The 113645-nt window shown below is 64.1% G+C and carries 102 protein-coding genes and 1 pseudogene (1 of these 103 cut by a window edge); 55 read left to right on the top strand and 48 right to left on the bottom strand.

Annotated elements, in window-relative coordinates; genetic code table 11:
- The 8 genes in view from CCOS864_RS17250 to CCOS864_RS17215 are tightly spaced (at most 44 nt apart) and all read right to left on the bottom strand, a layout consistent with a single transcriptional unit that may run on beyond the window.
- Positions 1 to 525: the 5' portion of a dipeptide ABC transporter ATP-binding protein gene (locus CCOS864_RS17250; protein WP_115087554.1), read on the bottom strand. It extends 1137 nt beyond the left edge of the window; only the first 525 of its 1662 coding nucleotides appear in the window; it begins with the start codon at positions 523 to 525; its stop codon lies beyond the left edge, outside the window.
- On the bottom strand, positions 522 to 1412 hold the full coding sequence (locus CCOS864_RS17245) for an ABC transporter permease (RefSeq protein WP_115087553.1): 891 nt from the start codon (positions 1410 to 1412) through the stop codon (positions 522 to 524). Before CCOS864_RS17245 ends, CCOS864_RS17250 begins: the two co-directional genes overlap by 4 nt.
- 23 nt (positions 1413 to 1435) lie before the next feature.
- Positions 1436 to 2491: an NADP(H)-dependent aldo-keto reductase gene (locus CCOS864_RS17240; RefSeq protein WP_115087552.1), complete on the bottom strand. Its 1056-nt coding sequence runs from the start codon at positions 2489 to 2491 to the stop codon at positions 1436 to 1438.
- A 28-nt stretch (positions 2492 to 2519) separates the two neighbouring features.
- On the bottom strand, positions 2520 to 3863 hold the full coding sequence (locus tag CCOS864_RS17235; protein WP_115087551.1) for an LLM class flavin-dependent oxidoreductase: 1344 nt from the start codon (positions 3861 to 3863) through the stop codon (positions 2520 to 2522).
- A 20-nt stretch (positions 3864 to 3883) separates the two neighbouring features.
- Complete coding sequence (locus CCOS864_RS17230) at positions 3884 to 5167, bottom strand: acyl-CoA dehydrogenase family protein (RefSeq protein WP_115087550.1); 1284 nt, start codon at positions 5165 to 5167, stop codon at positions 3884 to 3886.
- 22 nt (positions 5168 to 5189) lie between these two features.
- Positions 5190 to 6122, bottom strand: a complete 933-nt coding sequence (locus tag CCOS864_RS17225; protein ID WP_115087549.1) for an ABC transporter permease — start codon at positions 6120 to 6122, stop codon at positions 5190 to 5192.
- Positions 6119 to 7834, bottom strand: coding sequence for an ABC transporter substrate-binding protein (locus CCOS864_RS17220; protein ID WP_115087548.1), 1716 nt, complete (start codon positions 7832 to 7834; stop codon positions 6119 to 6121). The genes CCOS864_RS17225 and CCOS864_RS17220 overlap by 4 nt, the downstream gene beginning before the upstream one ends.
- 44 nt (positions 7835 to 7878) lie before the next feature.
- Positions 7879 to 10005, bottom strand: coding sequence for a TonB-dependent receptor family protein (locus tag CCOS864_RS17215; protein WP_240047859.1), 2127 nt, complete (start codon positions 10003 to 10005; stop codon positions 7879 to 7881).
- A 457-nt stretch (positions 10006 to 10462) separates the two neighbouring features.
- Here CCOS864_RS17215 and fdnG point away from each other — a divergent pair, with 457 nt between their 5' ends.
- The 8 genes from fdnG (at position 10463) to CCOS864_RS17175 (ending at position 18617) form a co-directional block, all read left to right on the top strand.
- Entirely contained in the window at positions 10463 to 13513 is a 3051-nt protein-coding gene (fdnG, locus tag CCOS864_RS17210; RefSeq protein WP_115087547.1) for a formate dehydrogenase-N subunit alpha, read from the top strand.
- 17 nt (positions 13514 to 13530) lie between these two features.
- Complete coding sequence (fdxH, locus tag CCOS864_RS17205; RefSeq protein ID WP_269467564.1) at positions 13531 to 14421, top strand: formate dehydrogenase subunit beta; 891 nt, start codon at positions 13531 to 13533, stop codon at positions 14419 to 14421.
- Positions 14418 to 15065, top strand: coding sequence for a formate dehydrogenase subunit gamma (locus CCOS864_RS17200; protein WP_038995892.1), 648 nt, complete (start codon positions 14418 to 14420; stop codon positions 15063 to 15065). Before fdxH ends, CCOS864_RS17200 begins: the two co-directional genes overlap by 4 nt.
- The gene (gene fdhE, locus CCOS864_RS17195) at positions 15062 to 15973 is read left to right on the top strand and encodes a formate dehydrogenase accessory protein FdhE (RefSeq protein WP_115087546.1); all 912 of its coding nucleotides are present in this window, start codon (positions 15062 to 15064) and stop codon (positions 15971 to 15973) included. The genes CCOS864_RS17200 and fdhE overlap by 4 nt, the downstream gene beginning before the upstream one ends.
- 128 nt (positions 15974 to 16101) lie before the next feature.
- On the top strand, positions 16102 to 16329 hold the full coding sequence (locus CCOS864_RS17190) for a hypothetical protein (protein WP_115087545.1): 228 nt from the start codon (positions 16102 to 16104) through the stop codon (positions 16327 to 16329).
- Between the two features lie 87 nt (positions 16330 to 16416).
- Positions 16417 to 17940 (top strand): FAD-dependent oxidoreductase, encoded by a 1524-nt coding sequence (locus tag CCOS864_RS17185; RefSeq protein WP_115087544.1) that lies wholly within the window; start codon positions 16417 to 16419, stop codon positions 17938 to 17940.
- 76 nt (positions 17941 to 18016) lie between these two features.
- The gene (locus tag CCOS864_RS17180; RefSeq protein WP_233673755.1) at positions 18017 to 18280 is read left to right on the top strand and encodes a YceK/YidQ family lipoprotein; all 264 of its coding nucleotides are present in this window, start codon (positions 18017 to 18019) and stop codon (positions 18278 to 18280) included.
- A 1-nt stretch (position 18281) separates the two neighbouring features.
- Complete coding sequence (locus CCOS864_RS17175; protein ID WP_115087543.1) at positions 18282 to 18617, top strand: hypothetical protein; 336 nt, start codon at positions 18282 to 18284, stop codon at positions 18615 to 18617.
- Positions 18618 to 18704: 87 nt separating this feature from the next.
- On the opposite strand, the gene CCOS864_RS17170 is transcribed toward CCOS864_RS17175, so the two are convergent.
- Positions 18705 to 19886 (bottom strand): sugar transporter, encoded by a 1182-nt coding sequence (locus CCOS864_RS17170; protein WP_115087542.1) that lies wholly within the window; start codon positions 19884 to 19886, stop codon positions 18705 to 18707.
- 226 nt (positions 19887 to 20112) lie between these two features.
- Between CCOS864_RS17170 and CCOS864_RS17165 the strand changes: the two genes are divergently transcribed.
- The 7 genes from CCOS864_RS17165 (at position 20113) to CCOS864_RS17135 (ending at position 25736) form a co-directional block, all read left to right on the top strand.
- Positions 20113 to 20688, top strand: coding sequence for an NADAR family protein (locus tag CCOS864_RS17165; protein WP_115087541.1), 576 nt, complete (start codon positions 20113 to 20115; stop codon positions 20686 to 20688).
- 62 nt (positions 20689 to 20750) lie between these two features.
- Positions 20751 to 20975, top strand: coding sequence for a hypothetical protein (locus tag CCOS864_RS17160; RefSeq protein ID WP_010222367.1), 225 nt, complete (start codon positions 20751 to 20753; stop codon positions 20973 to 20975).
- A 133-nt stretch (positions 20976 to 21108) separates the two neighbouring features.
- A complete protein-coding gene (gene glcD / locus CCOS864_RS17155) occupies positions 21109 to 22608 on the top strand; it encodes a glycolate oxidase subunit GlcD (protein WP_115087540.1) in 1500 nt (499 codons plus the stop codon).
- Positions 22608 to 23663 carry a glycolate oxidase subunit GlcE gene (gene glcE / locus CCOS864_RS17150; protein ID WP_115087539.1) on the top strand — a complete coding sequence of 352 codons (1056 nt, stop codon included), beginning with the start codon at positions 22608 to 22610 and terminating at the stop codon, positions 23661 to 23663. Before glcD ends, glcE begins: the two co-directional genes overlap by 1 nt.
- A 3-nt stretch (positions 23664 to 23666) precedes the next feature.
- On the top strand, positions 23667 to 24902 hold the full coding sequence (gene glcF / locus CCOS864_RS17145; RefSeq protein WP_115087538.1) for a glycolate oxidase subunit GlcF: 1236 nt from the start codon (positions 23667 to 23669) through the stop codon (positions 24900 to 24902).
- 41 nt (positions 24903 to 24943) lie between these two features.
- Positions 24944 to 25207 carry a PepSY domain-containing protein gene (locus CCOS864_RS17140; RefSeq protein WP_115087537.1) on the top strand — a complete coding sequence of 88 codons (264 nt, stop codon included), beginning with the start codon at positions 24944 to 24946 and terminating at the stop codon, positions 25205 to 25207.
- A 1-nt stretch (position 25208) separates the two neighbouring features.
- Positions 25209 to 25736 carry a cytochrome b/b6 domain-containing protein gene (locus CCOS864_RS17135; RefSeq protein WP_115087536.1) on the top strand — a complete coding sequence of 176 codons (528 nt, stop codon included), beginning with the start codon at positions 25209 to 25211 and terminating at the stop codon, positions 25734 to 25736.
- A gap of 43 nt (positions 25737 to 25779) precedes the next feature.
- Here the strand turns inward: CCOS864_RS17135 and CCOS864_RS17130 are convergent, their stop codons facing one another.
- The 3 genes from CCOS864_RS17130 to CCOS864_RS17120 form a co-directional block, all read right to left on the bottom strand.
- Positions 25780 to 27894, bottom strand: coding sequence for a TonB-dependent receptor (locus tag CCOS864_RS17130; RefSeq protein ID WP_115087535.1), 2115 nt, complete (start codon positions 27892 to 27894; stop codon positions 25780 to 25782).
- A gap of 162 nt (positions 27895 to 28056) precedes the next feature.
- On the bottom strand, positions 28057 to 28530 hold the full coding sequence (locus CCOS864_RS17125) for a copper chaperone PCu(A)C (RefSeq protein WP_115087534.1): 474 nt from the start codon (positions 28528 to 28530) through the stop codon (positions 28057 to 28059).
- Positions 28530 to 29141, bottom strand: coding sequence for an SCO family protein (locus tag CCOS864_RS17120; RefSeq protein WP_036996237.1), 612 nt, complete (start codon positions 29139 to 29141; stop codon positions 28530 to 28532). Before CCOS864_RS17120 ends, CCOS864_RS17125 begins: the two co-directional genes overlap by 1 nt.
- A 232-nt stretch (positions 29142 to 29373) precedes the next feature.
- On the opposite strand from CCOS864_RS17120, the gene CCOS864_RS17115 reads away from it, so the two are divergent.
- Positions 29374 to 29793, top strand: coding sequence for a heme-binding protein (locus CCOS864_RS17115; protein ID WP_115087533.1), 420 nt, complete (start codon positions 29374 to 29376; stop codon positions 29791 to 29793).
- Here the strand turns inward: CCOS864_RS17115 and CCOS864_RS17110 are convergent.
- The gene (locus tag CCOS864_RS17110; RefSeq protein ID WP_115087532.1) at positions 29790 to 30233 is read right to left on the bottom strand and encodes a GNAT family N-acetyltransferase; all 444 of its coding nucleotides are present in this window, start codon (positions 30231 to 30233) and stop codon (positions 29790 to 29792) included. The two genes, CCOS864_RS17115 and CCOS864_RS17110, sit on opposite strands and share 4 nt — an antisense overlap.
- Positions 30234 to 30338: 105 nt before the next feature.
- Between CCOS864_RS17110 and CCOS864_RS17105 the strand changes: the two genes are divergently transcribed.
- From CCOS864_RS17105 to CCOS864_RS17090, 4 genes are all read left to right on the top strand, one after another.
- Entirely contained in the window at positions 30339 to 32282 is a 1944-nt protein-coding gene (locus CCOS864_RS17105) for an autotransporter outer membrane beta-barrel domain-containing protein (protein ID WP_115087531.1), read from the top strand.
- A 198-nt stretch (positions 32283 to 32480) separates the two neighbouring features.
- On the top strand, positions 32481 to 33461 hold the full coding sequence (locus CCOS864_RS17100) for an aliphatic sulfonate ABC transporter substrate-binding protein (RefSeq protein ID WP_115087530.1): 981 nt from the start codon (positions 32481 to 32483) through the stop codon (positions 33459 to 33461).
- Between the two features lie 73 nt (positions 33462 to 33534).
- The gene (locus CCOS864_RS17095) at positions 33535 to 34149 is read left to right on the top strand and encodes an START domain-containing protein (RefSeq protein WP_115087529.1); all 615 of its coding nucleotides are present in this window, start codon (positions 33535 to 33537) and stop codon (positions 34147 to 34149) included.
- A gap of 101 nt (positions 34150 to 34250) precedes the next feature.
- Positions 34251 to 36227: an alkyl/aryl-sulfatase gene (locus CCOS864_RS17090; protein ID WP_115087528.1), complete on the top strand. Its 1977-nt coding sequence runs from the start codon at positions 34251 to 34253 to the stop codon at positions 36225 to 36227.
- A gap of 963 nt (positions 36228 to 37190) precedes the next feature.
- Here the strand turns inward: CCOS864_RS17090 and CCOS864_RS17085 are convergent.
- The 3 genes from CCOS864_RS17085 to CCOS864_RS17075 form a co-directional block, all read right to left on the bottom strand.
- Positions 37191 to 38528, bottom strand: coding sequence for a DUF1329 domain-containing protein (locus CCOS864_RS17085; RefSeq protein ID WP_115087527.1), 1338 nt, complete (start codon positions 38526 to 38528; stop codon positions 37191 to 37193).
- 14 nt (positions 38529 to 38542) lie between these two features.
- On the bottom strand, positions 38543 to 40324 hold the full coding sequence (locus tag CCOS864_RS17080; RefSeq protein ID WP_115087526.1) for a DUF1302 domain-containing protein: 1782 nt from the start codon (positions 40322 to 40324) through the stop codon (positions 38543 to 38545).
- 108 nt (positions 40325 to 40432) lie between these two features.
- A complete protein-coding gene (locus tag CCOS864_RS17075; protein WP_115087525.1) occupies positions 40433 to 41269 on the bottom strand; it encodes an AraC family transcriptional regulator in 837 nt (278 codons plus the stop codon).
- A gap of 97 nt (positions 41270 to 41366) precedes the next feature.
- Between CCOS864_RS17075 and CCOS864_RS17070 the strand changes: the two genes are divergently transcribed.
- Positions 41367 to 42287: a LysR family transcriptional regulator gene (locus CCOS864_RS17070; protein WP_115087670.1), complete on the top strand. Its 921-nt coding sequence runs from the start codon at positions 41367 to 41369 to the stop codon at positions 42285 to 42287.
- Entirely contained in the window at positions 42284 to 43294 is a 1011-nt protein-coding gene (locus tag CCOS864_RS17065; RefSeq protein ID WP_115087524.1) for an AraC family transcriptional regulator, read from the top strand. Before CCOS864_RS17070 ends, CCOS864_RS17065 begins: the two co-directional genes overlap by 4 nt.
- Before the next feature lie 5 nt (positions 43295 to 43299).
- Here CCOS864_RS17065 and CCOS864_RS17060 read toward each other — a convergent pair whose 3' ends face one another.
- The 5 genes from CCOS864_RS17060 to CCOS864_RS17040 are packed head-to-tail and all read right to left on the bottom strand — an operon-like array spanning position 43300 to position 49131.
- Positions 43300 to 44484, bottom strand: coding sequence for an acetyl-CoA C-acyltransferase (locus CCOS864_RS17060; protein ID WP_115087523.1), 1185 nt, complete (start codon positions 44482 to 44484; stop codon positions 43300 to 43302).
- A gap of 15 nt (positions 44485 to 44499) precedes the next feature.
- Positions 44500 to 44928 (bottom strand): acyl-CoA thioesterase, encoded by a 429-nt coding sequence (locus tag CCOS864_RS17055; protein ID WP_115087522.1) that lies wholly within the window; start codon positions 44926 to 44928, stop codon positions 44500 to 44502.
- On the bottom strand, positions 44928 to 46091 hold the full coding sequence (locus tag CCOS864_RS17050) for an iron-containing alcohol dehydrogenase (protein WP_115087521.1): 1164 nt from the start codon (positions 46089 to 46091) through the stop codon (positions 44928 to 44930). Before CCOS864_RS17050 ends, CCOS864_RS17055 begins: the two co-directional genes overlap by 1 nt.
- A 41-nt stretch (positions 46092 to 46132) precedes the next feature.
- Positions 46133 to 47896 carry an acyl-CoA dehydrogenase C-terminal domain-containing protein gene (locus CCOS864_RS17045; protein ID WP_115087520.1) on the bottom strand — a complete coding sequence of 588 codons (1764 nt, stop codon included), beginning with the start codon at positions 47894 to 47896 and terminating at the stop codon, positions 46133 to 46135.
- Positions 47893 to 49131, bottom strand: coding sequence for a 3-hydroxyacyl-CoA dehydrogenase (locus tag CCOS864_RS17040; RefSeq protein WP_115087519.1), 1239 nt, complete (start codon positions 49129 to 49131; stop codon positions 47893 to 47895). Before CCOS864_RS17040 ends, CCOS864_RS17045 begins: the two co-directional genes overlap by 4 nt.
- 96 nt (positions 49132 to 49227) lie before the next feature.
- On the opposite strand from CCOS864_RS17040, the gene CCOS864_RS17035 reads away from it, so the two are divergent.
- Positions 49228 to 50121, top strand: a complete 894-nt coding sequence (locus CCOS864_RS17035) for a LysR family transcriptional regulator (RefSeq protein WP_115087669.1) — start codon at positions 49228 to 49230, stop codon at positions 50119 to 50121.
- 87 nt (positions 50122 to 50208) lie between these two features.
- Here CCOS864_RS17035 and CCOS864_RS17030 read toward each other — a convergent pair whose 3' ends face one another.
- Positions 50209 to 51627 carry an amino acid permease gene (locus CCOS864_RS17030; protein ID WP_115087518.1) on the bottom strand — a complete coding sequence of 473 codons (1419 nt, stop codon included), beginning with the start codon at positions 51625 to 51627 and terminating at the stop codon, positions 50209 to 50211.
- 445 nt (positions 51628 to 52072) lie between these two features.
- Between CCOS864_RS17030 and CCOS864_RS17025 the strand changes: the two genes are divergently transcribed.
- From CCOS864_RS17025 to CCOS864_RS16985, 10 genes and pseudogenes are all read left to right on the top strand, one after another.
- Positions 52073 to 53491, top strand: a complete 1419-nt coding sequence (locus CCOS864_RS17025) for an aminotransferase-like domain-containing protein (protein ID WP_115087517.1) — start codon at positions 52073 to 52075, stop codon at positions 53489 to 53491.
- Positions 53492 to 53711: 220 nt separating this feature from the next.
- Positions 53712 to 54980, top strand: a pseudogene (locus CCOS864_RS28775) (methyl-accepting chemotaxis protein); the annotation flags it as partial.
- Positions 54981 to 55082: 102 nt separating this feature from the next.
- Positions 55083 to 55838: a methyl-accepting chemotaxis protein gene (locus CCOS864_RS28770; RefSeq protein ID WP_420849239.1), complete on the top strand. Its 756-nt coding sequence runs from the start codon at positions 55083 to 55085 to the stop codon at positions 55836 to 55838.
- A gap of 153 nt (positions 55839 to 55991) precedes the next feature.
- Positions 55992 to 57193, top strand: a protein-coding gene (locus CCOS864_RS17015; protein ID WP_420849238.1) for an IS3 family transposase whose coding sequence is annotated in 2 segments (ribosomal slippage) — positions 55992 to 56322 and positions 56322 to 57193 — 1203 coding nt in all. Because the reading frame shifts where the segments join, the coding sequence is not laid out codon by codon here.
- A 164-nt stretch (positions 57194 to 57357) separates the two neighbouring features.
- The gene (locus tag CCOS864_RS17010; protein WP_115087515.1) at positions 57358 to 58530 is read left to right on the top strand and encodes an acyl-CoA dehydrogenase family protein; all 1173 of its coding nucleotides are present in this window, start codon (positions 57358 to 57360) and stop codon (positions 58528 to 58530) included.
- Entirely contained in the window at positions 58527 to 59714 is a 1188-nt protein-coding gene (locus CCOS864_RS17005) for an acyl-CoA dehydrogenase family protein (RefSeq protein WP_115087514.1), read from the top strand. Before CCOS864_RS17010 ends, CCOS864_RS17005 begins: the two co-directional genes overlap by 4 nt.
- 16 nt (positions 59715 to 59730) lie before the next feature.
- The gene (locus CCOS864_RS17000; RefSeq protein WP_115087513.1) at positions 59731 to 60513 is read left to right on the top strand and encodes an SDR family oxidoreductase; all 783 of its coding nucleotides are present in this window, start codon (positions 59731 to 59733) and stop codon (positions 60511 to 60513) included.
- Positions 60514 to 60515: 2 nt separating this feature from the next.
- Positions 60516 to 60974, top strand: coding sequence for a MaoC family dehydratase (locus CCOS864_RS16995; protein WP_115087512.1), 459 nt, complete (start codon positions 60516 to 60518; stop codon positions 60972 to 60974).
- A 24-nt stretch (positions 60975 to 60998) separates the two neighbouring features.
- Complete coding sequence (locus CCOS864_RS16990; protein ID WP_115087511.1) at positions 60999 to 62201, top strand: acetyl-CoA C-acyltransferase; 1203 nt, start codon at positions 60999 to 61001, stop codon at positions 62199 to 62201.
- A 2-nt stretch (positions 62202 to 62203) separates the two neighbouring features.
- The gene (locus CCOS864_RS16985; RefSeq protein WP_115087510.1) at positions 62204 to 62599 is read left to right on the top strand and encodes a steroid Delta-isomerase; all 396 of its coding nucleotides are present in this window, start codon (positions 62204 to 62206) and stop codon (positions 62597 to 62599) included.
- A 51-nt stretch (positions 62600 to 62650) separates the two neighbouring features.
- Here CCOS864_RS16985 and CCOS864_RS16980 read toward each other — a convergent pair whose 3' ends face one another.
- The gene (locus CCOS864_RS16980; RefSeq protein ID WP_115087509.1) at positions 62651 to 63424 is read right to left on the bottom strand and encodes an SDR family oxidoreductase; all 774 of its coding nucleotides are present in this window, start codon (positions 63422 to 63424) and stop codon (positions 62651 to 62653) included.
- Positions 63425 to 63578: 154 nt separating this feature from the next.
- On the opposite strand from CCOS864_RS16980, the gene CCOS864_RS16975 reads away from it, so the two are divergent.
- From CCOS864_RS16975 to dmpG, 4 genes are read left to right on the top strand one after another with little or no spacing between them, the layout of a single operon-like run.
- Entirely contained in the window at positions 63579 to 64406 is an 828-nt protein-coding gene (locus CCOS864_RS16975) for an alpha/beta fold hydrolase (protein ID WP_115087508.1), read from the top strand.
- Complete coding sequence (locus CCOS864_RS16970) at positions 64403 to 65194, top strand: fumarylacetoacetate hydrolase family protein (protein WP_115087507.1); 792 nt, start codon at positions 64403 to 64405, stop codon at positions 65192 to 65194. The genes CCOS864_RS16975 and CCOS864_RS16970 overlap by 4 nt, the downstream gene beginning before the upstream one ends.
- 18 nt (positions 65195 to 65212) lie before the next feature.
- On the top strand, positions 65213 to 66121 hold the full coding sequence (locus CCOS864_RS16965; RefSeq protein WP_115087506.1) for an acetaldehyde dehydrogenase (acetylating): 909 nt from the start codon (positions 65213 to 65215) through the stop codon (positions 66119 to 66121).
- Positions 66122 to 66134: 13 nt separating this feature from the next.
- Complete coding sequence (dmpG, locus tag CCOS864_RS16960; protein WP_115087505.1) at positions 66135 to 67169, top strand: 4-hydroxy-2-oxovalerate aldolase; 1035 nt, start codon at positions 66135 to 66137, stop codon at positions 67167 to 67169.
- Between the two features lie 147 nt (positions 67170 to 67316).
- On the opposite strand, the gene nudE is transcribed toward dmpG, so the two are convergent.
- The 3 genes from nudE to CCOS864_RS16945 all read right to left on the bottom strand — a co-directional run bounded on the left by nudE (position 67317) and on the right by CCOS864_RS16945 (position 70271).
- Positions 67317 to 67874 (bottom strand): ADP compounds hydrolase NudE, encoded by a 558-nt coding sequence (gene nudE / locus CCOS864_RS16955; protein ID WP_115087504.1) that lies wholly within the window; start codon positions 67872 to 67874, stop codon positions 67317 to 67319.
- Between the two features lie 91 nt (positions 67875 to 67965).
- Positions 67966 to 69096 carry a helix-turn-helix transcriptional regulator gene (locus CCOS864_RS16950; protein ID WP_115087503.1) on the bottom strand — a complete coding sequence of 377 codons (1131 nt, stop codon included), beginning with the start codon at positions 69094 to 69096 and terminating at the stop codon, positions 67966 to 67968.
- A 131-nt stretch (positions 69097 to 69227) separates the two neighbouring features.
- Positions 69228 to 70271, bottom strand: coding sequence for a 3-ketosteroid-9-alpha-monooxygenase, oxygenase component (locus CCOS864_RS16945; RefSeq protein WP_115087502.1), 1044 nt, complete (start codon positions 70269 to 70271; stop codon positions 69228 to 69230).
- A 144-nt stretch (positions 70272 to 70415) separates the two neighbouring features.
- On the opposite strand from CCOS864_RS16945, the gene CCOS864_RS16940 reads away from it, so the two are divergent.
- Together CCOS864_RS16940 and CCOS864_RS16935 are read left to right on the top strand one after the other, a co-directional pair.
- Positions 70416 to 71255, top strand: a complete 840-nt coding sequence (locus CCOS864_RS16940) for an SDR family NAD(P)-dependent oxidoreductase (protein ID WP_115087501.1) — start codon at positions 70416 to 70418, stop codon at positions 71253 to 71255.
- Positions 71242 to 72168, top strand: coding sequence for an alpha/beta hydrolase (locus CCOS864_RS16935; RefSeq protein ID WP_115087500.1), 927 nt, complete (start codon positions 71242 to 71244; stop codon positions 72166 to 72168). The genes CCOS864_RS16940 and CCOS864_RS16935 overlap by 14 nt, the downstream gene beginning before the upstream one ends.
- 267 nt (positions 72169 to 72435) lie before the next feature.
- On the opposite strand, the gene CCOS864_RS16930 is transcribed toward CCOS864_RS16935, so the two are convergent.
- The 12 genes from CCOS864_RS16930 to CCOS864_RS16875 form a co-directional block, all read right to left on the bottom strand.
- Positions 72436 to 72765 carry a hypothetical protein gene (locus tag CCOS864_RS16930; protein WP_115087499.1) on the bottom strand — a complete coding sequence of 110 codons (330 nt, stop codon included), beginning with the start codon at positions 72763 to 72765 and terminating at the stop codon, positions 72436 to 72438.
- A 127-nt stretch (positions 72766 to 72892) separates the two neighbouring features.
- Positions 72893 to 73732: a glutathione-dependent disulfide-bond oxidoreductase gene (yghU, locus tag CCOS864_RS16925; RefSeq protein ID WP_115087498.1), complete on the bottom strand. Its 840-nt coding sequence runs from the start codon at positions 73730 to 73732 to the stop codon at positions 72893 to 72895.
- A 126-nt stretch (positions 73733 to 73858) separates the two neighbouring features.
- Positions 73859 to 74644: a MipA/OmpV family protein gene (locus tag CCOS864_RS16920; RefSeq protein WP_167458907.1), complete on the bottom strand. Its 786-nt coding sequence runs from the start codon at positions 74642 to 74644 to the stop codon at positions 73859 to 73861.
- A 99-nt stretch (positions 74645 to 74743) separates the two neighbouring features.
- Complete coding sequence (locus CCOS864_RS16915) at positions 74744 to 75565, bottom strand: aspartyl/asparaginyl beta-hydroxylase domain-containing protein (RefSeq protein WP_115087497.1); 822 nt, start codon at positions 75563 to 75565, stop codon at positions 74744 to 74746.
- Between the two features lie 86 nt (positions 75566 to 75651).
- Positions 75652 to 76086: an N-acetyltransferase gene (locus CCOS864_RS16910; RefSeq protein WP_115087496.1), complete on the bottom strand. Its 435-nt coding sequence runs from the start codon at positions 76084 to 76086 to the stop codon at positions 75652 to 75654.
- Entirely contained in the window at positions 76070 to 79198 is a 3129-nt protein-coding gene (locus CCOS864_RS16905) for an efflux RND transporter permease subunit (protein ID WP_115087495.1), read from the bottom strand. Before CCOS864_RS16905 ends, CCOS864_RS16910 begins: the two co-directional genes overlap by 17 nt.
- The gene (locus tag CCOS864_RS16900) at positions 79195 to 80352 is read right to left on the bottom strand and encodes an efflux RND transporter periplasmic adaptor subunit (protein WP_115087494.1); all 1158 of its coding nucleotides are present in this window, start codon (positions 80350 to 80352) and stop codon (positions 79195 to 79197) included. Before CCOS864_RS16900 ends, CCOS864_RS16905 begins: the two co-directional genes overlap by 4 nt.
- A gap of 72 nt (positions 80353 to 80424) precedes the next feature.
- Complete coding sequence (locus CCOS864_RS16895; protein WP_115087493.1) at positions 80425 to 81024, bottom strand: TetR/AcrR family transcriptional regulator; 600 nt, start codon at positions 81022 to 81024, stop codon at positions 80425 to 80427.
- An 84-nt stretch (positions 81025 to 81108) separates the two neighbouring features.
- Positions 81109 to 82224 (bottom strand): agmatine deiminase family protein, encoded by a 1116-nt coding sequence (locus tag CCOS864_RS16890; protein WP_115087492.1) that lies wholly within the window; start codon positions 82222 to 82224, stop codon positions 81109 to 81111.
- A gap of 24 nt (positions 82225 to 82248) precedes the next feature.
- A complete protein-coding gene (locus CCOS864_RS16885; RefSeq protein ID WP_115087491.1) occupies positions 82249 to 83340 on the bottom strand; it encodes an extracellular solute-binding protein in 1092 nt (363 codons plus the stop codon).
- Positions 83337 to 84242, bottom strand: a complete 906-nt coding sequence (gene aguB / locus CCOS864_RS16880) for an N-carbamoylputrescine amidase (RefSeq protein WP_115087490.1) — start codon at positions 84240 to 84242, stop codon at positions 83337 to 83339. The genes CCOS864_RS16885 and aguB overlap by 4 nt, the downstream gene beginning before the upstream one ends.
- Positions 84239 to 85300 carry an agmatine deiminase family protein gene (locus tag CCOS864_RS16875; protein ID WP_115087489.1) on the bottom strand — a complete coding sequence of 354 codons (1062 nt, stop codon included), beginning with the start codon at positions 85298 to 85300 and terminating at the stop codon, positions 84239 to 84241. The genes aguB and CCOS864_RS16875 overlap by 4 nt, the downstream gene beginning before the upstream one ends.
- Before the next feature lie 125 nt (positions 85301 to 85425).
- On the opposite strand from CCOS864_RS16875, the gene CCOS864_RS16870 reads away from it, so the two are divergent.
- Entirely contained in the window at positions 85426 to 86319 is an 894-nt protein-coding gene (locus CCOS864_RS16870) for a LysR substrate-binding domain-containing protein (protein ID WP_115087488.1), read from the top strand.
- On the opposite strand, the gene CCOS864_RS16865 is transcribed toward CCOS864_RS16870, so the two are convergent.
- The 3 genes from CCOS864_RS16865 to CCOS864_RS16855 all read right to left on the bottom strand — a co-directional run bounded on the left by CCOS864_RS16865 (position 86291) and on the right by CCOS864_RS16855 (position 89420).
- On the bottom strand, positions 86291 to 86965 hold the full coding sequence (locus CCOS864_RS16865; protein WP_115087487.1) for a polysaccharide lyase family 7 protein: 675 nt from the start codon (positions 86963 to 86965) through the stop codon (positions 86291 to 86293). The genes CCOS864_RS16870 and CCOS864_RS16865 overlap by 29 nt on opposite strands.
- A 168-nt stretch (positions 86966 to 87133) precedes the next feature.
- Entirely contained in the window at positions 87134 to 88234 is a 1101-nt protein-coding gene (locus CCOS864_RS16860) for a sigma-54 interaction domain-containing protein (protein WP_115087486.1), read from the bottom strand.
- A gap of 10 nt (positions 88235 to 88244) precedes the next feature.
- Complete coding sequence (locus CCOS864_RS16855) at positions 88245 to 89420, bottom strand: acyl-CoA dehydrogenase family protein (RefSeq protein WP_115087485.1); 1176 nt, start codon at positions 89418 to 89420, stop codon at positions 88245 to 88247.
- Between the two features lie 214 nt (positions 89421 to 89634).
- Here CCOS864_RS16855 and CCOS864_RS16850 point away from each other — a divergent pair, with 214 nt between their 5' ends.
- Positions 89635 to 89850, top strand: coding sequence for a TOBE domain-containing protein (locus CCOS864_RS16850; protein ID WP_010227092.1), 216 nt, complete (start codon positions 89635 to 89637; stop codon positions 89848 to 89850).
- A gap of 54 nt (positions 89851 to 89904) precedes the next feature.
- On the opposite strand, the gene CCOS864_RS16845 is transcribed toward CCOS864_RS16850, so the two are convergent.
- Complete coding sequence (locus CCOS864_RS16845; protein ID WP_115087484.1) at positions 89905 to 91326, bottom strand: purine-cytosine permease family protein; 1422 nt, start codon at positions 91324 to 91326, stop codon at positions 89905 to 89907.
- Positions 91327 to 91655: 329 nt separating this feature from the next.
- Here CCOS864_RS16845 and CCOS864_RS16840 point away from each other — a divergent pair, with 329 nt between their 5' ends.
- The 4 genes from CCOS864_RS16840 to CCOS864_RS16825 are packed head-to-tail and all read left to right on the top strand — an operon-like array spanning position 91656 to position 97775.
- Complete coding sequence (locus CCOS864_RS16840; RefSeq protein ID WP_115087483.1) at positions 91656 to 92141, top strand: DUF2165 family protein; 486 nt, start codon at positions 91656 to 91658, stop codon at positions 92139 to 92141.
- A gap of 24 nt (positions 92142 to 92165) precedes the next feature.
- Entirely contained in the window at positions 92166 to 93263 is a 1098-nt protein-coding gene (locus tag CCOS864_RS16835; protein ID WP_115087482.1) for an efflux RND transporter periplasmic adaptor subunit, read from the top strand.
- A gap of 22 nt (positions 93264 to 93285) precedes the next feature.
- Positions 93286 to 96369, top strand: coding sequence for a MexW/MexI family multidrug efflux RND transporter permease subunit (locus tag CCOS864_RS16830; RefSeq protein WP_115087481.1), 3084 nt, complete (start codon positions 93286 to 93288; stop codon positions 96367 to 96369).
- Positions 96366 to 97775, top strand: coding sequence for an efflux transporter outer membrane subunit (locus tag CCOS864_RS16825; RefSeq protein WP_115087480.1), 1410 nt, complete (start codon positions 96366 to 96368; stop codon positions 97773 to 97775). Before CCOS864_RS16830 ends, CCOS864_RS16825 begins: the two co-directional genes overlap by 4 nt.
- 1727 nt (positions 97776 to 99502) lie before the next feature.
- On the opposite strand, the gene CCOS864_RS16820 is transcribed toward CCOS864_RS16825, so the two are convergent.
- Both CCOS864_RS16820 and CCOS864_RS16815 read right to left on the bottom strand, forming a co-directional pair.
- Entirely contained in the window at positions 99503 to 100240 is a 738-nt protein-coding gene (locus CCOS864_RS16820) for a nitroreductase family protein (protein ID WP_115087479.1), read from the bottom strand.
- 30 nt (positions 100241 to 100270) lie between these two features.
- Entirely contained in the window at positions 100271 to 100930 is a 660-nt protein-coding gene (locus CCOS864_RS16815) for a helix-turn-helix transcriptional regulator (protein WP_115087478.1), read from the bottom strand.
- Between the two features lie 312 nt (positions 100931 to 101242).
- Here CCOS864_RS16815 and CCOS864_RS16810 point away from each other — a divergent pair, with 312 nt between their 5' ends.
- The 6 genes from CCOS864_RS16810 to CCOS864_RS16785 all read left to right on the top strand — a co-directional run bounded on the left by CCOS864_RS16810 (position 101243) and on the right by CCOS864_RS16785 (position 107293).
- On the top strand, positions 101243 to 102286 hold the full coding sequence (locus CCOS864_RS16810; RefSeq protein ID WP_115087477.1) for a methyltransferase: 1044 nt from the start codon (positions 101243 to 101245) through the stop codon (positions 102284 to 102286).
- The gene (locus tag CCOS864_RS16805) at positions 102286 to 103176 is read left to right on the top strand and encodes a VOC family protein (RefSeq protein WP_115087476.1); all 891 of its coding nucleotides are present in this window, start codon (positions 102286 to 102288) and stop codon (positions 103174 to 103176) included. Before CCOS864_RS16810 ends, CCOS864_RS16805 begins: the two co-directional genes overlap by 1 nt.
- An 81-nt stretch (positions 103177 to 103257) precedes the next feature.
- Positions 103258 to 104268: a formylglycine-generating enzyme family protein gene (locus CCOS864_RS16800; RefSeq protein WP_115087475.1), complete on the top strand. Its 1011-nt coding sequence runs from the start codon at positions 103258 to 103260 to the stop codon at positions 104266 to 104268.
- A gap of 29 nt (positions 104269 to 104297) precedes the next feature.
- Positions 104298 to 104894, top strand: coding sequence for a GTP cyclohydrolase II RibA (gene ribA, locus CCOS864_RS16795; RefSeq protein WP_115087474.1), 597 nt, complete (start codon positions 104298 to 104300; stop codon positions 104892 to 104894).
- A 29-nt stretch (positions 104895 to 104923) separates the two neighbouring features.
- A complete protein-coding gene (locus CCOS864_RS16790) occupies positions 104924 to 106615 on the top strand; it encodes a WD40 repeat domain-containing protein (protein WP_115087473.1) in 1692 nt (563 codons plus the stop codon).
- A gap of 18 nt (positions 106616 to 106633) precedes the next feature.
- The gene (locus CCOS864_RS16785) at positions 106634 to 107293 is read left to right on the top strand and encodes an SAM-dependent methyltransferase (RefSeq protein ID WP_115087472.1); all 660 of its coding nucleotides are present in this window, start codon (positions 106634 to 106636) and stop codon (positions 107291 to 107293) included.
- A gap of 46 nt (positions 107294 to 107339) precedes the next feature.
- Here CCOS864_RS16785 and CCOS864_RS16780 read toward each other — a convergent pair whose 3' ends face one another.
- Positions 107340 to 108068 (bottom strand): class I SAM-dependent methyltransferase, encoded by a 729-nt coding sequence (locus CCOS864_RS16780; protein WP_115087471.1) that lies wholly within the window; start codon positions 108066 to 108068, stop codon positions 107340 to 107342.
- A 35-nt stretch (positions 108069 to 108103) separates the two neighbouring features.
- Positions 108104 to 109531 (bottom strand): MFS transporter, encoded by a 1428-nt coding sequence (locus CCOS864_RS16775; protein WP_115087470.1) that lies wholly within the window; start codon positions 109529 to 109531, stop codon positions 108104 to 108106.
- A 185-nt stretch (positions 109532 to 109716) separates the two neighbouring features.
- Here CCOS864_RS16775 and CCOS864_RS16770 point away from each other — a divergent pair, with 185 nt between their 5' ends.
- The 3 genes from CCOS864_RS16770 to CCOS864_RS16760 all read left to right on the top strand — a co-directional run bounded on the left by CCOS864_RS16770 (position 109717) and on the right by CCOS864_RS16760 (position 110839).
- A complete protein-coding gene (locus CCOS864_RS16770) occupies positions 109717 to 110037 on the top strand; it encodes a YbjQ family protein (protein WP_115087469.1) in 321 nt (106 codons plus the stop codon).
- 175 nt (positions 110038 to 110212) lie between these two features.
- Positions 110213 to 110398: a hypothetical protein gene (locus CCOS864_RS16765; RefSeq protein ID WP_115087468.1), complete on the top strand. Its 186-nt coding sequence runs from the start codon at positions 110213 to 110215 to the stop codon at positions 110396 to 110398.
- A gap of 138 nt (positions 110399 to 110536) precedes the next feature.
- Positions 110537 to 110839 carry a hypothetical protein gene (locus CCOS864_RS16760; RefSeq protein WP_115087467.1) on the top strand — a complete coding sequence of 101 codons (303 nt, stop codon included), beginning with the start codon at positions 110537 to 110539 and terminating at the stop codon, positions 110837 to 110839.
- Here CCOS864_RS16760 and CCOS864_RS16755 read toward each other — a convergent pair.
- Positions 110830 to 111252, bottom strand: a complete 423-nt coding sequence (locus CCOS864_RS16755) for a group II truncated hemoglobin (RefSeq protein WP_115087466.1) — start codon at positions 111250 to 111252, stop codon at positions 110830 to 110832. The two genes, CCOS864_RS16760 and CCOS864_RS16755, sit on opposite strands and share 10 nt — an antisense overlap.
- A 187-nt stretch (positions 111253 to 111439) precedes the next feature.
- A complete protein-coding gene (locus CCOS864_RS16750) occupies positions 111440 to 111772 on the bottom strand; it encodes a hypothetical protein (protein WP_115087465.1) in 333 nt (110 codons plus the stop codon).
- 410 nt (positions 111773 to 112182) lie between these two features.
- Here CCOS864_RS16750 and CCOS864_RS16745 point away from each other — a divergent pair, with 410 nt between their 5' ends.
- Positions 112183 to 113625, top strand: a complete 1443-nt coding sequence (locus tag CCOS864_RS16745) for a DASS family sodium-coupled anion symporter (protein WP_205125907.1) — start codon at positions 112183 to 112185, stop codon at positions 113623 to 113625.
- The last annotated feature ends 20 nt before the right edge of the window (positions 113626 to 113645 follow it).

The following is a 113645-nucleotide window of genomic DNA, read 5'->3' as shown; positions in this document are numbered from 1 at the left end:
GCAGGCGATGGCCGAGGCGATCAGCGCGCGCTGGCGCAAGCCGCCGGAGAGCTGCCAGGGGTACTGGCGGGCGCGCAGCTCAGGTTCCGGCACGCCGACCGCGCGCAGCAGCTCCAGCACTCGCGCCTGGCGTTGTGCGCGACTCAGGTCGCTGTGCAGTTGCAGCGGTTCGGCAATCTCCTTGCCCACCGGGCGCAGGGGGTCGAGCGAGCCCAGCGCGTCCTGCATGACGAAACCGATCTGCGCGCCGCGCACCCGGCGCCAGGCGCGCTCGTCGAACTGGCGCAGGTCCTGCCCGGCGAAGGCCAGGCGGCTGGCCTGCACCTGCGCATGGGCACCGGTAAGCCCGGCCAGGGTGCGCGAGGTGACGCTCTTGCCCGAGCCCGACTCACCCACCAGCGCTAGGCATTCACCTTGCTCCACGGTGAAACTGATGCCCTTGAGTACCGGCGCGCCCTGGCCGAAACGCACCTGCAAGTCGCTGACTTCGATCAGCGGCGCAGGGTGTTGGATAACAGCGGTCATAGGCGTTTACCTTCGTTGCGGCGCAGCAGTTCGCGGCCAATGGCAGTGATCGAAACCACGGTGAGGGTGATGGCCAAGGCCGGCCAGGCCACCAGCCACCAGGCGTTGGCCAGGTAGTTGCGGCCGATGGCGAGCATGCCGCCCCACTCCGGCTCCGGCGGCGGCGCGCCAAAGCCGAGAAAGCTCAGGGCGGCGCCGGCGACGATGGTGCTGCCGATGCCGATGGTGGCGAGAATCAAAATCGGTTTGATCGCATTGGGCAGCACATGCCGCCAGATCACCTGGCGCCGTGGCAGGCCGAGGGTGGTGGCCGCCTCGACATAGCCGGCATTGCGCACCACCAGGGTTTGCGCGCGCACCAGGCGCGCATAGCGCGGCACGCTGGCGATGCCCACGGCGATGATGGTGTTGAGCGCGCCCTGGCCGAAAAAGGTGATGATCACCAGCGCCAGCAGCAGGTCGGGAAAGGCCAGCAGCACATCGACCAGGCGCATCACCGCGCCGTCGACCAGCCGTGGGCCAAGGCCGGCCAGCAGCCCCAGCACGGTGCCGAGCAACAGCCCCAGCGCCGTGGCACTCAGGCCCAGCACCAGCGACGGGCGCACGGCGTATACCAGCCGCGCGAGGATGTCGCGGCCGTTCTCGTCAGTGCCCAGCCAGTGCAGGCTGCTGGGCGCCTGGAAGGCCTGGCGGGCGCTGGCGTCGAGCGGGTCGGCGGACACCAGCCAGCCCGGCTGCAGCGCCGCCAGTACCAGCAGCGCGACGAACAGCGCAGCCAGCAGCAGCCCCGGGCGCAAGGCCAGTTGCCGACGGCTGGCAAAGCGCGCCTGGGCCTGGATCAGGCCGTTGACGGGCAGCACCGCCGCCGTTGAATTGATCGGCGCCATCGGGCACCTCCATGAACTGAACGTTAGGGAGCAGGGTTGGGGATCTGCCGGTGGATCTGCTCGATGCGCGCCAGGGCTTCGCTGTCGAGCTTCACCTGCAGCGCGCCGAGGTTGTCGGCCAGTTGCGCAAGGCTGGTCTGCCCGGTCAGCGCACTGCTGACAAACGGCTTGCTGATCACATAGGCCAGGGCCAGTTGCGCCGGGGTTATCGCCAGCTCCTGGGCCAGCGCCACATAGGCGGCAATCGCCTGATGGGCGCCGGGGCTGTCGTAGCGGTTGAAGGTGCGGTACACCGACGACAGGCGCGAGCCCTGCGGCAAGGCGCCATTGAGGTACTTGCCGGTCAGCGCGCCGAAGGCCAGCGGCGAATAGGCCAGCAAGCCGATGTTGTCGCGCTGGCTGAACTCCGACAGGCCGCCCTCATACAGGCGGTTGAGCAGGCTGTAGGGGTTCTGGATGCTGACGATGCGCGGCAGGTTCTGCTCGCGGGCCTGGCGCAAGAACTCTGCCACGCCCCAAGGGGTTTCGTTGGACACGCCGATATGGCGGATCTTGCCCGCCGCCACCTGTTCGGCCAGCACCTGCAAGGTTTCGGCGATGCTCACCGCCTCGCGGTCATCTTCGCCATAGGGGTATTCACGCTGGCCGAAAATGTTGGTGGTGCGGTCCGGCCAATGCAATTGGTAGAGGTCCAGGTAATCGGTCTGCAGACGCTTGAGGCTGCCATCCAGGGCTGCCACGATGTTGGCCCGGTCATGGCGGGTGCGGCCCTCACGAATATGCGCCCCTGCCCCCGGCTGGCGTGCCGGGCCGATGATCTTGCTGGCCAGCACCACCTCGGCGCGCCGCCCGCTTTGCGCCAGCCAGCTGCCGATAAAGCGTTCGGTGCTGCCCCAGGTTTCAGCATGGGTGGGCGTCGGGTACATCTCGGCGCTGTCGATCAGGTTGATGCCGGCAGCCAGCGCCGCGTCGAGCTGGCGGTGGGCATCGGCTTCGCTGTTCTGGTGGCCCCAGGTCATGCTGCCCAGCCCCAGCACGCTGACCTGGATGTCGCTGTGGCCCAAAGTACGTTTGATCATGCTCGCTCCGTCGCGAAAGTGAAAAGGCTCAAACCGCCTCGGCGGCGCGCTGGTACTGGCTGGCCGGGTACGGCAGGCCGAGGTGGTCGCGCAAAGTGCTGCCTTGGTACTCGTGGCGGAACACGCCGCGTTTTTGCAGCAGCGGCACCACTTCGTCGACAAACACCTCGACGCCGGAGGGGAACATGTCCGGCATGATGTTGAAGCCGTCGGCGGCCCCGGCGCGGAACCAGTGCTCGAGGGTGTCGGCGACCTGTTCCGGGGTGCCGACGATCAGCCGGTGGCCGACCAGGATGCGCCGCGACAGCTCACGAATGGTCAGGTTCTCGCGCCGCGCCAGGTTCAGTTGGGCTTCGAGAAAACCGTGGGAGCCGCGCTCGAATTCCGCCACCGGGCCGATCCGCTCCCAGGGCAACGGCGCGTCCAGCTCCAGCTCGCTGACCGCCAGCCCCACCCGCGCCGCCACCTGATGGATCAGCCCTGCTTCGCCGTACCAGGCGTTGAGCTCGTCGAAGCGCGCCTGGGCCTCGGCCTCGCTGCTGCCGATCACCGTCGACAGCCCCGGCATGATTTTCAGGTGCTCGGGGTTGCGCCCCCACTGGCGGGCGCGCTGCTTCATTTCCTGGTAGAAGGCCTGACCGTCGACCAGGGTGGTCTGGGTGGTGAAGATCGCATCGGCATAGCGCGAGCCGAGGGCTTTGCCGCCTTCGGAGGAACCGGCCTGGACCAGCACTGGCCGGCCCTGGGGCGAGCGCGGCAGGTTCAGCGGGCCCTTGACCGAGAAATGCTCGCCGACAAAGTCGATGGCGTGGACCTTGGCCGGGTCGGCAAAGCGCCCACGGCGGGCATCGCCGATCACCGCGTCATCTTCCCAGCTGTCCCACAATTTAAGGGTGACGTCGATGAACTCATCGGCGCGGGCATAACGGTCGACATGCCGCGGCGCCCCGGCCAGGCCGAAATTCTGCGCCGCGGCATCACCGGCATTGGTGACCACGTTCCAGGCCGCACGGCCGCGGCTGATATGGTCCAGCGAACTGAAGCGCCGGGCCAGGTTATAGGGGTCGTTGTAGCTGCTCGACGCGGTGGCGATCACGCCGATATGACGGGTGGCCAGGGCCACGGCGGTGAGCAGCACGGTCGGCTCCAGGCGCCCGGCCGGGTGCTGGCCAATATCGCCGAACAGCGCCGGGCCGTCGGCGAGGAAGATCGCATCGAGCTTGCCGCGTTCGGCGATGCGCGCGATGTTGCTGTAGTACTCGGGGTCCAGGTAGGCATTGGCCGGCACCTCGGCCTGGCGCCACGCGCCGGCGTGGGCGCCGAAGCCGAGGATGTTCATGCCGATGCTCATGTGTTTGGCGGGCTGGCTCATGGCAACTCCTTATGTGGGGATCAGACCGCGCTGGCTTCGTCGCGGGCGGCGTTGTCCTGGGCGTGCAACTGGCGCCAGGCGGCGCCGGGGCTGACGCCATTCAAGTAGTAATTACCCAGGGCCCGTTCGCGGTAGATCGCCGGGTTGTGCGAGGCCAGGGTGCGGGCGTTGCGCCAGTGCCGGTCGAGGCGCCGGGCCTGGCTGGTGGCCGAGGCGCCGCCGACTTCAAACAGCAAGGTGGTGGCTTCGAGCGCCTGCTCCAGCACCACCTGCTGGGCCTGGTAGGTGCGGATATCGGCCTCGACGTAGTGCGCTTCGCCGACCGTGCCGTCGAGCTCGGCTTCGTGCACCGTCTGCAGCACTTGGGCGACATCCAGCACCAGGGCCTGGGCGGCATAGGCCAGGCTCGACAGGCGGCCGATCACCCGCTGCACCAGCGGGTCGTCCTGGGGGCTGGACTGGCCGGGCACGCCAAAGGCGCGGGTGCGGCCCTGGACGAAGGCGACGGCATCGCGCTGCACGGCGCGGGCAATCCCGGCCAGGGTCGCCAGGTGGAACAGCTGGTAGAACGCCGACAGGTAGGATTCGGCGCGCAGCTCACCAGGCTTGAAGCGGCGCAGCACCTGCTCCGGCGGCACCGCCACATCGGCGAAACGGGTGGTGCCGCTGCCGCTCAGGCGCTGGCCGAATCCGTCCCAGTCGTCTTCCAGGCTGACGCCGGGGGCCGTGGTGGACACCACCACGCTGACATAGTCCTCGTCGAGCATGGCCACCGCCGCCACCCAGTCGGCGTAAATGGCGCCGGTGCAGTAGTACTTCTCGCCCTGCAGCAACCAGCCGGCCTCTGGTGCCTGCGGGTCGGCGGCAGTGAGCAGCACCGAGTTGCCGGTGGTGTCGGTGCGTTCGGCCATGGCCGCGCCCCACAACTGCCCCGCCGCTACCTTGGCCAGCCAGTAACGCTGGGAAGCGGCATCGCCGCTGGACAGCCGGCCTTCGACAAAGCCGAAGTGCGCGCGAAAGATCTGCGGCAGGTTGGAGTCGGCTGCGGCCAGATCGATCAGCAGGCGAAACAGCACCGGCAAGCTGACCTGCGCGCCGTTCAATGCCTGGGGCACGCGCAAGGCGCCGAAGCCCGCGTCGCGCAGCCAGCTCACCGGCTCATGGGCCAGCTCGCGTTGCTGTTCGCGGTCAACCGCGCCTTCGGCAATGCGGGCAAACAGGGGGGCAAAACGCACCTGCAGTTGGGCATAGTCCTGGCCTGCGTCGTTCGCGGCCAGGGGTGTTGGCAGATCATGGGCACTCATGGCTGGTCCTTGAAAATCGGGTTCATACGCTTTTGCTGCGTGGGTCGACCCAGTGGTTGATCAGGTCGACGAGAAAGTTGACGACCACGTAAATCGCCGCCGCCAGCAGGGTGATACCCAGCAGCAACGGCATGTCCTTGGTCACGGCGGCGTCGAGCATCAACCGGCCGATGCCCTGGCGGGCGAACAGCATTTCGATGATCACCGCGCCGCCCAGCAGGCTGGCGAAGACGAAGCCGGACAGCGTCACCAGCGGCACCAGGGCATGGCGCAAGGCGTGCTTGAGGCGCACGCCGGTCTCGGACATGCCGCGGGCGCGGGCCATGGCGATAAAAGGCTGTTCGAGGATGTCTTCCAGCTCCTGGCGCAGCACCTGGGTCAGCACTGCGGCAATCGGCAAGGCCAGGGCCAGGCTCGGCAAAATCAATGCTTGCCAGCTGTTGGAACCGGACGGCGGCAGCAGGTGCCAGCCGAACGAGAACAGCAGCAACAGCACAATGCCGATCACGAACGACGGCGCCGACGACAGCACCAGCTCGCTGCCGGACACCAGCGAGCGCACCCAGCGCGGACGGTTGGCCGTCAGCACTGCGCAGGTCACCGCGAGGATGATCGACAGCGCGGCGGCGGCCAGCGACAACTGCACCGTGGCGCCCAGCTGGCTGCCGATCACCTGCAGCACCGGGATGCGCAGGCGGTAAGACTCGCCCAGATCACCCTGGGCCAGGCGCGCCAGGTACTGGCCGTATTGCACCCACAGCGGCTGGTCGAGGCCGTATTCGGCGCGCACCTGGGCGATCAGCTCGGCGCTGGGCATGGCATCGGGGCCGCCAAGAATCGCCAGGGCCGGGTCGCCGGCACTGAGGTTGATGGCCAGGAAGGTCAGGGTCGCCGCGCCCCAGAGCACGCCGATGCCGGCCAGCAGGCGCCAGGCCAATCGTTGCAAGCTAGTCATTTGCCCTCCGGGTCGAGCCAGACGCTGGTGAACAACGGGGTGTTGTGCGAGGTGTCGAAAATCAGCCCCTTGACCTGCTTGCGGTAAGCCAGCAGCACATGGCTTTCGAACACCGGCACCGCCGGGATGGTCTGCGCCAGGCGCTCCTGGGCGATCCGGTAGAGGCCGCTCAGCTCAAGCGGGTCGGTGGTCTGGCGGGCGGCGCTGAGCACCCGGTCGAGTTCGGCATCGCGAAAGCGCCCGGCATTCTGGCCGATCAGCTTGGCGGTGCTGATCGCCTGGCTGTGGTAGAGGATGTACAGGCCGTCGGGGGTGTTGGTGTGCCAGTAGCCGCCACCGATCACCTGGAAGTCACTGGCGTAACGGCGCTGGGTGACCTGGGCCAGGGGTAGCAGGTCGATGTCGATCTGCAGGCCGATCTTCTTCAGGTCGGCCTGGATGGCCACGGCGATACTGCTTGGGTAGGCCGCGGTTTCGTAGGTCAGCAAGTGCGCGGCCAGACGCCGGTCGTTCTTCACCCGATACCCCTGGGCGTCGCGCTCGCTCCAGCCGGCCTGGTCGAGAATGCGGTTGGCCTCGGCCACGTCATAGGCCAGCACGTCCTTGAACGCCGGGTCGTAGTAGCGGGTGTTGGCGGCGAGAAAATCACCCTTGGCCAGGTACTCGCCAAAGCCGGTGATCCAGGCCAGGCCGTCACGGTCGATGGCCTTGGCCACGGCGCGGCGCACCTGCACATCGTCGAAGGGAAAGCGCTCGACGTTGAAGGTCAGGCTGCGAAACGGGTTGGCCTTGCGGATGCGGCTGCGCATCTGCAAGTCCGGGTTGTCGCGAATGGCCCGGGCGTTCTGGGTCGGGGCGTCGACGGTGAAATCCGACTGACCGGCTTCCAGGGTACTGAAGCGGATCATCGGTTCGGGGACGATGCTCAGCTCAAGGCGGTCGAGGTAGGCCTCGCCCTGGTGCCGGGTCACCGCAGGCGCCCAGTTGTAGCCTTTGCGCTTGACGAAGTTGGCGCCCTGGTCGCGGGTGTAGCTTTCCAGCACGAAGGGCCCGGAGCCGATCGGGTGTTCGGCGATGGTCTTCGGTGCTTCGAGGATCTGCCGGGGCGAGATCATGCTCAGCCACGACTGCGCCAGCACATCGAGGAACGGCGAATAGGCTTCGCGCAGGTGCGCTTCGAAGGTGTACTCATCGACGATGCGCCCATCCACGTAGGGGGCGATATAAGCGGCGGCCAGCGGCGACTTGGTTGCCGGGTCGCGCATGTGTTCGAGGTTGACCTGCAGGGCGCGGGCGTTGAATTTCTCGCCATCGCTGAAGGTCACGTCATCGCGCAGATGAAAGGTGTAGGTCTTGCCGTCGTCGGAGATCTCCCAGGACTTGGCCAGCCACGGCGAGATATTGCCCTGCTCGTCCTGGTACAGCAGGCAGTCGAACAGAATGCGCCCCAGCCACTGCACATTGCCGTGGGAAATCGAATGCACGTCCAGCGTCGTGGTGTCGGATGCCGTCGACACCCGCAGGGTGCCACCGGGCTTGCCTGGGGCGGCCTCGTAATAGTCTTGCGCGGCATAGCTCAGGGTGCCGTTGTGCAGCGTGCCGTCGATGCCGCTGCTGCCCTGCCCCGGCGACTGCTCCACCGGCTTGCAGGCGCCCAGGGCCAGCAGCGCGCCAAGCACGGCAGGCGCGCCCAGCCTTGCGATTACTCTCATGCGGTTCTCCTGCAGGTGCCGCGCGAACGGCACCCGCCCCTGGCTCAGAAGTTGTAGGCAATCCCGGTGTAGGCGCCGAAGCCGTCACCCGGGTACAGCGATGCGGTGTCCTGGCCCTTGGCGTCGTAACTGGGCACCAGGGCGGTGACGTAGTCCTTGTCGGTGAGGTTTTTCAGGTCCAGGTACACCTGCCAGGTCTTGTTCGGCGCGTCGTACCCCAGGCGTGCACCCCACAGGGTGTAGGACGGGGCATAGAAGCTGTTGGCGTAGTCCACCGCCGTGCTCGACGCCGAGCGCACGTTGACCCCGGCGTAGAAGCCGTTGGCGTACTGGTAGAACAGCTCGCCCTGGTAGATGTGCTTGGGCAGGCCCGGCAGCTCGTTCTTGGCGAACAGCGGGTCGTTGCGGTAGTGGAAGTCGTTGAGGGTGTAGGCCTGGCGCCAGCTCAGCACATCGCCGTTATCGCGCTGCCAGAGCTTGGTGGTCAGCCCCGCCTCGATGCCCTGGTGGATGGTCGGGCTGGCGTTGGCGGTCGAGACCACGGCGGCCGAAGTGTTGGTGGCCGGGAGAATTTCGACGTTGAGCAGCTCGTCCTTGATCCAGGATTTGTACAGGGTCAGGCTGCCGTCGAAGATCTCCGAGCGCCCGCGAATCCCCAGTTCGACGGTGTTGGCGCTTTGTGGCACCAGGGTCTTGGCGAAGTTGGTGGTCACCCCCGAGCCGGAACTGGACCAGGAACTGGGCGGGTCGATCGAGCGGCTGACGTTGCCGAATACCTGCACGTCCGGGGTCAGGTAGTAGCGCAGGCCGACCCGTGGCGCCAGTTTCCATTCCTGGTAGCGGTAGTGGCTGGGGATGCCGCTGGTGTTGGGCCGGTCGCTGAAATTGACATCGACGTTGCGCTTGACCTCGATGGCCGACAGGCCTGTGGACAGGTACAGGTTGTCGGTCAGGCCGAGGTCGTTGCCCAGCGAGAACACATGGTCGAACGAGCCGTCGTACTCGACCTGCTTCTGCAACCTGCCCAGGTCCTTGTCACCGCTGTAGGTGCGCACCCCGGAGCGGATGTGCTGGGTGCTGCTCCAGCCGACGCTGGTGGTGCTCGGCAGGCCGAACAGCTGGTCGCTGCGGGTGTACTTGAGCGAGTAGTTGATGTCGCGCCAGTCCCAGTAGTTGGGGTTGACCGTGCTCTTCTTGCTGAGGATCTGCGGGTAGTTGTGATAGACCAGCCCGGCCACCAGGGTCGAGTCGTCGTCGAAGGTGTAGGTGGTCTTGCTGCCGACCCAGGTCGAGCCTTCCTTGGTCGAGTCGCCACGGGTGGCGCGGGTGCTGGGGTTGGTTTGCGAGGAATTCTTCTTCAGTTGCGCCAGGGTCAGCGCCCCGGAGTTTTCGTGGTATTCCTCGCGGTAGCGGATGTACAGGCGGGTTTCCAGTTTCGGGTTGAAGCGGTAACCGAAGTTGGTGACCACGCCCTTGGCCTTGGTGAAGGTGAAGTCCTGGTAACCGTCGCGCTTGGAGTTGTCGACGCTGATGAAGTAGTCGGCATTGCCGGCCACGCCACCGGTGCTGAGGGTCTGCTTCTGCCAGCCAAAGCTGCCGCCCTCGACCTTGATGCGGTTGCCCGGTGCGGTCAGCCCGGAGTTGGTGACGAAGTTGATCGCCCCGCCCAGGGACAAGGCGCCGTACTCGAAGGCGTTGGCGCCGCGCAGCACTTCGGTGTAGCTCAGGCCCTGGGTGTCGAGCAGCTCATAAGGCGTGCCGCCGGCGCCGGTCAGGGCCAGGCCGTCGAACAGAAACTTGGTGCCTTCACGAAAGTAGCCCGGCGAGGTGTTGGCGCCCGAGCCACGGATGGAAATCTTGATTGCATCGTTACCGCCGGCGGCCTGGGCATACACCCCCGGTTGATAGGCCAGGGTGTCTTCCAGGGTGGCCGACCGGCCCTTCTCCACCTCGGCCTGCTGGACCAGCCCGGTACCGCCGGGGATCTCGTCCAGTTGCGCCTGCGCCGCTTGCACCGGGGTGGCTTTGGCCGCCTGGACGGTGACCGTCTCCAGACGTTTTTCAGTCTGTGTGGCGTCCTCGGCCTGGGCCAGCGGCGCCAGGCTCAACAGGGCGGCGCCAACGCTGGCAAGCTTCCAGTCCTTGCCTACTACTTTGGTCGAAGAATTCAATATTACGGATGTTGCCCGAGGCACGAAATTCAAGGTCTTGCTCCCCACCTGATTAAAAAATAGGCGAGTTTCTATTGGTATAGTCAATCTCGAAGGGAGCTGTTGCAGCGACCGTGCCAACCGGCAAAACCCTTGTATTACCTGTGTTTGAGCGGTTACGACGGTTTAAACAATTGTTCGAATTTCGAGTATCTGTCCAACTGCTGTTGCCTGGCGAACAGTTGATCATGGTCGGGCCGTTGATAGATCCCGTCGATAGACCTATCAACAAGGTCGATTAGTCCCACATTCCGTACGGGAATACACTAGCGCGCATACGTCCGCTCAAAACCCTGCAGCAGACAGGGACCTGCGACACACCGTGCTTTTACCCCAGCCAACTGCGCTTGCGACGCCTTGTTGCCGGGCATGCCTATGCCCGCAGCTTTGTGCAGCCGATAAGAATGAGGAGATACCCATGGGACTTGGCAGACGACAGTTCTTCAAGCTGTGTACCGCCGGCGTCGCCACCGCCACCTGCGCGAGCCTGGGCTTTGCCCCGGGCGTGGCCCAGGCGACCCAGTCGCGCCAGTACAAGCTGCTGCGCGCCAAGGAAACCCGCAACAACTGCACCTATTGCTCGGTCGGTTGCGGGATTCTCATGTACAGCCTCGGCGACGGCGCCAAGAACGCCAAGGCGCGGATCTTCCATATCGAAGGCGACCCCGATCACCCGGTCAGCCGCGGCTCGCTGTGCCCCAAAGGCGCCGGCCTGGTCGACTACGTGCACAGTGAACAGCGCCTGCTCTACCCCGAATACCGCGCGCCGGGCTCGGACAAATGGCAGCGCATCAGCTGGGACCACGCCATCGAGCGCATCGCCCGGCTGATGAAGGACGACCGCGACGCCAACTTCATCGAGAAGAACGCCAAAGGCACCACGGTCAACCGCTGGCTCAGCACCGGCATGCTCTGCTCGTCGGCGGCCAGCAGCGAAACCGGCTCGCTGGACCAGCGCTTTACCCGCGCCCTGGGCATTCTCGGCACCGACAGCCAGGCCCGGGTCTGCCACGCACCGACCGTTGCCGCGCTGGCGCCGACCTTCGGCCGTGGTGCGATGACCAACAACTGGGTCGACATCAAGAACGCCAACGTCGTGCTGATCATGGGCGGCAACCCGGCCGAGGCGCACCCGGTGGGCTTCAAATGGGTGATCGAGGCGAAAATCCGCAACGGCGCCAAGGTCATCGTCGTCGACCCGCGCTTCAACCGCAGCGCCGCGGTGGCCGACATCTACTCGCCGATCCGCGCCGGCTCCGACGTGACCTTCCTGATGGGCGTGGTCAACTACCTGATCAGCCACGACAAGATCCAGCACGAATACGTACGCCACTACACCAACGCCAGCCTCATCGTGCGCGAGGACTACCACTTCGACGACGGTCTGTTCAGTGGCTATGACGCCAAGAAGCGCAACTACGACCGCAGCTCCTGGACCTACGAGCTCGACAGCAAGGGCTACGCCAAGCGCGACCTGACCCTGCAGCACCCGCGCTGCGTGTGGAACCTGCTCAAGGCCCACGTCAGCCGCTACACCCCGGACATGGTGACTAACGTCTGCGGCACGCCCAAGGACGACTTCCTGCAGATCTGCGCGATCCTTGGCGAAACCAGCGCCCCGGACAAGACCGCGACCTTCCTCTACGCCCTGGGCTGGACCCACCACACCAACGGCGCGCAGATGATCCGTGGCTCGGGCATGATCCAGCTGCTTTTGGGCAACATCGGCATGGCCGGTGGCGGGGTCAACGCCCTGCGCGGCCACTCCAACATCCAGGGCTACACCGACCTGGGCCTGTTGTCGCTGCGCCTGCCCGGCTACATGAACCTGCCGTCCGACGAGCAGACCACGCTGGCCACCTACCTCAAGCAGACGACGCCGACGGCGCTGCTGGAGGACCAGGTCAACTACTACAAGCACACGCCGAAATTCTTCATCAGCCTGATGAAAAGCCTCTGGGGCGACAAGGCCACCAAGGACAACGACTGGGGCTTCGACTGGTTGCCCAAGTGGGACGACAGCTACGACGTGCTCAATTACAGCAACCGCATGTACGAGGGCAAGGTCAACGGCTACATCGCCCAGGGCTTCAACCCGGTGGCGGCGTTCCCCGACAAGAACAAGGCCCAGGCGGCGCTGGCCAAGCTCAAGTTCCTGGTGATCATCGACCCGCTGGCCACCGAGACCTCGAGCTTCTGGCAGAACCACGGCGAACAGCATGACGTCGATACCGCGTCGATCCAGACTGAAGTGTTCCGCCTGCCCTCCTCGTGCTTTGCCGAAGAAGACGGCTCGATCGTCAACTCCGGGCGCTGGCTGCAATGGCACTGGGCGGGCGCGGCGCCACCGGGTGAAGCCTGGCATGACGGCAAGATCCTCGGCCACCTGTTCCTGAAGATCCGCGAGCTGTACGAAAAGGAAGGCGGCGCCAACCCGGCACCGATCCTCAACATGGCCTGGGACTACGCCGACCCGCTGGACCCCAAGCCGGAAGAAGTGGCCAAGGAGTCCAACGGCCGCGCCCTCGCCGATCTGCACGACGAGCAAGGCAACCTGATCCTGCGCAAGGGCCAGTTGCTCAATGACTTCTCGCAGCTGCGCGACGACGGCACGACCCAGTGCTTCAACTGGATCTTCGCCGGCTCCTGGACCGAACAAGGCAACCAGATGGCCCGTCGCGACAACGCCGACAGCGGCCTGGGTTGCACCCCGGGCTGGGCCTGGGCCTGGCCGCAGAACCGGCGCATCCTTTACAACCGCGCCTCGGCCGACCCGCAGGGCAAGCCGTGGGACCCGAAACGCAAGCTGATCGGCTGGGACGGCGTGCGCTGGAGCGGCGTCGACGTGCCGGACTTCGCCGTCACCGCCGCCCCCGGTGGCAAGGTCAACCCGTTCATCATGCTGCCTGAAGGCCTGGGCCGGCTGTTCTCGGCCGGCGCCATGAACGACGGGCCGTTCCCCGAGCACTACGAGCCCACCGAAAGCCCGCTGGCGAGCAACCCGCTGCACCCGAACGTGACCTACAGCCCGACCGCGCGGCTGTATGAAAGCGACCGCCAACGCATGGGCAAGCGCGAAGAGTTCCCCTACGTGGCGACCACCTACTCGATTACCGAGTTGTTCCGTCACTGGACCAAGCACGCGCGGCTGAACGCCATCGTCCAGCCCGAGCAGTTCATCGAGATCGGCGAGAAGCTGGCTGCCGACAAGGGCATCGTTCAGGGCGACCTGGTCAAGGTCAGCACCAAGCGTGGCTACATCAAGGCCAAGGCGGTGGTGACCAAGCGCATCCGCCGCCTGGCGGTCGACGGCCAGGATGTCGACACCATCGGCATTCCCTGCCACTGGGGTTACGAGGGCAGCACGCGCAAGGGCTTCCTGGCCAACACCCTGACCCCGGGCATTGGCGAGTCGAACACCCATACGCCGGAGTACAAGGCGTTTCTCGTGAACATTGAAAAGGTCTGAGGGCGAAAACCATGTCCATGCAATCCCAAGACATCGTCCGCCGCTCAGCCACCAACGTGCTGACCCCGGCGCCGCACACCCGCGATCACCAGGCCGAAGTGGCCAAGCTGATCGACGTGAGCATCTGCATCGGCTGCAAGGCCTGCCAGGTGGCATGCAACGAATGGAACGACCTGCGCGATGAGGTCGGCCACAACGTTGGCGTGTACGACAACCCGGCCGACCTGTCGGCCGAAACCTGGACGCTGATGCGCTTCGATGAAGTCGAAGACGAAAGCGGCAAGCTCGAATGGCTGATCCGCAAGGACGGCTGCATGCACTGCGCCGACCCCGGCTGCCTGAAAGCCTGCCCGCAGCCGGGGGCGATCATCCAGTACGCCAACGGCATCGTCGATTTTCAGTCCGAGCACTGCATCGGCTGCGGCTACTGTATCGCCGGCTGCCCGTTCGATGTGCCGCGCATCAGCCAGAAAGACAACAAGGCCTACAAGTGCACGCTGTGCGTCGACCGCGTGTCGGTCGGCCAGGAGCCGGCCTGCGTCAAGACCTGCCCGACCGGAGCGATCAACTTCGGCAGCAAACAGGACATGCTGCACCAGGCCAGCGAGCGGGTCACCGAGCTGCAGGGTCGCGGCTTTGCCGGCGCCGGCATCTATGACCCGCAGGGCGTCGGCGGCACCCACGTGGTCTACGTGCTACAGCATGCCGACAAGCCGCAGCTGTACCACAAGCTGCCCACCGACCCGCGCATCAGCAACGCCATCCAGGGCTGGAAAGGCTGGATGAAACCGGTGGCTGCGGCGGCGTTCTTCGCCACCCTGGCCGGCACCCTGTTCCACTACATCGGCGTCGGCCCCAACGAAGTCGACGAACAGGACCAGAAGATCGAAGAGGATACCCACGCATGAACAAGGACAAACTGATCCTGCGCACGCGCTTCATCGAGCGCGCCAGCCACTGGTTCATGGTGATCTGCTTCTTCGCCGTGGCGCTGTCGGGGCTGTCGTGGTTTTTCCCGTCGCTCAACGGCCTCAACGCGGTATTCGGCACCCCGCAGCTGGCGCGCATCCTCCACCCGTTCTTCGGCGTGGTGGTGTTCCTGCTGCTGATGTTCCTGTTCGTGCGCTTCGTGCGCTACAACCTGCCGGAACGCGAAGACCTGCAGTGGTTCAAGAACGTCAAGCAGGTGCTCGCCGGCAAGCATGAACCGGCGCTGAACATCGGCAAGTACAACGCCGGGCAGAAGATCCTGTTCTGGGGAATCATGGGCCTGATCAGCCTGCTGCTGCTCAGTGGCGTGGTGATCTGGCGGCCGTACTTCGCCCCGCTGTTCAGCATCCCGACCATCCGCATCGGCCTGCTGGTGCATGCACTCGCCGGCATCAGCCTGATTCTGCTGATCATCGGCCACGCGTACCTGGCGTTCTGGGTCAAGGGCTCGATCCGCGGCATGGTCACCGGCTACGTCAGCCGCAGCTGGGCCAAGACCCACCACGACCGCTGGTACCGTCAGCTGAACAACAAGCAGGGCAAGGCCGGGAGCGATAAATGAACAGCATCCAGATGACCCCGGTGCAGACGCCCAGCGGTGGCGTCAACGAGATCGTCGCGGTGCTGCTGCCGTCGCTCAAGGAACGTTACCGCAAACGCGCGGCGCGCCTGCGGCAACTGGCCGACGAACATGCCATGGGCGATTACCTGGGCTTTTGTGCCGGCATCGCCGAAGCTCAGCAACACCTGCTTGAAACGATGCCGCTGCCTGAGGCGCTGGCGTCCGGACTGGCGGCGCGCCTGGCCGCTGGCCGGGCGCCGCTGGCGAGCACAGAGTACCCACGCGACGCTTACTGGCAGCAGTTGCTCGGCGCTTTGATCGATGCACTCTACCGCGACGCCAATCCGACGGTTCGCAGTACCCTGGAGACCTTGCGCGGCTACTCGGCGGCGCAACTGGAAGACCTTGCCAGCGCCTTGCTCGCCGGTGACTACGACCAGGTCGACAGCGGCCAGGCGCTGTTCCTCTGGGCCGCGCTGTCGCTGTACTTCACCCAGCTGGCCAATGCCCTGCCGGCCTCGGCCAAGGCCGCCCTGGGCGAGCAGCGCCAGCATTGCCCGGTATGCGCCAGCGCGCCGGTGGCCAGCGTGATCATGACCGGCGCCCAGGCCGGGCTGCGTTACCTGCATTGCAGCCTGTGCGAAAGCCGCTGGCACATGGTTCGGGTAAAATGCAGCAACTGCGAAGCCACCGGTGCCCTGGACTACTGGTCCCTGGAGCGTCAGGATGCCGCGATCAAGGCCGAGAGCTGCAACGACTGTCACAGCTACCTGAAAGTGCTGTACCCGGAAAAGGACCGCGACCAGGAAGTACTGGCCGATGACCTGGCCTCCCTGGCGCTGGACGCCGAAGTGGAGCGCGAAGGGTATGGGCGCAGTGGTGTCAGCCCGTTTCTGTTTCCTGGCTGATACAGCAATCGCCGGCAAGGCCGGCTCCCACAGGTGCAGTGTGCACCTTGGCATTGTGGGAGCTGGCTTGCCAGCGATGGGCTGCACCGCAGCCCGCTCACAAGCACCACCCCACCAAGAGACTCCCAATGGGCATCAAGAAATCTTCCGCCGAACTCAAGCGCGACCTTAAAACCGTCGCCAGCAACCTGGAACGCACCGCCGGTGAAATCAGCAAACTGGCCGAGCGCATCGACGGCGTCGATGTGGTTGCCGTGCTGCACCTGATGAACCGCCTGTACAAAGACTCGGACAAGCTCAAGGCCTACGCCGACGAAATCAAGGTCGGGCGCATCGTGCGCGGCAAGGCCGAGTAATCAGGCGCCGACGACCGGCGAGCAAAACCACACAGGGGTCTTACACTTCAACTCAGAGCCTGCAACACGTACCGAGGAGCGCCTGCGATGAACCGCTGTGACGTCCTGATTATCGGCGCCGGCCCCACCGGGCTGGTGCTGGCGCTGTGGCTGAGCAAGCTTGGCATCAAGGTGCGGATCATCGACAAGACCGCCGCCCCCGGCACCACCTCCCGGGCGCTGGCGATACAGGCACGGACCCTGGAGCTGTACCGCCAGCTGGACTTGACCGAGGCCATTATCGGGCAGGGTCACCAGGTGCCGGCGGCCAACCTGTGGGTCAAAGGCAAAACCGCCGCGCGGTTGCCGTTCAGTGCCATTGGCGCCGGCTTTACCCCCTACCCGTTCCTGCACATCTACCCCCAGGATCAACATGAAAAGCTGTTGATCGAGCGTCTGCAACACTTCGGCGTGGACGTCGAACGACACACCGAACTGCTCGGTTTCAGCCAGGACAGCGGCGGTGTCACCGCCCGGCTACGGCTGGCCGATGGCCTGGAAGAGGTCTGTGAAGCGGACTACCTGGCCGGTTGCGACGGCGCCCGTTCGACGGTGCGCAAGGTCCTGGGCATCGGCTTTCCCGGCGGCACCTATGAGCAGGTGTTCTATGTTGCCGATGTCGACGGCGCAGGTCCTGCGTTTAATGGCGAGCTGCATGTGGACCTGGACGAAGCAGACTTTCTCGCCGTGTTCCCGCTGGCCGGCAGTGGCCGCGCACGATTGATCGGCACGGTGCGCGACGAACGCGCCGAGCACCCGCAGAACCTGCGCTTCGAAGATGTCAGCCAACGGGCCATGGAGCACCTGAAGGTCGAGATAAAGCAGGTCAACTGGTTCTCCACTTACCGGGTGCACCACCGGGTGGCCGAGCAATTTGGCCGCGAACGTGCCTTCCTGCTGGGTGATGCAGCCCATGTGCACAGCCCGGCTGGTGGCCAGGGCATGAACACCGGCATTGGCGATGCCATCAACCTGGCCTGGAAACTGGCTGCCGTGTTGCAAGGCCAAGCCACTGACACCCTGCTCGACACCTATGAAATCGAGCGCAGCGCCTTCGCCCAGCGGTTGGTCTCGACCACCGACCAGGTGTTCAACTTCATCACTGCCGACGGCCGCCTGGCCGCCCTGCTGCGCACCCGTCTGGCGCCGATGCTGCTGCCACGGGTGGCGGCGCTCAAGTCAGCACGGGAGTTCCTGTTCCGCACTGTCTCGCAAATCACCCTGAACTACCGCGACATGCCCTTGAGTGTCGGCAGCGCCGGCCAGGTGCATGGCGGCGAGCGCCTGCCCTGGGTCAGCGATGGCAAGCACGACAACTTTGCCGGGCTGGCGCGTCTGTGCTGGCAGGTACAGGTCTATGGCGCTGCCAGCGGCAGCCTGGTGGCCTGGTGTGCCGAGCGCGGCATGCCGCTGGAAGTGTTCGAATGGCATGAGGCGCATGAAGCGGCCGGGTTGCAGCAAGATGGCGTGTACCTGTTGCGGCCGGACAGCTATGTGGCGCTGGCCCAGGTCGATGCCGGGCCGGAGGTGCTGGAAGATTACTTCAGTGCACGCGGGTTGCGCGGATACTAGCGTTGTTGTGCGAGAATGCGCGCTGGTCTCGCGTCTCTATCTGCTAAGGAATGGCATCATCAGAACCCTCACCTCTTTGCTCCTGGCCTCGACCTTGTTCCTGGCCAGTTGCGGCACCTTTGTCGCGCGCGGCTCCAACAGCTACAGCAGCGGCGCCGACTACTACAAAGGCACCCAGGCCAATGTCCAGTTGCTGACCATGATCGGCGCCAGTGGCTACGACGGTTACTCAACGATGTTCTGCTGGGTGACCATCGTCTGCCCGGTGTTTGCCATTGCCACCCTGCCGGTGGACATGGTGGTCGACACCGCCCTGCTGCCCCATGATGCGATGAACTGAAATGCCACAACTCGAATACTTCCGCGTGGCGTTTCTGAACATCTATATCAATGACTTCAGCATCTATATCGGCGCGCCGCTCATGTTGCTGACGGTGTTCGACTGGATGCCCAAAAGCGTTGCCGCGACCTACATGCTGGTGATTTTCGGCCTGTGCTTTCTGAGTTTTCCGCTGGCGATGCTGGTGCGTTGCCCGCTGTGCAACGCGGCGATGCTGCACCTGTACAAGGACGAGCCGGGGACTGCGCTGTCACGCCGGGTCGGCTTTAGCGAAGTGCGCGGGTTGAAGAAGGTACGTTGCCTGAAGTGCGACGGGCTGATGAAGATTCGCGATTGATCGCGGGGCAAGCCCGCTCCCACAGGCTTTGCGCAGTCCGTGTGGGAGCTGGCTTGCCGGCGATGGGCTGCAAAGCAGCCCCCCTCGTCACGCCACCTCGGCCCGGGCAAACCGGTAGGTAGTCACCCCGCACAACAGCAACCCCGCCAGGGCCAGCGATCCGCCGACAAAACCGATATTACCCAGGCCCATGTGCACGCTGACCAGGCTGCCGATCAACGCCCCGGCGCCAATGCCGATGTTGTAGATGCCGGAGAACATGGCCATGGCCACGTCGGTGGCATCCGAGGCGAGGATCAGCACCCTGGACTGCAGCGCCAGGCTGAAGCACATGATCGCAACACCCCAGAACACGCTCAAGGTGCCCAGCAGGCTGAAGTCGCCAGACAACGGCAGCAACAGCAGCAGACAAGTCGCCAGCATGGCGATCGCCCCGATCAGAAAACCCTGCGGGAAGCGCTCGCTGTAGCGGCTGAACAGCACTGAACCAAACACCCCGGCACCCCCAAACAGCAACAGCAGCACGGTGGTCAGCTCACCGCCGATCTGCGCCACATTCAGGGCAAACGGCTCGATGTAGCTGTAGGCGGTGAACTGCGCGGCAATCACCAGCGCCACCAGCACATACACGGTCACCAGCGCCGGGCGCTTGAACAGCACTGGCACGCTGCGCAGCGAGCCGGAGTTCTGGCTCGGCAGCAGCGGCAGGGATTTGACCAGGCACAGCAAGGTCGCCAGGGCCACCCCGGCAATCGCCAGGAAAGTGGTACGCCAGCCCAGGGCCTCGCCGACCACCCGCCCCAGCGGAATGCCCATGACCATCGCCAGGGTGGTGCCGGTAGCCAGCAGGCCCAAAGCCTTGGCCTGTTGCCCCGGCGGCGCCACGCGCACCGCCAGCGAGGCGGTAATGGCCCAGAACACCGCATGGGCCAGGGCAATGCCGATACGGCTGAGCAGCAGCATGCCGAAGCTCTGCGCCACCCCCGAGAGCAAATGGCTGAGGATGAACAGGGCAAAGACGATGATCAGCAACTTGCGCCGCTCGATGTTGCGCGTCAGCAGCATCATCGGCAACGAGGCCAGGGCCACCACCCAGGCGTAGATGGTCAGCATCAGGCCAACCTGGGCGGTCGACATGTCGAAACTGCGGCCGATGTCGCTGAGCAGCGCCACCGGGACGAATTCGGTGGTGTTGAAAATGAAGGCCGCCAAGGCCAGGGCGATGACACTCAGCCAACTGCCGGTTCGCGCATCCACGGATGTATTCATGAGTAAAACCTTGCTCCGAGTCGTTTGCGGTTGCCGGGAACGAAAACGCGCCCAGCGCCAGACACTCACGCCGGTCGGGCCTGAGTGAAGCGTGTGCGCTGAGGAATGAGTTATAAGTATGCGGGGTATCGCTTGCTGGCAAGGATAGTACGTCAGCACCGATGCTGTCACAACCGCGCAGGCGTGGAGTACCATGACCCGATTCGTTCATGGAAGATTCCCCGCTATGTCTGCCCCCTCCCCCGCTTTGGCCAACATCCTCGACAATGACAGCCTGATCGCTGCCCTCGACCAGGGCCTGGAGCCCTCCTACCTGTACTTCTGGGGCCACCGGCAAAAGGTCGAGGGCAAGCCGGACAAAAGCTGCTTCAGCCAGTGGTTCGAAGCCGGGTTCAAGCAGCAGGGCATCCACTACCCCAGCGCCGAGCACTACATGATGGCCGGCAAGGCGCGGCTGTTCGACGACCCGGCCACCCTTGAGAAGATCCTCGCCGCGCGCACGCCCGCTGACGCCAAGAAGCTCGGCCGCGAAGTCGCCGGGTACGATGACGCCGCCTGGGTGGCCGAGCGCTCGGCCATCGTCGAACAGGCCAACCTGCTCAAGTTCGAACAGAACCCGGGGCTGCGCACGTTTTTGCTGTCCACCGCTGGCCAGGTGCTGGTCGAGGCCAGCCCGGTGGACCGCATCTGGGGCATCGGCCTGGACGCCAAGGCGCCGCAAGCGGCTGACCCACGCCAGTGGCAAGGCCTGAACCTGCTCGGCTATGCGTTGATGCGCGTGCGCGAGCGCCTGGCCGGCTGAGGCCCCGGCGCAGGATTTTTCTGCGCTGCTACACTTTATTCGCGCAGATGGAGGATTCCCTCATGTCCGATAAAGAGATCACCACAGCCCTTAACCTGATCAACCAGCGCCAGGCCCGGCTCGCTTCGGCGTGCAAGGAGATTGCCGACTGGATCGACCGCCAGGGCGATGTGCCGGTGGCCGGCAAGATCCGCGACACCCTCAAGGCCGTCGAAGCCGACGATCAGCTGGTCAGAAAAACCCTCACCTCGCTGAGCGTTGAACGCCCACTGCCCCGGTTCCGCTAGCCCACAGAGGCTGGCGGCGGGTGGTAGGCGCACTTCAGGTTGATCCTTCAAGACCCTGGGTCGCCGGTACCAGGCGCCGTTCTTCGCCTTCGATTTTCCGCAGCTTCTGGCACCTTCCGGTGACTGGCCGTCAATGAATATCCTTTACGACGAAAACGTCGATGGTGCCCTGCCCGCAGTCGACAAGCAGGCGCTGCTGCAGGCCTTGCAGCTACAACTGCCGGATCTCGATGTCCTCCACGCCGAGGAAGACCTCAAGCCCTACGAATGCGATGGCCTTTCGGCCTACCGCACCACGCCGATGCTGGTGGTACTGCCGCATACCCTCGAACAGGTCCAGGGCATCCTCAAGCTGTGTTTTGCCCGCAAGGTGCCGGTGGTCGCGCGCGGTGCCGGCACCGGCCTGTCGGGCGGCGCCTTGCCGCTGGAGAAAGGCGTGCTGCTGGTGATGGCGCGCTTCAACAAGATCCTCGCCATCGACCCGGTCGCCCGCACGGCACGGGTGCAGCCTGGGGTGCGCAACCTGGCGATTTCCCAGGCCGCCGCGCCCTTTGACCTGTACTACGCGCCCGATCCGTCGTCGCAGATTGCCTGTTCGATCGGTGGCAACGTCGCCGAGAATGCCGGCGGCGTGCACTGCCTGAAGTACGGCCTGACCGTGCACAACCTGCTCAAGGTCGAGATCCTCACCGTCGAAGGCGAATGCCTGACCCTCGGCGCCGACAGCCTCGATGCCCCGGGTTTCGACCTGCTGGCGCTGTTCACCGGCTCCGAAGGCATGCTCGGGATCATCACCGAAGTGACGGTCAAGCTGCTGCCCAAGCCGCAGGTGGCCAAGGTGCTGCTGGCGGCCTTCGACTCGGTGGCCAAGGCCGGCCGAGCGGTCGGCGATATCATCGCGGCCGGGATCATTCCCGGTGGCCTGGAGATGATGGACAACCTGGCCATCCGCGCCGCCGAAGACTTCATTCATGCTGGCTACCCGGTGGAGGCCGAGGCGATCCTGCTGTGCGAACTGGACGGCGTCGAAGCCGATGTGCACGACGACTGCGACCGGGTTCGCGCCCTGCTCGAGCAGGCCGGCGCCAGCGAAGTGCGCCAGGCCCGGGATGAAGTGGAGCGGGTGAAGTTCTGGGCCGGGCGCAAGAACGCCTTCCCGGCGGTCGGGCGGATTTCTGCCGATTACTACTGCATGGACGGCACCATCCCGCGCCGCGAGCTGCCCCATGTGCTGCAGCGCATCGCTGCGCTGTCGCACAAGTACGCGCTGCGGGTGGCCAACGTTTTTCATGCCGGCGACGGCAACATGCACCCGCTGATCCTCTTCGACGCCAACCAGCCGGGCGAGCTGGCGCGGGCCGAAGCCTTTGGCGGCGAAATCCTCGAACTGTGCGTGAGCGTCGGCGGCAGCATCACCGGCGAACATGGCGTGGGCCGCGAGAAGATCAACCAGATGTGCGCGCAGTTCAGCAGCGACGAGCTGACCCTGTTCCACGCGGTCAAGGCAGCCTTCGACCCCCATGGCCTGCTCAACCCCGGCAAGAACATCCCCACCCTGCAGCGCTGCGCCGAGTTTGGCGCCATGCATGTGCACGCCGGGCAACTGCCCTTCCCCGACCTGGAGCGCTTCTGATGCTTGCGCACAACAATGATGCCAGCCAGGCGCTGCTGGAGCAGGTCAACCAGGCCCGCGCCGAAGGCACGCCGTTGCAGATTCGCGGCGGCGCCAGCAAGGCCTTTCTCGGCCGGCAGGTCGCCGGCGTTGCGCTCGATACCCGTGAACACCGCGGCATCGTCAACTACGACCCGACCGAGCTGGTGATTACCGCCCGTGCCGGTACGCCCCTGCACGAGCTGTCGGCTGCGCTTGAGGCCGCCGGGCAGATGCTGCCCTGCGAGCCGCCACACAGCGACGACGGCGCCACCCTCGGCGGCATGGTTGCTGCCGGCCTGTCCGGGCCACGCCGGCCCTGGGCAGGCTCGGTGCGCGACTATGTGCTGGGTACCCGGGTGATCAGCGGCCTGGGCCTGCACCTGCGCTTTGGCGGCGAGGTGATGAAGAACGTTGCCGGTTACGACCTGTCGCGCTTGATGGCCGGCAGTTTCGGCTGCCTGGGGCTGATCAGCGAAGTGTCGCTGAAGGTGCTGCCCAAGCCGCGCAGCGAAGCGCACATCGCCCTGCACATCGACCCGCAACAGGCCCTGCTCAAGCTGGCGCAATGGGGCCAGCAACCGATCCCGATCAGCGCCGCCTGCCATGACGGCACGGTGTTGCGCCTGCGCCTCGAGGGCGGCGAAGGCTCGGTCAAGGCCGCCCGCGACCGGCTCGGTGGCGAGCGTTTCGAGGCCAGCTGGTGGCAAAACCTGAACAACCGTCGCCTGGCTTTTTTCGCCGACCCGCGCCCGCTGTGGCGTTTGTCGCTACCCAACAACAGCCCGGCGCTGGCGCTGCCTGGCGCGCAACTGCTGGACTGGGCCGGTGCCCAGCGCTGGCTCAAATCCGAGGCCCGGGCCGAGACCATTCGCGCCGCTGTCAGCCGCCTGGGCGGCCATGCCACTTGCTACAGCGCCAGCGACAGCCCGTTCCAGCCGCTGCCCGCAGCCTTGCTGCGCTACCACCAGCAACTCAAGCAGCGCCTCGACCCACAAGGGATCTTCAACCCCGGGCGGATGTACGCGGAGATCTGAGCCATGCAAACCACCTTGAGCGATGCCGCCAAACGCCTGGCCCGCGCCGAAGAAGCCGAAAGCATCCTGCGCACCTGCGTGCACTGCGGCTTCTGCAATGCCACCTGCCCGACCTACCAACTGCTCGGCGACGAGCTGGACGGCCCGCGCGGACGCATCTACCTGATCAAGCAGGTGCTCGAAGGCCACCCCGCCAGTGCCAAGACCCAACTGCACCTGGACCGTTGCCTGTCGTGCCGCAACTGCGAAACCACCTGCCCGTCCGGCGTCGATTACCACAACCTGCTGGATATCGGCCGCGCCGTGGTCGATCAGGCCGTGCCTCGCCCGCCCCTGCAACGGGCCTTGCGCCGTGGGCTGCGCAACCTGGCCAGCCACCCGGCGACCTTCAAGCGCCTGGTGCAGCTGGGACGCAGCGTCGACAGCCTGCTGCCGGCACCGCTCAAGGCCAAGCTGCCGCGCTCGGTGCCCCGCGCGCAACCCCGTCCACAGCCCCGCCATCCCCGGCGCGTACTGCTGCTCGAAGGCTGCGTGCAACCGACCCTGTCACCCAACACCAACGCCGCCACGGCGCGGGTGCTCGATCGCCTGGGCATCAGCGTCACCGCGGCGCCCCAGGCCGGCTGCTGCGGTGCTGTCGACTATCACCTGGATGCACAAGCCAGCGGCCTTGAGCGCGCCCGGCGCAACATCGACGCCTGGTGGCCGGCCATCGAGGCCGGTGCCGAAGCCATCGTGCAGACGGCCAGCGGTTGTGGCGCCTTCGTCAAGGAGTACGCCAAGCTGCTGCAGGGCGATGCGCAGTACGCCGCCAAAGCCCGGCGGGTCAGCGAACTGGCCAGGGACCTGGTCGAGGTCATCAGCGTCGAACCCCTGGAACCACTGGCCTGCCACAGCGGCCAGCTGCTGGCGGTGCATTGCCCATGCACCTTGCAGCATGCGCAGAAGCTTGGCGGCAGCGTCGAAGCCCTGCTCAAGCGCCTGGGTTTCAACCTCAGCAACGTGCCCGACGGCCACCTGTGCTGCGGCTCGGCCGGCACCTATTCGCTGACCCAGCCGACGTTGGCCAGGCAGTTGCGCGACAACAGGCTCGATGCCCTGGAAAGCGGCCAGCCGGACCTGATCGTCACTGCCAACATCGGCTGCCAGACCCACCTCGACGGCGCCGGACGCACGCCGGTGCGCCACTGGATCGAGCTGCTGGACGAGGCGCTAGCGAAGTCGCCAACCCTGGCATAAGCTCAATCGGCAACCCCTGTTCGACAACCCGAGGACTCGTCATGCGTCAGCTTCTACTGGTCTCATTGCTCGTCGTAAGCCCGGCCGTTCTGGCCAAGACCGAATGCAGCACCGCCGACAAGGTGCAATGGCAAGACCAGAACAACTTCCAGGAAGAACTGAAAAAACAGGGCTACGAGATCAAGAAGTTCAAGGTCACCGATGGCAACTGCTACGAGATCTACGGCAAGAACAAGGACGGTAAAAAAGTCGAGATCTACTTCGATCCGGTCACCGGCAAAAAGGTGAAGGAAGAGATCGACTGAAGTGAGCGGCGATAGCCTGCGCCTCTGGGACCCGGTGGTGCGCCTGTGCCACTGGTCGCTGGTGGTGGTGTTTGTCGGCGGTTATTTTCTCACTGAAGAAGGCGACGGCTGGCACCGCTGGCTGGGCTATTACGGCCTGGCGATCGTGCTGCTACGTAGCGTATGGGGCTTTGTCGGCACCCCGGCGGCGCGCTGGGCGGACTTCTGGCCGACGCCAACGCGACTGCAGTGGCACCTGCAGGCGTTGTACCGCGGCGAAAACTGCCACCGCCTCGGGCATTCGCCGTTGGGCGCACTGGTGATGGTACTGATGTTGCTGCTGATGGCCGGCCTTGGCGTCAGCGGTTTCATGATGGAAGAGATCTATTACTTCTGGGGTGAAGACGGCCTGCGCGATATCCATGAGTTGATGGCCGACGTCCTGCTGGCGCTGGTGTGCCTGCACATTGCGGCGGCGCTGTTCGAGAGCTGGCGGCTGAAGGAGAACCTGCCGCTGTCGATGCTCACCGGCCGGCGGCGCCAGCGTTGAAACGGGGCAACGCAGCCGCTGCTGCGCTGCCCCGGCACTGGCGTCAGAAGCGGTAGTTGGTGCTCAGCTCCAGGGTCCGAGGCGCCCCGGGGGTGATCAGGTCCACCGAGCCGTGGGCCGAGGCGTAGTAGTCGCGGTCAAAGACGTTACGCAGGCGCAGGGCCATGTCCCACTTCGGCTGGTTGTACAGCAGTGCAGCGTCCACGGTGGTGTAGGACGGCATCACCACGACGTTATCCAGCGCGGTATAGCGCTCGTCCACATAGTTGGCGCCCATGCCCACACGCCAGTGTTCGGTCAACGAGCGCACCAGCCACAGGTTGGCGCTGGTGCGCGGGGTCAGGGTCGGGGTCTGGCCTTCGTTGGCCACGCCGTTGGTGCGGCTGGTGGACTTGGTGATTTCGGCATCGAGGAAGGCAAAGCCGCCGTAGACCTGCCACTTGTCCGTCAGTTGCCCGCTCAGCGTCGCTTCGAAGCCGTCGGTACGTTGCTCACCCGCCAGCACCAGCTGCGCCGGGTTGGCCGGGTCGGTGGTTTTCATGTTGGTGCGTTCCAGGCGGAACAAGGCCGCAGTCAGTGCCAGGCGGCTGTCGAGCAAGTCCCACTTGGCGCCGATTTCGTAGTTGGTGGTCTCTTCCGGTTCCAGGCCCTGGTTGCCGGCACTGAGGGCGAACACTTCCGACGAAGGTTGGTAGGAGCGGCTGACCGACACGTAATAGGACTGGATCGCGTCCGGCTGGTAGACCAGGCCGATGCGCGGGCTCCAGGTGGTGTCGGTACGCGACAGGTCGGTGCGGGTCAGGTCGTCGGCGTACTCCTGGTCAAACACGTCGTAACGCACCCCGAGCAGGGCCTTCCACTGCGGCGCCAGCTCAATCAGGTCCTGTACGTAGAAACCTGCGGTGTCCTGGGTGGTGGTGCCCTTGGCGGTCTGGCGGTTGGCCTGGAACGGCACATCGACCAGGCCGTCGCGGAACACCGGCACCTGGGCCACGTTGTTCTGGCTGAACACACTCTGGTCCTTGACCTGACGGCCGAGCTCCACGCCGTACAACAGGTTGTGGTTCATGCCGGCCAGCACGGCCTGCTGCTTGAGCTCGGTCTGGTTGAACCAGCCGTCTTCGGTGCGTTGCACGTTGCCGCGATTGAGCTTGACCAGCAGTTCACCATTGGCAGCGGTGACGAAGCGGGTCGGGCTGGAATCAGCCAAGGTGTTGTTGCGGTCCAGGTCGTAGTGGTAGTAGCGGCTGGTGTTGCTCAGGGTGAAGCTGTCATTGATCCGGTAGTCGACGCCGGCGCTGAAGGAAAACACCTCGCTGCGGGCGTAATCGTCATCCGGGTCGCCGGCGCCGAAGCGCTTGTCGCGATCGACATCGACCGGGCGCTTGCCCAGGGCCGGGATGCCGAAATCGATCAGGCGCTTGTCGTACAGGTAGGTCGCGCCCAGGTTCAGTTCCAGGTCATCGGACAGCTTGAAGTAGGCCGAGGGTGCCAGGGCCTTGCGGTCGATGTAGCCATCGTCGCGGAAGGTGTCGCTGTCTTCCAGGGCGCCGGTCAGGCGAAACGCCTTGTCACCCTGCTGCTGGTCGGCCCAGCCGGTGTCGAACTGGGTACGGCGCTTGCCCTCGCTGTCGAAGCTGACCCCCACTTCCTGCACCGGGTTGAAGGTGGGCTTCTTGCTCACGCTGTTGATCAGGCCGCCGGAGGAGCCACGGCCATAGAGCACGGCCGCCGGGCCCTTGACCACCTCGACCCGCTCGACATTGGACAGATCGCGGTAATACAGGGCGTCGTCGCGCATGCCATCGACATACATGTCGCCAATGGCACTGAAACCGCGAATCGTCACCTGGTCGCGCTGGCCGTCACCGTTGGACAGGCCGATACCCGGCACGTTCTTCAGCACATCCTCCATCGATTGCGCGCCCTGATCCTTGATCACGCTTTGCGGCACGACGTTGACGGTTTGCGGAATATCGCGCAGTGGCGCGTCGATTTTCAGCGCACTGCGGCTTTCACTGGCCTTGTAGCTTTGTTCTTCATAGTTGCTGTTGACCGAGGTTGCCGGAATAGCCAGGGTTTCAGCGTGCAGCGCTGGAACGACCAGGACACCGAGCACGGAGAGAGAAGCCGGGTGAATGCGCGAAAGAGCCACCATGCGTTCCTTTTTTTGTAAAGATTGTAAAGGGGCGCAAATGGTAACGATTTGTAATTGCGAATTAAATACTATTACGATTTAAATATTTTGACGTCACGCACAAAAAAGCCAGGCTGCGGTTCTTGACTGCAGCCTGGCTTGTTGTCGAGCGCGTGGCGGCGATCAATGCATGTGCTGGTGGCCCGACATGGCTTCAGCATTCAGCGCCCGCACCGGCGCCTTCACTTCAATGCTCTGCTTGACGCCCTTGGCATCCTCGACCACCAGGGTCAGCGGTACCTGCTCGCCTTCCTTGAGCTGCTGGTTCAGGTCCATGAGCATCACGTGATAACCGTTAGGGTCGAGGCTCACTGCCTTGCCTGCCGGCAGCGGCACACTGTCGACCTCGCCCATTTTCATCACGTCATTTTCCATGGTCATCTGGTGCACCTGCACGGTCCTGGCCACCGGCGAGGCCACGCTGAGCAGCTTGCTGTCAGTGCTGGCAGTGAGGATCATGAAGGCACCGCTGGACTTCTGGTGTGGCACGGTGGCCCGCGCCCAGGCGTCGCTGACGGTGGTTTCAGCCATGGCCGGCAAGGCGAGGCCGATCAGGGCCAGCGCGGCCAGGGTACGCTTGACAGGGTTGCGAAGCATTAACACACCTCCATGACAGTGAGCAGGTCTTCTGCGCACTCTTTTGCATTGAGCGAATGGGACAGGCCCAGGCGCAGCTGGCCGCGGGAATCGAAGACGTAGCTGGTCGAGGTGTGCGAGATGGTATAGGTATCGCCGGCTGGCACCTTCTCGTAGAACACCCCGAACTCCCGGGCTGCCGCCGCGGTTTCTTCAAGGGTGCCGGACAACGCCACGAACGACGGGTCGAACGCCTTGACGTAGGCGTCGAGCACCTCGGGGGTATCGCGCTCGGGGTCGAGGCTGATGAACACCACCTGCAAGAAGCCGGCGTCGCGGCCCATCAGCTTCTTGATCTGCGCCGCGCGCGCCAGGGTGGTCGGGCACACCGCCGGGCACTGGGTGAAACCGAAGAACACCATCGGCATCGAACCCCAGAAACTCGACAGGGTTCGGACGTTGCCTTGGGTATCCTTGAGCTTGAACGAACGGCCGAGGATCTTGTTGCTCATGTCCTTGCCGTACTTGAAGTCCAGCGCGCCTCCGGAACGGGGGTCGCAACCTGCAAGGGCGCCGAGGCCCAGCAGGCTGATCCCGGCAACAACCTGGCGCCGGGTCAGTAAATCAGTCATGTAACCATCCTTTTGGGAAGGTGCCAGCCCCTGGATAGAGGGCATGTCGAGAAACCTTCGCATTTTGTCATGGCGGTGGACGCAGGTTCCAGCGCGCAGCGACCCGTACGTCTGTATCCCAGTATTTACGGGGTGCGGCCTGTTGTCGCAGGCAGTGACAAGAAACATCCGGCAACGTCTACGGTAATAGTGATGCATCCCGTCCCGCCCATCATTCGTGGAGCCCTCCCCCATGCTCAGCAAAGCCGTACTGACCCAACAGGAAGTCGCGCAACTGCTTGCCGCCGCCCGCGCCGAAGCCCAGGCCAACCAGTGGGCGGTGAGCATCGCCGTGGTCGATGACGGCGGCCACCCACTGGCCCTGGAACGCCTGGACGGCTGCCCGCCGATCAGCGCCTACATCGCCCAGGAAAAGGCCCGCACCGCAGCCCTCGGGCGCAAGGAAAGCAAGGTCTATGAAGACATCGTCAACGGCGGGCGCACGGCCTTTCTCTCGGTGCCTGTGCTCAACGCCACCCTGGAAGGCGGCGTACCGCTGCTGGTCGATGGCCAGGTGATCGGCGCGGTCGGCGTCTCCGGGGTCAAGTCCGAGCAGGATGCGCAGGTGGCCAAGGTGGCGATCGCCGCACTGCTGGCCCAGTTGGCCGGCTAAACACTGACAAACCCGAACTGGGTGTATTGCACCCCTTCGGGCGTCTCAATGGTTTGCGCATGTGCCCCCGCCGGCAAGACCCTTGGCCAGAAGCGCAGGCCGGCGAGGTTGTCCGCCAGTACCGATAGCTCCCACGGGCCACGGTGCAAATCGAACAGCCCCTGCGCCGCAGCATGGCCGACTCCTGCCAGGCGATAGGCACTGACGACATAGAACTCGGCCAGTTCGTACACCGCGCGCTCTGGCTGCTGGCGAACCAGGGCAAACCCTGCTATTTCGTCCTCAACCAGCAGCAGGTAGGCAAATCGCCCTGGCTCCTGCCAGTAGAGCGGTAAATAAGGGTAGTCCCCGTCGACACCGAGTTCGCGCAAATACTCCGGAAGCATCGCCTCAAAGTGTTGTTTTTCACGCTCAAGTGCAGGTTTGATCTGAACCTTCATGCCGTTAATTTCCTACATCAGTCACAAAACGGTACACATCCTGCTTGCTGCGACGCGGCGCATCCTATGATGCGCCTTTCGTAACGACACATAAGGAAAAGTGCCGTGTTCAAACCGTTAGCAGTCGCTGTAAGCCTGGGTTGTGCAATGTTGTCATCCGGCGCCAGCGCCTACGAATATGGCGAGTATGCCGGTCAGACCCTGGACCGTCTGATCAACGACTACCCCGGGCGTTACCGGGGTACCGCCAGTTTCGAAGGTGCTACCGCCCTGATGCAAGCGCAACTGGGCTACGGCTACCAGACCCGTCGCCAGGACTTCACCTGGGCCGGCAACCGCAGCTCGCAGAACGTCATCGCTTCAGCCCCGGGCCAGAACAGCACCTACGTGGTGCTCGGCGCCCACTACGACACCTACTTCGGCCGCCCCACCCTGCAAGGCCTGGACGACAATGCCTCGGGCGCTGCGGTACTCACCGAGATCGCCCGCAACCTCGGCGGCGTGGCCCTGGAGAACGGCCTGGAAGTGGTCGGTTTTGGTGCCGAGGAAGAAGGCCTGCGCGGTTCGCGTGCCTACGTCGCCTCGTTGAGCGACAGCCAGCGCGCCAACCTGCTGGGCATGATCAACCTCGACAGCCTGATCACCGGCGACAAGATGTACGCCCACGCCGCCAGCAACAGCGTTGCCAACCCGGCCCTGGGTGCCTACCGCGACCAGCTGTTGCGCATCGCCCAGGAGATGAACATCCCGCTGTTCACCAACCCTGGCCTCAACCCCGCGTACCCGGCCGGCACCGGCTGCTGCAGCGACGGTGAAAGTTTCAAGGACCTCAACGTGCCGGTGCTGTTCATCGAAGCGACCAACTGGGAGCTGGGCGAGCTGGACGGCTACGAGCAGACCGACAACCCGGCGATCCCCGGCGGCTCGACCTGGCACGACCCGGCCGAAGACAACCAACAGGTGCTGACCAACGCCTTCGGCCAGCAGCGCATCGACCAGCGCTTGAGCGACTTCTCGCGGCTGCTGACCCGCCTGGTGCTGGAGCTGACCAACGCCGACCTGCTCGCCGCCACTGCTTCCGGCGGGGCCATGGCCCGGCAGATGGAAGACCAGTTGCAACGTCAGCACCAGGCCCTGACCCGCCTGCATGACCGCCGATGGCTGAGCCTGCTGGACGCCTCACGGGCGGTCGGCAGTTTTGACGGTGAGGTGGGTGTGGAAGGCGAGGTTTCGCCTGACAGCGGCTTCGATGCGCCGGGCAATCCGGAGTCGAAACGCGTGGGGGTCTATGGTGTCGGGGACTACCGCCTCAACGAAGCCCTCACCGTCGGCGCCAGCCTGAGCTTCCAGCGCAGCCGCGATTCCCTCGACCATGGCGGGCGCATCGAAGGCGACGCCTGGCAGGCCGGGCTGTTCGCCCTGCTCAACGATGGCGGCCCGCAATGGCTGGCCGGCGAGCTGAGTGCCGGGCATACCCGCTTTGATAGCAAGCGTTCGGTGTACATCCAGGCCAGCAACGGCCCGGTGCTGCTCGACCAGCGCCTGAGCGGCGACACCTCGGCGTGGTTCTGGGGCGCGCGGGTGGACGGCGGTTACGACTTCAGCTTCGGCGCCTTGAAGACCGGCCCGGTCGCGGGCCTGGACTACATGCACTACCGCATCGACGACTTCCACGAAGACGAAAGCCTGCGCACCGCCCTGGGCTACGAGAAGCAGAACTACGACGCCCTCGAAGCCAGCCTCGGCTGGCGCCTGCATGGCAGCGTCGGCCTGGGCGCGAACATGGCCCTGCAGCCCTACGCCAGCGTGCGCTGGGTCCGCGAACTGGCCGATGGCCGCCTGGATGAGATCGACCTGACCAGCAATGCCGACGGCCGCGTGCGGGTGGCGGACATGGGCAGTGTCGACAAGGACTTTGGCCGCGCGCAGTTGGGTGCGCAGTTGATGTTCACCGAGCAGCTGGGGGTGTTTGCCGAGGTCAACAGCCGCTTTGCCCACAGCGAGGGCAATCAGGCCGGCTACTCGCTGGGCGTGCAATGGCAGTTTTAACCCTGTAGGAGCGGGCTTGCCCCGCGATAGCGGTCTGTCAGTCATATCGCAATCGCGGGGCAAGCCCGCTCCCACAGGAATAAAAGGATATAAAAATAACTAAACAATCTAACTATTTGGAATAAAAAAATTGAAGGGCCTGGCCGGGCTCCTTATATTTTCGGGCATGCCTTGCCCTTGAATCCCAGGAGTCCGCCCATGTCGCACACGCCCCATTCCCCCCTGCGTCGCCTGCTTACCGGCGGCCTGTTTGCCGCCTTCGCCGCGCTGCTGCTGCCCGGCCCGCTGGCCCATGCCGAACCGAGCAAAACCCTGCGCATCGGCTACCAGAAGTTCAACAGCATCAACATCCTCAAAGGCAGCGGCGCCCTGGAAAAAGCCCTGGCACCGCAAGGGGTGAACGTCAGCTGGTACGAATTCGCCGCCGGCCCACAACTGCTCGAAGCCTTGAGCACCGGCGCCATCGACCTTGGTCATGCCGCCGATGCGCCGTCGGTGTTTGCCCAGGCCGCCGGCAAGCCGGTGGTGTACCTGGCTGCCGAGCAGCCCTACCCCAAAGGCATCGGCCTGGTGGTGCGCGAGCAGGACCACATCGCCAACGTCGCCGCCCTCAAGGGCCAGCGCGTGGCCACCGGGCGCGGCTGGAACGCCCAGTACCTGCTGGCCGTGGCCCTGCAGGACGCCGGCCTGAGCTACAAGGACATCACCCCGGCCTACGTCAACAATGCCGCCGACGCCGTGGCCGCACTGCAGTCGGGTAGCGTCCAGGCCGTTACCCTCTGGGACCCCTTCCTCGCCGCCGCGGAAAAACAGCCGGGCCTGAAGAACCTGCGCGACGGCAGCGGGCTGTCCAATAACCGCACCTTCTACCTGTCGTCGGCGGCCTTTGCCGACGACAACCGCGCGCTGTTGACAACCTTCTTCAGCGAATTGGCCAAGGTCAGCAGCTGGGCCAACCAGCAGCCCGACGAAGTCGCCGCCCTGCTGGCGCCGCAACTGGGTATCGGCGCCGACGTGCTGCAGGTAGCCAGCGAGCGCCGCAACTACAACGCCGTGGCCATCGACGCGAAGATCACCGCCGAACAGCAGAAGCTCGCCGACACCTTCCAGGGCCTGGGCCTGATCCCCAAGCCGCTGAACGTGGCTGACGCGGTCTACCCGGTGTCGGTCCTGCCCTGAGTGCAGCCCATGTCCAGCCAGATCTGACGCCAGGCACTATGCTCTGAACATTTGCCCGGTAATGGAACCGTTCATGAGCCTTCGCTTTGCTCTCTGTGCGTTGCTGGCCGTCAGCACCTGCGCCAGCGCGGCCGAATCCTGGCATCTGGTGCAGGACGACGACGGCATTCAGGTCTACCTCAGCGACGTGCCGGGCTCCCGGTACCAGCAGTTTCGCGGCGTCGCGCTGATCAAGGCCAGCGTGCCCACCCTCAGCGACCTGCAGGAGAACCTGCGGGTCGCCTGCAAATGGCTGTACGGCTGCGCCGACATGCGCCTGCTCAAGGTCGATGGCGACAGCACCTGGGTCTACCTGACCACTGCCCTGCCCTGGCCGGCCAGCACCCGGGACATGGTGATCCAGGTGCAGAGCGAGCGCCGCGACGACGGCAGCCTGGTGCGTCGTCTCAAGGCCGTGCCCGGCATGGTCAAGCATGTACCGGGGCAGATCCGCGTGCGCCAGCTCAAGGGCCTGTGGACCTTCGTGCCCAAGGGCGAACAGCTCACCGAAGTGACCTACGAACTACAGGCCGACCCGGCCGGGGACATCCCCTCGTGGCTGGCCAACCAGTTCGTCCTCGATGCACCTGTCATCTCCTTGCGCACCTTGCGTGCAGTGGCTGAACGCCAGGGCGGCGCAGCGCCCTGAGCAGGGCCTGCATGGATTTTGTCGTCCACGGCTTGTTGCCGGGCCAGGGCCGAGCCTTAGCCTCGAAGCCGTGTGCCATAACGACAAAAAATGGAGTTGCCATGCCCTGCCTACCCCTGCACCCGCGTACGCGCCTGGCCAGCCTGATTGCTGCCGCCTGCCTGAGCCAGACCCTGCATGCCGCCCAGGCACCGGTTGGTGCCAGCGAACAGACCCGCAGCAGCAATGCCGCCGTGTTGACGCAACTGCCCTTCAGCGACCGCGCCGATTACGAAGCAGTCACCCGCGGCCTGATCGCGCCGTTCGACGGCCAGGTCAGCGATGCCGCCGGCAAACCGGTGTGGAACCTTGAGGGCTATAAATTCCTCGCCGCGCAAGACCGCCCCGACAGCGTCAACCCCAGCCTCTGGCGCCTGGCCCAGCTCAACGCCCACGCTGGCTTGTTCGAAGTAGCGCCGCGGCTGTACCAGGTGCGTGGCCTGGACCTGGCCAACATGACCCTCATCGAAGGCGACGACGGGCTGATCATCATCGACCCGCTGACCACCGCCGAAACCGCCCGCGCCGCGCTGCAGCTGTACTACCAGAACCGCCCGCGCAAACCGGTGGTGGCGGTGATCTACAGCCACAGCCATACCGATCATTTTGGCGGCGTGCGCGGGGTGATCGACGAGGCCGACGTCAAGGCCGGCAAGGTCAAGGTGTTCGCCCCCAGCGGCTTCATGGAACACGTGATGAGCGAGAACGTCTACGCCGGCAACGCCATGAGCCGTCGCGCCCAGTACCAGTTCGGTCTGTACCTGCCGCGCGGCGCCCAGGGCCAGGTCGACACCGGGATCGGCAAGGCGTTGGCCACCGGCGGCAGCATCACCCTGATCGAGCCCAGCGACCTGATCAGCGAGCCGTACGAGACCCGCACCGTGGCGGGCATCGAGCTTGAATTCCAATTGACCCCTGGCACCGAAGCACCGGCGGAAATGAACCTGTACCTGCCGCAGTTCAAGGCCCTGGGCATTGCCGAAAACGCCTCGCAGACCATGCACAACATCCTCACCCCGCGCGGCGCCCAGGTGCGCGATGCCAAGGCCTGGTCACAGTACCTGGACGCCAGCCTGACGCGTTACGGCGACAAGACCGAAGTGCTCTTCGGCCAGCACAACTGGCCGACCTGGGGCGCTGAACAGGTGCGCACGCTGATCGCCGACCAGCGCGACATGTATGCCTTCCTCAACGACCGCACCCTGCACCTGCTCAACCAGGGCCTGACGCCGATGGAGATCGCGCAGAACATGCAGACCCTGCCCGGGGAGCTGGCGAAGAAGTGGTACACCCGTGGCTACTACGGCTCTCTGAGCCACAACGCGCGGGCGGTGTACCAGCGCTACATGGGCTTTTACGACGGCAACCCGGCCAACCTCAACCCGTTGCCGCCGGTCGAGAGCGCCCAGCACTATGTCGAGGCCATGGGCGGTGGCGAGGCGGTGCTGGCCAAGGTGCGTGCGGCAATGGACAAGGGTGAGTATCGCTGGGCGGTGCAACTGGGCAACCAGCTGCTGTTTGCCCAGCCGGACAATGCCCGGGCACGTAGCGTGCAGGCTGAGGCGATGGAACAGCTGGGTTACCAGAGCGAGAACGCCACCTGGCGCAACATGTACCTGACCGGTGCCATGGAGTTGCGCAATGGTGTGCCGAGCCAGGCGGGCAGTTCGGTGTCGGTGGACATGGTGCGGGCGCTGACTGCGGACATGTTCTTCGACTACATGGCGGTGCGGGTCGATGTCGACAAGGCGGTGGGCCATGACCTGAACCTGAACTGGAGCTTCACCGAGCCGGATCAGGCCTTCAACCTGACCTTGCGCAACGGCGTGCTGACCCATCGTGCGGGTTTGAACCCCAAGGCTGATGCGAGCTTGAGCATGAACAAGGCGACGCTTGAGCAGATCAGCCTCAAGCAGCTGGACTTCCCGACGGCGATGCAAAAGGGCTTGATCAAGGTCGAAGGCAACGGCAAGAAAATCGCCGAGTTGCTGAGCACCCTCGACAGCTTCAGCCCGCAGTTCAATATCGTCACGCCTTGAGGGCCTCATCGCGGGTCAAGCCCGCTCCTACAATGGATCGGTGTACGCCGGACCTGTGGGAGCCGGCCTTGCCGGCGATCGAGCGCGCAGGGGTCGTAATCCAGGCAACACTGATGTGCTGTCTGGGCCGGCCTCATCGCTGGCAAGCCAGCTCCCACAGTGGATCTGTGTACGCCGGACCTGTGGGAGCCGGACTTGCCGGCGATCGAGCCCGAAGGGGTCGCAATCCTGCCAGCACCTGATGTGCTGACTGGACTGGCCTCATCGCTGGCAAGCCAGCTCCCACAGTGGATCTGTGTACGCCGGACTTGCCGGCGATCGAGCCCGCAGGGGTCGCAATCCTGCCAGCACCTGATGTGCTGACTGGACCGGCTTCATCGCTGGCAAGCCAGCTCCCACAGTGGGTCTGTGTACGCCGGACCTGTGGGAGCCGGCCTTGCCGGCGATCGAGCCCGCAGGGGTCGTAATCCTGCCAGCACCTGATGTGCTGGCTGGACCGGCCTCATCGCTGGCAAGCCAGCTCCCACAGTGGATCTGTATACGCCGGACTTGTGGGAGCCGGACTTGCCGGCGATCGAGCCCGCAGGGGTCGTAATCCAGGCAACACTGATGTGCTGGCTGGACTGGCCTCATCGCTGGCAAGCCAGCTCCCACAGTGGATCTGTGTACGCCGGACCTGTGGGAGCCGGACTTGCCGGCGATCGAGCGCGCAGCGGTCGTAATCCAGGCAACACTGATGTGCTGGCTGGACTGGCCTCATCGCTGGCAAGCCAGCTCCCACAGTGGATCTGTGTACGCCGGACCTGCCGGCGATCGAGCGCGCAGGGGTCGTAATCCTGCCAGCACCTGATGTGCTGGCTGGACCGGCCTCATCGCTGGCAAGCCAGCTCCCACAGTGGATCTGTGTACGCCGGACCTGTGGGAGCCGGCCTTGCCGGCGATCGAGCCTGAAGGGCTCGTGCTTCACTTGGCCCAGCGACGCAATTCCGAAGGCGTGTAGTCATCGGTCTTGGCAGTAAACCCCACCCGCATCGGCGCCTTCTCTTCGTTGCTCAAGCCACCCGCGTAGTACCGCCCCGAAATCAGGTCGTACGAGGTTTCCAGCACGTTGTAGGTAAAGTCATGATCATAGTGCTGGATCGCATGCAGTTCGGAACTGCGCCACAACTCGCCACGGCTGTCGTACTGGTCCACCTGGGCGATCTGCCAGCTGTCTTCGTCCACATAAAACCGGCGCTTGCTGTAGATATGCCGCGCCCCCGGTTTGAGCGTGGCTTCAACCACCCACACCCGATGCTTCTCATAACGGGTATACGCCGGGTTGATGTGGTTGGGCTTGACCAGTTCATCGAGTTTCAATGAACGACTGCCCAGGCGATAACTGTTGTAGGGAATGTACAGCTCCTGCTTGCCGATCAGTTTCCAGTCAAAACGGTCCGGCGCACCATTGAAACCATCGATGTTGTCGGCCGTGATCAGGCCGTTGCTGTAGCGCGCACTGTTGTCATACGCCAGCATCGGCGCGCGACGCACCCGGCGTTGCGCCGGCAGGTACTGCCAGGCGGCACGCGGCTCGACCACCTGGTCAACCGGCTCATGCACCAGCACGGTCTCGCCCGCCAGGCGCGCCGGCTCCAGCACCCGGCTCTTGAACATGAACAGCACGTTGGCATTGGGCTCAAGCCCCGTCACCGCTTCGGCGAAACTCACCAGCGACTGCGCGCGGATATAGCTGACCGCACCATTCTCACGTACCAGGGCAATACTGCTGAAGCGCTCGTAGCTGCCGCCACGCCAACGGGTCATGTGGTTCCACATCACTTCCATGCCTTCGGTCGGCAGCGGGAACGGAATCCCACGGGCGTAATCATGCAAGCCGTTGCCGCCGTCGGCCAGGGTGGTCTTGCCGGCGTTGGTGCGGCTATCGGCGAGGATCGGCGCCGGCAAACGGGCGCTGCGGTGGCTGGGGTACACCGGCATCTGGTAACTGTCCGGGTAGCGCTTGAACATCGCCAGCTGGCCGGGGCTCAGCGCCGCCTGGTACTGCCCGAGGTTCTGCGCGGTAATGGTGAACAGCGGCTTTTCACTGGCGAACGGGTCACTGTAGCCGCCGTTGCCATCCAGGCTCCCGGCCGCTTTGTCGAGGCCGCCGGTCCAGGCCGGGATGCTGCCGTCGGCATTGCCGGCGCGCTCCGAGCCCATCGGCGTGAGCGTCTTGTCCAAGAGGCCGAGGTCGTTGCTCTTGGCCTGGGCCAGGGCGCTGACGCAGGTCAGGGCTAACAACAGGGGATGAATACGCATTTTTATTGTTCTCCTTAGAAATCGACCTTGAAGCTGACCGAGGCAAAATCGCGGTCATCGAGGGTGCTGTAGTCGTTGGAACCGAAGAAGCTGTTGTAGGCCAGTTCTACGCTGTAGTCGTTGAGGTAGTTGGCGGTAAGACTCAGCCCCAGGGCCTGCTGGCCTTCCTGGAATGGCCCGAGCGGGTCGTAGGAATAGCCCTCGACGTCATGCCGCCAGTTGACCGCCGGGATCAGGTTGACCCCCGGCAGCACATCGCTGTATTCAAGGCTGGCGCGCAGGCGATAACCCCAGGACCAATCGGTGGCAAAGCCCTTGTCGGTGCAGTAGCGGTTGGTCACTCCGGAGGCAACGGTGTTGCACGCGCTGCCATTGCGCGGCGCGCTGCGGCCAAAGGCGGCATTACGGCCCAGGCGCTCATCACCGAGGCCGTCGATGTGCACCACGCCGACTTCACCGAACAGGCTCAGGCGGGTGGCACCCAGCACGTTGTCGATGGCCTGGGTTGCCGAGGTGGTCACTTGCCACACGCCTTTTCGCTCCCAGCCATCGAAGCGATCACCTGCGCGATTGTTGAAGCCCTCGGGCAGTGCTACCCACGCGTTGCCGGCAGCACCGGAGACCACCGCCGTGGTGACATCCGGGGCGTTGAAACTCAGCGGCATGTTGGGCCGATAGCTGAGCTCGGCCGCCAGCGACACCCCGCTGCTGGGCTCGACACCGTTGATGCTCACCCCGTACAGGCGGATGTTCTCGGGGAAGGCCGCAGCATACGAAGGCCCCTGTCCGCCCCCGGGGAAATTCCCCGGCAGCGCGGTGTTGCGCGCATCGACGGTCAGGTACGGCAGGCGCGAGTGGTAGTTGATGAAGTACAGCGCCGCCTCGGCGTCGTTGAGCGCCGGCAGCATCTGGCGCAGGGCGAAACCGAACTGGCCGTTGTCGGACGGCGACGCGTTGCCCCGTGAACTGGCATACAAGCCGCTGGCCTGCATCTGCGGGTCGGTGAGCACCTGGCCCAGGTACAACGGCCCGCAGCCTGGCTGAATCACATCGCTTGTGGCAAAGAAGGTGCCGCAACCGTCCAGCACGCTGGCGCGCCAGTTGTACTGGTAGAAGCCTTCGAGGTTGAGGGTGTCGGACACACCGAAGCTGAACGAAAGCATCTCCACCGGCAGCTGGCCTTCCTTGATCTCGACCCCGGGGCGGTTGAAGGCGGTGATGTCCAGCGGGTTGATGACGTTGATGCCGTTCTGGATCAGCAGCGCCTCGCCCCACGACAGCACCTGCTTGCCGAGCTTGAAACTCAGCGGATGGCCGGCCAGCTCGACGTCCTTCCACAGGTAGGCGTCGAGCACTTCCAGGCCCTGGAATTTGGCCAGGTCATCCCAGCCACTGTCGTCGAAATCCTTGAAGCGGCCGTCGCGGGTTTCATAGGCATGGTCGTACCAGTATTTCAGGCGCACAAAGGCGCCCTGCCCCTGGCCGTCGAGACTGAAATCGCTCAGGCCCTTGACGGTCTGCGAGATCGGGTCGCCTTTCTTGAAGTTAAGCCGGTTGTCGTCGGCGCTGACCCCGCTGCCATCGGCATGCACGCCTTGGGCCTGCAGGGCATTGCCGCGGGTCATCAGGTGTTTGTCGGGGCTTTGGGTCGACCAACTGCTGCCCAGGCTCAGGGTGCTGCGGGTGGTAAAGCTCCAGTCTTCATTGAGATCAAAACTGCTGGCCTGGGCAGGCACGGCGAAGGAGGCCAGTGCCGCCAGTAGCCAGGGAGACGGCGTTGAGCTTGTTGTTGTCATTATCGAGCTCCATGAGGATTAAGCTCGATCAAGATGCCCAAGCGTCCGCCGCCAGGCGCAAGCGGCGCACGACAAAAAACGATCATCCGCGCGCTATGAAAAGTCGCCCTAGGCCGGCTGCAATGCGCTCAGGCGAAACTGCTTGGGGGTGACGCCGAACTGCTTGCGAAAGGCGCGGATGAAGTTGCTCGGCTGACGGTAACCGAGGCGCTCGGCAATCCGCTCGATGGGCTGGTCACCGGCGGCCAGCCAGTGCCGCGCCAGTTGCAGGCTGTCTTCGCGCGCCTCGCTCATGCCGGCGCCTTGCCACTGGCGCAGCATGCTCTGATGGAGGAAGGCATTGGCACCGGGCAGGTCCAGCTCGAGAGCGCCTGGCGCCAGTTGCAGGCTCGGCCATTGAGCGCTGACCACCGCCACCCCCCAGTCCTGCAACCAGCGCCCGGCCGCCTGCTGCGGCAACACGCTGACCTGGGTGAACATCTGGGCCGGCGTGCGCCCGGCACGCCTGGCGATGTTGCGCACCAGACTCAGCACCGCAGCATCGAGCATGTAGTAATGCGGTTGATGCTGATAGCGACGCATGTGCAGCTGTGCACCGTCCAGGCTGACCAGCACACAGTTGGTCACCAGCGGCAGGTAGCGGATAAAGCAGGCAAGGCTGTCGCGCACGCTGGCGGCCGAATCGAGCAGTATGTTCAGCCCCTGCAGCGAATGGGTGGCCATGCCCGGCACCAGCTCACAGCCGAACTCGCGCCCGGCCCCGGCGAGCTCACATTCGAGCAGCAACTGCTCGACCTGCATGGCCGGGATCTGGCCGTGCCCGTGCAACTGCGTGGGCGTGAGCCCGGCACGCTGCAACAGCACATCCACAGGCAGGCCGCAGCCCTGGGCGTGAGCGACCAGGGTGCGGGTCAAGGCGGCGCAAACAAAAGGCGAAGCAAGCATGGCACGTCACGCAAAATGATCAGGCCATGAGTTATGCCAGCCGCTACACTATCGATCAAATGCATAAAAAGTATCTGCTGCATGCAAGGGGCGCATGATGGACCTTCGACAACTTCGCCACTTCGTGGCCCTGGCCGATTACCGTGGCTTCGTGCGCGCCGCCGATGCCGTCAACCTCAGCCAGCCCGCGTTCAGCCGCAGCATCCAGACCCTGGAACGCGATCTGGATTGTGCCCTGGTCGAGCGCGGCAGCCGCGAGTTTCGCCTCACCGGCCAGGGCCAACTGGTGCTGCAGCACGCCCGGCGCCTGCTGGCCAGCAGCCAGAGCCTGCACAACGAGCTGCTACAGTACAACGGCCTGGAAGGCGGCGAGCTGAGTTTCGGCAGCGGCCCCTACCCGGCCCAGTTGCTGGTGCCCGAGGCGCTGGCGCAGTTCATCCACGACCACCCGCTGGTGCGCGCACGTTTTCATCAGGGTGACTGGGAGCAACTGGGCAGTTGGCTCAAGGAGCAGCAGATCGAGTTTCTGGTCGCCGACTCGCGCTACTTCAAGGACGACCCGCGCTATCAGGTGCAGGCCCTGCGGCCCCGGCGCGGGCGCTTCTTCTGCCGCGCCGGGCACCCGCTGGCAGGGCGTGGCCCGCTCCAGCTCAGCGCCCTGCTCGATTACCCGATTGCCGGCACGCGGATCCCGCCGATGATCCGCAAGATCCTCGCCCGCGCCCAGGGTACCCAGGACTTTGTCACCAGCGTCGAGTGCGCGCAGTTCGATGCCATACGTCGGGTGGTGATGCGCTCGGACGCCATCGGCCTGGCCACCGCCGAAGCCCTGCACGAGCGGGTCGAGGCCGGTGAAATCCGCTTGTTGAGCTTTGCCGACCTGGATGCCGACGACCCTGATCTACAGTTGCAGTACGGCATTGTCAGCCGCGCCGGCGACAGCCTGACACCGGCAGCGCAGGCAATGATCGAAGCCATTTTCAAGGTGGATCAACAGCTGCAGGTGAACCCGTCATGACCCTCGTGCCGCCCAACGCGTTCTACGCCCCGACCCTGCTGCCGGCCATCGAAGAGCTGCAGGGCCGCGGGGTATCCCTGGAACTGATCGAGGCCGTGTTCCGCCGCAGCCTGTTCGAGATGCGTACACCGTTCCTGCGTGTGCCGCTGGTGCTGTCGCGGCGCTTCTGGACCCTGGCCCTGAGCGAGAGCAGCGACCCGTTTGTCGGCCTGACTGCCGGCAGGCGGTTCGTCTCCACCGCGACCAATGGCCTGACTTACCTGTTCGATGCCGCCGCCTCGCTGGACAGCGCCTGCACCTACTTCGTCGAATACTTCCCGTTTTTCAACGGTCATTTTCGCGCCCGCATCGAGCGCAGTGATGGCCAGGTCAGCCTGTGCCTGGAGGATTGCGGCAGCCTCAAGGCCACGGCACCCATCACCGACTACATGCTCACCAGCCTCTGCAGCCTGCTGCGCCGCAAGCTGCTGGCCAGCGGTCTGGAGCATGACCCGATCCTGGCCATTGAACTGGCCCACCCGGCGCCGGCCGACATCAGCGTGCACCCCCACGCCTGGCGCGCGCCGGTGAGCTGGGGTCACGTTGAACATGGCATCCGCCTTGACCCAAAGCTGTTCGAGCAAGCGCTGACCCCCGGCAATCAGGCACTGGAACTGATGCTGGTGGAACTGCTGCAACAGACCCAACGCAACAGCCAGCCAACGCTGCTGGAGCTGGCCAGCGATCACCTGGCCGTGAACCTTGCCGACAGCAACCGCTGGCCGGCCTTCTGCAGCCGCCAGCACCTGCTCGAACGCACCGCGGCCCGGCGCCTGAAGGCACTGGGCTGGAGTTATTCCGAGCTGCTGGACGAGTACCGCCGCTACCGCGCGGAAGACCTGCTGCAGGGCAGCGAGCTGGAGCTGGTGCAGATTGCCGATCAACTCGGCTACAGCGACGTGCAGAGTTTTCACCGCGCCTGCCTGCGCTGGTTTGCCTGCGCGCCCGGGGCTTACCGCGGGCGCTGACGGCCTCAGAGCACCTCGAACAAACCGGCGGCGCCCATGCCGCCGCCCACGCACATGCTCACCACCACGTACTTGACGCCACGGCGCTGACCTTCGAGCAAGGCATGGCCGACCATGCGCGCGCCGCTCATGCCGTAGGGATGACCGATGGCGATGGCGCCGCCATTGACGTTGAGCCGCGCAGGATCGATGCCCAGGGTCTGCGCGCAGTACAGTACCTGGCAGGCAAAGGCCTCGTTGATTTCCCACAGGCCGATATCATCGACGCGCAGGCCGTGCTGACGCAGCAACCTGGGGATCGCCAGCACCGGGCCGATGCCCATCTCTTCCGGCGCCAGGCCGGCCACGACGATGCCGCGATACAGGCCCAGCGGCCTGACCCCGGCACGCGCCGCCAGCGCCCCGCTCATCAGCACGCTGGCGCTGGCACCATCGGACAACTGGCTGGCGTTGCCGGCGGTGATGCAGCCGCCTTCGCGCACGGGCGCCAGGCCTTGCAGGTCGGCCAGGGTGGTGTGCGGGCGGTTGCCTTCATCCTGGCTCAGGTGCACGTCCTGGTAGGTGACCGCCCCGCTGAGCTTGTCGACCACCTTCTTGCGCACACTGACCGGCACGATCTCATCGGCAAACAACCCCGCGGCCTGGGCCGCCGCCGTGCGCTGCTGGGACTGCAGGCTGTAGGCGTCCTGGGCTTCGCGGCTGATACCGTAGCGCTTGGCGACGATCTCGGCAGTGAGCAGCATCGGCATGTAGGCATGCTCGGCCATGCGCACTACGCTGGCATCCTGCTCCACCGCTGCCGCCTGCATATGGGCGGTCTGCACCAGGCTGATCTGCTCCTGGCCGGCGCCAATCGCCACCTGCATGCCGTCGACCATGATCTGCTTGGCGGCAATCGATATCGCCATCAGCCCCGAGGCGCACTGGCGGTCGATGGTCTGGCCGCTGACCGATAGCGGCAAGCCGGCCGCCAGGGCTGAAAGACGCGCCAGGTTGGTCGAGGCGGTGCCGCTCTGCATGGCGGTGCCCATCACCAGGTCGTCGATCTCGCCGGGTTCGATACCGGCCCGTTCGACTGCCGCGCGAATGGCCACGGCACTCATCGACGGCGACTTGAAGTCGTTGAAGGCGCCGCGAAAGGCCTTGGCGATCGGCGTGCGGGCGGTCGAGACAATTACGGCATCTTGCATGGCAAAGCACTCCAGTCAGTCACAGCGCAAACGGCTCAATGCCGCCCGCAGGGGTTCAGGGATAGCGACCGGGCGGTTGCTCGCGCGCTCGACGAACACGTGGACAAAGCGCCCCGCCGCGCAGGCCTGCGCCTGCCCGGCCTTGAAGATGCCCAGGGTGTAGTGCACCGAGCTGTTGCCCAGCTTGCTCACCGCCAGGCCCACCTCGATGCACTCCGGAAAGGCAATCGAGGCAAAGTAGTCGCAGCTGGAATTGACCACGAAGGCGATCACTTCCCCCTGGTGGATATCCAGCCCGCCCTGCTCGATCAGGTAGCTGTTCACCGCGCTGTCGAAGAAGCTGTAGTAGACGACGTTGTTGACGTGGCCATAGAGGTCGTTGTCGTGCCAGCGCGTGGTGATCGGCTGGAAGTGGCGAAAGTGCTCGCGCCCGGGGTGCTCCATCAGAACGCCTCCCGGTAGATCGCCAGGGCATCGGCCTCGCTGACCTCACGCGGGTTGTTGACCAGCAAGCGCTGCTGTTGCATGGCGTCGCGGGCCAGATGTTCGAGACTGCTCTCAGGCACGCCGGCATCGCGCAAACGCGTCGGCAGGCCGCAGCGTGGGTTCAGTTCAGCCAGCTCGTTGATCAACTGGGCAGTGAGGCTGTTTACGTCACCTGCCTGCAAGCGCGCACCCAGCAACAGCGGCGCCAGCTCGGCATACAAGGGCGCCGCCGCTTCGGCGTTGAAGCGCAGCACATGGGGCAGCACCAGGGCATTGGACAGCCCGTGGGGGATCTGGAAATGCCCGCCCAGCGGATAGGCCAGCGCATGCACCGCCGCCACCGGTGCGTTGGCAAAGGCCTGGCCGGCCAGGCAAGCGCCGAGCAGCATGGCCTGGCGCGCCTCGCGGTTGCGGCCGTTGTGCACCGCCTCGTCAAGATTGCCGGCCAGCAATTGCAACGCCTCACGGGCCAGCAGGTTGGACAGCGGATTACGCTTGAGCTTGCTGGTATAGGCCTCGATGGCGTGGACCATGGCGTCGATGCCGGTGGCGGCGGTGACCGCCGGCGGCAGGCCGAGGGTCAGGTCGGCATCGAGCAGCGCCAGGTCCGGCAGCAACAGGGTCGAGACCACGCCCATCTTGCTGTGCTCGCCGGTGGTGACGATAGCGATCGGCGTCACTTCCGAGCCGGTGCCCGCCGTGGTCGGCACCTGGATCAACGGCAGGCGCCGGCCACGGGCCTGGTCGACGCCGTAGATGTCGCTGAGCAATTGCGAGCACTGCGGGTGCGCCAGCAGCGCCACCAGCTTGGCCACGTCCATGGAACTGCCGCCGCCAAAGCCGACGATCAGGTCGGCCTGCATCGCCCGCGCTTGTAGCACCACCTCCAGCACACAGGCTTGCGGCGGGTCGGCCAGCACCTGGTCGAACACCGCCACAGTCAGGCCCTGCGCCGCGAAACCCGGCAGCAATGGCTCGAGCAAACCCAGGCGGGCGATACCCGGATCGGTGACGATCAACACCGCCCGCGCCCCGCGTTCGCGGCACAGGCTGGCCAGGCGCAAGGCGGCGCCGGCTTCGCAGAGGATCTGCGCGGTGGTAGCAAAACTGAATGACTGCATGCGGCGTCCCTCGTTGTTGTTGTGATGTCCGCAAGGTGAAATCAGAAGGCGAAATCGGCCTCTGGCAAACTCATCAGGCAGCCGGCGCCGGCCAGCAACGCCTGGCGATGAGCGCCTGCACGCGGCAAAATCCGGCGAAGGTAAAAGTCCGCAGAATGCAGCTTGGCCTGGTAGAACGGCGCTTCACTGCTGCCGGCCGCCAGGGCGGAACTGGCACGCTCCGCCGCCTGCAACCACAGCGCCGCCAACAACACATAGGCCGAGTAGGCGAGAAAATCCACCGACACCGCACCGATCTCTTCGGGGTCCTGGCGGCAGGCTTGCAGCACCGACTCGCCCAGCGCCCGCCACTCCTCCAGGCACTGCCCTACCCGCTCGGCCATCGGCGGCTGATGGGTAGCCTGGGCCACCTGCGTTGCCAGCTCATCGATCAGCGCATTGAGCTCACTGCCGCCATCGCCGAGCAGCTTGCGGCGAATCAGGTCCAGGGCCTGGATGCCATTGGTGCCCTCGTACAGCTGGGTGATGCGGCTGTCGCGCATCAGTTGCTCCATGCCCCACTCGCGGATAAAGCCATGGCCGCCGAACAGCTGTACGCCGAGGCTGGCGACTTCCTGGCCGCAGTCGGTAAAGAAGGCTTTGACGATCGGGATCAGCAAGGCCGCGCGCCGCCTGGCATTGCTGCAGCCGTGTTCAAGGTCGAGCTGGCGGGCGGTGTAGGCGGCGAGCATGCGGCAGCCTTCGCTCAGGGTTTTCTGGGTCAGCAGCATGCGCCGCACATCGGGGTGGACGATGATCGGGTCGGCGGCTTTGTTCGGCGCCACCGGGCCGCTGATGGCCCGTGACTGCAGGCGCTCACGGGCATAGGCCAGGCCGCCCTGGAACGCCGCTTCGGCGATGCCCAGGCCCTGCAGGCCGACCTGAAAGCGCGCGTCGTTCATCATGCTGAACATGCAGGCCAGGCCCTGGTTGGCCTCCCCCACCAGCCAGCCGGTGGCGCCGTCGAAATTCATCACACAGGTGGACGCGCCCTTGATGCCCATCTTGTGTTCCAGCGCACCGCAGCTCAAGGCATTGCGCTCGCCGAGGGTGCCGTCGGCATTCACCAGCACCTTGGGCACCAGGAACAGGCTGATGCCCTTGACCCCGGGCGGTGCCTCGGGCAAGCGCGCCAGCACCAGGTGGATAATGTTGGCGCTCAGGTCCTGCTCGCCGCCGCTGATGAAAATCTTGCTGCCGCTGAGCTGGTAGCTGCCGTCGGCCTGGGGCAAGGCACGGGTGCGCAGCAAGGCCAGGTCGGTGCCGGCCTGGGGTTCGGTGAGGCACATGGTGCCGGTCCATTCGCCGCTGACCAGTTGCGCCAGGTAGCGCTGCTTGAGCTCGGCGCTGCCGTGGCGCTCCAGCGCCAGCACCGTGCCTTCGGTGAGCCCGGAATAGATTCGGAACGACAGCGACGCAGCCATCAGCATCTCGTGAAAACTGGCCGAGACCATCTGCGGGAAACCCTGGCCGCCGAATTCCAGCGGCCCGGTCATGCTCGCCCAACCTTGCTCGACGTACAGCTTGTAGGCCTGACGAAAGCCATCCGGGGTAGTCACCTGGCCGTCCTGCAAACGGCAGCCCTGCTCGTCGCTGTTGCGATTGAGCGGCGCCACCACTTCGGCGGCAAAGCGTGCGGCTTCTTCGAGCACGCCATCGATGGTTTCGCGGTCCAGGCCATTGCCCAGTTGCTGGCAATGGCCACTGGCATCGAACAGCTCGTGCAGCACGAAACGCATATCGCGCAGCGGTGCCTGGTAACTCATACCCGGCCCTCCTGTACAGCGGCAAAGCCTTTGCCAGCGGCCACCAGCCGGGCAATCAGCGCGGCTGGCCACCAATGTTCGCCGAGCATGCGTTGCAAACGTTGCAGACGCTCCTGGATCGAGGCCAGACCCTGGCCATCGGCCCAGTGCAGCGGTCCGCCGACCGCGGCCGGGAAGCCGTAACCGTTGAGGTAGACCAGGTCGATGTCGTGGCTGTTGGCGGCGATATTCTCCTCAAGGATCTTCGCCCCTTCGTTGACCAGCGCCAGCAGGCTGCGCTCGACGATTTCCGGGTCGCTGATCAGCCGGCGGCGATAGCCCAGGCCGGTAGCGATTCGCTCGATCAGGGCATCGACCTCAGGATCGTGCTCGGCTTCGCGGCTGCCCTCGGCATACTGGTAATAACCAAGGCCGGCCTTCTGGCCGAAGCGGCCGAGGTCGCACAGGGCGTTGTCGACCTGCACCAGCGGGCTGTCCATGCCCTGCCCGGCCAGTTTCCGGGCGCGCCACTCCAGATCGACGCCAACCACGTCGTACATGCGAAACGGGCCCATGGCAAAACCGAACGCCTGCAAGGCGCCGTCGACCTGCTGTGGCAGCGCACCTTCAAGGAGCATCTTGCGCGCCTCGTCGGCGTAGGTTTTGAGCATGCGGTTGCCGATAAAGCCGCGGCAGTTGCCGGCCACCACGGCGATTTTGCCCAGGCGCTGGCCCAGGGCTTTGGCCTGGTCGAGCACGGTGGCCGAGGTCTGCTGGCCGCGGACGATCTCCAGCAGTTTCATGATGTGTGCCGGGCTGAAGAAATGCAGGCCCAGTACCTGTTGCGGACGCTGGGTGACAGCGGCAATCGCATCGATATCCAGCGCCGAGGTGTTGCTGGCGAGGATCGCACCGGGATTGAGGGTGCGGTCCAGGGTACGGAAGATTTCCTGCTTGAGCTCGAGGTTTTCGTACACCGCCTCGATCACCAGGTCGACATCGGCCAGCGCCGCGTAGTCGTCCACCGCCTGAATGCGCGCGAGGTTTCGCTCGGCCTGTTCCTCACTGATGCGGCCCTTGACCACCTGGTGGGCCCAGGTGTCGGCGGCCATCTTCAGGCCTGCGGTGACCATCTGCGGGCTGGCATCGAGCCACAGCACCGGGATGCCGGCACTGGCCAGGCTGATGACAATCCCCCGGCCCATGGTTCCCGCCCCTACCACCGCAGCCTGTTGCCCATCGAATGCATTGCTCACACCGGCACCCCTAAGTCGAAAAGAAGGATTGCCGACACCGTAAGCAGCTGCCTACTATTTGAGAAATTTCATTTTCATATGCGTGATATTTGCGAAATGAATATAAACACCTTCGACCTCAACCTGCTGCGCATCCTCGACGTGCTGCTGCGCGAGCAGAACGTCTCACGCGCCGCCGAGCGCCTGGCCCTCAGCCAACCGACGGTGAGCAACGCCCTGGCGCGCCTGCGCGAATTGCTCGACGACCCGCTGCTGGTGCGCATCGGCCGGCGCATGCAACCGACGCCCAAGGCCCTGGCCCTGGAAGGGCCGATCCGCTCGGCGCTGCAACAGATCGAGCAGACCCTCAACGTCGGCGAAAGCTTCGACCCGCGCCTGAGCCGGCAGACCTTTCGCATCGCCATGACCGACTTCGTCGAGCAGTTGTGCATGCCAGGCCTGCTGCGCCGCCTGCAGGACCGTGCGCCGAACCTGCGCCTGGACATCGCCCCGCTGGCGCCGAGCCTGCCGGTGGATGCCCTGGACCGGGGCCAGCTGGACCTGGTGCTGGGGCGCTTCGATGAGATTCCGGCGCGTTTTGCCCGTCATCACTGGCGCAGCGAGACCCTGCAGATTGCCCTGCGCAAGGAGCATCCGCTGGTGAGCGGCGCACTGGACCTCGACACGTTTTTGCGCCTGCGTCACCTCTGGGTGCATGGCGGGCAGACGCGCGGCATGGTCGATCAATGGCTCGGGGAGCAAGGGTTGGCGCGGCAGATCGTCTACACCACGCCCAACTACCTGCAGGCGGCGCACCTGGTGGCGGCGTCGGATTTGTGCGTGGTGCTGCCGACGCAACTGGCACGCCACTTCGCCACGCTGCTGCCGTTGCAGCTGCATGACTTGCCGTTTGCGTTGGAGGCGTTTGAGCTTGAGCTGGTGCACCTGGCCCAGCGCGGTCAGGACCGGGCGCTGGGCTGGCTGGTGGGGGAGATTTTGCGGGTGGTTTGAGGGCCTCATCGCTGGCAAGCCAGCTCCCACAGGTCATGTGTACAACACAAATCCTGTGGGAGCGGGCTTGCCCCGCGATCGGGCGCTTCAGGACAACGCTTTTTTCGCCGCCCGCACGTGCAACACCGCGCCCATCAAGGCCACGACAATCGCCGCCGCACCGGTGGAGAACACCAGCACCTGGTAGTCCGGCACAAACGCCATGGTCACCAGGCAGCCGATGATGAACACGATCACCAGGTAGGTCAGCCACGGGAACAGCCACATTTTCAGGCGGATCGGCTTGCCTTCGGCTTCGAGCTTGCGGCGCATCTTCAGTTGCGAGAAAGCAATCACCAGGTACACCAGCAAGGCGATCATGCCGGTGGTGTTCATCAGCACATCGAGCACGTCTTTCGGGCGCAGGGTTTCGCTGAAGTTGATCAGGGCCACAAACACCGCCACCGAGCACGAGCCGATGATCGAGAACACCGGCACGCCGGTACCGGCACGGGTGATCTTGAAGAACGACGGCGCATCACCACGGGTCGACAGCGAGAACAGCATGCGCGAGGCGGTGTAGTGCGCCGAGATCAGGCAGCTGCTCACCGAGGTCAGCACCACGAAGTTCATCACCAACTCGGCACCGGGAATGCCCAGCAGCTCCAGGGTCCGACGGTACGAGCCATAGCCCGAGGTGCCCATCAGCGGGTCGTTCCACGGCACCAGGGCAACGATCAGGAAGATCGAACCGACATAGAACAGGCACACCCGCCAGACCACCGAGTTGGTCGCCTTGACGATCTGCTCCGAGGGGTTCTTCGACTCGGCGGCAGCGATGGTGACGATTTCCGCACCGAGGAAGGCGAACATCACCCCGAGCATGGCCACCACCACCGCCTCCATGCCGTTGGGCATGAAGCCTTGCGCGGTGAGGTTGCTCAGGCCGTGGACTTCACCGGTGGGCCACAGGTTGACCACCGCCAACCCGCAGACCACCAGGAAACAGATGATCGCCACCACCTTTATCAAGGCGAACCAGAACTCGAACTCGCCGTAGTGCTTGACGTTGAAGAAGTTGACGCTGATCAGCACCAGGGTGGTGGCCAGGACGAAGACGTTGACGCTGATCGAGGGGAACCAGCCGTGCAGGATCTTGCCGGCGACATAGGCTTCCCAGGCCATCAGGATGACCCAGAACCACCAGTACAACCAGCCGATGGTGAAACCCGCCCAGCGGCCAATGGCGCGCTCGGCATAGGTGGAGAACGAGCCGGTATCGGGCGACGAAGTCGCCATTTCACCGAGCATGCGCATGATCAGCACCACCAGGATGCCGCCGGCCAGGTAGGCCAGAATGGCCGCGGGGCCGGCGCTGTGAATCACACTGCCGGAGCCGACGAACAATGCGCCGCCGATAACCCCGGCGATCGACATCATGGTCAGGTGACGAGACTTGAGCGAAGCGCTGAGCTTGCTCTCGTGCTCCACCTTCGCTGTGGAAGTGGATGTGGATGTTGCGTCCATCAGTAGCTACCTCGTGTTCTTTTTATGCAAGGAAACTCGAGAGACCGCCTGCTACAGCGGTCTCACCCATTCGAATCGGTAAACGTGCGGGCAGCCGAAATCGCCCGGCCCAGGTCATGGGTCGGCGACGCTGCTCACGGGGCCAGCGGAGTGCCTCTGGTCGGATTGAACGGTGCAATGGCGCGATGGCGGGTCAGTGCCATCTGTGCGCAAGGAGCGGTTGGGCGGCGCCCAAGGGTAAAAGCATCAGTGTCATTGTGATTATTCATACTGCTTCAACGTGCTTTAGCTAGCGATAACAGACCCCTAATGTAAAAATGTCCGACAAATAGAGCCATGCACAGCGCGATGAAAAATCCACTGCACTGTACAGGCCGCCGATGCAGTACACCGCGATTTCCTGCAGGCGCCCGGCGTTACGCACACCTGAAGGCACAGCTTCCCCATGCTTGAATTACGACCCGACGCATCGCCCCCGCTGGTCAACCAGATCATCAACGGGCTGCGTGAGTTGATCGAGAACCAGACCCTCAAACCCGGTGCCAAGGTCCCCTCGATCCGCGCCTTCGCCGCCACCTACTCGGTCAGCACCTTCACCGTGGTCGAGGCCTACGACCGCCTGGTCGCCCAGGGTTTGCTGGTCAGCCGTGGCAATGCGGGGTTCTTCGTCAACCGCTCGGCGGTCGAGCTGATCGAAAGCCAGGCCAGCGAACCTGCGCCAGGCAAGCCGGAATTCAACTCCGAGTGGTACCTGCAGCAGATCTTCGAAAGCCGCCAGCTCGAGTTCAAGCCCGGTTGCGGCTGGCTGCCCAACGACTGGATGTTCGAGGACGGCCTGCGCCGGGGCATGCGCCAGGTCGCCAGCAGCGTGCTGGAACTGAGCGGCTACGGCGACCCCATGGGCCTGCTGGAGCTGCGCACCCTCACCGCGCAGAACCTGCAACAGGACCTGCGCATCGTCGCCAACCCCAACCAGCTGATGCTCACCCACGGCGCCAGCCAGGCCCTGGACCTGGCCGTGCGTACCCTGGTGCGCCCCGGTGACGTGGTGCTGGTGGACGACCCCGGCTACCCCAACCTGATGAGCATCCTGCGCTTTCAGGGCGCGACCCTTTTGGGCGTACCGCGCACCCCGAATGGCTACGACCTCGACCACCTCGAACGGCTGCTCGAACACCATCGCCCGACGGTGTTCTTCACCCAGCCGCACCTGCACAGCCCGACCGCCTCGCGCACGCCGCTGGCGCAATTGCACCGCCTGCTGCAACTGGCGGCGCGCCACGGTTTTCGCCTGGTGGAGAACAACCTCTACGCCGACATGATCAGCGAACCGCTGCCGTGCCTGACCAGCCTCGATCATTTGCAGCAGGTGGTGTACGTCGGCAGCTACTCGAAAAGCATCTCGCCGAACGTGCGGGTCGGCTTCATGCTGGCCAATCCCGAACTGATGCAGCAACTGCTGCAACTGAAAATGCGCTCGGGCCTGACCACCTCGCAGGTGATGGAACGGGTGGTGTACGCCGCCATCACCGACGGCCGCTGGCGCAAGCACCTCAAGCGCCTGCGCCAGCGCCTGGCCGAGGCTCAGCAGCAGGTCAGCGAACAGCTCACGCGGCTGGGTTTCGAGCGCTTTATCGAAGGCGACGAAGGCATGTACCTGTGGACCCGCCACCCGGCCATCGCCGACAGCGCGGCGCTGGTCGATGACGCCCTGGCGCAAGGCATCATGCTCGGCCCCGGGCAGTTGTTCATGGTCGATTCACAGGCGACCGGGTGGATGCGTTTCAACGTGGCGTTCAGCACCGAGCCTGCGTTGTGGGAGAAGCTGGAGAAGTTGCTGGTCAAGCATGGGCGGCGGCAATAGGTGCAGCGGATATTGTCGATATAAATCGGCGATCTACAAAAATTGCCTTAAGGCCGTCTGTTTTTATAAACAGGCTAATTTCGCTGAAACCGGCAAAACAGAGCCACCTAGATCAGAAACCCCGTAAAAGCTCGACATAAGCCTGAAACACTTCGTGAAAATTTAATTGACACGCCTCTGTCACTCTTCTTATTTTCACAAACAAAACAAGGACATCCCCATGCTGCTGCGCCGCCTGCTCATTCAATGGAAGATCACCTTGCTCGCCGGCCTGTGCCTGCTGGCCATCGTGGTGGTGCTGATGGCGGCCACGCTGATGCAGTCGAGCCGCAGCGCCGCCCTGGTCAACAGCGCGAACACGCAGATGCTCGACCACAACGCACGGCTGCGCCTGCACACCTCGGCCCAGCTGCAAGCGACGAACATCCAGCGCTACTTTCGTGACGCGTATTTGTATGGCGATGGCGTCGCGCAGTTGGTGATGTTCTTGAAGGCCCAAGGCAACGACAACCTGCGCCAGGACCTGACCGAACAGGCGCGCAAAGCCCTGGGCAAAAACCCCGACCTGCTCGGCCTGTACCTGGTGTTCCTGCCCAACGCCCTGGACAGCAAGGACGCCGCCTTCGTCGACCAGGCCGCCGTGGGCAGCAACGAAAGCGGGCGTTTCTCGCTGTACTGGTCGCAGCCCAAGCCCGGCGAGCTGGAATCCGAAGCCATGCCCGAATCGATGCTCGCCGACACCAGCCTGTCGGCCAACGGCTCAGCCTACAACCGCTGGCTCACCTGCCCGCTGGAAACCGGCGAGGCCTGCGTAGTCGATCCGTACTTCGACAGCGTCGGCGACCGCACGCCGCTGATGACCAGCGTCGCCTTCCCGCTCAAACAGGACGGCAAGATCGTCGGCGTGATGGGCCTGGACATCAGCCTCGACAACCTGCAGCAACTGAGCCTGGACGGGCGCAAGGAGCTGTTCGACGGCAACGGCCAGGTCAGCATCGTCAGCCTCGCCGGCTTGCTGGCCGGGCATAGCCGCGATGCCACGCAACTGAGCAAGAAATTCGAAGAGGTGTTCGGCCAGCACGCCAGCGCCCTGGCCGCGCAGATGCGTGCCGGCAAAGCAGCGGAGTTCAGCGATAACGGCTTGCTGCAGGTCAGCCAGTCGTTCGCCCCGGTGCCCGGCGCGCAGCCGTGGAGCGTGTTGCTGGAAGTGCCGGAACAAGTGCTGCAGGCTCCGGCCATTGAACTCAACGCGCGCCTGGACGCGCACAACAGCAGCGCCAACCTCAGCAGCCTGCTGATGGCCCTGGCTGCCGCGGTGCTGGGCCTGGTGGTGATCTGGCTGACCGCCCGTGGCGTCACTCGACCGATCTTGGGTGTGGCGGCGATGCTCAAGGACATCGCCAGCGGCGAAGGCGACCTGACCCGGCGCCTGGACTACGCCAACAAGGACGAACTCGGCGAGCTGACCAACTGGTTCAACCGCTTCCTCGACAAGCTGCAACCGGTGATTGCCGACGTCAAAGCCTCGGTGCACGACGCGCGCAGCACCGCCGACCAATCGGCGGCGATTGCCAGCCAGACCAGCGCCGGCATGCAGCAGCAATACCGCGAAGTCGACCAGGTGGCCACCGCCTCCCAGGAAATGAGCGCCACCGCCCAGGACGTCGCCCGCAACGCCGCACAAGCGGCGGAAGCGGCGCGTGGCGCGGACCTTGCCAGCCGCGAAGGCTTGAGCATGATCCGCAACACCACCCAGGCCATCGAACGCCTGGCCAATGAAATGACCGCCGGCATGGAAGAAGTCCAGCACCTGGCCAGCCGCAGCGAGCAGATCGGCTCGGTGCTGGAAGTGATCCGCGCCATCGCCGAGCAGACCAACCTGCTGGCCCTCAACGCCGCCATTGAAGCAGCGCGTGCCGGTGAAGCCGGGCGCGGCTTTGCCGTGGTGGCCGATGAAGTGCGCAACCTGGCCAAACGCACCCAGGACTCGGTAGACGAAATTCGCGTGGTGATCGAAGGCCTGCAACAAGGCACCCGCGAAGTGGTCGAGGCCATGCACAGCAGCCACCGCCAGGCCCAGGACAGCGTGGCCCAGGCCGAACAGGCGCTACCGGCCTTGCAGCGTATTGGCGAAGCGGTGACGGTGATCACCGACATGAACCTGCAGATCGCCTCGGCGGCCGAGGAGCAAAGCGCCGTGGCGGAAGAAGTGAACCGCAACGTAGCGGGGATTCGCGACGTGACCGAGTCGCTGTCGGGGCAAGCGGAGGAGTCGGCGCAGATCAGCCAGGCGTTGAACCGGCTGGCCAATCATCAGCAGGGGTTGATGCAGATGTTCCGGGTGTAGCGCTCTCCTGTGGGAGCGGCGGTGCGACGACTCGACTTGACCCGCGATGAGGCTAGGATTGCGACCGCTGCGCGCTCGATCGCTGGCAAGTCCAGCTCCCACAGGTCGCCTACATGCACAAATCCACTGTGGGAGCTGGCTTGAACTGGCCTAATGATTTTGGACACCTTCGTCGGGCGCTATTATGGCGCCCAATTGGAGGCAAAATCAGTGCGAAAATCTTACTCGAACGAATTCAAAATCAAAGCTGCCGAGATGGTGCTGGACGATGGTGAGTCAGTCCCTGATGTCTGCGAGAGCCTTGGTCTAGGGCGGACCGCGCTTCGTCGCTGGGTCGAGCAACTGCGCCAGGAACGAGAAGGTCAAACACCAGTCGGCGCCAAGGCCATCACTCCAGAGCAGCAGCGAATCCAGGAGCTGGAAGCGCTAGTCCGGCAAAAGGACCGGGATATCGAAATCCTAAAAAAGGCCAGTGCTGCCCTCCTCCGGGACTCCAAGGATCGTTCTCGTTGATCAACGAACTGAGTGAGCAATTTGGTGTTTTCGACTGCTGTCGCGTCCTTGGAGTTCGGCGCAGCAGTTTCTACGCATGGCGAAAACGCCAGGGACGAAAGGATCCGGTCAGAGAGGATCTGCGTTCAACGATGGCCAGCCTTTTCAAGGCCTCTCGTAGCTCTGCTGGGTCGCGAACGCTGGTTCGGGAATTGCGTCGTGCTGGCCATAAAGCCGGGCGATACAAGGTACGTATGCTGATGAAGGAAGCCGGTCTGCAATGCAAGCAACGCAGGCCGCATCGTTACCGATCATCGGGCACAGAAGCATTGATCGCGAGTAACCAGCTCAAGCGAAACTTCAACGTCTCGACGGTCAACCAGGTGTGGTGCGGCGATGTCACCTACATCCAGGTAGGCAAGCGTTGGCTGTACTTGGCGGCTGTGATCGACTTGTATGCTCGCCGAGTGGTGGGCTGGGCTTTCTCAATGATCGCCGATGCCCGGCTTGCCTGCGAGGCGCTACGAATGGCGGCCGAATCTAGAGGTAGACCGGCTGGAGTGATGTTCCACTCGGATCAGGGCTGTCAGTACACCAGCCATAAATTCAGGGCTGCTCTTGAGGAGTACGGTCTGGAACAGAGCATGAGTCACCGAGGCCAGTGCTGGGATAACGCCGTCATGGAGCGCTTCTTCGGTGCATTGAAGTCTGAGTGGATACCAGCAGAGGGTTACGAAACCGAAGCGCAAGCACAGTTAGACATCCAGGCTTATCTGATGCGTTACAACCTTAAGCGTCTCCACAGCTACAACGGCTATGAAACCCCGGTAGCCATGGAGAAAAAGCTCAAGGTTGCGGCATGAACCTAAACCGGTGTCCAAAATCTGTTGACCAGTTCAGCTTGACCCGCGATCGGCTGCAATCCAGGCACATCGGCCATACGGACTAGGCGAGGCAAACGATTCTGCCGCCAACGCATCTGGCCACACTCGCCGGTACATCCGCCAGACGAGTAAAAGGCGCCGCGATGGAATTTGCATTCAGCGACGAACAGGAAATGATCCGTACTTCGGCCGAGGGCTTTCTCGCCGATGTCTCCAATTGCGCCGCCGTGCGCGCGGCCATGGGCAGCGACAAAGGCTACGACCCGGCCCTCTGGCAGCGCCTGTGCACCGAGATGTACTGGCCGGCGATTCACATCCCCGAGGCCTACGGTGGCCTGGGCCTGGGCTTTGTCGAGCTGAACATCCTGCTCGAACAGATGGGCCGGCGGTTGTTCTGCTCACCGTTCTTCGCCACCGCCTGCCTGGCCACACCCGCTTTGCTGATGACCGCTGACGAGGCGCAGAAAAACACCTGGCTTGCGCCCATTGCCGAGGGCCGCCTCACCGCCACCCTGGCGTTCACTCGCGGCAGCGGCTGGGGCGCGGAGGATATCCAGGCCACGGCCAGCGCCGAAGGCGAGGGCTTTGTCGTCGATGGCCTGTTCGGCCAGGTGATCGACGGCGACTGCGCCGGCTTGTTGATCGTTGCTGCCCGTACTCCGGGCAGCACCAGTGAGAGCGGGATCAGCCTGTTTGCCGTCGAGGCCGGCCGCGAAGGCATCGAGCGCCAGTGGCTGCCGACCATGGACCAGACCCGGCGCCTGGCGCGCCTGCAGTTCAACCGCGTCTATCTGGGCCCCGAGGCACTGCTGGGTGAGGTCGGCAACGCTTGGCCGGCCTTGCACAAGGTGCTGCAGTTGGCCTGCATTGGTCTTGCCGCAGAGCAGGTCGGCGGGGCCCAGCAGGTCCTCGACCTGAGCGTCGCGTATATGCAGGAGCGCCAGCAGTTCGGCCGCCCGATCGCCAGCTTCCAGGCCCTCAAGCACCGCGCCGCCGACATGATGCTGCAGGTCGAGTGCGCACGCTCGGCCAGCTACTACGCCGCCTGTGTGGCCCAGGAAGTGCTCGACCCGCAGGGCGACCCGCAGGTGGCCGCCGAGCTGCCGCTGGCCGCCGCCCTGGCCAAGGCGCAGTGCTCGCAAAGCTATTTTCACTGTGCGGCGGAGTCGATCCAGCTGCATGGCGGCGTCGGTTTCACCTGGGAATACGACCCACACCTGTATTTCAAGCGTGCCCGCGCCAGCGAGAGCTACCTCGGCGCACCGGCCTGGCATCTGCAGCAGATCGCCACGCTGATCATCGGAGAGCAGCCATGAAGATCAGTTTCAGTGAACAGGACGAGCGCTTTCGTCAGGAGGTCGCCGACTGGCTGGCCGGCAACCTTTGCGGTGAGTTCGAGCCCCTGCGCTTTCGCGGTGGTCCGGGCGACGAACACATGTACCCGCAGCAGCGCAAAGCCTGGGAGCGCAAGCTGGCCGAAGGCCGCTGGACCTGTGTCGGCTGGGCGCCGGAGCATGGCGGCCGGGGCCTGTCGATCAGCCAGCAGGTGATCTTCCATGAAGAGTACGCCCGCGCCGGCGGCCCCGGGCGCATGGGTCATATCGGCGAAGGCTTGGCCGGGCCGACCATCGCCGCCTTCGGCAACGACGAGCAAAGGCGCCGCCTGCTGCCCGGCATCGTCAGCGGCACGCAGTTCTGGTGCCAGGGCTACTCGGAACCAAGCGCAGGCTCCGATCTTGCCAACGTCAAGACCCGCGCCAGTCTTGAACACGGCAGATGGGTGATCAACGGCCAGAAGGTCTGGACCTCGCTGGCCCACGAGTCGGACTGGTGCTTCGTGATCGCCCGCACGGAGCCTGGCAGCGTCGGCCATCGCGGCCTGTCGTTCCTGCTGGTGCCGATGGCCCAGGCCGGCATCAGTGTGCGGCCGATCGAGCAGATGACCGGTACCTCGGAATTCAACGAAGTGTTCTTCGACAACGCCAGCACCGATGCCGCCAACCTCATCGGCCAGCCGGGTGACGGCTGGAAGATCGCCATGGCCTTGCTCGGCTTCGAGCGCGGGGTCTCGACCCTCGGTCAGCAGATGCAGTTTGCCAACGAACTGAACGAGGTCATCGCCATCGCCAAGGCCAATGGCGCAGCCCGCGACCCGCTGCTGCGCCAGCGCCTGGCCGAAGCCTGGTGCGGCTTGCGGATCATGCGCTACAACTCGCTGCGCATGCTCTCCGGTGCCCAGGACGGCGCGCTGCGCAAGGAGGCGACCATCTACAAGCTGTTCTGGTCCAGCTGGCACGCCAACCTCGGCAAGCTGGCCATGGACGTGCTCGGCACCGACGCCGAACTGCTCGAGGCCGCGCCCTACCAGCTCACCCGGCTGCAATCGCTGTACCTGTTCAGTCGCGCCGACACCCTGTACGGCGGCAGCAACGAGATCCAGCGCAACATCATCGCCGAGCGCGCCCTGGGCATGCCCAAAGAACCGCGCCTGCGTCCCTGACCGAAGGAGTTAGTCGATGTCCACCCCCAACTATGTAGCGGGCCATGGCCTGTTGCGCGGCAAGTCCGTGCTGATCACTGCGGCGGCCGGTTCCGGTATCGGTTTTTCCGCCGCCTTGCGTGCCGCCGAAGAGGGCTGCCGGGCTTTGATGATCAGTGATATCCACGAAGGCCGCCTGTACGAGGCGGTGGGCAAGATTCGCCAGGCCACCGGGCTTGCCGAGGTATTTGGCGTGCTGTGCAACGTCACCGACGAAGCCCAGGTGCAGCACCTGGTCAGCTGCGCCGAGCGCGACCTGCACGGCGTTGATGTGCTGATCAACAACGCCGGCCTCGGCGGCTCACGGGCGCTGGTCGACATGCCCGACCAGGAGTGGCAGCGGGTGCTCGACGTCACCCTCACCGGCACCATGCGCATGACCCGCGCGATGTTGCCGAAGATGATGGAGCGCCGCGCCGGGGTCATCGTCAACAACGCCTCGGTGCTCGGCTGGCGCGCGCAGAAGGAGCAATCGCACTACGCCGCGGCCAAGGCCGGGGTCATGGCCCTGACCCGTTGCGCGGCGGTCGAGGCGGCCAGCCACGGTATCCGCATCAATGCGGTCAGCCCGAGTATCGCCCTGCATGATTTTCTCGCCCGCTCCGCACCCCAGGCAGTGCTTGAACAGCTGGCGGCCAACGAAGCCTTCGGTCGCGCCGCCGAAGTCTGGGAGGTGGCCAACGTGATGATGTTCCTGGCCAGCGACTACAGCTCGTACATGACCGGCGAAGTGCTGTCGGTTTCCAGCCAGAGGGCCTGAGCATGACGCGCATATTCGACACGCCGCACGCCTTGCACGAAGCCGTCGGCGAGGTGCTGGGCGTCAGCGACTGGCTGCTCATCGACCAGGCGCGCATCGACCTGTTCGCCGAGGCCAGTGGCGATCACCAGTGGATTCATGTCGACCCGCAGCGCGCTGCCAGCGGCCCGTTTGGCGCCTGCATCGCCCACGGCTACCTGAGCCTGGCCCTGGTCAACCTGTTCCTGCCGCAGATCGTCGACGTGCGCGGCATCGCCATGGGCGTCAACTATGGCTGCGAACGCGTGCGTTTTCCCAGCGTGGTGCCGGTGGGTTCGCGGGTGCGGGGCAATGCCCAGCTGATCAGCGCCGAGCAGGTCAGTGGCGGCGTGCAGGCGGTGATCCGCGTCAGCGTCGAAATCGAGGGCCAGCAGCGCCCGGGTTGTGTGGTCGACACCATCAGCCGTTATTACCCCGCCTGAATCCAGGCATCGGAGCACTTGAACATGAATGAAGCCGTTATCGTTTCTACCGCCCGCACGCCGATTGGCAAGGCCTTTCGCGGTGCTTTCAACGACACCGAAGCGCCTGCTCTCGGCGGCCATGTGCTGCGCGAGGCCGTACGGCGCGCGGGCATCGAGGCCGACCAGGTCGATGATGTGATCATCGGCGCCGCCGCCCAGCAGGGCACCCAGGGCTACAACCTCGGGCGCTTGTGCGCGATTGCCGGCGGCCTGCCGTCGTCGGTGGCCGGGATGGCCGTCGAGCGCCAGTGCGCCTCGGGCCTGATGAGCATTGCCCTGGCGGCCAAGGGCATTATCTGCAATGAAATCGACATCGCCGTTGCCGGCGGCCTGGAGTCGATCTCGCTGGTGCAGAACAAGCACAAGAACCTCTACCGCAATCAGTCCAGCGCCGTGCTTGAGCGCGACCCGCAGGCGTACATCCCGATGATCGAAACCGGCGAAATCGTTGCCCAGCGCTACGGCGTGTCGCGCCACGAGCAGGATGCCTATGCCTTGCAGAGCCAGATGCGCACCGCCCAGGCGCAAGCCGCTGGCCTGTTCGACCTGGAACTGGCGCCGCTGAGCACACGCAAGGCGATCGTCGACAAGGCCAGCGGCGAGACCCGCTTCGAGACCGTGACCTTGCTGCACGACGAATGCAATCGCGCCGACACCACCCTGGCCAGCCTCACCGCGCTGGAGCCGGTGTGGCAGGGCGGGCAGTGGACCGAGCCCGGGCGTTTCATCACTGCCGGCAACGCCTCGCAGCTGTCTGACGGCGCATCGGCCTCGGTGTTGATGAGCGCCAAGCGGGCCGAACAACGCGGCCTCGCACCGCTGGGTATCTATCGTGGCCTGGCGGTGGCCGGTTGCAATGCCGATGAGATGGGCATCGGCCCGGTCTACGCCATTCCCAAACTGCTCAAGCGCCATGGCCTGAGGGTCGAGGACATTGGCCTGTGGGAGCTCAATGAAGCCTTCGCCAGCCAGGTTTTGTACTGCCGCGATACCCTGGGTATCGACAACCAGCGCCTGAACGTCAACGGCGGGGCGATTGCCATCGGCCACCCGTTTGGCATGTCGGGTGCGCGCATGGTTGGCCACGCCCTGATCGAGGGCAAGCGCCGCGGCGTGCGCTATGTGGTGGTAAGCATGTGTATTGGCGGTGGCATGGGCGCCGCTGCATTGTTCGAGGTGGCTTGAGCATGAACCTACCGACTGCGCAGGAAGTCCAGGGCCTGATGGCCCGTTACATCGAGCTGGTCGATGCCGGGGATATCGAGGCGATCGTGCAGATGTACGCCGATGACGCCACGGTCGAAGACCCGTTTGGCCAGCCGCCGATCCACGGCCGCGAGCAGATTGCCGCGTTCTATCGCCAGGGTTTGGGCGCGGGCAAGGTCCGCGCCTGCCTGACCGGGCCGGTACGGGCCAGCCATAACGGCTGCGGGGCGATGCCGTTTCGCGTCGAGATGGTCTGGAACGGCCAGCCCTGTGCACTGGATGTCATCGATGTGATGCGCTTTGATGAGCACGGCCGGATCCAGACGATGCAAGCCTACTGGAGCGAGGTCAACCTCAGCGTGCGCGAGCCGCAGTAGGGCTCAGGCAAGGCCCACCCCACCGGGGTGTGGCCTTGCGGGAGGCAGCGCTTACTGCGACTTTGCCGCGTCGAGAAACGCCGGGCGCTCGCCGCCACCATGCACGGCAATGTCGGCGCCGCTGACATAACGGGCCAGTGACGAGGCCAGGTACAGGCAGCTGTCACCGATGTCTTCGGGGCTGGCCAGGCGTTGCAGCGGGATGGTCGCCGCGACCTCGGCCAGGTCGCCTTCATCGCCATAGTGCAGGGCTGCCTGCTCGGTGAGGATCAGCCCGGCGGTGACGGCGTTGACCCGTACCTTGGGTGCCCACTCTACCGCCAGCGAGCGGCTCAGGTTGAGCAAGCCGGCCTTGGCCGCGCCGTAGGCGGCAGTGCCGGGGGAAGGGCGGGTGGCGCTGACGCTGCAGATATTGATGATGCTGCCGCCGTCGGCCTGGGCCTGCATGATGCGGTTGGCCTGCTGACTGAGGTTCAGCGGCGCCAGCAGGTTCAGGCGGATGATCGATTCGCTGAAGCGCGGCGAGGCGCTGGCGGCTTCGGCATAGGGTGCGCCACCGGCGTTGTTGATTAGCACGTCAAGGCGGCCGAAGCGCTCGACGATCGCCACCATCATCTGCTGGACCTGCTCGATGTCCCGCACGTCGCAGGCCAGGAACAGCGCCTCGCGCCCGGCGCTGGCAGGCAATGTGGCAGGCGCCTGGCGCCCGCAGATCACCACTTCGGCGCCGCACTCGAGAAAGCGCCGGCTGATGCCGCGGCCCACACCTTTGCCACCACCGGTGACCAGAACCACCTTGCCGCGAAAATCCATAGGGTCGTGCATGCCTGCCTCGTGTTCGCCACAGTAATGAGCTGGATGCTAGGCAGCGCACGGGCAGGGGCCAACGTCCGAAGGGACTAGTAGTCCTGTCGGACGATGTTGGCGCGGCGGCCGATCTCAATAATCCCGGTACAACAACAAGCCGGGAGGACACCTCATGGGCGCATCAGCGCAAGGGCACGTGGTAACGCTGCCCGATGGTTTGCAGCTGCATTACCAGGACGTTGGCACGGGCGAGGCGGTGGTGTTCATCCACGGCAGCGGCCCGGGCGCCAGCGGGCATAGCAACTTCAAACAGAACTACCCGGCATTCGCCGCGGCCGGGTATCGGGTGATCGTCCCCGACCTGCCCGGTTACGGCGCTTCGAGCAAGCCGCAAACGGTCTATAGCCTGGACTTTTTCGTCAGTGCCCTGGGCGGGTTGCTCGATGCCCTGGATATCCAGCGCTGCGTACTGATCGGCAACTCCCTGGGCGGTGCCATCGCCATCAAGCTGGCGCTGGACCAGCCGCAGCGGGTCAGCCGGCTGGTGCTCATGGCCCCAGGTGGGCTGATGGACAAGGAGCAGTACTACCTGCAAATGGAAGGCATCCAGAAGATGGGCGCCGCCTTTGCCAACGGCGAGCTCAACGATGCCGCCGGCATGCGCCGCCTGCTCAGCCTGCAGCTGTTCGACCCGGCGCTGATCAGCGACGAAACCGTGGCCGAGCGCGTCGCGGTGGTGGGCCAGCAGCCGACCTGCGTACTGTCGAGCATGCAGGTACCCAATCTGGCGTCGCGCTTGCCTGCGCTGCAGTGCCCGATCCTCGGCTTCTGGGGCATGAACGACAAGTTCTGCCCGGCTTCCGGCGCGCAGACCCTGCTTGCCGCCTGCAGCCGGATTCGCTTCGTGCTGCTCAGCGAATGCGGGCACTGGGTGATGGTCGAGCACCGCGAACTGTTCAACCGCGAATGCCTGGCGTTCCTCGCGGAGGCACGGGCATGAGCGAGCATTTGCATCGCCAGTATGGCGAAGAGCTGTACCAGGCCCTGTGCAGCGGCAGCACCCTGGTGCCGTTGAGCGAGCGTTGGGCGCAGATCAGCATCGAGGATGCCTACCATATCTCGCTTTACAGCATCGAGCGGCGGGTGGCGGCGGGTGACCGCATCGTCGGCAAGAAGATCGGCGTCACCTCGGCGGCGGTGCAGCGCATGCTCGATGTGCACCAGCCGGATTTCGGTTTTATCACCGAGCAGATGGCCTTTGCCGATGACGCGCAGATTTCCCTGAGCGCCAATCGCCTGATCCAGCCGCGCGCCGAAGGCGAGATTGCCTTCAAGCTCAAGCATGACCTGGTCGGCCCCGGCGTCACCGAGGCCGACGTACTGGCGGCGACCGAGTACGTCATGCCGTGTTTCGAGATCGTCGATTCACGCATCCAGGACTGGCGTATCCGCATCCAGGACACCGTCGCCGACAACGCCTCCTGCGGGGTTTTCGTGCTCGGTGACAGCCAGGTCGATCCGCGCCAGCTCGACCTGCCCAACCTGCGCATGCAGGTGTTCAAGAACGGCGAGCTGATCAGCGAAGGCCTTGGCTCGGCGGTGCAGGGCAACCCGCTGACCGCGGTGGCCTGGCTGGCCAACACCCTGGGCGCCTTCGGCATCCCGTTCAAGGCCGGGGAAATCATCCTTTCCGGCTCGCTGGTGCCGTTGGAGCCTGCCAGGGCCGGCGACCAGTTCTCCCTGACCATCGACGGCCTGGGCAGCGCCCGGGTGTCGTTCTGTGCCTGACCTGCGAGGTTGACGCGAATGAGCAAGAAACTGAAAGCGGCCATTATCGGGCCGGGTAACATCGGCACGGATTTGCTGATGAAAATGTGTCGCTCCGAGTGGATCGAACCGGTGTGGATGGTCGGTGTCGACCCACAGTCCGAAGGCCTCAAGCGCGCCCGCGAACTGGGCGTGAAGACCACCGCCGACGGCCTGGACGGGTTGCTGCCGCACGTACTCGACGATGATATTCGTATCGCCTTCGATGCCACTTCGGCCTATGTGCATGCGCACAACAGCCGCAAGCTCAACGCGCTGGGGGTGATCATGGTCGACCTCACGCCGGCGGCCATCGGGCCGTTCTGCGTGCCGCCGGTCAACCTCAAACAGCATGCGGCGACGCTGGCGATGAACGTCAACATGGTCACCTGCGGTGGCCAGGCGACCATCCCCATGGTTGCGGCGGTGTCGCGCATCCAGTCGGTGGCCTATGGCGAGATCGTCGCCACGGTGTCTTCCGGCTCGGTGGGCCCGGGCACCCGGCAGAACATCGACGAATTCACCCGCACCACCGCCGGTGCCGTCGAGCAGATCGGTGGCGCCCGGCGCGGCAAGGCGATCATCGTCATCAACCCGGCCGAGCCGCCGCTGATGATGCGCGACACCATCCACTGCCTGACCGACGAGGAGCCCGACCGCGAGGCCATCCGCGCTTCGGTGCTGAGCATGGTCAAGGAAGTGCAGCGCTACGTGCCCGGCTACAAGCTGATCAACGGGCCGATTTTCGATGGCCGCAAGGTGTCGATCTTCATCGAGGTCGAAGGCCTCGGCGATTTCCTGCCCAAGTCCGCCGGCAACCTCGACATCATGACCGCTGCGGGTTTGCGCACTGCCGAGATGTTTGCCGAAGAAGCCCACAAGGGCACCCTGCAATTGCCCGTCCGTTGAGTGGAGAACTGCCATGAATCTGCAAGGTAAAAGCGTCCGTCTGCACGACATGAGCCTGCGCGACGGGATGCACGCCAAACGTCACCAGATCAGCCTGGAGCAGATGATCGCGGTGGCCAGCGGCCTGGATGCGGCCGGTGTGCCGCTGATTGAAATCACCCATGGCGATGGCCTGGGTGGGGCTTCGCTGAACTACGGATTTCCTGCCCACAGCGATGAGGAATACTTCGCGGCGGTGATCCCCAGGCTCAAACAGGCCAAGGTGTCGGCCTTGCTGCTACCGGGAATCGGCACCCTTGATCACCTGAAAATGGCCCATGAACATGGCGTCTCGACCATTCGTGTGGCGACCCACTGCACCGAAGCGGATGTTTCCGGCCAGCACATCGGCATGGCGGCGAAGATGGGCCTGGACACCGTCGGTTTCCTGATGATGGCGCACATGGTCAGCGCGGAAAAACTGCTGGAACAGGCGCGGCTGATGGAAAGCTACGGCGCCAACTGCATCTATTGCACCGACTCCGCGGGCTACATGCTGCCGGCTGAAGTCAGCGAGAAGATTGGCCTGTTGCGTGCCGGTTTGAATGCCAGCACCGAAGTCGGTTTTCATGGCCACCACAACCTGGGCATGGCGATTGCCAACTCGCTGGCGGCTATCGAGGCCGGCGCCGTGCGCATCGACGGCTCGGTTGCCGGGCTGGGGGCGGGGGCGGGCAACACGCCGCTGGAAGTGTTCGTCGCCGTGCTGGAGCGCATGGGCGTGAGCAGCGGCGTTGACCTGTACCGAATCATGGACGTGGCCGAGGACCTGGTGGTGCCGATGATGGACCAACCCATTCGTCTCGACCGTGATGCCCTGACCCTGGGTTATGCCGGGGTCTACAGTTCGTTCCTGTTGTTTGCCAAGCGTGCCGAGCTCAAGTACGGCATTGCCGCGCGGGACTTGCTGGTAGAGCTAGGGCGGCGGGGCACGGTGGGCGGTCAGGAAGACATGATCGAAGACCTGGCCCTGACCCTGTCGCGGGCGCGTGGGGTGATGCCGACCTGAGAGGCGCGCTGGCTTCATCGCCGGCAAGGCCGGCTCCCACAATGGATCTGAGTACAGCGCTGAACCTGTGGGAGCTGGCCTTGCCAGCGATCGAGCGCATAGCGCTCGTAGTTCAGACAACTCCTTGCTGCGCAGGCTGCCCCGGCCTCATCGCGGGTCAAGCCCGCTCCCACAGGCCCCCATGGCCATGAACAACGCAGCAATCGCCCGGGCCTCATGCAACTCCCCACTGGCCACCCGTTCCGGGATCTGCGCCAGCGGTACCTTGATGCATTCCAGCGGCTCGGGCTCATCTCCGTCCAGGGCACAAGGGCTCAGGTCCTGGGCCAGTACCACGCGATAACGATGACACAAATGCCCCGGTGCCAGGGTCAGTTCGCCCAGTTCGGTCAGCCGTGCCGCGCGCAGGCCGACTTCTTCGCACAGCTCGCGCTGCGCCGCCTGCAGGTAGCTTTCATCCGCTTCGGCACCGCCCTTGGGCAGCCCGAGGATGGTGCCCTCTACACCCACGGCGTACTCGCGCACCATCAGCACATGCTCGGGATCGGGCATCGCCACCAGCATCACCGAGCGGTAGCCGGTACCGCGCAAACGTTCGTAGATGCGCCGCTGGCCATTGCTGAATTGCAGGTGCAGGGCTTCGATCTGGAAATGGCTGCTTTCAGCCAGCAGTTCGGTCTTGAGGATGGTCGGACAATTACGCATATGCAGGCCCACGCGGTGACGGAGGGTGGATGCCTGCACTGTGCGCTGTACTTGGCGGCCCGCCATCGTCCAAGCGGACGAGGGCGCCGCTTCAGCCGAGGGTCGCCACGCTGCGCAAAATCAAGCGCACCAGCATGGTCTGGCGGGTCACGCCGGTCTTGGAAAAGGTCGAACGCAGGTGGGCACGCGAGGTGTTGCGGCTGATACCCAGTTCTTCCGAGGCTTCATCCAGGGTCAGGCCGTTGGCCAACAGCATGGCCAGCTGGGTTTCGGCCGGGGTGAAATCGAACAGCGCACGGACGATCTCCTGCGGCGCTGACGATTGCTGCTCCGGGTCGCTGATGAAGATCACCACGGTCGGGCATTGCTTGCCTTCGCTCCAGGTCGACAGCGGTACCGAGCGCACGATGATGCCAAGGTCGGCGCGCCCGGACGGGCGTTGCACGCGCATGGCCTCGACCACCGAGGGGTTGCTGCTTTTTTGCGACAGCAGTGATTGCTTGACCAGGCGGCGGAACTCCTGGGTGTCGCGCGCGGTACCGACCTGCAGGCCGTCGTTGACCAGCTTGATGCCGTCCTTTTCCTGGATCAGCCGCTCGGCAACCTGGTTGGTCTGCAGCACCTTGCCGGTTTCGTCGAGGATGATGGTGCCCACCGCCATCTGGTCGACGGCGCCGGCGTAGAGGTTGCGTTCGGTTTCGATGCGGTTGAGCTGCATGTGCAGCTTGATCGAGCGTTCCAGGTGCGGGATGAAACGCGCCAGCAGGGTTTTTTCTTCATCGCCGAAGGGCTGGTCGTTACGCCCGCGGCTGATGCGGATGCGGCACTGGGCGCCATCACAGGTGTTGATGTCGGCACCGAGGATATGGAACACGTCCACCGGCTCGAGAAAATTCTTGTAGAACTCCGATTGCAGCAGCTCGTCGTTGGAAACGTAGCTGGCGAGGGTCACCACTTCACGGTTGGGCAGGTCGACGAATGGGTCGAGGGCAAAGAAATGCTTGTTATAGGAGGCGGTGGTTTCGCTCGAACTGCCGGTGGTGTTGACCATCAGGCCGTCGACGTGGGCGCTGGGCGGGCGCAGGATGAAGGTGACGTATTTGCTGTGCAGCTGCAGGTTGAGCTGGTTGAGGAAGGTGACCCAGGGAATGTTCTCCATTGGCCCTTGGTAGAGGTGACCGAGCAAGTCGCTGAACGACTCTAGGGTGAGGCACGGCTGCATAGGGAACTACCATTTTTTATTATTAGCGTTGGCGATGGCAGAGAATAATCGTCGTCGACGCGTGCACGCAACGCTCCGTACACGCATCCGGACAGGCGTAACGCACGCCTGTCCGAAGCTGTCGGCAAGGCTCAGGCACGCTCGCCGTCAAGTACCACGAAACGCTTGTTGTCACGGGTCTCGGCAGGCAGCAGGGCGACGTCGGTATAGAACTGTTCGTACCAGCGCCGCAACTGGTAGACCGGGCCATCGCCGTCGCACAGCAGCGGGTTGTCGACCCGGGTCTTGCTGTGCCAGATCGCCACGTCTTCGTAGAAGGCGGCCTGGGCCTGTTGCACATAGGCCTTGGCCATGGCCTGGTTCTGTTCCTCGCTCAGCCCGGGGATCTTTTTCACCAGCACGCCATAGCGCAGGGTGAAGCTGTTGAGGTCGATCGGCACATGGCAGTTGAGCAGGATCGAGTGGATCGGCTGGCCGTTCATCGCCCCGGTCATTTCGGTGATCTGGTAGGCCGGGCCGAAGTAGGTGGCCACGGTGCTCAGCTCGCTGTCGCCAGACAGGCGCTCGCTGCGGGCGCGCATGATCTGGGTGGCCAGGTGGCCTTCGAAAACGTTGCTGAACTCGGCCACCGGCGCGCCATGGACCGTGCCGAAGTGCGCCATGTCGGCGACGTTGTCGATCAGCTCGCGGCAGTTGGTGTCGATCTGCAATTCGGCCACTTCCCAGCTGGCCCACTCGTCACTGAAACAGGCATCGATGCGCGGGATCGCCTGCTCGGCGATCGGCGGGTTGCCTTGCGGGTCGTTCCAGACGAACAGCAGCTGGTTTTCCTCCATGATCGGCCAGCGCTTGACCTTGGCCCGTGGCGGAATGCGCTTGGCGTAGGGAATGTCGTCGCACACGCCATCGGCGCCCCAGCGCCAGCTGTGGAACGGGCAGCGAATCGAGTTGCCTTCGATGCAGCCGGTGCTCAGATCAGCGCCCATGTGCGGGCAGAAGCCGTCGAGAATGTTCAGTTGGCCGTCTTCACCCTGGAACGCCACCAGGCGGGTGCCAAACACGTCCAGGCGGTGGGCCTTGCCATCACGGTATTGCGCGGCCAGGCCCAGGCAGTGCCAACCACGGGCGTAGCGGTCTTCCAGCAGCTTGGCTTCAATGCGGTGCAGGGTGCTCATCTTATTGTTCTCCGGTGTATCACGGGGTGTGCTGTGCGAGTGATTCTGCCGCCCCTGTACTGGCGGGCATCGTCTGAACGGACGATGGCCGCCCGCTGGCTGACGGCTCTACTGGTGCAATCAAGCCAGCAGCGGGAGAGCAAAATGAGCAACGAGCAGGGGCGGGTGGCGGTGATTACCGGCGCAGCCAGCGGTATTGGCCGGGGCCTGGCCGAGCATGCGGCAGGGCTGGGCATGCAGTTGGTGCTGGCCGATGTCGATGGTCCGGGCTTGCAGACGCTCTGCGCGCAGCTGCAAGGGCAGGGGGCGCAGGCGATCGCCCAGGTGACCGATGTCAGCGATGTGACCCAGGTCGAGCGCCTGCGCGATGTCGTCCTGGCGCATTTTCAGCGGGTCGACCTGCTGTTCAACAATGCCGGGGTGATGCAGACCGGCTACAGCTGGGAAATCAGCCACGAGCAATGGCAGCGCATGCTCGCCATCAACCTGCAGGGGACGATCAATGGCATCCGCAGTTTTGTCCCGCTGTTGCTCAAGCAAGGCCACCCGGCACAGGTGATCAATACCGCGTCGCTCGCCGGGCTGCTCAGCAGCCCGTTGATGGCGCCGTACAACGTCACCAAGCAGGCGGTGGTGGCGTTGTCCGAGACCCTGCAGTTCGAGTTGAGCATGCTCGGCGCCCAGGTCTCGGTGTCGGTGCTCTGCCCGGGGCCGGTGGCCAGTGAAATCATGGCCTCGAACCAGGCCCGCGATCAGGCCGGCACAGCGTTCAGCGCCGTACTTGACGACAGCATCCGCCAGGGCATGACGCCCCGCGCCTTGGCCGCCCAGGTGTTTGCGGCCCTGGCCGAGCAGCGCTTCTGGATCTTCCCCCATAAAGACTTCAAACCCGCCCTGGAGCTGCGCCTGCGCAGCATCCTTGAAGAAACCAACCCGCAGTTCCAGATGATCGATGTGCAAGGAGATACCCATGCCGCTCGATAAGCAGATCGCCGCTGTGCTTGAGCCGTTCAGCGCCCAGGGTGAGCCCGACTACGACCAGCTCGATGCCGCGCAGTACCGCCAGTATGCCGACCACCTGTTGCCGCCGATCCCGGGCCCGGTCATGGCTGAAGTGCGCGACCTGCGGGTGGCCGGCGCTGCCGGTGAGCTGGATGCCCGGCTGTATCGGCCGCTGGATCAGGACAACCTGCCGCTGCTGGTGTTCTTCCATGGTGGCGGCTTTGTCATCGGCACACTCGAAACCCATGACCACCTGTGCCGGGCGCTGGCCAGTGCAACCGGCGCGGTGGTGGTCTCGGTTGCCTACCGGCTGGCACCGGAGGCGCGCTTCCCGGCGGCGCCGCTCGATTGCTATGCCGCCACCTGCTGGCTGGTCGAGCAGGCCGGCAGCCTGCGGGTCGATGGCAGCCGCCTGGCACTGGCCGGCGACAGCGCCGGGGCCAACCTGGCGATCGCCGTCAGCCGCCTGGCCGCACAGCACCAGGGCCCGCGGATCCGCTATCAGTGCCTGTTCTACCCGGTCACCGATGGCCGTTGCGACAGCGCTTCATACCAGGCGTATGGCGAAGGTTATCTGTTGTCGCGGGCGATGATGGCCTGGTTCTGGCGCAGCTACCTGCAACGCCCGGAGCAGGTTGAGGATCCATTGGCCTCACCGCTGCTCGCCGAATCGCTGAGCGGGATGCCAGCCACCACGCTGATCACTGCCGAGTACGATCCGCTACGCGACGAAGGCGAAGCCTTTGCCGAGCGCTTGCAGCGGGCGGGTGTGGCGACTCGGGTCGAGCGCTGCGCGGGCATGGTGCATGGTTTCATCAGCATGACGGCGTTTGTCGAACGCGCTGCCACGGCCCTGGCCGGCGCCGCGGCAGACCTGCGCCGGGCGCTGGTCTGAGCGGCGGTTTTCTAGTCCGTTTGGACGAAGCAGGTTGTCGCAGCAGTTTTTAGTCTGGGGCGCACAACGTCTTTTCCTCGTCTGTGGTGGAATGGCCATGAAAACAACAAAAACAATTTGCCTTGCCTTGACTGTCTGCGCCTTTGGCGCAGCCTATACCGCTCTTCTGAACCGCCCGTTACCGGCGCCAGTGACCATGGCTTACTACTGCCAACCCGGCTTCCAGCCTTGTTACATCCCGGTGCCGAGTGTTGCCAGGTTGATGCCCTAGGCTTTCTTGCCCAACGCCAGCAGCGCTCTCTCGTGGCTCAGTGGCTGCATGACTCCGGGCGAATCGCTGATGTGCACATACAGGTAGTGCTGGCCTTGGTCATCGCGCAGTATCCGGTGCACCTGGATCGCCTCCGGGTGATAGCGGCGCTGGGTGCGGTCGAGCAGCACTTCGTGGTGATCAATCCGGAGCCGTCGCAGTGCCGTTTCGAACTCGCTGTCGACGGCCTCGCGCAGCTTGCGCATGCGGCGTATCGACAGATAGCCAAGGCCAAAGGTCAGCGCGAAGAAGAACAGCGCCTGCAACAGTGATTTGTAGTGCTCCATCCTGGATTTGATTAACTCTTGATTCGTGTGGTGAGCGGCGCTTGCTTGACCTGACCGTGGAGCACAATGGCTATCCCTGCCAGTATTTGCCACACAGTACCCGAGTTTGACGTCGAATGCTGTTGCCTCAATCCAGATCCTGCGCCGAATGCCGCTCTGCCACCTGACTCGCCTCATCGCCCCAGGTGCGGTTCACCCGCAGGCCGCGGAGCACCGCCGGGCGTTCGGCAATCGCTTGTGCCCAGCGTTGCACGTGGGTGTAGTCCTGCACGCCGAGGAACTCGCCCGCCGAGTACAACCTGCCCAACGCCAGCTGGCCATACCAGGACCAGACGGCAATATCGGCGATGGTGTAGCTATCACCGGCCAGGTACTTGCTTTCCGCCAGGCGGCGGTCGAGCACATCCAGCTGACGCTTGGTTTCCATGGTGAAGCGGTTGATCGGGTACTCGAATTTTTCCGGCGCGTAGGCGTAGAAGTGACCGAAGCCGCCGCCCAGGTAGGGCGCCGAACCCATCTGCCAGAACAGCCAGTTCATGGTCTCGGTACGACCGGCCGGGTCGGTCGGCAGGAACTCAGCGAATTTTTCGGCAAGGTAGAGCAGGATCGAACCGGACTCGAACACCCGCAGCGGCGGCTGCACGCTGTAGTCGAGCAGGGCAGGGATCTTCGAGTTGGGGTTGACCTCGACGAAGCCGCTGGAGAACTGCTCGCCTTCGCTGATGCGAATCAGCCAAGCGTCGTACTCGGCGCCGGTATGCCCGAGCGCCAGCAGCTCTTCGAGGAGGATGGTGACCTTCACGCCATTGGGCGTGGCCAGGGAATACAGTTGCAGCGGCTGCTTGCCCACGGGCAGGGCCTTGTCGTGGGTCGGGCCGGCCAGCGGACGGTTGATGTTGGCGAACTCGCCGCCAGACGGCGCGTCGTGCTGCCAGACCCGAGGCGGGACATAGGGTGCCTTGCTCATGCGATGAACCTCCTGGTGTGCTCGAGGGGCTCATGTTCCGGTCTGGCGCGCGCGGTTGTCAAACAGGGCTGCTGGTGCTTCCCGGGGAGCCTGCGGCACAGGCTCCGGGGCTAAAGGGCGGGCGTTCTAGAAGCTGTACTCGAGCACGCTGGCGATGGAGGTTTGCACCCGGCGGTCGACGATCGGACTGTCACTCACATGCCCGGAGAGGTTCTGCACATCCAGCAGGGTATGCAGGCGGGTGTTTTCGCCCAGTGGCAGACTCCAGGTCAAGTTGACGCCCTGACTTACCAGGCCGCCGTGGGTCTTGTGTGCGGCAAAGCGGCTGTTGGCGGCTTGCTGCTCGCTGACGCCGTACCAGGTGCGGACGTAGTCGGCGTCACCAAACAGCGCATTGATGTTGCCGGTCAGGCTACCAAAATCACCTTCGTACAACGATGTGCCGACACTCAGCTCCAGGGTCTGGTAGGCGGAGCCGGTGTCTTTGTTGCTGTCTTTTTTCAGCGCATGTTCGAACGTCGCACCGAAGGTGACCGGCCCCCAGGTGTAGGACCCTTCCATGCCCACCAGGGCGCGGGATTTGATCGATCCCATGCCACGCAGGCGATCGGAGCCGCGGTAGCCTTTTTTGCGGTCTTTTCGCTCGTCGCTGGTGCCGATGTAGGTGCTGAAACTGGCGTCATCCCATTCCTGTTTCCAGCCTAGGCCTTTGTCCTGTAGGAAGAATCCATAAGGGCTTTCGATCTCGAAGCCGAGCATCGGTACTGTCGAGCGCTCACTGCTGCCGCTGTAACGGGGTGCATTGGCCGCGCCGCCTTGCAGGGTAAATAGCCAATCGTCAGCCAATAAGTCCGCTGAGGCGGTCACCAGGCAGAGGCCGGTCAATGCAGTGTAAATCCTTGTTATCTTCATGGTGGTTTACGTTGTTCTCGTGGGCTAAAGTTTGTTTAGGGTACGGGACTTGGTTGTTATCATCAGTGTGCAGAATGTAAAACTCTGTTAGTGCCATGATTATTCAATGGGCTTCCAGTTTTTGTAGAACATCCGGCGAAGCCCGAAGACCAACTTCGAGAACAGCAGCACCAGGCCGCTCAGTAGGCGGTGAACAGGGGAAGGGCGGACGATGTCGATAAACAGGCAATAACGTTTGCCGCTGCTGTTGTTGTACGAGGCATGTAGCAGGGTGTCATCGAAAATAAACAACGGCTGGTCGTGCCAGTAGTGCTTTTCCTGTTTTACCTGGATGTATACACCTTCGTTGTGCAACGGTGGGCTGATGTTGTAAAGCACCCGCAGCATCAAACGCAACGGCCCAAAATGAAAAGAGGTTGACTGGTTTTCATTGAACACCGACACGCCCACCGTCTTTACATAAGCGAACGGTTGCTGAAGCGCAGGAATATTCAGTTGCGTGCTGGACGAGCGCCCGTACCACTGGAAGAACAACATCCCGCGCTTGTTGTTGTGCATCCGCGATTCCAGGTGTCGGATGATCTCGAACTTGTGCCGCAGCGAAATCTCGATCACCTGACGGACCTCGCGATTGCAGGCGTCAGGCAGGTCATGCAACTGATAGATGTGCTTGTTGGGTTTGCACAGCAGGTCGATCAGGGTGTTGAAGGGTGACAGCACCCAGGTATTGCGCCCGCCACCGAGAAAATATTTTTTGACGATGTGTTTGTCGACCGCACCGTTACGGCCGAGGTCATAAACACCGCAGGCGACAAACATCAGTATTAACCCTAGCGTCAGCAGGGTGTTCGAGTAAATTAGAAAAGCCACTACAGCGAAGCTCGCCAAGTGGACGATCTGTTTGCGAAGTTTTTTGCTCATGCGTACCGCCTGAAATAAGTCAGCTGTCCCGGATTACAGCGTATCGGGAGTTGCTGTAACGTTCTTTCAGGCAAATGTAATAGAGTTTACATCTGCTGTTTGCGGGTACTCATGAAGTACTCCGGGTGGCCGGTGTGTTCATCCACGGATTCGTTGATGATGGTAAAACCCTGTGCCAGGTAAAACTGCACGCTGGCGCTGTTTTCTTTATACACCGACAGCGTCAATTCTGTGCAGTGCTGCTTGGCATGGGTAATCAACGCTTTGCCAATACCTTGACCTTGGCACGCCGGGCGGACAAAGATCGCCGCCAGGTTATTATCATGTACTGCATAAAAGCCAGTCGTTTTGCCTGCTGCTTCGAATACATAAGCCTGCGAGGCGGGTAAGTAGAGCGTGCGCATGTTGTCGACCTGGTCTTGCCAAACGGCCGGGTCGACAAAGTCATGCGCCTGGATCGAGGCCGTTAACCAGATATCCAGAACTGCATCCATGTCGTTTGCTTCAAATTGTCTGATCATTGCGTGCCTCTGTTAGTTGCTGTTGCGCTGCAGCCCGGTCTTGCGCGGTCACGGAAGTGAGTTTTGCCAGGCGCGGGGCCAGCCAGTTGTTCAGGTCGTCCATATAGCTGAAGACCACCGGTACGAAGACCAGGCTGAGCAAGGTCGACGTCACCAGTCCGCCGATAACGGCAATCGCCATGGGCCCGCGAAAGCCCGCATCGGCGCCGCTGCTGAGGACCGCTGGAATCATACCGGCGACCATGGCGATGGTGGTCATTACGATTGGCCTGGCACGTTCGGCACCTGACTGTATCAGTGCCAGGTGCCGGGGCATGCCGGCGCGGCGTTTTTCGATGATGAATTCGACCATCAGAATCGAGTTCTTGGTGACGATGCCCATCAGCATCAGCAAACCGATAACCACCGGCAGGTCGATGGCGGCGCCATACAACAGCAGGCCGCCGATGGCACCGCCGACTGCCAGGGGCAGGGAGACGAGGATGGTCACTGGCTGCAGGAAGTCGCGAAACAGCAGGACCAGCACGGCAAATACCATGAGGATGCCGAAGGTCATGGCCGTGGCGAACCTCTCGAACATTTCATTCATGTACTCGGCGTCGCCATACTCCACTTCGCGCACGCCAAGGGGCAGGTGCTGCAAGGCGGGTGTGGCCTGGATCGCTTCCAGGGCCGAGCCGATGGTCACCCCGGCCAGATCGGCGTCCACCGAGATTCGCCGCAGCCGGTCGAAGCGTTCGATCCTTGTCGGGCCACTGCCGTAGTCGATGTCGGCGACACTGTACAGCGCCAGCGTGCCGCCATTGTCGCTGGCCACCCGCAGGTTGCGCAGCGTGTCGAGGTCGCCTTGCTGCGCCTCGGCAAGTTGCACGCGAATCGGTACTTGCCGGTCGTGGAAGTTGAAGCGCGCTGAATTGGCATTGATATCGCCCAAGGTGGCAATTCGCGCCACGGTGCCGATGGCCTGGGCACTGACGCCAGAGCGCGCGGCCTCATCCAGGCGCGGGCGGATCAACAGCTCCGGGCGCGGCAAGGGTTCGTTGACCTGGACATTGGCCAGTCCCTTGATCATGCGCATATCGCTTTGCAGCGCGTAAGCGGCTTGGGACAGTTGCTGGGCGTCGGCACCGACGAGAATCACCGAGATGTCTCGCGCCGCACTGTCGCTGCGAAAGGCAAAGCGCACATCGGCGAACTCACCGAGGACCGGTCGTAGTGCGTGTTCGAATGCCTTCTGGCTCACCTCGCGCTGCTCGGGTGGCACCAGGCGCACCAGCAATTGGCCGCTGGCGACATCGGTGGCGCCGGAGGCATCTTCGCCGCCTGCGGTGCTGAAAACGAACATCACTTGTGGCTGCTGGCGCAGTTTCGCGGCCATCTGTTGCAGGGTCCGGTCGGTCTGCGCCAGGGGCGTGCCGGGTGGCAGGGAGACATCGATGCGGCTCAGGCTGGTATCGCTGACCGGCATGAAACCCGAAGGCAGCAACGGTACCAGGGCAAAGGAGGCCAGCAGGAAAACCGCCGCGATCACCAGGCTCTTGCGTCGATGCGCCAGTGCCCACTCAAGCAGGCGCAGATAGCGAGCGAGCAAACCAGTGGGCGCTTGCGTTGCCTGCTGCTGATGTTCAGTCGATTTGGGCTTGAGCAAGTAGGCGGCCATCAGCGGCGTCACCAGCCGTGCCACCAGCAGTGAGCTCAACACCGCTGCCGACACGGTGATGCCGAAGGGGGTGAAATACTGGCCGACAAAGCCGCCGATAAAACTGACCGGCAGGAATACCGCAACGATGGTCGCGGTAATTGCCACCACGGCAAAGCCGATAGCATCGGAGGCATCAATGGCCGCCTGGTAGGGGCGCTTGCCTTGATCCAGGTGACGCTCGATGTTCTCGATTTCGACAATTGCATCGTCGACCAGGATGCCGATTACCAGGGTCAGGGCCAGCAAGGTGATGCTGTTGAGGCTGTAGCCGAACCAGGCCATGGCGGCGAAGGTCGGCAGGATCGACAAGGGCAGGGCGATGGCCGCCACCAGGGTCGCGCGCCAGTTGCGCAGGAACAGGAACACCACCAGCACCGTCAGCAGCGCGCCTTCGATCAGGGTCATGATCGCGGCGTTGTAGCTGGCCAGCGTGTAGTCGACCATCGAGGCGACCTGCTGGACTTCGATATCCGGGTGATGTTGCTGCAGGCGCTGGAGCGCAGCCTCTACCCCTGCGGCCACCCGGGTATCGCTGGAGCCCTTGGCGCGAAACACGGCAAAACCGACCACCTGCTCACCGTTCAGGCGCGCCAGCGAGCGCATTTCACCGGCGCCATCGACCACGCTTGCCAGCTCGTTCAACCGCGCCCAGCGTCCGTCCGGCAGGGCGATTGGGGTGTCGCCCAGGGCTTGCACGGTCAGGGCGCTGCCCAGTGTGCGTATGGATTGCTCGCTGTCGGCGAGAATCGCCCGCCCGCCAGGCACGTTGCTGTTGCTGTGCAGCAGCTGGGTGTTGACCTGGTCGGCCGAGATGCCCAGCGCCTCAAGGCGATCGGGCTTGAGTTCGACCTTGACCTCACGCTCGAGGCCGCCCAGGCGCTGCACTTTTTGCACCCCGGGCACGCCAAGCAGTTCCCGGCCGAGTACATCATCGACAAACCAGGACAGGTCCACGGCATTGCGGGCGCTGGATTTGACGGCGTAGTTGAGGATCGCTCCGCCCTCGACATCAATGCGCGTGACCAGCGGCTCTTCGATAGTCTGCGGCAAGTCCGCGCGAATTTGCCCGATGGCGTCGCGGATGTCGTTGGCGGCCCGGTCGGGGTCGACACCGAGCTGGAACTCCACGGTGGTGACCGAGATGGCATCGGCGATCGTCGAGGTGATGTGACGGATACCGGCCAGGCCGGACACCGCGCGCTCGACCCGCTGGGTGACCGCATGTTCGAGTTCGCTCGGCGCGGCACCGACCTGGACTACGGCGACGGTGATCACCGGAAAGTCGACCCGCGGGTTGGCGTTGATCGGCAGGTCGGCAAAGGAAATCCAGCCCGCCACGGCCAGCACCAGGAACAATACCAGGGTAGGGATGGGCCGCCGAATGGCCCAGGACGACACCGCCAGGTTCATTGCTCCAGCTCCTGTGCCAGGCTGACCACGTCGCCGTTGCGCACGAAGGCCGAGGCGCTTGCCACTACCCGCTCACCGGCGGCAAGGCCGCTGCTGACCTGCACCCGCAGGCTGTTGCGCTGGCCGAGGACCACGCTACGCACGCTCGCCTGGCCCTTGATGTCCAGGACCATGACGGTGGCGCCGCCATCGTCGGCAAAGGTCACCGCCCGTAGCGGAATGACCACCGCGGCCGCGGTAGTGCCGGTTTCGATCCTGCTGCTGGCGAAACTGCCAGCGCGCACATCGGCCGTTGCCGCGAGGCTGATGCGCACGCGCCCGAGCCGGGTGCCGGCATCCACCTTGGGCGCCAGCAAACGCACCGTGCCGGCAACGCTATCGGCCATGCCGGCAACTTGCACCTGTACCTCGGTACCGACCCGGATGGTCTGCAGCGCACTTTGCGCCAGCTCGCCATCGAGCTCGAGTTGCCCGTCACGTATCAGTTTGAACAGCGGCTCACTACCGGCCATGGCACCCAACCGCGCGTGGCGTTCGGAGATGATGCCGTTGACCGGGGCCAGGATGATGGCCTTGTCGCGGCGAGTGCGGGCGTCAGTCAATTGCGCGATGGCCTGTTGGTGCTCGGCCTGGGCGGCAGCCAACGCGGCGGCGCTGGAGTGGGCCTGGGCGCGCTGCTGGTCGAGTTGCTGGGCGCTGACCGCACCGATGCTGCCCAACTCATTGATTCGCGCCAGGCTGGCCTGTGCCTCGGTGTCGAGCGCTTGCTGCTGCTTGATCAGGGCGGCATTGCGATTGAGGGTGGCCTCGGCCTGGCGTACCTGGGCGTCGAGGGTATCGGTTTCCAGCTGCGCCAGCAGTTGCCCGGCCACCACTGTGTCGCCTTCTTCGACCAGTACCCTGGCAATGCGCGTGTCTTGCAGCGCGGTACCAATGGACACCTCGTCGCGGGCCACCAGGCTGCCGGTGACGTGGAGGGTCTGGCTCACGGTGCCGGGTTCGGCCAGCACGCTGCTGACCTTGAGCAAGGGCACTTGCGGGGGGGAGATATCCGGTTGCTCGCTGGCAGGCATCACCAGCACCCAGCCAGCCACGAGCAGTAGCAACAGGCCGGGGATCAACAGGCGGGGTTTGTCTCGCAGCACAAAAGCCATCGCGATCAATCTCGAGTGGGCATATCAACAAGGGGAGGTAACAACGAGTACAACAGGCCGATATCGGGCTGCTTATGGCTGCAACTGCAGGAACCTGCGGATGATCGTACGCAGCATCGGTTTATGGGCTTTGGCCTTGAAGCCTGGCTCGAGCACGACGCGGCCGATGCCGCCTTCGGTCAGGGCGATCAGCCAGGTCGCGGCTATCGGTGTATCCAGCGTCGGGTCAATCTGCCCGGCTTCGATGCCGCGCTTGAGCAAGGCCTGGAGATCGGCTTTGACCTTGGCGTCATTGGCGGCAAGCAGGGCTCCGACCTCGGGGTTGCGCAAGGCTTCGGCGGCGACTTCGAGGCTGATCCGGGCGTAGGTGGGGTCGCTGCACAACTCCATCATGTCGATGGCGATGTTCTCGATTGCAACGAGGGTGTCCTTGGCCTTGGCGTGGTGGGCGATCAACTCGGCCATGCCATGCTGGTCGTCCTGGGCAATGGCTTCGATGATCGCGTTCTTGCTGGGGAAGTAGTGGAACAGGTTGCCCGGGCTCATGCCCGCAGCGGCGCAGATTTGCGCCGTCGAGGTGGAGTGAAAGCCATTGCGGGCGAAGCATTCGATGGCCGCATCGAGGATCTGCTTGCGTTTGGCGGCGACTTTTTCCGGGTCTACGGTTCTCATATCTGGCTCATTAATAGACTGACTGATCGATCTATTATTGGCCTACCGCTGCACGCCGTCAAGCGAGCAAGGCGGCGGGTTGGATTACTGCCGGGTATCAGGCATGTTCTTGCTGATGCAATGAATCCCGCCGCCACCGGCGGCAATCGGGTCGATGTTGACCTGCTCGATGATCCGCCCCGGGTACAGTTTGCTGAGCAATTGCTTGCAGTGCTGGTCGGCCTGCGGGTCGCCAAATTGCGGCGCGATCACCGCGCCATTGATCGGCAGGTAGTTGATGTAGCCGGCGGCAAACTCCGGGTTGTCGCGGGTGAAGCGGTTGCTGCGCAGTTTGCTTGGCGGCGGCAGCAGGTGCACGGTCAACGGGCGGCCGTCGGCGTCGGTGGCCTGCTTGAGGATCTCCAGGTGCTTGCGGGTGACTCGGTAATCGTAGGAGTCAGGGTCATTGTCGAGGTTGGCGATCACCACCCCCGGTTTGACGAAGCGCGCATAGAAGTCGACATGGGCATCGGTGATGTCCTGGCCCTTGATACCCGGCAGCCAGATGATCTTGCGCAGGCCAAGGTTGGCTTTAAGCTCGGCCTCGACGTCGCGGCGGCTCCAGTCCGGGTTGCGGTTGGCGTTGACCCAGCAGCTTTCGGTGATGATCGCCGTGCCATGGCCATCCACTTCGATGCCGCCGCCTTCGCCGGTCAGCTCGCTTTGCAGGTAGGGCACGCCCAGGGTTTCGCTGAGCGTTGCCGCCACCCGGCTATCGTTGCGGTGGCGTTGCTTGTTGCCCCAGCCGTTGAAGTTGAAGTCCATCAGCGCGCTGTTGCCGTCGTCGTCGATGACAAAGCAGCCGCCGTAATCGCGGATCCAGATGTCGTCCAGTGCCACAGGCAGGAACTCGATGTTGTCGGTGCCGCATTGCTGGCGTGCCTCAGCCAGGTCTTCGGGACGGCAGAGTACGGTGACCGGCTGGTACCGGGCGATGGTACGGGCCAGTTGCGCGATACAGCTGTTGACCGCGTCCGCCTGGTCTTCCCAGACATTTTCGGCGGCGGCGAAGGCCAGGAAGATCCGTCGCTGGGCCTGGTCTTCTTCGGGCATGAACCAGCGCTCGTCAGCGGCCATGGCCAGGCGCAACGGGCCGAGGCCGAGGCCGGCGATGCCGGCGGCGACTGACAAATGTTTGAGAAAGGTACGACGGGGTGTCATCGGTATGGCTCTCGTGGTGGCGGCTCAATGGGCCGAGGAAGTCTTGAGGGTGGTCCAGGTGCGCATGCGCGCGCGCATGTCTTTCTGGGAAATGTCCTTGCCCGGGACCAGCCGCGCGTAGGTTTCATCGCTGACATAGATGTCTGGGTTGTCACGCATCTGCGGCTCGACCAGCGGCCGCGCCTTGGCGCTGGAGGTGGGGTAGCCGGTGAACGAACTGATGGCGGCCATCTGCTGCGGCTGCATGACGAAGTTGATAAAAGCGTAGGCGTATTCCGGGTGGGCGGCGTCGGCAGGAATGGCCATGCTGTCCATCCAGATGGTCGTGCCTTCAACCGGGATGTGGTAACGGAACTCGACCTTTTTACCGGCGGCATCGGCGGTGCGCTGGGCCTGGATCATGTCGCCGCTGTAGCCGAGCGAAATGCAGGTATCGCCATTGACCAGCTGGGTCACCGGCTGCGACTGGAACTTGCGGATGTACGGCTTGATCGCCCCCAGCATCTGGCGGGCGGCGAGCAGGTCGTCGGCCTTGCCGCTGCGCGGGTCCTTGCCCAGGTAGTGGAGCACCACCGCCAGCACTTCGTCGGGGGAGTCGATCATCGAGATACCGCAGTCGGCCAGCAGCGCGGCGTTCTCTGGCTTGAACAACAGGTCGAGGCTGTTGACCGGGGCATTGGCGATGCGTTGCTCGATGGCTGCGCGGTTGTAGGTCAGGCCGATGCTGCCCCAGGTGTAGGGCACGGTGCTCTCGCGTGAATTGGGGTAACGCTGGTGCAGGCGCTGCAGGCCAGGCTCGATGTCTGCCAGGTGCTCGAGCTTGCCCGGGTCGAGCTTCTGCAGGGCCCCGGCGCGGGCCAGGCGCTCGGCCACGGTGTCGCCGGGGAAGATCAGGTCATAGCCGCTGTTGCCTGACAGCAGCTTGGCCTCCAGGGTTTCGCTGCTGTCCATGACGTCGTAGATGACCTTGATGCCGGTCTGGGCGGTGAAGTCCTTGAGGGTGTCTTCGGCAAAGTAATCCGCCCAGTTGTACAGGCGCAGGGCTTTGTCTTCGGCGCCGGCCAGGCTGCAGCTCAGGGCCAGGGAAACGGCGATCAGGGTTTTCAGGCTGTTCATGCGCCTTGCCTCCAGGTGGTGTGCGGGTGACGGCCATCCAGGCTCAACAGCGTGCCGTACATCTCCGGGCGACGGTCGCGGTAGATGCCCCAGGTCAGGCGCTCCTCGCGCATCTGCGTCAGGTCCAGCTCGGCCAGCAGCATGCAGGTGTTGTCGCGATCGGCTTCGGCCAGCAGGCGGCCCTTGTGGTCGGTGATAAACGACGAGCCGTAAAAGCGCATGTGCAGGTCGGCATCGCTGCGCGCCACTTCAACGCCGGTGCGATTGGCGGTGATCACCGGGAGGATGTTGGCGGCGGCGTGGCCGCGCTGGGTCAGTTGCCAATGGTCGCGTGAATCCAGGGCCGCGGCGCCGGGTTCGGAGCCGATGGCGGTGGGGAACAGCAGGATTTCCGCGCCCTGCAAGGCCAGGCAGCGAGCGGTTTCGGGGAACCACTGGTCCCAGCAGATGCCCACGCCGAGGCGCCCGGCGGCGGTGTCCCAGACCTTGAAGCCGGTATCGCCGGGGCTGAAGTATTCCTTCTCCTGGTAGCCGATGGCGTTGGGGATGTGGGTCTTGCGATAGACACCGAGCAAGCGCCCGTCGGCATCGGCCACGGTCAGCGAATTGAAGTAGGCGTTGCCGGCCTGTTCGAACCAGCTCAGCGGCAGCACCACCCCCAGCTCTGCGGCCAGGGCGGCAAAGCGTTGCAGCAGCGGGCTGTTGTCATAGGGTTCGGCCAGCGCCAGATGCTCGTGGCATTGCTCGATGCAGAAGTAGGGCGTGGCGAACAGCTCCGGTAGCAGGATCAGCTTGGCCCCGGCTGAGGCTGCCTCGCGCACCAGTTGCTCGGCTTTATCGAGGTTGCCTTCAAGGTTCCAGCTGCAGGCGAACTGCAAGCTGGCGACGGTCAGCGCGCTCACTGCTTGCCTCCCGCCAGGGGCCAGGCCGGTTGCTGCTGGGTGATGCAATGTACGCCGCCACCGCCGTGGGCCAGCTGGTTGATCTGCACCGGTACCACGGTGCGGCCGGGGAAGGCCTGCTGCAGGGTGGCAGCCGCCTGCTGGTCGGCGTCGATGCCGTAGGCCGGCATGATCACCGCGTCGTTGCACAGGTAGAAGTTGGTGTAGGAGGCGCAGAACACTTCGGCGTCGGTATCGACGGCAGCCGAGGCTTCGTACAGGTCGATCAGCTCGAAGCCACGGCCACGGGCGTCGGTCGCCAGTTCAAGGGCGCGGCGGTTCTCTTTGGCCACCTGGGCGTAGACGGAGGATTTGTCGTGGGTCGCGTCGACCAGCAATACGCCGGGTCGGGCGAAAGCACAGACGCCGTCGACGTGGCCATCGGTCATGTCGCCCGTGACGTAATCCGGGTCGCCCGGCAGCCAGATGACTTTGTTCACCCCCAGCAGGCGCACGAAGATTTCCTCGATATCCTTTTTGCCCAGGCCCGGGTTGCGGTTGGGGTTGAGCAGTACCGATTCGGTGGTGATCAGCGTGCCGTCGCCGTCGACATGAATGGCGCCGCCTTCGTTGGCCAGGAAGCTGCCAAAGCAGGGCAGGCCCAGGCCATTGAGCACACGGCGGGCCAGGCCTTCATCAAGGTCATGGGCCGACTTGGCACCCCAGGCGTTGAAGCGCCAGCTGACCCCGGCCAGGCCCTGTTGCGGGTGGCAGATGAAGCTTGGACCGGAGTCGCGGCACCAGCTGTCGTTGACGGCGATTTCGATCAGCTCGATGTTGGCCCCGCACAGCGCCCGGGCCTGGCCGACCGCGCTGGGGTCGACCACCATCTTCACCGGCTCGAAGCGGGCGATGGCGTTGGCGACCCGGGCGAAATCGACCTGCACATCCGCCAGGGTCACGCCCCAGGTCGACTCCCACAGGGCCTGGTTGTGCGGCCAGACCATCCAGGTGGCGGCGTGTCGGGCCCATTCGGCGGGCATGAACCAGCCGTTGTTGTTGGCGCTGTCGTTGTGCATTGCAATAACCTTCAGTTAAGTAATTGTTTTCAGCGTTGTTGCCTGGGTGTCCATGCTATAACTGGGCTTTGCACCTGAACAAACGATGGATTTTGCCGATATATGATTAGCTGGGCTTATCAATCATGTTGAAACACTGGCCACCCCTCAATACCTTGCGCGGCTTTGAAGCGGCAGCGCGCCTGGGCAGTTTTCACAAGGCCGCCGAAGAGTTGCACCTGACCCAGTCGGCGATCAGCCAGCAGATCCGCAGCCTGGAAAACTACCTGGAGCAACCGCTGTTCTTTCGCGAAGGGCGCAGTGTGTCGCTCACCGATGCCGGCCATGACCTGCTCAGCACCACTCAGGTAATGCTGCAACAACTGACCGTAGGCATTCGCCGCCTGGAGCAGTACCGCAAACCCAACCAACTGGTGGTCAACACTACTCCGGCGTTCGCCCGGCACTGGCTGGTGCCGCACCTGGGCGACTTCCATCGCCGGCACCCGGAAGTGGACCTGTGGCTGTTCACCAGCGATGAAATCCCCGACATGACCACCCAGACGATTGACGTCGCGGTGCGTGACGACATCAGCGCCCAGGCCGATTGTGGCTTTCGTGTGTTGTTGCAGGATCGCTTGTATCCGGCCTGTCACCCGCGCTTGCTGGCGCAAGAGGTGCAGCAGCGGACCACTTTGCATGGCGAGCGGGAAATGGACTGGAGCTACTGGCACACCCAGGGTGGCGAGGGCGTAGGGCAGAAGCTGCAGGGCCTGAATTTTTCCGACCCTGGGCAGTTGCTCGACGCTGCCAGCCAGGGCTTGGGTATTGCGCTGGTGAGTGCCTTGCTGGCCGAGCAGGCTCGTGTGCAAGGCAGCCTGGTGGCCCTGACCGAGCAGACCGTGCGCGGTCCCAAATGGGCATGGCTGGTGCACCGCAACAGTGAAGGGGAGGCCTTGACTGTGAGCTTCTGCCAATGGCTGGAGCAGCGCCTGGCGGGCAGCTCAGGGCTTAATGGTGACCCAGCGCCAGCGCGTTGATGATGCAGATTGAACCGTCAGTGCTGGGGGTGCTGTCGCTGTAGTCGATCTGGTTGTAGACCCCGCCATGGAAGTTGAAAGTGCGGCTGTTCCAGCTGCTGTCCATCTGCAGTGCGCCACTGCTGCCGGTAGTGCCGTTGCAGGTAGCGACGAGGGTGACCACGCCTTGGGCGGTGACATCGAGGATGATCTCGAACGCGGCGCCCAGCGGCACGTTGGCCAGCAGGGTGACGCTGGCCGGGGCAGCCTGGTTGTAGCTCTGGCGAAAGCCGTAGGTGAGCTTGCCCTTGTTCCAGAACACCTTGACCGCCGGGCTGTCGTCGTTCTTGACGTGCAATTGGGAGATCACCACCTTCTGCGCCGAGTTGACCTTGCTCAGGGTCATGGTCTGGTGGTTGTGGTGTTTGGCGGCGCTGCTGAGTGACCAGTAGGTGGGTTCTTTCCATTCGCAGCGGGTGCGGTGAGTGCTTTTGCTTGAGGCGCCCTTGGTCGGGGCGGTGAAGCGGACCGAGCCGTCGCTCAAGGTGGCGATGACCTGTGGCAGTTGTTCAAGCGCCTGGGCACCGGTCAATTCCAGGGCGGTGGGGTCGGTGCTGGACTTGGGCACCGGGGTGGTGATGGTGAGTCGGTCGATGTTGACGCTCATGTGTTTCTCCTTCGGTTTTGGATGTGGGCCCTCTCTGAAATGAATGTGGGCTTGAGCTAATATTTAGCTGTAAGCTAAATATTCGTCAATGGCTAAATTAATTGCTGGCTGCAATTTCTGTGAGAGGTGCAAGACCTGTGGGAGCGGGCTTGACCCGCGATGAGTCCACTAGATGGACAGATTCAGCACCCGCTCGCCCTGGGTATTCCCCGCAGGCTGCCTGCGATTCACCGCCAGCTCGCCCATCTTGATCAACCGGGTACGGGTGACGTTGCGACTCAGCCCGAGCAGGTTCGCCGTATGCACCTGGTTGTAATGACTGAACCGATACGCCGCCCGCAACAGCGCATCCTCGACCTTCTCGTGCAAGGCGCCGCCGGGCTGCTCGAAGAGTTTCTGGAAGGCCCGCTCCAGCAGCCCCTCAGCCGAGTCATCACTGCCGGGGCTGTCGTCGGCGCGTTCGATGCGCATGTTCGACAGGCGCAGGTCCTCCTGGCGGATCACGCCGTCGCGGCAGATCAACAAGGTGTGATGGATGACGTTTTCCAGCTCGCGAATATTGCCCGGCCAGCCATAGCCGCGCAGCTTGGCTTCGGCCTCGCTGCTGAGGCTGACCTCGCCATAGCCCAGGCGCTGGCTGTAGGCCTGGATGAAGTGGCGGGTCAACGGCAGGATGTCGCCCGGGCGTTCGCGCAGCGGCACCAGCTCCAGGCTGACCACGTCGAGACGGTAGTACAGGTCTTCGCGAAAATGCCCGGCGTTGATGGCTTTTTCCAGCTGCACGTTGGTCGCCGCCAGCACCCGCACATCGATGGGGATGCTCTTGCGCGAGCCCAGGCGCACCACTTCGCGCTCTTGCAACACGCGCAGCAGCTTGACCTGGATCGGCATCGGCAAGTCGCCGATCTCGTCGAGGAACAGGGTGCCGCCGTTGGCTTCTTCGAACCAGCCGGCCTTGGAGCTGAGGGCGCCGGTGAATGCGCCTTTTTCGTGACCGAACAGCTCGGCCTCGACCAGCGATTCGGAAAACGCCCCGCAGTTGACCGCCACGAAAGGCTTGTCGCGCCGGCCGCTCAAGTTGTGGATGTGGCGGGCCACCAGCTCTTTGCCGGTGCCGGTTTCGCCGATGATCAGTACGCTGGCTTCACTCGGCGCAACCCGCTGCAGGTGCGCCAGCAAGGCCCGCGACTTGGGGTCTTCAAACACTTGCGCAGTGGCGCGGATCGAGGTGGCCAGGGCCGGGGAGGGCGGTAGGGTCAACAATTGCATGGCGGTCACACTATGAGTAGAAGGTCGGAGTCGGCAATTGCCCACGCAGGGCCCATTCACCGAGTTCGTGCAGCTTGTAGTCGAGCGGGTCGTGCAGGCTCTGGGTGCGCAGGTTGCGCCAGTGCCGGTCGAGGCCCACCGAGGCCTGGGTGGCGCGGGCACCGGTGACTTCAAACACCTTGCTGCAAATCTCCAGGCCATCACGGCTGGCGGCAACCTTGGCGGTGGCAATGGTTACGGCCAGGCGCCCGCGTTGTTCGGCACTCAACGCCGCGCCCCTGCCCCAGGCCTGGTCCAGCTCGAGGGCGGCCTGCTCGACCAACAAACGTGCGCCCTGCAGGCGCACCCAGAAGTCGCCGAAATGGTTGAGCACGTAAGGGTCGGCGCTGCTCTGCTCGGCGGGTGACTTGAACCATGGCCGCGATTCGCGCAAGGCGTAATGCCGGGCCTCGTCGAAGGCGCCTTCGGCGATGCCAAGGAAGATATTGGCGAAATGCAGCTGGGCAATCAGCGGCCGCAGACAGGCGAACGGCGTGCTCAAGGGGCCGGGCTCAAGCAGCAGGTCGCTTTCTTCCACCCGGACCCGTTCGAAGGTGGCGCTGCCACTGTCGGTCTGGCGCTGACCCATGTTGTGCCAGTCGTTGTGCAGGGTGATACCGGTGCGGCCGCTGGGAATCGCCGCGATCAACAGCTTGCCGCCCGCGCTTTCGTCCACCGCCGAGGCGATGAGCATTTCCGAATCGCTGGCGCCGGAGCAGAAGCTCTTTTTGCCGGAGAATTCACGAAAGCTGCCGCGGTCCTTGACCACCGTGCGGGTGTCCAGCGGGTTGAGGGCGTTGCCCCAGAACCAGCTCTTGCGCGCGGTCAGTTCGAACCACGGCTGCCACTGCGCCGGGGTGGCAAACAGACGCACGGTGGCGAGCATCAGGTGATGAAAGCCGAACACGTGGGCCAGCGAGCTGTCGACACGGGCGAATTCACGGACCACGTCGAAGGTTTGCGTCCAGCTGGCGCCCAGCCCGCCGAAGTCGCGGGGGATGCTCAAGGCCAGCAGGCCGCTGTTGCGGATGGCATCGCGCTCGGCCTTGGGCGTGCCGCCCTGGCGGTCGCGCTCGACTGCGGTGCGGGCGAACTCACTGGCCAGTTCCCGCGCGATTTGCAGAGGGGTCGATGGAGTGCTGTGCAAAGGTGGCGCTCACTTGCTCTATGAGGGTGGCACCGATGCTAAAGGATCTAAAAAACTGAAAATAAATAACTTATGGATCTTTCTATATGACGATTTTTATATTTCTTTTGGTTCTATATTCGTAAGTATTTATTCTTTTTAATTTTATCTGCCCAGGCGCACTCTGCACCTCAAGCACTGCGCGGCAGTGCACCCCAGGACGAGGAAGCAGCGCATGACCATCAAGGCGATCAACGTACGCAATCAGTTCAAAGGCACGGTCAAGGAGATCATCGAAGGCCCGGTGGTCTCGGAAATCGATGTGCAGACCTCCGCTGGCATCGTCACCTCGGTGATCACCACCCGCTCGGTGCACGAGCTGGAACTGCGGGTCGGCAGTGAAGTGATTGCCTTCGTCAAATCCACCGAGGTATCGATCGCCAAGCTATGAAGGACAGGAACAAAAACAGGCCGAGCCCCGGCGACGGGGCTCGGCCTTTTTGTTTCAGGATTGGCTGCTTTGCGGCAGGATCATCTGCGCCGGGGCATCGGCGGCCTTGCGCCGTGCAACCAGGTAATACAGCACGCTCGGCACCACCAGGCCGATGATCCACGACAGGTCGACGCCGCCCAGATGGGCAACCATGGGACCGGTGTAGAGCTTGGTGGAAATGAACGGCATCTGCACCAGCACGCCAATGGTGTAGACGATGATGCCGGGCATGTTCCAGCGCCCGTAGCGGCCGTTGGGATTACCCAGTGCCGGCACGTCGTAGCGCTCCTTGGTGATGAAGTAGTAGTCCACCAGGTTGACCGCACTCCAGGGCACGAAGAAAGTCAGCAGGAACAGGATGAACGACTTGAACGCAGCCAGGAACGAATGCTGGCCGAGCAGGGCGATCAGGGTCGAGGCACCGACAATGGCCAGGACGAAGAACAGGCGCTGGCGCCGGGTCACTTCGATGTGCCCGCGAAAGCCACTGATGATGGTGGCGATGCACATGAAGCTGCCGTAGGAGTTGAGGGTGGAGATGGTCACCTTGCCGAAGGCGACGCTGAAGTACAGCAGCGCGGCGGTGGCGCCGGTACCGCCCAGGCCAACGATGTAGGCCACTTCACGGCCGGAGAACTGGCCGTTGGCAATCGCTGCGGCAAACACCCCGAGCACCATCGACGCCTGGGCGCCGACCACCGAGCCCAGGCCCGCGGCGAGGAAGGTCTTGAACGATGAGGTGTTGCTCGGCAGGTAGCGCGAGTAGTCGGCGACATACGGGCCGAAGGAAATTTGCCAGGACGCCGACAGCGACACTGCGAGCAGGAACGAGGCCCAGGTGAAGTGGCGGTTCTCCAGCAACTGGCTGATGTCGCTGATGACCATGATGCGGCTGAACAGGTAGACGAAGGCGATGATCCCCAGCACGCTGGCGACCCGGCCGATCCAGTGGATCATGCGGTAGCCGAACACCGTGGCGAGGACGATGACCCCGGCGAAGATCAGGATGCCGGCGCTGTCACTGACACTCAGCAACTGGCCGATGGCCTGGCCCGAAAGCACTGTGCCGGTGGCGGTGAAGCCCAGGTACATCAGGCACACCAGGGCAATCGGGATGGCCGCGCCATACACACCGAACTGCACGCGGCTGGAGATCATCTGCGGCAGGCCGAGTTTCGGCCCCTGGGCGGCGTGCAGGGCCATGACCGCGCCACCGACCAGTTGGCCGAGCAGCAGGCCGATCAGCGACCAGAACACATCGCCACCAAGCACCACGGCCAGGGCCCCGGTGACGATTGCGGTGATTTGCAGGTTGGCGCCCAGCCACAGGGTGAACTGGCTGTAGAGGCGTCCGTGTCGTTCGTTTTCCGGGATGTAGTCGATCGAGCGCCGCTCGATCAGGGGCTTGCTGCGCGAGGCATTGGCCTGGGTCATTGCTCGGGATCTCCGCCTATTGTTGTGTTGTCGCGGTCGGGTCGCCAGCCGAACGCAGGTGGGCGACTGAAACAGATATGAGCATGTATATACAAATACAGTCAAGTGAAGGTGTCGACTTTGCTGCACCCATCCGTCGCGATGGATGAAGGTGATCAATTCAGTGCTCGGGGCAGGGCTTCGCAAGCCTGCGTCGGCAAAGCATGACCGCCGACAATGTTTTACCTGAGCAGGGTGGTTAGCGTTCTGTGGGTTGTGCATTGGCAGGCACGGCTCTAATATCCAAGTGTTTTCTTGTGTTATTGCGCTCAACCACCACGGACGTTCAAATGGATTTGCACACTTCCCTCTGGCTGTTCCAGGCCGTTCAGGCCATTGGCCTGAGCCTCTGGCTCGGCATCGCGGTACTCAACAACCTGCAGGCGTTTCGCGCTTCCCTCGGCGCGGTTGGCGCGACCATGGCCATGGCTCCGTTACGCCAGGCACCGGCCATCGATATTCCGCTGTTGTCCCGGGCCCTGCACTCCACTGCTGCCCACCGCATCGCCTTGCTGGTGGTGCTGGTACTGCAGGTGGTCGCGGCGGTCGCGGCCCTGATCGGCACCTACGTCCTGTTGATCGGTACCGGGCTCGAGTCAGCGCGGCCCTGGCTGAACCTGGCCCTGAGCGCGTTTCTCGGTTTTTCCTTCGCCATGCTCCTGGGCGGGTTGTGGTTCGGCTACTGGATTCGCCAGGAAGGCTTGCAACTGACCCATCTGGTACTGGTGCTCTGGGCCCTGCTGGCCTTCGTGGTGTTCAACGTGCAGTGGGCCTGAGGCCAGCCTCACAGGGAGTGATGGATGAACAGGAAGAACCTCGCGCTCGGCACCGTACTGGTGGGCGCAGCAATAGCGTTGCTGGTGGTCTGGCAACAACCGCATGGCGCACAGGCTTCGGCGCCGCCGGCCAGGTCGCTTATCAAGGTGGCATTGGGCACGGTGCAGCGTGGCCCGGCCAACGGTTTTTTCGCCGGGGTCGGCGAGCTTGAGGCGGCGCGCCAGGTGCTGGTCTCGGCTGAGATCGGCGGGCGGGTGACGCGGATCAACTTCGTCTCCGGGCAAAAGGTGCGCCGTGGCGATGTGCTGATCACCCTCAACGACGCCCCCGAGCAGGCCGAACGCATTCGCCTGCAGGCGCAGTTGCACAATGCGCAGATCAACCACCGCCGGGTCCGTGAGCTGGTGGCGGAAAACGCCGCCACCCAGGAGCAGCTCGACAACGCCCTGGCCGCCCGCGACATGGCCAGCGGCGAACTGGCGCACACCGAGGCGGTAATCGCGCAGAAGACCATCCGCGCGCCCTTCGACGGCGTGCTGGGCATTCGCAAGGTCAACGAAGGCCAGTACCTGAATGTCGGCGATGCCATCGTCAGCCTGATCGACACCCGCACCTTGTATGTGAACTTCTCCCTCGACGAGCAACTGAGCATCCACCTCAAGCCCGGGCAGCCGGTCGAGGTGCTGCTCGATGCCTATCCCGAGCGAACATTCCCGGCGCGCATCACCGCCATTGACCCATTGATCGGCCGTTCGCGCACGGTGCAGGTGCAGGCCACCCTGGACAACGCCGATGCGCTGCTCAAGGCCGGCATGTATGCCAGCGTCAAGGTCGCCGACCCGCAGGTGGCCGAGATCCTCAGCGTGCCGGAAACCGCCGTGACCTACACCGCCTATGGCGACACGGTGTTCCTCGCCCGCCATGACGAACAGCAACAGGCGCTGGTGGTGCAACGGGTGCCGGTGAAGATCGGCGAGCGCCAGGACGGCCGGGTGATCATCCTCGAAGGGCTGGACGAGGCCGACCAGGTGGTGACCTCCGGCCAGCTCAAGCTCAGTGACGGGGTAGCGGTGGAAGCCACCGCAGACACCCTGCAAGCCCCGGCGCTGTCCGGCTCCTGACCGATCGCCCAGAGACCTTCCGATGAAATTCACCGATCTGTTCGTGCGTCGGCCGGTGCTGGCGCTGGTGGTCAGCATCCTTATCCTGCTGCTGGGCATCCTCTCCCTGCGCCAGTTGCCGATCCGCCAATACCCGATGCTGGAAAGTTCCACCATCACCGTCACCACCGAATACCCCGGCGCCTCGGCCGAGCTGATGCAGGGCTTCGTCACCCAGCCGATCGCCCAGGCGGTGTCGTCGGTCGAGGGCATCGACTACCTGTCGTCGTCCTCGGTGCAGGGCCGCAGCCTGGTCACCGTACGCATGGAGCTCAACCGCGATTCGACCCAGGCGCTGACCGAAGTCATGGCCAAGGTCAACCAGGTGCGCTTTCGCCTGCCCGAGCAGGCCTATGACCCGGTGATCGAACGCTCGTCCGGCGAGTCGACGGCGGTGGCCTATATCGGCTTTGCCAGCAACAGCCTGTCGACTCCGGCGATGACCGACTACCTGGCGCGGGTGGTCGAGCCGATCCTGACCACCATCGACGGTGTGGCCAAGGTTCAGGTGTTTGGTGGCCAGACCCTGTCGATGCGTCTGTGGATCGACCCGGCGCGCCTGGCTGCACGCGGCCTGACGGCTGCGGATGTCGCCGAGGCAGTCAGGCGCAACAACTACCAGGCAGCGCCCGGCAAGGTCAAAGGCCAGTTCGTGGTCTCCAACATTCGGGTCAACACCGACCTGACCAGCGTCGGCGAATTTCGCGAGCTGGTGATCCGCAACGACGGCAATGGCCTGGTGCGCATCAAGGATGTCGGCACCGTCGAGCTGGGCGCCGCCTCGGTGGAAACCAGCGCCTCCATGGATGGCGTGCGCGCCGTGCACCTGGGCCTGTTTCCGACCCCCGGCGGCAACCCGTTGGTGATCGTCGACGGTATCCGCAAGGTGCTGCCGGACATCCGCAAGACCCTGCCGCCGGACGTCAAGGCCGAGCTGGCGTTCGAGACCGCGCGCTTCATCCAGGCGTCCATCGACGAGGTGACCAAGACCCTGCTCGAAGCGCTGCTGATCGTGGTGATCGTCATCTACCTGTGCCTGGGTTCGCTGCGTACGGTGCTGATTCCGGTGGTGACCATTCCGCTGTCGATGCTTGGCGCGGCGGCACTGATGCTGATGTTTGGCTTCAGCCTCAACTTGTTGACCTTGCTGGCCATGGTCCTGGCCGTTGGCCTGGTGGTGGACGATGCCATCGTCGTGGTGGAGAACGTCCACCGCCATATCGAGGAGGGTAAGACTCCGGTGGCCGCTGCCCTGGTGGGGGCGCGGGAAGTGGCCGGGCCGGTGATTGCCATGACCATCACCCTGGCTGCGGTGTACGCGCCGATCGGCATGATGGGCGGGTTGACCGGCGCGCTGTTTCGCGAGTTTGCCCTGACCCTGGCCGGGGCGGTGGTGGTCTCCGGGGTGGTGGCCCTGACCCTGTCGCCCGTGATGAGCTCGTTCCTGTTGCAGTCCAAACAGTCGGAAGGGCGCATGGCCCATGCCGCCAACCGCTTCTTCGACGCCCTGGCAACGCGCTACAGCCGGGCGCTGGAGTTCTCCCTGGCACGGCGCTGGCTGAGCGTGGGTTTTGCCTTGCTGGTGCTGCTCAGCTTGCCCTGGCTGTACGGCTTGCCCCAGCGCGAATTGGCACCGACCGAAGACCAGGCCGGGCTGCTGACCGCGATCAAGGCACCGCAGCACGCCAACCTCGAGTACGTCGAGCGCTTTGCCGACAAGCTCGACCAGGTCTACAACCGTCTGCCGGAAACCGTCAGCACCTGGATCATCAACGGCAGCGACGGCCTGGCCTCGGGCATCGGCGGCATCAACCTGTCGTTGTGGGACGAACGGGAGCGTACCGCTGCGCAGATCCAGGTCGACTTGCAGGCGGCGGTCAACGATGTCGAAGGCACCAGCATCTTCGCCTTCCAGCTGCCGGCCTTGCCGGGTTCCACCGGTGGCTTGCCGGTGCAACTGGTGCTGCGCAGTTCCCAGGATTATCAGGTGCTGTACCAGACCATGGAGGAGATCAAGCAGAAGGCCCGAGACAGTGGTCTGTTCGCTGTGGTCGACAGCGACCTGGACTACAACAACCCGGTGGTCCAGGTGCGGGTCGACCGGGCCAAGGCCAATAGCATGGGCATTCGCATGCAGGACATCGGCGAGTCGCTGGCGGTGCTGGTGGGGGAGAACTACCTGAACCGCTTCGGCCTGGAAGGGCGCTCCTACGACGTGATCGCACAGAGCCCGCGCAGCCAGCGCCTGACCGCGCAAACCCTGACCCGCCAGTACGTGCGCAGCGAAGACGGCACCCTGGTGCCGCTGTCGACGGTGGTGCAGGTGTCCGAGCAGGTCGAGCCGAACAAACTGACCCAGTTCAACCAGCAGAACGCCGCGACCTTTCAGGGCATTCCGGCGGCCGGGGTGACCCTGGGCGATGCGGTAGCGTTTCTCGACCAGGTGGCGGCATCATTGCCGGCCGGCTTCAGCTATGACTGGCAGTCCGATGCGCGTCAGTACACCCAGGAGGGCAGTGCGCTGATGCTGGCATTCCTGGCGGCGGTGATCGTCATCTACCTGGTGCTGGCGGCGCAGTACGAAAGTCTGATCGACCCGCTGATCATCCTCATCACCGTGCCGCTGTCGATCAGTGGTGCGCTGATTCCGCTGGCACTGGGCTATGCGACGGTGAACATCTACACCCAGATCGGCCTGGTGACCCTGATTGGCCTGATCAGCAAGCACGGCATCCTCATGGTTGAATTCGCCAACACCCTGCAGGAAGAAGAGCAGCTTGACCGTGCTGCGGCGATCAGCAAGGCGGCGCAGATTCGGTTGCGGCCGATCCTGATGACCACTGCGGCCATGGTGGTAGGCCTGATCCCCTTGCTGTTCGCCTCCGGCGCCGGGGCCAACAGCCGTTTCGGCCTGGGCCTGGTGATTGTCTGCGGCATGTTGATCGGCACCCTGTTCACCCTGTTCGTGCTGCCCACGGTGTACAGCCTGTTGGCGCGCAAACACTCGGTGGCTGCGCGCACGCCGCGTGCGGTGTCCCTGGCTGATGCGCTGAGGAGCGAAGGATGAACAGAGCGAACCTGGCCCTGGCCTGTGTGCTTTCGAGCCTGGCAGTGGCGGGCTGCAAGGTCGGCCCCGACTATGAAAAGGCAACCCCTGCGCCAATCCCCTTGAGCACGCCGCAACAGCAGCAGTTTGCCGCGGGTGCGCAGTTGCCGGCGCAGTGGTGGTCGTTTTTCGATGACCCGCAACTCGATCACCTGGTCGACACCGCGCTCAAGCACAACCACGACATCCGCCAGGCCCAGGCCAACCTGCTGGCGGCGCGGGCGCTGTTCGATGACCGGCACCTGGACCAATATCCAGGGGTGACCGCGCGCACCGGCTTCAGCCAGAGCCTTGAGCAACAGCAACTGGCCGATGGCAGCGAGCCGCAGCGCATGTTCTCGCGCAGCTATCGCGCAGGTTTTGACGTGCAGTGGGAGATCGACCTGTTCGGCCGTTTGCAGCGCCTGACCGCTGCGGCTGAGGCACGCTCGGAGGCGGCGCGGGCGGACCTTGAGCAGATGCGCCTGAGCATCGCCGCCGAAGTCGCCCGGGCCTATTACCAGCAACAGGGTTTGCGCCGCAGCCTTGAAGTGGCGCAGGCCCAGGTCCAGGCCTGGCGCGAAACCCTGAAACTCACCAGTGCCCAGGTGCGTGCCGGCAGCGGCCAGTACGAGGACGAGCAAAGTGCCCATGCCAACCTGCTGCTCAGCGAAGCGGCGGTGCCACCGTTGCAGGCATCGATCCAGGAGGCCGGGTACCGCCTGGATGTACTCACCGGACGTGCGCCCAGCCTTGCCCAAGAGCCTGCGCAAGCACGGTTTTTGCCACCGCTGGCGCGGCAACTGCCTTTGGGCGACGTCAACGCGCTGATCAACAATCGCCCGGATGTCGCCAGTGCCGAACGGCAACTGGCGGCCAGCAGCGAAGACGTCGGCGTGGCCACCGCCGAGCTGTACCCGCGCCTGGACCTGGGCGGCTTCATCGGCTTCTTTGCTTTGCGCAGCGGCGACCTGGGCAGCGCGGCGCGGGCCTACGAACTGGCGCCAACGGTGACCTGGCCGGCGTTCCGCTTGGGCAATGCCAAAGCCCGTTTGCGAGCTGCCGAGGCGCAATCGCAAGGAGCGCAGGCGCGCTATGAGCAGTCACTGTTGCTGGCCCGCGAAGAAGTGGAAAACGCCGTCACTCGCCTGGCCCGCAACCAGACCCGCCTCGGCGCGCTGATGCAGTCGGCGGCCCATGGCGCTGATGCCATCGACATCGCCTCCAAGCGCTATCGGCGCGGGGCGGGTACCTACATGGCCGTGCTGGAAAACCAGCGCGCGTTCTTCTTGATCAAGCGTGAAGTGGCGGAGGCGGAGACCGCTTCGTACCTGAATGCGATTGCCTTGTACAAGGCGTTGGGCTGGGGCAGTGGTGGGGTGCAGTGATCGGCTCATCGCGGGTCCGGCGTACACAGATCCACTGTGGGAGCTGGCTTGCCAGCGATGAGGCCGGTCCAGCCAGCACTTCAGTGTTGCCTGGATTACGACCGCTGCGCGCTCGATCGCTGGCAAGGCCAGCTCCCACAAGTCCGGCGTACAGAGATCGATTGTGGGAGCTGGCTTGCCAGCGATGAGGCCGGTCAGTCAGCACTTCAGTGTTGCCTGGATTGCGACCGCTGCGGGCTCAATCGCTGGCAAGGCCAGCTCCCACAAGTCCGGCGTACAGAGATCCACTGTGGGAGCTGGCTTGCCAGCGATGAGGCCGGCCCAGTCAGTACTTCAGTGTTGCCTGGATTACGACCGCTGCGCGCTCGATCGCTGGCAAGGCCAGCTCCCACAAGTCCGGCGTACAGAGATCCACTGTGGGAGCTGGCTTGCCAGCGATGAGGCCGGTCCAGCCAACACATCACGTGGTGTCTGGATTGCGACCGCTGCGCGCTCGATCGCTGGCAAGGCCAGCTCCCACAAGTCCGGCGTACAGAGATCGATTGTGGGAGCTGGCTTGCCAGCGATGAGGCCGGTCCAGCCAGCACATCACGTGGTGTCTGGATTGCGACCGCTGCGCGCTCGATCGCTGGCAAGGCCAGCTCCCACAAGTCCGGCGTACACAGATCCACTGTGGGAGCTGGCTTGCCAGCGATGAGGCCGGTCCAGCCAGCACATCAGGTGGTGTCTGGATTGCGACCGCTGCGCGCTCGATCGCCGGCAAGGCCGGCTCCCACAGGTCCGGCGTACAGAGATCCACTGTGGGAGCTGGCTTGCCAGCGATGAGGCCGGTCCAGTCAGCACTTCAGTGTTGCCTGGATTGCGACCGCTGCGCGCTCGATCGCCGGCAAGGCCAGCTCCCACAAGTCCGGCGTACACAAATCCACTGTGGGAGCTGGCTTGCCAGCGATGAGGCCGGTCCAGCCAGCACATTACGTGGTGTCTGGATTGCGACCGCTGCGCGCTCGATCGCTGGCAAGGCCAGCTCCCACAAGTCCGGCGTACAGAGATCCACTGTGGGAGCTGGCTTGCCAGCGATGAGGCCGGTCCAGCCAGCACATCAGGTGGTGTCTGGATTGCGACCGCTGCGCGTTCGATCGCTGGCAAGGCCAGCTCCCACAAGTCCGGCGTACACAGATCCACTGTGGGAGCTGGCTTGCCAGCGATGAGGCCGGTCCAGCCAGCACATCAGGTGGTGTCTGGATTGCGACCGCTGCGCGCTCGATCGCCGGCAAGGCCGGCTCCCACAGGTTCGGCGTACAGAGATCGATTGTGGGAGCTGGCTTGCCAGCGATGAGGCCGGTCCAGCCAGCACATCACGTGGTGTCTGGATTGCGACCGCTGCGCGCTCGATCGCCGGCAAGGCCAGCTCCCACAAGTCCGGCGTACAGAGATCCACTGTGGGAGCTGGCTTGCCAGCGATGAGGCCGGTCCAGCCAGCACATCAGGTGGTGTCTGGATTGCGACCGCTGCGCGCTCGATCGCCGGCAAGGCCGGCTCCCACAGGTCCGGCGTACACAGATCCACTGTGGGAGCTGGCTTGCCAGCGATGAGGCCGGTCCAGCCAGCACATCACGTGGTGTCTGGATTGCGACCGCTGCGCGCTCGATCGCTGGCAAGGCCAGCTCCCACAAGTCCGGCGTACAGAGATCCACTGTGGGAGCGGGCTTGACCCGCGATGAGACCGTTCAGTCCGCCGCCAACCCGTTGGCCAGCAACTGCGCTTTGAGCTGCGGCCGATAATTGCGCGCATAGCAACGACCGATACTGCCCGACCAATTCTGCCCCTCAACCCGCCCGGCAACTTGCCAATGCTCCATCAGCGCAGCATCGTATGCCTCGATCGCCGCCGGCAACGCTTGGGCGTCATAGCGCTCGTCATGACGAAACGAAGCCAAGGGCAAACGCGGTTTTTGCAGCGCCGGCTGTTGCACGTAACCCAGCGCAACCCCGCACAGGGCAAAGGATTTTTCCGGCAAGCCGAGCAGCTCGATCATGCCGCTGGCGTTGGCGCGAATGCCGCCCACCGGCACCACGCCCAAACCCAGCGAGCGCGCCGCGGTCATCAGCATCGAGAGGATGATGCCGCCATCGGTGCAGGCGGCAATCATGCCTTCCAGGTGTTGGTGGATGCACTGCTGGTCACCGCTCAGGCGCGCTGCCAGTTCGGTCTTGTAGAAGTCCACTACCAAGGTGATGAACACCGGCGCCGCGGCAATCCACGGTTGCCCACCGGCAAGCTCGGCGATTTGCCGGCGGCGCTCGGCATCGCGCACCACCACCGCGGAAATATGCTGAGCATTGAACGAAGTCGGCGCCTGGTGGGCCGCCTGGAGGATGGCGTCAAGCAGGTCGTCGCTGATCGGTCTGCTGTGGAAACTGCGCTCGCTGCGGTGGCTGGCGAGCAGCTCGATGGTCGGGTTCATGTGCGCCTCATTCCTTAAGGACTTAGGGGGTTACTGCGCGGGCGCCGTCCTCGGCGAAACCCGGTACACGCAGCGTCGGTCACCTGATATCAGATGTTCGCAGCGCTCGACAAGCGCCTGCTCGCCAAACACCGACTGGAAGATCTGCAACTCTGAGCGGCAAAACCCCTGGCAGCGTGATGCCGCCACACAAATAGGGCAGTGGTTTTCGATGATCAGCCAGCCGTTGTCGCTCTCGACCATTTCCGCCATGTAGCCGGCGCGTTCGCGCAGTTGCACCAGGACCCGCACCTTGTCTTCGATCGTTTCGGCCAGGCTGCAGGCCTGCAGGTATTCGCTGCGGTTGGCGGTTTCCATGCGGGTGATGAGTTGGTCGACGCCTTCATGGCCGAACACCTGTTCGACCGTCTCGATCAGTTGCAGGGTCAGCACGCTGTGGGAGTCGGGGAAGCGCCGCTGCGCGGCTTCGGTCAGGGTCCACTTCTGCGAAGGACGGCCAGCGCCCTTGGCCGGTGCACTGATGCCAGTGATCAGCTCGGCGCTCTGCAGCTTCTGGATCTGCTGGCGCGCGGCTTCAAAGGTGATGTCCAGCAAGCTGGCAAGGTCGGTGGTTTTCAGCGCGCCACGGGTCTTGAGCAAAAACAGGATGCGGTCGGCGGTGGAGCTGGCGTCGGCGGCGGGTGCAGTCATCGTGTGCAAATAACCCTGCGAATAGGCGTTAACGGTCGACCTGTGGCGCCATCCATTGCGCAGGTAACGAGCTTGAGCATAGCCAGTTTTAGCATTGCGATGGTTATTTGTAAAAGGTATCAGCAGTAAAGTTTAAAGCTCGAAAAAATATAAAAGATCGAATTTGTGTTTTTCCAGCCAGCGACTAGGATCATTTCTTAGTTTTGCGCCTGTGGCCGCAGTGAGCACCGCCAACAGCCAGAACCTTGCCGTGCACGGCAGGCCATCGGCCTGGAACATGCAGGAAATGAAACTCAACAGGGAAGTGAGTGTATGAATGCGCAAAAACCGGTGACCATCTATGAACACGCCGAGGAAACCAATGCCCTCAATGGTGTGTTCGACCTGGTGAAACTCTCCGATCAGTACCGCCAGTCGGCCATCCTCCATGCGGCGGTGGCGCACCAGGTGTTCGACCACACCCGCACGCCGGTCAAGGCCGAGGCCGTGAGCCTGGCGCTGGGCTGGGTGGCCAACAAGGGCAAGATCTTCCTCAATGCCCTGGTCGCCATGGGCCTGCTGCAAAAAACCGACAACGGTTTCGTCAACCAGCCGTTGAGCGAGCGCTTCCTGGTCAGCAGCAGTGCTGAATTCATCGGCCCGATCATTGCTCACCAGCGCCTGCAATGGCAGAACTGGCCGCGCCTGGGCGAGATTCTCAGCACCACCCGGTCACTGGACTTTCAGCAGGAAAACCGCTTCAAGCATGACATCGCCGCCCGCGATGCCTTTAACGATGCCATGGTCCGCTTCAGCCAGCCAATGGTCGATGTACTGCGTGAGCTGTCAGTCTTTGACCAGGCGAAGACGGTCATCGACCTGGCTGGCGGCCACGGTACCTACATCGCCGAGATCGCCCGCCGCCACCCGCAGGTCAGCGGCGAAATCTGGGACCTGGGCGCCACCCGCCAGGCGGCCGAGAGCACCATTGGCAAGTACCAGCTCGAGCAGCGCCTGAGCTTCAAGGAGCGCAACCTGCTCGACCTTGCCCGTTACCAGGACGCGCGCGCCGACGTGGTGATGCTCAACGACTGCCTGCATTACTTCACCCGTGAACAGACCACCACGCTGATCAAGGGCGCCAGCCGGTTGCTCGAACAACACGGCGCCTTGCTGATCCTCAGCATGACCCTGGACGAGGACGAGATTCACCCGGCGCTGTCGGCTGACTTCTCCCTGCACATGATGGTCAACACCGTGAATGGCGAGCTGCACCCGACCCGCTGGCTGGCAAAACAGCTGCAGGATCAGGGCCTGAGCGTCGACCAGGAGCCGATCGGTCGCTACACCCTGCTGGTCGGGCGGAGGGTCAACTGATGCTCAAGTTCATTCTGCTGCACGGGGCCAATCCTGACGCCCGTGCGCTGACCCTGATCGGTGAGCTGGGCCAGGTGGCCAGCGCCGCCGGTTTCGAATTGCACGCTACCGCGCAACTGTCCCGCCAGGGCGAGGCCGATGGCCTGATCGTGCTGCTGGCAAGTGATCAGCAAGCGGCGCTGGCGGCCCAGCTCAAGGCAGCCGAAGCCCTCTATCGCAATACGGCGGTGACCCTGGTGCGCCTGGCCGACAGCCAGGGCAGGGAGCCTGCTGCAGAGGCCATCAACCAGCAGCTGTCGCAGGCTGCGGCCTGCTTCGTCTACCCCTATGGCCTGACCCAGCTGGACAAGCCGCAGTCGAGCGAGGCGCTGAAAACCTGGCTGGCCGGGTACGCGAAGTTTACCGCTGCAGTAAAGATGTGGCGTGCCCTTGAAGGGGTGTCGATCGACGCCGCCGCGCTGGCCCGCCAGCAGCCGCAGCTCAATCACATCAACATCCTGGCCCGTGATCTGGAGGTTTCCCAGGCCTTCTACCGCAACATCTTCGGCGCGCGCTACTGCTACAACCTCGGCCCGCGCAAGGTGGTGATGGAGCTAAACGGCTTTGATTTCTTCATCGAGCAGAGCGCCGAGTTCAGCTACCCGCCGGGCTATCATATCGGCATTCGCGCCTTGCCCGAAGACGTCAAGCGCATCGCCGAGCGGGTCACCGCCAATGGCTCGATCAAGCTGGTCAAGGGCAACGGCCCGGCGCCGGGTTATCACCATGGCCCGGATAACGTGCGCAGCGCCGTGTACTTCGAAGACCCCGATGGCCTGGTGGTCGAAGTCTACAGCGCGGAAATCGAGATGATCGAAACCAATCGCCGGCTGCTGCTCGACCAGCTCTGAGGCTACCCCTGGGTACTACGTCGTGGGCCGAACCGGGTTCGGCCCCGTCGTGGGCGTCGTTACTCAAAACAAGGTGCAAGGATGAACAGTCTCAAGGATCGGCACTGGCCGCGGCTCCCCAGCCCGCTGCCCAAAGATGTTACCGACCGGGTGCTGATGGGCTACCCGGAACATTACCTGGAATACCCGCTGGTGGAGCAGGTGGGGCTGGCGATCAGCTCGATGCTCGATACACCGGTCGAACAATTGCTGGCGCTGCTTGAAAGCGCTGGCGCGCCGCTGTACCGGCGCATTGCCGCTGGCGAAGTGCTGGGCTTGCGCGGCGACCCGCGCATCGATGTGTTCAACCCGCAGATGATCGACATTCCCGCTGCGACCGTGCAGATCGGCCTGGACCCTGCAAGGGTCGGCCAGGTCATGGACGACTTCGAGGGCCTGGGCCTGGACCGTAGCTGGATCGAGAAGGAAACCCCGCTGCACAGCGTCGATCTGGACCGCTACCGCATCGCCCGCTTTGCCGTGACCAACAGCGAGTACCGGGAATTCTTGCTCGACACCGGCCACCCGGCGCTGCCCAGCAGCTGGGCCTTCGGCCGCTACCCGTTGCAGCGCGCCAACCACCCGGTGTACAGCGTCAGTGACACGGACGCCGATGCCTATGCGCAGTGGTTGAGCCAGCGCACCGGCCGACGCTTCAGCCTGCCCACCGAAGCCCAGTGGGAACATGCCGCGGCCGGGCCCCAGCGCCTGCAGTTTCCCTGGGGCGAGAGCTTCCACGCCGAATACGCCAACACCATCGAACTGGGTTACCTGGACAGCACCCCGGTGGGGGTATTTCCCCAGGGCGCCTCGGTGTTTGGTGCGCTGGACATGGCCGGTAACGTCGAGGAATACGTCGCCGATGACTATCGGCCGTACCCCGGTGGCCCGCAGATCAACGACGACCTGGTACTGGATGTCGGTCGTCACCGTATCGCCCGTGGTGGCAGCTTCACGCGCTTTCGCGACCTGGCGCGCAACCCTCGGCGACATGGGCGCTACCCGCGACCGATCTATGTCATGGGCTTTCGCCTGGTAGAAAACAACAACTGAATCATCTGTCAATCGTGCGAGGTTTGATCATGAACAACGACGTTTCGCTGCACACCAAGGTGCCGATTTCCATTTTGGGCGGTTCGGTCGACGCTCACTTCTTCGGCTTCAAGGGCTTCGACAAGCACAACGAGCATTTTGCCGTCGGCATCAACCTGGACAAGGCCGAGGTGCCGCTGGTGCGGGTGCATTCCGAATGCATTACCGGCGATGTGTTCGGCTCCCAGCGCTGCGACTGCGGCCCGCAATTGCAGGAGGCCCTCAACACCCTGAACGTGCAGGGCGGCTACCTGATCTACCTGCGTCAGGAGGGCCGTGGTATCGGCCTGTACTCCAAGTTCGAGACGTACCTGCTGCAGGACCGTGGCCTGGACACCTATGAGGCCAATCTCGAACTCAACCATCCGGCGGATTCGCGCAGCTTCAGCCCCGCGGCGCAGATGCTCAAGGCCCTCAACGTGCACCGCTGCCGTCTGCTCACCAACAACCCCGACAAGGTCCAGCAACTGCGTGATGGCGGCATCGACGTGGTCGACCAGGTGCCGACCGGGGTGTTCCTCACCCAGCACAACCGCAACTACCTGCTGTCGAAGGTGGCCAAGTCCAGCCACTCCATCAAGCTTTGATTGTTCTCTGAAGAAAAAAGGATTTTTCGATGAAACACATAGGCCCCATCAGCGGCATTGCCGCCCATGCAGCAGAGTTCGTGGCCACCGCCGGCTACGACAACCAGGTCATCCTGTGGAACGCCCGCACCGGTTTGCCGATCCATCGCGTGCACCATGATCACCTGGCCAACCAGTGTGCCTTCAGCGCCGACGGCAAGCACCTGGTCAGCGCCAGCAGCGACTACACCGCGCGGATCTGGGAAGTGCCGAGCATGCGCCTCAAGGCGGTGCTGTCCGGTCACCAGGACGACGTCGAGATGGCGGTGTTCTCGCCCGACGGCACGCTGGTTGCCACCTGTTCACGTGATCATGTGCTGCGCATTTTCGATTTGCAGGGCAACCTCAAGGGCAGTTTCCATGGCCACCAGGCCGACGTGATTTCGGTGGTCTGGTCGCCGGACGGCAAGCGCCTGATTTCCAGCAGCGACGATGGCACCGTGCGCCAGTGGGACACCACCAGCTTCGCCCAGTGCGATGAGGTGGATATCGGCGGCGTCGAGACCGACACCATTGCCATCACCCGCAACGGCGTGGTGTTCGCCGGCGACGACGAGGGGCGCATCTCGATCATCTGCCAGGGCCAGGTGCGCAGCGTTGCCGCCCACGACGCCGGGATCAAGCGCATCGTCTGGAACGATGACAAGCAACTGTTGGTAACCCTCAGCTACGACCGTTCGGCAATTCTCTGGCGCTTCGATGCCCAGCACAACCTCAGCAAGCTGCGCAGCACCGCGCTGCCGAGCATCATCTGGCCGCGCAGCTGCGCCTTTGTTGGCGAAGAAGAACTGGTGTTCGCCACCTTCGGTTCACGCTACGCCACCTGGAACTACGAGCGTGACGAGTGGAGCGTCGACGGTATCCAGCCCGCGGTCAGCATCAACGCGGTGGTGACTGCCCAGGGCCAGCAGTACAGCATCGGCGATGCCGGCTTGCTGTTTCGCGACAACAAGCCGGTGACCGGGGTCGGCAGCCTGTGCAACTTCCTCCTGCCGTTCGGGCCGCTGCTGTTGACCGGCGGGCAGATGGGCCAGGTGTTCGATGCCCTCAGCGGACAGCTGTTGTACCAGCACCGCTCGCCCCTGAACTGCGGCACCACCTTTGAAAAGGATGGCGTGCCGCATGCGTTGATCGGCACCTACACCGGCGAAGGCCTGGTGTTCATCCTCGACGGTCGCGACAGCCTGAAGCTGGTGGCTTCGATCGCCATGCACGACAACGCCATCAAGGGCGTGGCTGCCAATGAGCGTTACCTGTTCAGCGTCTGCGCCTCGGCCGACGCCGCCTTGCACCGCATCGACGACTTTAGTTGCGCCCGCCACATCGACAACGCCCACGCGCGGATCTCCAACGGTTGCTGCCAGATCGAAGGCGGCTTTGCCAGTATTGGTCGTGACCTCAAGCTGCGTCTGTGGCTGGAGGGCGGTGATGAGGTCTACGATTCGCCGCACCAGCACTCGATCAAGTGCATCGGCGCCTCGGCCGATGGCGCGATCATCGCCACCGCCGCCTACAACGGCACCGTGGCGCTGTTCAACCTGGCCACGCGCAGCTGGCAGCCGCTGCAACGGCCAACCGCGAGTGGCATTTCCTGTATCACCCACAGCGGCCAGCAGCATGATTTTCTGGCCAGCTCCTATGACGGCAACATCTATGGCATCGCCGCCCGGCGTGCTTCCTGAGTGCGAGGAGATCGGTCAATGAGCAAGCAGGCAGTGGATTTCATGGAGCCTTCGGCGTACCGCAAGGCCCTCGATACCTCGTTCGTGCACCGCTATAGCCATGGCGAAGACGAGTGGTCGTGGGACATCGGCATGGCCCGGGCGGCGCGGGTTTTCCTCGCGGCGCTGGGCGACAAGCCCGACCAGCGCATCCTCGATGTCGGCGTCGGACGTGGCCGCGATGCCTCGGAGTTCATCCAGGCCGGGCACCGGGTCACCGGCCTGGACATCGTCGAGAACTCCAGCTGGCCGCTATTGCGCAAGCGCTGGGGCGAACGCCTGGAGCTGGTCAACAGCGCCTTGCAGGACTGGCAGACAGCGGACGGTCGGCAGTTCGACGCGGTACTCGACAACGGCTGCTTCCACCATCAGCACCCCGATGAGTGGGATGCCTACCTGGCGCATATGCGCAGCCATGTGCGCAAGGGCGGTCTGATTGCCCTTAACGTCTTTGGCGTGGACAGTAGCAACCCGGTACCGGGCTGGCGCGAGATGGACAACCAGCGCCAGGGTTACTTCTTCACCGAGCAGGGCATCCGCGACAGCCTCGAAGGCTACGGTTTTGCCTGGCAGGAACTGGTGGTGATCGAACGCCAGCATGGCGACGCCATGTACCTGCTGGCGCTGGTCCGCAACTGAGGTGATCACGGCCGGGATCTGAGGTTTCAGCTCCCGGCCGTTCTGTTTACTTCCTGCAGATCAGGCCGATCTGCAGGCTGTTGCTTTCGAACCCATCCCAGTAGCCCGGCTCCCGGGCATCCTTGCGTTGTTTGCTGATCAAGGGCGCGATCCAGCGGCAGTCGCTGAACCCCGCGGCTTTTGCCGCGTCTTCATACACGTCCTGACGCCAGCGGTAGTAGGTGAAGTCGGCCGGCGGCGTGGACATGAACTGCGCCTTGCAGCGATAGCCGCCATTCACGACATTTTCATCCAGCACACTGATGCCATAGCGGGTGAAGTTGCCCTTGCCCAGGTCGAACGCCGGGTTGGCGGTATAGGCCACCAACTGGCCGCCGGGTTTGAGGTTCTGCGCGGCGCTGCTGAACATCCGCCCCAGCTCCTCGACGCTGCTGGCGTAATTGAACAGCCAGGCAGCGGTAACCTTGTCGTAGGTGCCGATGCGCCCCATCTGCGCCACGTCCCGCACTTCGTAGGCGATGCCGTCGTTGGCCTGGCGGGCCTGATAGATCATGCTCGGCGAAATATCCACGCCGCGCACATGGGCAGCGCCCCAGTCCTTGAGCTGACGGCTGAAAAAGCCGTGACCGCAGGCCAGGTCGAGAATCTCCAGGCCCTGCACGTTGCCGACCATGTAGCGGAAGGTATCGACTTCGATGCCGCGCTGGCTGGCGTGGCTGGTGAAGTCTTCAAACTGTTCGCTGATGCGCTCGTACACCTGTTTGGCTTCTTTCATCGCTGCTCCTTGCATCGGACGGGGGACTCAACTCATCAGGCCAGGGCCCTGGCCGGGTTTCGGGTAAGGCGCCAGGTCAGCAGCAGGGCCAGCGCTGGCGCCAGGGCAAACACGCTGAACAGCCACGTCGAGGCCTGCTGTGCCCCGGCGACGCCGCCGGGCTCGACCAGCCCGGCGCTGTTGCTGACCAGCCCGGCCAGCGCCGCGGACAGGGCGGTGGCGTACAGTTGCACGGTGGTGATCGACGCCGAGGCGAGGTTCTCTTCGCCTGCGCGGGCAGCGCTGAGCACCCGCGTCAGCAGGTGCGGCCAGCCCAGGCCGATCCCTAGCCCGACCCCGGCCAGGGCCAGGCAATACAACGCCAGGCCCGACGCCTGGGCCAGCCACGGCTGTTGCGGAGTCATCAGCGCCAGCGCCAGCAGGGCCACGAGGATCACTGCCGGGCCGAAGCGGATCATGCGCTCGGCGCCAGCACCTGTGCGGCTGGCGCTGAACAACGCGGCGACGGTCCAGCCTGCGGCCATGGCCGCCGTCATATAGCCGGCGGCAAGTGGGCTCAGGCCGTGAATTTCCTGAAGAAAATAGGGGACGAATATTTCCGTGGTGATCGCCGCGATCAGCAGGCACATCACCGCGTACAGCGCGCCCAGCGGCGTGCCCAGTGCGTAGGCGCCGGTGGGCAGCAGGCGTCGGCCAGGGGTGTGGTCGAGGCGGGCGATGAGTGCGGCAAGGGCCAGCCCCGCGCCGATGCCGATCAGGTTCCAGAGCAGCTGCGTCGACAGGCTGGCGGCGGAAATCGCCAGTACTGACGCCACCAGGCAGGCGATCAGGCCATAGGGCGGACGGGATTGCGAGCGGGCGGCAACCTTGTTGCTCAACTGGCTGATGACGATCAGCGCCAGCAGCGCCGCCACCGGCAGCAGTGACCAGAATGCCCAGCGCCAATGGCCGCCCTGGGCAAAGATGCCACCGACCGCCGGCCCGCACAGGGTGGCCACGCCCCACATGCCGGACACCAGGGCCATGGCCCGCGGCCACAGGCGTTCGTCGAACACCAGGCGGATCAGCGCGTAGCTCAGGGCAAACAGGATGCCGCCGCCCAGGCCCTGGACGCTGCGGCCGATCAGCAGCACCGGCATGCTGGGCGCTGCGGCGCAGATCACCGAGCCCAGGGCGAACACTGCCAGGGCCAGGAGAAAGGCTGCCCGCGCGCCCAGGCGTTCGATCAATTGCGCCGACAGGGTCGAACCGATGATCGAGGTGGCGACGAACAGGGTGGTGCTCCAGGCATAAAAGGCCAGGCCGCCGATGTCGGCAATCACGGTCGGCAAAATGGTGGTCACTATATAGACGTTGATCGCATGCAAGGCCACACCTCCGGCCAGGGCAATCGAGCGCAGGGCGTTGCGCCCGCGCAACAATTCAGCCCATGAAGCGGGGGCAGGGGGATGGGCGGTGTTCATGCGCGGCTCCTTCGCAGGTGGGGTTTCGAGTGGCTGAAAGTCTAGGTGCAGTCGCACTATTACACAATGTATTGCTTGTATAAATAGACCGCGCGACTGGCCTTGGTTTTGCTACCATCGCGTTTTTTTACCGCCCGCTCGCTGAAGCGTCGGGCGGCTGACTGGCAAGGCCGAAGGAGAGCAGTATGATCATCACTACCACAGGGACCATCGAAGGCCGGGAAATTGCCGCCTACCTGGATGTGGTCAGCGCCGAGTCGGTCCAGGGTATCAACGTGGTTCGCGATATTTTCGCCAGTTTCCGCGACTTTTTCGGTGGCCGTTCACAAACCCTGGAAAGCGCGCTGAAAGAGGCACGCATCCAGGCCACCGATGAAATCCGCGCCCGCGCGCGCAGCCTGCAGGCCGATGCAGTGGTGGGCCTGGATTACGAAATCAGCATGCCGTCGGCGCGCGGTGGCATGGTCGTGGTGTTTGTCACCGGCACCGCCGTAAAGCTCAAGTAAGCCTCTCAAGTCACCCTGGGGTGCGACAAAATAGCCCGGCCATTGGTCGGGCTTTTTTGTCTTTGCCCGTGTGGTCCACAAATGACCGGCTAGTCTCAGAATCACCAGGGTCAGTGCTTTTCTGGGCAATCATCTGTTTGCCGGTACTGATCCGCTGTCGGAGGGAGACTGGGGCATGGTTGACTTGTTCAATGAGGACAACGGCGACGCTTTTCCAATCAACAATCTAATCCGTTGCGGGCAGAGCGGCTATCGGCTGGGTTTTACCAACATGACGCAGGAAGACGCACAGGTGCGCCTGAACGCGCTGCAGCGTAGCAAGAAGGGCAAATTCACCCCGCGCTTGCCCGCGAAGAAGTAAACGAATCGTCCACCACCCCGCCCAACGGCGGGGTTTTTTTTGCATTGTTTGACCTTGCGCAAAGGTTGCGCGGCTCGCACTCGCCTGATGCCGGGTTGTGTGCCTTACTATCGCCGCCATCAATACAGGAGCCATTCGATGCGTATCAGGGAAGAGACTTACTGGAACTGGGCCGACGCACAACTGCACAGCCGCAGCCATGACGAACAGCTCAGTGACGGGACCAGCCTCGACGTACAGGTAAGGCTGTCGCGTACCGGCGCCACGCAATTGTTCCTCGGCATCTATACGCGCCAGGGCAAGGCCATGGTCGAGGAGTACTACGACAACCGCCCCTGTGAAACCATGACGCGCGCCATGGTCTGGGGCGTCGACCGGGCCAGGGCACTGGCTACCGGGGCGTTGCCACTGGAGAAGGCGCCATTGCGCCGTCAGGCCTGAGGGTGACGGGCGCGGCTGGCCTGGACGATGCGCTGGGCCGGCACGCGTAGCTGGCGCAGCAGGTACTCGGCGAACTCGGCAGAATAATCCTGCAGGGCAATCGCCTGTTCCATGCAGTTCAACCAGATGGCGCTGTGGTTTTCATCGATCGGCCATTGGGCATGGAAGGCCGGGATGGCGATCGGACCATAGCGTTCACTGAACAGCCGCGGGCCACCGAGCCAGCCACTGAGGAAGCAGGCCAGCTTGTCGCGCGAGGCATCGAGGCTTTGCGGGTGCATCTGGCGCACGGCCAGTGCCTCGGGGTTCTCATCCATCAACCGGTAGAACGCATCGACCAGGCGGCGCAGGCCGTCGATGCCACCGGCGGCCTGGTAGGAGGCATCACCGGTGCCGAAAGCAGGTTGGGTCATAAGCGGGCTCTTGTGCAAAGCGCCATTCTAGCCAGGTACCGGGATAAATAAAAAAGGCTCTTCACGGAATCCAGGGTTGGGATGTTGAGGCTTAGCCCCCCAGGATTCCGTGAAGAACCATAAAAAAGCCCAATCCGCAGGGATTGGGCTCAAGCGTGGCTGGGGCAGTGCTGCACCCCAGCGACCCTTAGCAGAGACGGTCGATCACCGCGACGCCAGGAGTGTTCTGCAGCGCAGCCCATTCGCTTTGCAGGGTCTGCAGAACCCGTCCGACATACTGGGTGTCGGCAGCGGCTTTCTTGCCGACGTAGCCCTGGCCGCGACGGTACATCTTCAGGCGGGCACGCATGTTCGGGTTGCATTGCTCGAACTGCGTTTCGTCGCTCATGCTTTCCAGGCTGTCCAGGCGAACTTCACCCGATTCGCAAACCCAGAGGATGTGGCTGTCGAGAGTGTCCTTGCGCGCGGCGAACAGCCGGGCCAGTTCTTCAACAGTCGGTTGATTGTTCAGATTCATCATAAAGCCCCCTAGACCATTCGTTGTTTGTTCGCACTTGGCGCATAACATGTAGCGTTAAATGAAAGCTGCTACAGCAGCGTCACAACTGGGGGCTTCTACACGCTGCCTTTTGGGCAGTACCCATCCGCACACAGCTCATGGATCTGTCGAGCTGCCTGGAACACCCTTGCCAGTACCCCCGATCGGGGAGACGACCTCATCATGCAAGGGGCGACGAACGGCGTCAACAGGTTTTGTAGTGTTTTTTTTGATGCACTACATCTTGTCCGACAATGCCTCGAATTCGGGGCATTGACACGCATCAGTCTGCGTTAAAGCGATCTGCAGGATCATGGCTGCACATGTTCTGCAGGGAGTTACCCATGAATTCGCCGGCCAATGCGCCTGTCTCTCAAACCGCCGGAACCCGCATGCCTATTGGCCTGCTGGTGGGTATCGCGGCCCTGGTCGGGGTGCTGTTGCTGCCGATGCCCGCCGACCTGCCAGTGGCCGGCCACCGGGTGTTGGCAATCCTGGCCTTTGCCGTGGTGGTGTGGATCACCGAAGCGGTGTCGTACGAAGCCAGTGCGATCATGATCACCTCGCTGATGGCCTTTTTGCTCGGCACTGCGCCGACCGTGGCCGACCCCTCGGTGATCTACGGCTCCTCCGCAGCCATTACCCTGGCCCTGACCGGGTTCTCCAACAGCGCCCTGGCCCTGGTGGTGGGTGCCTTGTTCATCGCCGCAGCCATGACCCACACCGGCCTGGACCGACGCATCGCCCTGGTGACGCTGTCGAGTATCGGTGTCAGCACCCGGCGCATCCTTCTCGGTGCTGTCGCGGTCACCGTGCTACTCAGCCTGGTGGTGCCCAGCGCCACGGCGCGCAGTGCCTGCGTGGTACCGATCATGATGGGCGTGATCGCCGCCTTTGGCGTCGACAAGCGCTCGAACATCGCCGCCGGGATCATGATCATCGTCGCCCAGGGCACCAGCATCTGGAACATCGGCATCCAGACCGCGGCGGCGCAGAACCTGCTGACCGTCGGCTTCATGGACAAGATGCTCGGCGCCCGGGTGTCGTGGATCGACTGGTTGATCGCCGGCGCGCCCTGGGCGTTGATCATGTCGGTGGTGCTGATCGTGCTGGTGCTGAAAATGCTGCCGCCCGAGAGCGACGCGATTCCCGGCGGCAAGGCGGCAGTGAGCAAGACCCTGGCCGAACTCGGGCCGATGACCGCGGCGCAGAAACGCCTGCTTGGCGTGTCGCTGCTGTTGCTGCTGGCCTGGGCCACCGAGGGCAAGTTGCATCACTTCGACACCACCTCGACCACCTATGCCGGGCTGGTGATCCTGCTGCTGCCACGGATCGGGGTGATGACCTGGAAAGACGTGCAGGCGCGCATTCCCTGGGGGACGGTGATTGTCTTTGGTGTCGGCATCAGCCTGGGCACCACCTTGCTTACCACTCAGGCCGGGCAATGGCTGGGCGCGCAGGTGGTGGCTCATACCGGGCTGGATCAACTGGGCACCCTGGGGGTGTTTTCGATCCTCGCGGCCTTCCTGATTCTGATCCACCTGGGCTTTGCCAGCGCCACCGCGCTGACCTCGGCGCTGCTGCCGATACTGATCGCCGTGCTGCAGACCCTGCCGGGTGACTTCAGCCGGCTGGGCATGACCATGGCCCTGGGTTTCGTGGTCAGTTACGGCTTTATCCTGCCGATCAACGCGCCGCAGAACATGGTCTGCCTGGGCACCGAGACCTTCACCGCCAAGCAGTTTGCCCGGGTGGGGATTGTGGTGACCTTGATTGGCTATGGGCTGATGCTGGTGTTTGCCGCTACCTGGTGGCAGTGGCTGGGCTGGATGTAAAGGGCCAAGATTGCGACCGC

This window comes from Pseudomonas wadenswilerensis (genome assembly GCF_900497695.1).
GTDB classification, from domain to species: Bacteria; Pseudomonadota; Gammaproteobacteria; order Pseudomonadales; family Pseudomonadaceae; genus Aquipseudomonas; species Aquipseudomonas wadenswilerensis.
Note: the sequence above shows the minus strand (reverse complement) of the source record. Positions and strands in the feature narration are given on the sequence as shown.

Coding starts and splice junctions, on each gene's coding strand:
- CCOS864_RS17240 (WP_115087552.1), bottom strand. CDS start 2,491: ATGATCAAACGTACTTTGGGCCACAGCGACATCCAGGTCAGCGTGCTG.
- CCOS864_RS17220 (WP_115087548.1), bottom strand. CDS start 7,834: ATGAGAGTAATCGCAAGGCTGGGCGCGCCTGCCGTGCTTGGCGCGCTG.
- CCOS864_RS16910 (WP_115087496.1), bottom strand. CDS start 76,086: ATGATCAGACAATTTGAAGCAAACGACATGGATGCAGTTCTGGATATC.
- CCOS864_RS16845 (WP_115087484.1), bottom strand. CDS start 91,326: ATGACCCAGGCCAATGCCTCGCGCAGCAAGCCCCTGATCGAGCGGCGC.
- CCOS864_RS16815 (WP_115087478.1), bottom strand. CDS start 100,930: ATGACTGCACCCGCCGCCGACGCCAGCTCCACCGCCGACCGCATCCTG.
- CCOS864_RS16965 (WP_115087506.1), top strand. CDS start 65,213: ATGAGCAAGAAACTGAAAGCGGCCATTATCGGGCCGGGTAACATCGGC.
- CCOS864_RS17115 (WP_115087533.1), top strand. CDS start 29,374: ATGCTCAGCAAAGCCGTACTGACCCAACAGGAAGTCGCGCAACTGCTT.
- CCOS864_RS17080 (WP_115087526.1), bottom strand. CDS start 40,324: ATGACAACAACAAGCTCAACGCCGTCTCCCTGGCTACTGGCGGCACTG.
- CCOS864_RS16945 (WP_115087502.1), bottom strand. CDS start 70,271: ATGAGCACCCTGCACCGCATTGAAGCCAAGCTGCTGGAAGACCGCTAC.
- CCOS864_RS16745 (WP_205125907.1), top strand. CDS start 112,183: ATGCCTATTGGCCTGCTGGTGGGTATCGCGGCCCTGGTCGGGGTGCTG.
- glcE (WP_115087539.1), top strand. CDS start 22,608: ATGCTTGCGCACAACAATGATGCCAGCCAGGCGCTGCTGGAGCAGGTC.
- CCOS864_RS16980 (WP_115087509.1), bottom strand. CDS start 63,424: ATGCACGACCCTATGGATTTTCGCGGCAAGGTGGTTCTGGTCACCGGT.
- CCOS864_RS16780 (WP_115087471.1), bottom strand. CDS start 108,068: ATGAAAGAAGCCAAACAGGTGTACGAGCGCATCAGCGAACAGTTTGAA.
- yghU (WP_115087498.1), bottom strand. CDS start 73,732: ATGAGCAAGGCACCCTATGTCCCGCCTCGGGTCTGGCAGCACGACGCG.
- CCOS864_RS28770 (WP_420849239.1), top strand. CDS start 55,083: ATGCAGCAGCAATACCGCGAAGTCGACCAGGTGGCCACCGCCTCCCAG.
- CCOS864_RS16865 (WP_115087487.1), bottom strand. CDS start 86,965: ATGAGCGTCAACATCGACCGACTCACCATCACCACCCCGGTGCCCAAG.
- CCOS864_RS16895 (WP_115087493.1), bottom strand. CDS start 81,024: ATGAGAACCGTAGACCCGGAAAAAGTCGCCGCCAAACGCAAGCAGATC.
- CCOS864_RS17025 (WP_115087517.1), top strand. CDS start 52,073: ATGCTTGAATTACGACCCGACGCATCGCCCCCGCTGGTCAACCAGATC.
- CCOS864_RS17120 (WP_036996237.1), bottom strand. CDS start 29,141: ATGACTGATTTACTGACCCGGCGCCAGGTTGTTGCCGGGATCAGCCTG.
- CCOS864_RS16820 (WP_115087479.1), bottom strand. CDS start 100,240: ATGAACCCGACCATCGAGCTGCTCGCCAGCCACCGCAGCGAGCGCAGT.
- CCOS864_RS16970 (WP_115087507.1), top strand. CDS start 64,403: ATGAGCGAGCATTTGCATCGCCAGTATGGCGAAGAGCTGTACCAGGCC.
- CCOS864_RS17110 (WP_115087532.1), bottom strand. CDS start 30,233: ATGAAGGTTCAGATCAAACCTGCACTTGAGCGTGAAAAACAACACTTT.
- CCOS864_RS17055 (WP_115087522.1), bottom strand. CDS start 44,928: ATGGAGCACCCCGGGCGCGAGCACTTTCGCCACTTCCAGCCGATCACC.
- CCOS864_RS17030 (WP_115087518.1), bottom strand. CDS start 51,627: ATGGACGCAACATCCACATCCACTTCCACAGCGAAGGTGGAGCACGAG.
- CCOS864_RS16800 (WP_115087475.1), top strand. CDS start 103,258: ATGAACAGTCTCAAGGATCGGCACTGGCCGCGGCTCCCCAGCCCGCTG.
- CCOS864_RS17035 (WP_115087669.1), top strand. CDS start 49,228: ATGAATATAAACACCTTCGACCTCAACCTGCTGCGCATCCTCGACGTG.
- CCOS864_RS16825 (WP_115087480.1), top strand. CDS start 96,366: ATGAACAGAGCGAACCTGGCCCTGGCCTGTGTGCTTTCGAGCCTGGCA.
- CCOS864_RS16920 (WP_167458907.1), bottom strand. CDS start 74,644: ATGAAGATAACAAGGATTTACACTGCATTGACCGGCCTCTGCCTGGTG.
- fdxH (WP_269467564.1), top strand. CDS start 13,531: ATGCAATCCCAAGACATCGTCCGCCGCTCAGCCACCAACGTGCTGACC.
- CCOS864_RS17130 (WP_115087535.1), bottom strand. CDS start 27,894: ATGGTGGCTCTTTCGCGCATTCACCCGGCTTCTCTCTCCGTGCTCGGT.
- CCOS864_RS17005 (WP_115087514.1), top strand. CDS start 58,527: ATGAAGATCAGTTTCAGTGAACAGGACGAGCGCTTTCGTCAGGAGGTC.
- CCOS864_RS16860 (WP_115087486.1), bottom strand. CDS start 88,234: ATGCAATTGTTGACCCTACCGCCCTCCCCGGCCCTGGCCACCTCGATC.
- CCOS864_RS17230 (WP_115087550.1), bottom strand. CDS start 5,167: ATGAGTGCCCATGATCTGCCAACACCCCTGGCCGCGAACGACGCAGGC.
- CCOS864_RS16790 (WP_115087473.1), top strand. CDS start 104,924: ATGAAACACATAGGCCCCATCAGCGGCATTGCCGCCCATGCAGCAGAG.
- CCOS864_RS16765 (WP_115087468.1), top strand. CDS start 110,213: ATGGTTGACTTGTTCAATGAGGACAACGGCGACGCTTTTCCAATCAAC.
- CCOS864_RS17045 (WP_115087520.1), bottom strand. CDS start 47,896: ATGAGTTACCAGGCACCGCTGCGCGATATGCGTTTCGTGCTGCACGAG.
- CCOS864_RS16985 (WP_115087510.1), top strand. CDS start 62,204: ATGAACCTACCGACTGCGCAGGAAGTCCAGGGCCTGATGGCCCGTTAC.
- CCOS864_RS17065 (WP_115087524.1), top strand. CDS start 42,284: ATGACCCTCGTGCCGCCCAACGCGTTCTACGCCCCGACCCTGCTGCCG.
- CCOS864_RS17075 (WP_115087525.1), bottom strand. CDS start 41,269: ATGCTTGCTTCGCCTTTTGTTTGCGCCGCCTTGACCCGCACCCTGGTC.
- CCOS864_RS16835 (WP_115087482.1), top strand. CDS start 92,166: ATGAACAGGAAGAACCTCGCGCTCGGCACCGTACTGGTGGGCGCAGCA.
- CCOS864_RS17235 (WP_115087551.1), bottom strand. CDS start 3,863: ATGAGCCAGCCCGCCAAACACATGAGCATCGGCATGAACATCCTCGGC.
- CCOS864_RS17010 (WP_115087515.1), top strand. CDS start 57,358: ATGGAATTTGCATTCAGCGACGAACAGGAAATGATCCGTACTTCGGCC.
- CCOS864_RS17190 (WP_115087545.1), top strand. CDS start 16,102: ATGGGCATCAAGAAATCTTCCGCCGAACTCAAGCGCGACCTTAAAACC.
- fdnG (WP_115087547.1), top strand. CDS start 10,463: ATGGGACTTGGCAGACGACAGTTCTTCAAGCTGTGTACCGCCGGCGTC.
- CCOS864_RS17060 (WP_115087523.1), bottom strand. CDS start 44,484: ATGCAAGATGCCGTAATTGTCTCGACCGCCCGCACGCCGATCGCCAAG.
- CCOS864_RS16915 (WP_115087497.1), bottom strand. CDS start 75,565: ATGAGCAAAAAACTTCGCAAACAGATCGTCCACTTGGCGAGCTTCGCT.
- glcF (WP_115087538.1), top strand. CDS start 23,667: ATGCAAACCACCTTGAGCGATGCCGCCAAACGCCTGGCCCGCGCCGAA.
- CCOS864_RS16930 (WP_115087499.1), bottom strand. CDS start 72,765: ATGGAGCACTACAAATCACTGTTGCAGGCGCTGTTCTTCTTCGCGCTG.
- CCOS864_RS16995 (WP_115087512.1), top strand. CDS start 60,516: ATGACGCGCATATTCGACACGCCGCACGCCTTGCACGAAGCCGTCGGC.
- CCOS864_RS17245 (WP_115087553.1), bottom strand. CDS start 1,412: ATGGCGCCGATCAATTCAACGGCGGCGGTGCTGCCCGTCAACGGCCTG.
- CCOS864_RS17200 (WP_038995892.1), top strand. CDS start 14,418: ATGAACAAGGACAAACTGATCCTGCGCACGCGCTTCATCGAGCGCGCC.
- CCOS864_RS16950 (WP_115087503.1), bottom strand. CDS start 69,096: ATGCAGCCGTGCCTCACCCTAGAGTCGTTCAGCGACTTGCTCGGTCAC.
- CCOS864_RS16850 (WP_010227092.1), top strand. CDS start 89,635: ATGACCATCAAGGCGATCAACGTACGCAATCAGTTCAAAGGCACGGTC.
- CCOS864_RS17165 (WP_115087541.1), top strand. CDS start 20,113: ATGTCTGCCCCCTCCCCCGCTTTGGCCAACATCCTCGACAATGACAGC.
- CCOS864_RS17170 (WP_115087542.1), bottom strand. CDS start 19,886: ATGAATACATCCGTGGATGCGCGAACCGGCAGTTGGCTGAGTGTCATC.
- CCOS864_RS16750 (WP_115087465.1), bottom strand. CDS start 111,772: ATGATGAATCTGAACAATCAACCGACTGTTGAAGAACTGGCCCGGCTG.
- glcD (WP_115087540.1), top strand. CDS start 21,109: ATGAATATCCTTTACGACGAAAACGTCGATGGTGCCCTGCCCGCAGTC.
- CCOS864_RS16975 (WP_115087508.1), top strand. CDS start 63,579: ATGGGCGCATCAGCGCAAGGGCACGTGGTAACGCTGCCCGATGGTTTG.
- dmpG (WP_115087505.1), top strand. CDS start 66,135: ATGAATCTGCAAGGTAAAAGCGTCCGTCTGCACGACATGAGCCTGCGC.
- CCOS864_RS16935 (WP_115087500.1), top strand. CDS start 71,242: ATGCCGCTCGATAAGCAGATCGCCGCTGTGCTTGAGCCGTTCAGCGCC.
- CCOS864_RS16990 (WP_115087511.1), top strand. CDS start 60,999: ATGAATGAAGCCGTTATCGTTTCTACCGCCCGCACGCCGATTGGCAAG.
- CCOS864_RS16805 (WP_115087476.1), top strand. CDS start 102,286: ATGCTCAAGTTCATTCTGCTGCACGGGGCCAATCCTGACGCCCGTGCG.
- CCOS864_RS16775 (WP_115087470.1), bottom strand. CDS start 109,531: ATGAACACCGCCCATCCCCCTGCCCCCGCTTCATGGGCTGAATTGTTG.
- CCOS864_RS16810 (WP_115087477.1), top strand. CDS start 101,243: ATGAATGCGCAAAAACCGGTGACCATCTATGAACACGCCGAGGAAACC.
- CCOS864_RS17225 (WP_115087549.1), bottom strand. CDS start 6,122: ATGACTAGCTTGCAACGATTGGCCTGGCGCCTGCTGGCCGGCATCGGC.
- CCOS864_RS17160 (WP_010222367.1), top strand. CDS start 20,751: ATGTCCGATAAAGAGATCACCACAGCCCTTAACCTGATCAACCAGCGC.
- CCOS864_RS17000 (WP_115087513.1), top strand. CDS start 59,731: ATGTCCACCCCCAACTATGTAGCGGGCCATGGCCTGTTGCGCGGCAAG.
- CCOS864_RS16840 (WP_115087483.1), top strand. CDS start 91,656: ATGGATTTGCACACTTCCCTCTGGCTGTTCCAGGCCGTTCAGGCCATT.
- CCOS864_RS16885 (WP_115087491.1), bottom strand. CDS start 83,340: ATGAACAGCCTGAAAACCCTGATCGCCGTTTCCCTGGCCCTGAGCTGC.
- CCOS864_RS16830 (WP_115087481.1), top strand. CDS start 93,286: ATGAAATTCACCGATCTGTTCGTGCGTCGGCCGGTGCTGGCGCTGGTG.
- CCOS864_RS17140 (WP_115087537.1), top strand. CDS start 24,944: ATGCGTCAGCTTCTACTGGTCTCATTGCTCGTCGTAAGCCCGGCCGTT.
- CCOS864_RS17100 (WP_115087530.1), top strand. CDS start 32,481: ATGTCGCACACGCCCCATTCCCCCCTGCGTCGCCTGCTTACCGGCGGC.
- CCOS864_RS16900 (WP_115087494.1), bottom strand. CDS start 80,352: ATGGCTTTTGTGCTGCGAGACAAACCCCGCCTGTTGATCCCCGGCCTG.
- CCOS864_RS17070 (WP_115087670.1), top strand. CDS start 41,367: ATGGACCTTCGACAACTTCGCCACTTCGTGGCCCTGGCCGATTACCGT.
- CCOS864_RS16755 (WP_115087466.1), bottom strand. CDS start 111,252: ATGACCCAACCTGCTTTCGGCACCGGTGATGCCTCCTACCAGGCCGCC.
- CCOS864_RS17125 (WP_115087534.1), bottom strand. CDS start 28,530: ATGCTTCGCAACCCTGTCAAGCGTACCCTGGCCGCGCTGGCCCTGATC.
- CCOS864_RS16785 (WP_115087472.1), top strand. CDS start 106,634: ATGAGCAAGCAGGCAGTGGATTTCATGGAGCCTTCGGCGTACCGCAAG.
- CCOS864_RS16905 (WP_115087495.1), bottom strand. CDS start 79,198: ATGAACCTGGCGGTGTCGTCCTGGGCCATTCGGCGGCCCATCCCTACC.
- ribA (WP_115087474.1), top strand. CDS start 104,298: ATGAACAACGACGTTTCGCTGCACACCAAGGTGCCGATTTCCATTTTG.
- CCOS864_RS16875 (WP_115087489.1), bottom strand. CDS start 85,300: ATGCACAACGACAGCGCCAACAACAACGGCTGGTTCATGCCCGCCGAA.
- CCOS864_RS17095 (WP_115087529.1), top strand. CDS start 33,535: ATGAGCCTTCGCTTTGCTCTCTGTGCGTTGCTGGCCGTCAGCACCTGC.
- fdhE (WP_115087546.1), top strand. CDS start 15,062: ATGAACAGCATCCAGATGACCCCGGTGCAGACGCCCAGCGGTGGCGTC.
- CCOS864_RS17050 (WP_115087521.1), bottom strand. CDS start 46,091: ATGCAGTCATTCAGTTTTGCTACCACCGCGCAGATCCTCTGCGAAGCC.
- CCOS864_RS17085 (WP_115087527.1), bottom strand. CDS start 38,528: ATGCGTATTCATCCCCTGTTGTTAGCCCTGACCTGCGTCAGCGCCCTG.
- nudE (WP_115087504.1), bottom strand. CDS start 67,874: ATGCGTAATTGTCCGACCATCCTCAAGACCGAACTGCTGGCTGAAAGC.
- CCOS864_RS16870 (WP_115087488.1), top strand. CDS start 85,426: ATGTTGAAACACTGGCCACCCCTCAATACCTTGCGCGGCTTTGAAGCG.
- CCOS864_RS16770 (WP_115087469.1), top strand. CDS start 109,717: ATGATCATCACTACCACAGGGACCATCGAAGGCCGGGAAATTGCCGCC.
- CCOS864_RS16940 (WP_115087501.1), top strand. CDS start 70,416: ATGAGCAACGAGCAGGGGCGGGTGGCGGTGATTACCGGCGCAGCCAGC.
- CCOS864_RS16760 (WP_115087467.1), top strand. CDS start 110,537: ATGCGTATCAGGGAAGAGACTTACTGGAACTGGGCCGACGCACAACTG.
- CCOS864_RS17175 (WP_115087543.1), top strand. CDS start 18,282: ATGCCACAACTCGAATACTTCCGCGTGGCGTTTCTGAACATCTATATC.
- CCOS864_RS17090 (WP_115087528.1), top strand. CDS start 34,251: ATGCCCTGCCTACCCCTGCACCCGCGTACGCGCCTGGCCAGCCTGATT.
- CCOS864_RS16890 (WP_115087492.1), bottom strand. CDS start 82,224: ATGACACCCCGTCGTACCTTTCTCAAACATTTGTCAGTCGCCGCCGGC.
- CCOS864_RS17185 (WP_115087544.1), top strand. CDS start 16,417: ATGAACCGCTGTGACGTCCTGATTATCGGCGCCGGCCCCACCGGGCTG.